Raw genomic sequence first — 115,343 nt, forward strand, 5'->3', positions numbered from 1 at the left:
TAGTTAGGGTGAGATTACAATATCAGGGTTCCCGCCTTGATAGACTATTCCGTTTTTATACAGGAAAATAACATCAAAAAAAACGCTATCTACTTTAGTATAATAATACCCATTTAACAAAAGTCTTTCACTATCATTTTCTTTCAGTTGCAATGTCGGCAGTTGCCGACGAACAGAACAGGAAACTATTAAAAAGAAAAATATATAAAAATAAATTGTCCTTACCATACCGTAAATGGATTAAGTGTGCGATTCAAGTAATTTATTGATAAATTAAAATGATTTAAACAATACTCATCAATACAAGCCTCAGCATATCTGAATTCAAAAGTATTTTGTTAGGTATAGTATCAAAGCCCACATTCTCCTCAACTTCTGAAAAACCTATTCGATGAAGTTCAAATTCAAAAACGTATAATTTTTTATCATTCCAAACATCTAACATTATTGAATCAGATAAATTTTTTTTTATACTCATATTATAAAACCACCCGAAGTAAATACGAAAGCTTCTCTAACAGCGTTGGGTGTTGCATCATTAATTTCAATCAATGTATCACTATTTTATCTCTGATACTACATCCGAAAAATCTTTCCACTCCAAATGCGAATAAAAATCCCTGACCACACCTATTTTACTGAAAACAGAGTTAAAACATCCTTCATTTAATACCGCTTGGAGAGCTGCATAAATTTCCCGACGAGAGAGCTCTTTTACAATAAGCATATCTGTAGACCAAAAATAAATTTCACGATTTTTCTCCATCAGTTTATCGATATTAGTCAACGTAAACAATGTTCCAAAATAAACCTCATCATTCTCTAAAATAATGTTGACATCAAGGTTATCATCATATACATCGATAACTTGATAAGGAGCTGGAAATCGAACTTTAAATTTCATAACCTTAAGTATAGTTCTTATTTTTTTTTCAACAATTCGGCCCTTGCATTCCTAAAAGGAGAATGCTCAACAAAAATTTTATGATCAATTTTTTCAATGCTAAATTTCGCGTTATGGCGATCCATCTTGAAAAAGTCCAAATCTGTTAGCAGATATACACCTTCATTCAAATTTCCAGGAGACGGAAACCACTCATAAGAATAGACATCCCTGCCCTTACAAACAAAAATAAATCGGGCACCAACATCTGTATAGCTCCTCAATTCAAAACCTAAAATTTCATTTATTTCATCTAAAGAATACTTTCCACTAAAATAATAGACGGTGTCCCAATTAAAATCAAAGGCTTTATCCATATCCAGAACGCATCCATTATTTGTCTTACATTGCTGAAATTCTCGCATTACCGTATTATCAAATTTAGGATCTTGGTAACAACCCAGCATAAGAAAGACCAACATAAATACATAATATTGGAACTTTTGTTTGATCATCCCAACATACTCCTGATCGCAAGCCCATTCGTTCTTACTCATATTTTACGTCGACTTCATAATACATGGATGGTGGACTTGGTGTTTTTTTTATGGCCTTATATTTATGTTTATCCAAAAATGCTGAATTTCCGGATAAATAGATCCGGTCGATCTTCTCAAAATAATTGTAATAGTCAATCAGCGATCTGATTTTATCCCCTAAATCCTTATCCCGAAACTTAACGATGCCGTTTTCGCTTTTATAAAAAAAATCGTTATCATTATTAATCAATAAGATATCGTCTTTAGAAGTAATCAGGTAAATTTTATAGTCTCCATAAGGGTACATTTTATTGTCATCGTAATTAACGGTATCTCCCTGGGTTCGATATTTATTTACTATCGTTTTATACAACTTGTTCCATTCGGCACTATCTAATAGTTTATCATGGACCTTTGCAACAGCATTGTAATCAAATATATTTTGTTGAAAAGTTGAAAAGCTAAATTTGTCATCTTGGATAAGTCCATCTTCAAAGATAACTTTAGTATAAGGACTGTCTGTCGTAAATGCGCGGTCCATCTTTTGATTTTCAACAACAGGTCCATTGCAGCTTGATATAAGCAACAGGCAACTTATCATGCTGGCGAATAACCAATGTAGAATCTGTTTCGTTTTTTTCATTTCTGATTGCCCATTTTTAAACATATTTTCATAATGCTATGTTACGGAAGTTTATTTCTTACGATGTTTATTGTCCTAACTTTCCATAATTATGCTTGGATTAATGCCTTTCCAAATTCCATCCAATCGGTTTATCTTCCAGATCTGTGATGTCAAGCCCATTGATTAATGTAAAAAGTGGCTCTTCAGGAAAATTATTTATACGCAATAGAATGAGCTTGTCGTATTCTTCATTGTAATAGTAATACCCAATTTCTGGATGTTTTTTCCAAAAAATAGTTGACGAAATTAATTCTTCATTGTTCATAAGACCTTTATTTAGTAAACCTTGTCCATCGCGTTACCGGTATGTTTGTACCGCAATCCTAGATTATCCAATACCCTATTTTTGAAGTTTCCTATAGCAATTTTTCTATCACGGATCTCCGCTTTATTTTCAGGTTTGTTGTTAACAAGTATTCTTTCTCCCGATTGTTTATTTTCCACAGAAAGAAGCAATAATTCGGTTGGAGAATCCGCTGGAACCGGAATTAATACCCAGTAGATATCATTATTTTTCTCATCATTGACATAACCTTTGTAAAAATACGGACTGTTTACACTAATTTTAAATAATGAATCCTGGAGAGTCATGTTATTATAAGCCGTTATCTTTTTAATAAGAGAATCCTGTGTTACATCAAATTCATACCGTTCGGCCATCAAATTACTTCCAGCAGCGATGAAGTCACAAGAAGAAAAGAAAACACTCAATAGAATTATACTCACTATGGTTTGATAAAATTTGAACATGCTTAATCCTTTTAAATATAATATGTTATCAAGTTATTCAGAACGATAAGAATCTATTTCGATCCAATTGCTTGACGTTATAATTCTCCCATTTCCCATATTTTTTAGATATAGGTGCAATTTTACCTTCCTATCTGCGGTCGAAACTCTCAAATCGTCCTTTCCTACAGTAAATCCATACGAAATAATACTGTCCTTTTTCAATGCCAATTTGAATTCCTCCAAAAATGCACAGTTTGGAAGTTCAAGTATCACTTGCTCTCCTTCTGGAATAAACTGTCTTGACAATAGCCTAATTTGATTATCTGTATTTTCAACAACAATCTGACTATGTTTTAATACATCTGAATTCCTCGATTTATAAAAAAGTTCATAGTTTTCTAGATAATCAGGACATCCGATACTAAACATTCTGTCATCGAGATTTAAAATCGTATCTATTTTTGATTCAAAATCTAGTTTGACAAAATAATCATGCTCTATCTCTCTAATAGAAGTATTAAAACATATTGAATCTTCACATTTTCAACAGATTGACATGAAGATATAACACCTAATAAGGCAATATTTAAAAGTAGAAATATTTTCATAATGCTAGGTTACGGAAGTTTATTTATTACGATGTTTATTGTGCTGACTTTCCATAATTATGCTTGGATTACCGGGCAGCAACAGCACGGTATAGAAACCGATACAGCGAATATATAATAAAATCGACGAAATCATCGCTGAAGATCACAATCGATAAATTAAAAGCAGTATTCAGGCGCATCCCCTATCATTGAGTTTTGTCTAAACTCCATTTCTTCTGATGTATACAAGTTTATTGCTTTTAGGAGTATACAACATAAAATAGCTTCCTCCAGAATCAGCATAGATATAGGCATAAAAATTTCCCGGTTGGCTGAGCTTTCTATTCAATTCCTGAAAACAGCTATTTTCGAAATTAGCACTATCCAGTTCCAGTGAAAATAACGCTTTGGTTTCATCGTCAATAGGGCACTCTTTCCACTGACCAATTTTTGCATCGCCGGCAATAGTTCTATTTCCCCATTTTGAAATGGGTTTTATATCTTTCTTTAATAGAATATTTTCGGCCTTATATTGTATTACATCAAAAAATTCACCCCGCATGCTAAATCCGATAAGATCTACTGCACATTCCTGTTTTAAGGTTGGTAGCTGATCAAACACGGCCAATTGATCACTTTTTTTCAGGAAATCAACAGACTGATTTTTAATCATAAAAAAGATCAGTAAGCAAATCAGCACGGCACCAATTAATTTCCAAGCATTCATACTATTTCTATTTTAAAGGTGTTGTTATGGACTTGATGAAGGTATTTTATGAAAAATACATATTTCAAACTTGGGCATTCTTTAGGATGTAAAGAACAACATCGCTATAGTTAAGTCGTTAAAGGACCTACTAAACTACTTTAAGTTTTGAACCAAATATCTTCGTCAATGTTTTTTGTATTTCCTTGATCTTTTTTCTTTCCAAAAATTTAGAAAAATAAAATGGAAGCGCCAAAACATATCCGTTTATATTTCCTTTTTCAGAATAAAAATAAAGTCGTAGAAAGCCGTCGGCAACCTTAAGGTTGACATGCTTTACTGAATTTAGTTCTATGTTTTGAACAAAATCTGTTTTTTCATCCTGAATAGCGATTACAGCATTTTGTTTCACAATCTTAAACTTGCGTAATAAAAGCAGCGCAATCAAATTGGAGCTGAGGTTCATGACATATAAGAACAATACAATCTCAACCATCAGCAACAACATTCCAAAAGTTACGCTGAACAAATTATCTCCAAATAGTGAATACATGTTAAATTCTCCACTTGGAAGTGTATACCAATAATACATGCCCGAAATCATAATCAAACAAACCAACACTTCTATCACTAGATATGTTCTTAATCTGTATAGCCTCAGCGTAAATTCTTCCATCTTAACATTTAAATATTTGGGCCAAAAATAAGGATAAAATGGACTTCTACTAGACCTTTGGAAAAGAAAATACGCGTATCATCTGGCTCAATATTCTTTGCTGAATAAGACGTACGCACTCAACTGCGATTTAAGATCGATGTCATCACGTCCTCCCTTAAATTTCGGGCGATCGGAATTTTATATTCCCCCACATGTAACTGATTCCCTTCTATGATTGCTATCTTATTCCTATTGACCAGGTAGGATCGGTGGCAAGCAATAAAGTGCTGTGCTGGCAGCATGTTTATCATTTGCTGTAGGCTGCAATAGGTGACTTCACGTGTACCTGAGGTATGCACAACCACGTAGTTACCCATACTCTGTACAAACAAGATATCCTGAATAAAAATCTTTTTTAATTGTTTGTCCACCTTCAGAAAGATATGCGCCTCCTGTGGATTTGCCAACAGCCCCGCTGAAGGAGCAGCGTTGCAGAGTACATCGAATGCCCGATTGGCCGCCTTAAAAAAGCGTTCAAAAGGTACAGGCTTTAACAGATAATCGACTACTTCCAATTCATAACCGCGCAAAGCATACTTTTCGTAGGCCGACACCACGATAATCTTCGGCGGATTGCTTAAGCTCGCTATATAATCCAAACCCGATATCTCGGGCATCTCGATATCGAGAAAGATCAGATCAAGGGGATGCGAGCGCAGATATTGGCTCAATTCAATCGCATCTTCGCATTCCACAACAAGCTTCAAAAAATCTATTTTCGCTATATAAGATGCAATTCCCTTACGCGCAAAAGGCTCGTCGTCTACGATAGCACATTTGATTTCCATCATCATCACTTATAAATCTAGTATTAATTCTGCCAAAAAACACGTTCCATCGGTATGCGTGTGCAAGGTATGCCGCTGCGGATAGCGCAGTGCCAACCTCTTTTTCAGGTTGGAAAGTCCAGCCCCCGATTCCGTTCGCTCGGTCCGCGGAATTGCTGACGCATCAGCAGCTGCCCCAGACAAACTGTTTGAAATACTGAAATAGATTTTAGTTCCTTCACGCTTGAGGCAAATCGCGATCTCGTATGCTCCTCGCACATATTTAAAGGCATTCTCTATTAAAGGCTGAAACAGTAAAGGATAGATACGGACACCTGTCCAATCCTTTGCAATGTCGGTATGCACATGCAATCTAGCCGTCAGCCGCTGCTGCTGAAACGCTATATACGATGTCAGAAATGCAAGTTCGTGCTCCATGGAGACCTCCTCATCCATCGTGTAAATCTGGTACCGCAACAGTTCCGAAAGCTGCTCAACACTTTTTTTTGCTGTTGTATTGGATTCGTCAATCTGAAAATAAACCGTATTGAGTGCATTGAACAGGAAATGTGGATGATATTGACTTTTCAGCAACTGCAATTCGGCATCTAACTTATCCGCTTTAATCTGTTCAACGTAGATGCGATTTTCGGCCATATTCCTGTCGCTGCGCTCGTTCCGCAAAAACATATAGTACAGCAGAAAGAGCGGTACATAAATCGCATTGACCAAGATATAATCAATATAACCGTCACCCATATATACCCAGCCGAGGCGCTCCGACACATACACGGTTGGATTCAACAGGCCCATTATCTGCACCACGGCAACGATATACTCTACCGTTACATTGGTTGTAACGGTAGGCTTCGCAGCAAATATTCTGCCCAGGCGCCGCCGCCACAGGAAGGTGATCACATAACAAAAAATCACCGAGATGAGCAGCCCGACCGAATGGATCTTAACACCGCCAGACCAAAACTCATTTTTCTTCGTTAAATCCGTCACCACACGAAGAATATTGAAAGAAGCGATTCCCCAAAGCGCCGGGCCTAGATAAGGTATGGGATTTACACTTAGTTTTGCAATGCTCGCTCTCATAATATCAATAATTAATCCGGTTACCTTCTTCTAAACGGTCGTTGCCACGCTCGCTTTTTAGATTATCTTTCTTTCCGCGGTGTAATCGGTAGGAAAGATTGATCCCCACGGATCTACTGTCGTACAACTCCCGGTAGCTGCCTTCCATAGCGTCACTGCTAAAGGTTATTTGAGGCCTGTTTGTCCGGAAAAGGTCATTGCCATAAATATACAAAGTTAATTTATCTTGCAAGAAGGTTTTGCGTACTCCGGTATTCATAGACCACAGGGAAGCAATGGTAGCCTGCCCCTCGGCAGTAGCGCCATTCCAGAAACCGTTGAGGTCTAAACTGAATTTAAAAGGCAGACTGATAGTATGCTGCACTTGCAAAGAAGGGACAAGCCGCCTATTTTGCTGCATATCGTTTCCTGCAAGCCATTCAAAACTGCTGTACATCAGGTTTCCATTCAGCTGGATGTTCCACTTTTTGACGGGAGAAATATTGGCGGCATTAAACCGCAGCCCCACCGCCGATGCATGTTTCAGGTTCATCGGCATCACAATAGTCCGCCCGTGTTCGTCCAGGTTGTAGCTCTTGCTGATCGCATTTTGCCGCTGGCTATAGCGGAGCTGCAGTGAATACGAATTTTTAAACAACCAGGTAAGCTCCATGTTGTTGGCAAATTCGGGTTTCAACGTTGGATTTCCCCGCTCGTACAAATAGGGGTCGTTGACCTCCACAAAAGGACTCAGGTCTTTGAAATTTGGACGATTGACCCGCCTATGGTAATTGACGGAAAGCTTTTGCGCTGCATCCAGTGCATAGGTGAGTGTGAGATTGGGAAAGAAATTGCTATAGGACCTTTGCACGGTAAAAGCTGTATCTGGCTTATGTGCTGTAGTGCTCTTAAAGGCGGCATCCTCAAAACGTAGTCCTAGATCGATCTGAAAAGCGTCCGATGGGTTGTACCGCATTTGCATGAAAAGCGCTTTCAGCTGCTCTTTATGACCGAATGCATTGCTCAGCTCGGGGCGCACTTGCCAATGCTTATCAGCTGCCTGTTGAAATAATGAACGGGTATTCATGTCCACCTGCGTCAATTTTCCTCCAAAGGAAGCCGCCACATTTGGTCGGATGTCAAGCAGGTATTTCGATTGTATGGTTGTAATCGTAACCTTCCCCCCCGTCTCACCGCGCAGCTGCTGCTGGGAGGCTATTGCTGATCCGTCAGCACCAAATTTATCCAGCACTTGATCTTGGGTTTCCGCTTGTCTAAACTGCTGCCGGTCAACATAATTTTCCCATTTGGAACCGGTAGCGAGCTGGAGCGTTACATGTGCGCCTGTGCTAAAATTCTTAAAGGTATGCTTTAAGATATTCGTGGTTGCTATGCTGGAATCTGGTTGTGAAGCGCTGTAAAAAAATTGAGAACGGACAGCTTCCTGTTTGGTCCGCTCATGATTGTTGATCAATACGTAGCCCCCTATTTTCACGTTGTCATTGGGCGTATAGTCGAGCGTGCCGTTGTAATAATGATTGTGGTACTTTCTTTTTCTTATGGCATCCATATCCAATCGTAAGGCATTGCTGCCCATTTCCGTCCCTCGGCTGATATACCGGGTGGAATTGACATCAATCAATTCGGTACCTTCCCCATACGAATACGTATGTGACGTTGTCCACTTGGACGTATTGGCGGTCACGGCGATATTTTGATAAGTCCGGCTATATTTCCCCTGTTCGGCATTGGTTGCTACCGATACACTTAGGCCATTGGCCTTACGAATGGCTTGTTTTAGATTGATAAACCGGGCTTCACCGTTGGCATCCAGGGTAGCATCTGGCTGTGTAATAAGTTCGACCACATCAAGCGATGAAGCGGGCATGGAGGCTAGAAAATTGATCAGATTTTCGCCATTCATAAAATTTGTCTTTCCATCCACCAGCAGCTGAATGCCGGCTTGCCCATTTAAACTGATCGTACCATTGGCTAAAATACTCACTCCGGGCATCCTGCGCAGCAGCTCCAGCGCACTCCCCGAAGAACCTGCACTCCCTTTGGTCACCTGATAAGTCAGCTTGCCGGGAGCAATTTTAAGGGGATTTACCCGTCGCGACACTTCAACCTCGCTGAGCCGTATTGACTTAATAGCGCTTGTATCCTGTAAACAAAAATTGGTTTCTCCATACGCCGCACCGCAAGCAAAGAGCACTGCGGCAAACTGCATATAAATAAATTTTGTGGTCATTATTCGTATTTCTTGATTTGATACGAATGTATTGCCCGAATTGCATTTACCTAACTAATTTATTCGAACGGTAAGATCGGCGTGACGAACGGCAAAAAGCCACGACGAGCGGCGCTCGCTTTTGAGTGGTATTACTAGCTTGCTCCTGTATTGCTACACCTTTAATTTCCTGTTTTGGGAGCCATCTCCATGGTATACTTATCGATTCCCTTACCAAAGCCATCCGGCAAAATATCAACAATGGAAAAGCCATTTTTTTCATAAAAGCCCGCCGTATGCTGAGACGTCTCAATTTTTAGCATTTTGTCGGGATACCTTTTCTTTAAAAGAGCTATTCTAAACGCTGTCAATAGCTTACCAATCCCTTTCCTATGGTATAAAACACTGACCATACCCCAAGCCAATCCAGCTTCATTATTTCTTTTATCAAAAAATATCCCACCGCAGGCAACAGGCCGGCCATCAATTAAAACGACGTAATAATCAGCTGGAATGACCTCATCCAAAAACTTGTCAAACAGTTCCAGTTCGTCCGCAGCAAAAAATTTAGGCAGGTTACTGTGGAAGATTGCAAGACAATCTTCTCTGAAGTCCGGTGTATATGGAACGATTTGCATGAATCCCTTTTAGCTATGCGAATGTAATAAATAAACGCCTGAATTGCTAGGTTCAGGCGTTTTCATTATTGGCTTTTATTTCCAGTTTTTGATAATTTCGCTTATCTTTTCAAAGGAGGTTTCTCCGCCGCCGGTACTTCGGTACACAATGGTTCCGTTAGGATCCACGAGAATCTTTGTTGGAAATCCAGTGACATTCAGACGCAGTACATAATTGTTGCTTCCTTTGTCGTTCAATATATGCGCCCAGTTGAGGTTGTGCTGTTCGATGGCTTTTCGCCAGCTGTCATTTTTGTCGGACGCAATGCCCAGTACACGCAGTTGATCGGGATAGCTGTCTCTCAATTTTTTCAGATCGGGCACATCGGCCATACATGGACCACACCATGAGCCCCAAAAATCGATGAGGTAAAATTTACCTTTCCAGCTGTTGGAGTCAAACACCTGTCCGTCATATGTATTCCTCGTGTTTATCTGGAATATGGACTTGCCTACATCATATTTACTTCCCGCTACACGGTTCTTTAAAATGGTATAGAACGGAGAGCTTTGGTACGCCTTCGCTACGGTAGGTAATAGCGCCTCCACCGTATCGATCGTCACAATCTCCCTGATCAGCATATCTTCCAGGTAATACAGGCCAGCTATTGACGAAATATTCTTCTTTAAAAAGTCCTTCAAGTATTTTTCGGCTTCGGAATCGATCCGTTCTTGTTCGGCTTCAAGACGTTTTTTGAGCGCTTCTTCTACCGTATCTTTTGCCAATTTCAGTTCAATATTTGCCGATCTATTCAACAAGGGGTGATAGCCCTTATTGAGTTTACTGATGACATCATTTTCTTTATCCCCACTCGGATATACTTCAGCAAAATCGGACAGCTTTCCTTTCAGTAATATTTTACCGCCCGGCATGGCGACAAACCAGATGGATTGGCTCTTAACGGGAATGTACCCTCGGTCGACACGCTTATAAAGCGATTCGGTCGGAAGCGTTAGGCGTATGATTAAGGGGACGGAAGTGGTATCCTGATAATATATCTGTCCATTTTTAGTGCTGCCCTTTTTAAAGACGACATCTGAGATCCCATTCCAGATGGTCATGTTGTAGGTACTGTCCTTCAGGTCGGCAATTTTGGAAGTGACTGTAAAGGTTTTGCGCTGTCCGAAGCTATATAGGCAGCCCGCTATCAACAGGCTTATTGTGATTACTATATTTCTGATTTTCATGACGTAATGTATAATCGTATTTCGCGTTTTAATAAGGATTCTGCTGGATCTGCCCCTTGCTGGCATCGATCTCCACACCGTTGATCGGTACGACCAAATGCTTACTTTCTAAGGTGTAAATTTTAGGTGTAGAGAGGTCGACTCCTGTTCTATTGACTTGGTAAAAGTCTCTCTTTACGGTAATATTATCCGCAGCATAGTCGTTGACACTAAATCGGCGTATATCGTACCATCGCATCACAAAAGGAAGTTCACGCCGTCTTTCAGCCAGCACCTGTTTAATCGCTTCATCCTTGTTAGCTGCCGTAAGTGCACTATAGGTGGACATCCGTTTTTGACGTAGGGTATTGACCGCCAATAAGGCATTCTGAACATCTCCCTGGCGGGCCAGCGCCTCGGCTTTATTAAGAAGCATCTCGGCTCTCGTTGGGCCTGAAACTAAGATGCTCCCGTCGGTAAACATGGTGTACCGATACGCAGCTGGTGTCACGACATTGAAACGTCGGCCGCCATTAGGAATCATCAGATGCTTGTAACGGAGGTCGTTGGTCTGATCGTACAGCGCTACCAGTGCGCTACTCGGCAAATACCATTGTTCACCGGTATATTGATAACGGCTGTAGTAAAGCTCGCTCCAATAGAGATATTTTGCGGCATTCCAGTCGTTTAATTGGCTGTACCGGAGCGTTGCCGCTGGATTGCTGTAGGAGACGCTTCTCCCCGGAAGTATGGTATTATAGTCCACTAAACTTACGGTAGCCGACTCCAGCGCCTTGTTTGATTCGGCTAAGCTCTTATCGTAGTCTCCCGTAAATAAATAGTACCGGCTCATGAAAGCTGAAATAGCTTTCTGGCTCACCCGCCAGGTCTTTCTAGGGTCGACATCGGCTTCAGCCACTTTCTTTGCTGCTTCGATATCTGCCAGAATGAAATCGTAAGTTTCCTGAAGTGTGGCCCGTTTTAGCGACTCTTCGTAATCGACGGTACGCTTTAACGGCAGTCCTAAACTATTCATATTCGCCGCAGCATAAGGCGCACAATAATTATTGACTAGGATCCAATAAGACATCGCGCGGATAAAATGGGCATCCGCTTTAACCCTTTGGCGACTGGCTTCATCACCGCTAACCAGGTCGATGTTTTTTAAAATGACATTTGCGGTGAAAATCTTTTTGAACTCTCCAGTCCACAGCTCGTCAGTAGCGAGGTTTTCAATACCCGCTGTAGCGGATACATAACGCTGAAGACTATTGACTGTAAAAGCCGTGACGTTGTTTTTATACAGCTCCTTGCTGATCTCCGTATCGTCGGTCGAATAGGTAGCCGTAAAGTTAGTTTCTTTCGAAAACTCGGTGGCATTATTGACCAAAGCTTCTAACTGCTCCACGGTTTTGATACTAGCCTGTTTCTTGGGCTCTTCGGATAGGTATTTTTTGCAGCTTGCGGTCGTCAGTATGGCAGCGGCAAACCCGATATATAGGAACACTCTCATGTTTTTCTGTTATTAAAATTGAAAATTAATACCGAATGTATAGCTCTGTGCAGGTCGCATCGTACCTGGTAGCCAATCGGGATTGTACCCTTTAGCATTGGCACGCCAGATGAGGCCAAGGTCACGTGCCTGTACAAATAGGTTGACATGGTTTAATCGGATGGCTTCTGTCCACCGGTTAGACAACTTGTATCCAAAACTGAGTTCTTTCAACTCGATATAGGACGACTTTTCCACCTGGCTGCTTAGCGCCTCACTGTAGCGATCCCAAAGGTAGAGGTTAGGCTCATCAGGAAGTGCAAATCCTGGAATATTAGGATTCCCCGCCAGCACTTCATTCACGTATTTGTTGACAAAAGTCTTATCAGACCCTACGAGTGCTGCATAGTTAAATACAGGATTACGGTACACACCACCCATCTTGCCCAATAGGATACACATGATGTTAAAGTCACCGAGTTGTAAAGTATTGGTCCAGCCCAGTGTATGTGGTGGTACGCTAGTACCCATATAATGCAGGAATGGAAGTCCCAAACCTCGATTGTACAACGACACATCATTGAAGCTCTGCTGACTATTGTTCGGTCCGGCGACATGCGGTACACCATTGATCATACCGACGTAGTCAAAAGCATAAATAGAACCTACGGGGCGGCCTTCAACAAAAGCCCCATTGATCATTTGGTAAGTATACAATGAGGGGTTATAGAGCTGGTCTATATTATTTGCGTTAAAAGCATAATTGATATTCGTCTGATAAAGTATGTTTTTGCTTATTTCGACACGGGTACCCAGTGCAATTTCGAACCCTTTATTGGTGATTTCGGCATTATTGAATTTTTGGATTTGCGTTCCAGTTGCTGTAGGCAATGCGATCTGCCCAATGATTCCAGAGCCCTTTTTGCGGTATAGATCCAACGAACCAAATAGCAGGCCCTTATAGAGGGAGAAGTCGGCTCCAAGGTTGGTTGACGCTGTCTTTTCCCAACGTAGGCTAGGATTACCATTATCAGCAATGGTTGCGGTAATGGTGCCTGTTGATGTATTTAGACTGCCACCTACATTGAGTAATGTCGCTGTGGAGGTAGAATTTTCCATATTCCCATTTTTACCATAGGTCAGGCGCATTTCAAGTCGGTCTATACCTTCTTGCGAAGTCATAAATTTTTCCTTCGCGACATTCCATTTAGCTCCTATTGACCATAATGGTGACCACCGTAGTTTGGGATCGTCCGTGATGAAATTCGAGGCATCACTTCGTATACTTCCAGACACCGTATAGCGGCTCAGGTAGGTGTAAGCTGCATTTCCGTAGAGTGACACAAATTTGTTTTTTTGCCACTTAAACGTTGTATTACCTCCTGGAATCGTAGTCGGGTAACCTTCAAAATCGGTAAATTGATCTACCGAACTACCATAGCCGTAAGGTGGTGTAGTCGCCTGAAGCTTGTCTTTGTAATAGCCGTACACGGTCGGATTGATGGTTCCGTTAGTCAAGTATTGCGACACTTCAATACCGGCAATGGCCGAGATCTGATGATCGGAACCGAACGTCCGGTCAAAGTTCAATTGGTTCCTAAAGACAAAACTTTGTATATCCTCCGCCCCCAATTCCTCGTCATTGGAGCCATCTTCATATTGTCTAATGCCACGTCTCAAAATTCCGCCTTTGGGGATATAAGCTTTACCTACGGTCTTTGTATCATCGTCATACTGCGTTTTTTTATTCACCAGACTGCGTACATAGAAGGTACTCTCATCATACATACGCTCCCGGTCTATCTTATTACGCTCGTATTGGAATTTGGTATCGAAGGTAAGCCCAGGAATGATCTTGAGGTTAAGTCCGGTCTGTATACGGGCATTGATGCGTTCGTCAGTAAACTCTCGGCCACGCACTTCCCGCAATAAGTTGTACGACCAGTCGGCATAAGTGAATTTTTCGGTCGGAATCAGACTAAGCTGTTCACGGTTGTAGGTTTTTAGATTGACCCCATAACTACCATCTTCGTTCAAGAGCAGTTCATAAGGCGATAATTGCGCGATCTCCTCAAGGGTAGCGCCTCCGTATTGCTGTTTTTTATATTGTAGGTTGGCGCCTAAGTTAAACTGCAAAAACGAGGTTATCTTAAAATCATTGTTGAAATTCAAATTAAACCGGTCATAACCGTTTTTCTGAAAGGCACCTTTGTTTTTTTCATAGAGAACAGAGGTGTAGTTCCGTACACGCTGATTGCCGGCCTGCAGATTGATATTGTATTGATTCAGCAGGGCATTTTGCGTCAGCAAATCCCGAAGCTGCCCGCGATTATCAATCTTGCTCAATCGGTCTAGCTCGGCGTTCATGTCGGCTGTAGACATTTTACCGTATTGATTGGCATATAATGCTTCCTGCGCTAATGTCAATGAGTTCGCTATGTCACCAAACGAATTCGCATAGGGATAAAAGGCCCAGTTGTTTTCATACGCCTTACGTTCGTAGGCAACATGATCGGCCGAATTGGCTTGTGTAAGGATGTAATTTAGGTCTGGTCTTCGGGCTATCCTAGAAAATGCACTCCCCTGGATGATAAGTTTATTGTCGGTTTTAGCTTTTTTGGTAACAATAACAATAACGCCATTGGCGGCACGTGCACCCCAGATGGATGCCGCAGCGGCGTCTTTCAGTACAGTGACAGATTCGACGTCATTGGGATTGATATCCGAGAAGTTGCTACTCGATATCGGGAAGCCGTCGACCACGACCAGTGGTTTACTATCGGCATATAGGGTGCTATTGCCCCGGATCAGAAAGTCTACACTACCGTCTTCATTTTCCTTGGCTTGCATACCCGCTACTGTACCTTGCAGTGCACTGGAAAGGTTGGATGCAGGACGCTTGGCCAATACCGATTGCCCGACCTGGCTAAAGGCTCCTGTAGCACGCTCTTTCGAAATCGTCTGATAACCTGTACTCACCGTGATATCGACACCTTCCAGTGTTGACAAACTTGCCGTAAGCTGGATTAGCCCCATGGATTCTTTGGCTTTGAGCGTGAGGGGTTCATAACCCACGTAAGAAACCAAAATCATTGCATCCTTATCGGATACCCGTAGGCTGAATGAGCCATCTTTATCCGTTTTGGTCATCACCTCGCTGTGGATTACGCGCACAGAGGCATCCGATAGACTTTCACCCCGCTCATTGACCACTCTGCCGCTGATGACGATTTGCTGATTAGCGGCTATACTTTCAGCCTTTGGTTTCAATGCAATAATATCGGTATCAATTCGATACGTAATGTTGGTATTTTTGAAGAGCTGATTTAGGACGTCCACCAGCGGCGCGTCTTTTACGGTGAGGCTGAGACCATTGACTTTTTTGATTAGTGCAGCATCGCCAATAAAATCGTAACCACTTTGTTGACGGATTTTATTGATGATAAGTTCTAAAGAAGCATTTTTTTCCTTTAGCGTTATTTTCTGAGCAAAGCCACTTGCATATACCTGACACAGGCCAACTGTCAGCAGCACAAAAATAAGTTTCATCACGACGAGCGTTTTATAGAGGATATAGACAGGAGTCCCCCTCCATTTTTCAAGGTAAAAATTCATACATTTGAGTAATTTGGGTTAGATGCTATTGTTAGTTGTTGGAATTAATGATTGGGACCCAAAAATCGACCGGATGTGTTCGCAGCACATTCGGTTTTTTTTGTGACCCAATTTTTAGTTTTTCACTAGGGCGGGTGTTTCATGATGTTGGTTTTTCGATAGGTTTAGTTATTATTCTGTTGATCTAGGGGGTGACGGTGATTTTTCGTCCCGTTCGTTTAAATTTAACATCAGCGACGGCCTCCAATGCACGGAGTACGGCGGAAAGGTTGCGTGCTCGGGATACGGCCCCAATATAAGTCTTATTGGACGGCGTCTTTTCATAGGTAAATTCCACATCGTACCAGCGCGCTATCTTATTGAGGATGCTGCCTAAGGTTTCATTATCGAAATTAAAGTAGCCATTCTTCCAGGCTACCGCATGCTCGGTATTGCTCTGGGCAAGCTGGATCTGTTTCGTATCTTCCTTAACGGTACTTTGTTGACCAGGCTTTAGCAAAATCGACTTGCTATCATCAACATTATTTACTTTAACAGCACCTTCTAAAAGTGTGGTTACGGTGGCTTCGGATGAGTAAGCAGATAGATTGAAATGTGTCCCCAGTACCTCTATGGTTTGCTGTTGACTGCGTACTTTAAAGGGTTGTTTTTTATTGTGGGCGACTTCAAAATAGGCTTCACCAGTCAATTCCACCACGCGCTCCTTGCCCTCAAATCTGGACGGGAATTTTAAGGAGGAATAGGCATTAAGCCATACCTTGGTACCGTCTGCCAGTACGATATTGTATGTTCCCGTCTTGGGGGTTTGTAGGGTACGAACTGTGGGCGCTTCGGATAAGGAAGAAGTAGGGTCACCCTGAAGCAATTCTGGACCGTCAGCATACCTGATCTGTGTCCCCACGATAATGGTATTCCGATGTTCACTTAACTGGATAGCGCTCCCGTCACCGCTCAACAAAACAGCTTTATTACCTCCCGGCTGAATATCAATCTGTTGAGCCACATGTTGCGCTATAGGGGCCTTATTCGACTGTCTACTAGAGAAATAGCTAACACCCAATACTAAGATTAAAGACGCTGCAACTGCACTTATTTTAAACAGCTGATTCTTCCTTCGTATCCGTTTGATATTAGTGTAGATATCGGCTTCTATTCTGCTTTTCACCTCGTCTTGGACACGCTTTAAATCCTCCGGATCGACTGTATATCGGCTAGCCCTGAGCTGTTGAAGATGCCAGGTTTCTACCCATGATTTCTCTTCTTCAGAACAGGTGCCCAAACGGTAACGTTCAAGAATTTCTTTTGCGTTTTTACTCTCCATGATAACAAAGGTTAGTACATTGTTTTGTTATAGGTAGGTTAACGCGGAAAAAAGTAGTAGATGAAATTTAAAAAAAAGTAAAAAACAGTGAGGTTAATTTTGAACGCATGATTTTCAAGGCATTACTCACCTGCTTGCGAACCGTATTTAGTGAAACATTTCGTTGTTTTGCAATTTCTTCATAGCTTTTTTCTTCCTGACGGCTCAGGATAAATATCTCCCGCATCTTAGGTGGAAGATTTAAGATTTCTTTTTCGATCTGCTGTTGCAGTTCTTTTTCGAGGAGGTAGTTGTCGGTCGAGTATTCGCCCTGATCCAAAAAATATTGTAGTGCATCGGCATAGCCCTTTCTCACTTTCTGCTTGTCCATGTAGTCAAATAGCTGGAACCGCACAGCCGCATAGATGTAAGAAGAAAAACTCCTATTTATTGCTAACGGAGTCTTTGACCAGAGGGACACAAATACGTCCTGAAGAAGATCCTTCACCACCTCTTCATCGGCTATGATTTTGCGGGCATAAATAAATAACAGCGGAAAATATCGCTCATATAGGGCGCCAAACGCTTGTTCATCTTTTTCTAAAACAAGCGCAATCAACTCTTTATCCGATAAATCTGCGTAGCAATACATCTGTTATTCAGAACCTCAGATCAAACTTACATTAAAATTGACAAATTACAAATTCTCCCATTAGGAATTCATGGGCTGCGAAAAAAGCCACATCTCCCGACGTGGCTTAAACTAAACATAAACATATGAACCACCACCTGATCTCGTGGTTTTAACATACTCTTAATTGATAGTCACATTAAATGTGAAGGTGGCCTGCACGGTTTTCGTACCCTCGTAGGTATATACCATGGCCTGCTTAACGGTATATTTCTTTCCTGCCGCCAGCACCGCCGGATATTGTCCGATCGAGAACGTCAGCGTACTGGCATTAAATTCCGAAAACAAACCCGCCGTGGCCCCCCATGTGGTGACAGCGCCGGCAGGCGTAAACCAATGCCCGTAGCCCGTAGCCGTCATGTTGGGATTTAAACTTCCATTTGGCTCTACCGCATAGAATTTAATTTTGCCGCTGCTCATCAAACCCGCCAGGTCTGCCGAAGCTATGCCAAAGGCTTCGCCCAGCTGAGCGGCGTTGACGCTTACTTGTGTACCCGAGTAGTTCTTCGCATCGGCAGCAAAGCTGACATCATAACTGAGTGCGATATCTTTGGGCTGACTGCTCACCGCATTGTATCCGGTAGCGTTTGTGCCCTGAATTTTTATTTCGTAAGGCCATTGCTCATCATTGCTGTCGTTATCATCCCAGGCATGCGGCTGGTAAACCGATGGAGCACCCGTGACAACAAACCAGAGGTTGGTGCAATTGGCCGGAACAGTAAAGGTTGCTGTATTCTCTGTACCCTCCATCCGATCACCGTATACCCGCGTGCCGTCTTTCAACAAGGCCACATAGCCGTAGCGCCATCCTGCACGGCTGGCATCCACCGGGTTAAATCCAGCAGCATTTGGCACGCCTTTAAAAGCCACTGAAACCTTGGTTCCCACGGCAGGCACGTCCAGCGGAATCACATTATACCCCGTCGTACCCGGACAGCGATCGTAACTGACGCGGAGACTTCCATTGGACTGCCGCGTAAATTTGGTTGTCAGCTTACCGATATAATTTTTTCCATAATCCCTGATGCTGTTCAGGTCCCAGGTCACAAAGCGGGTTGCCGCATCGTAAATCTCATTGTTGAACTGCTTCACATCGATACCCGTGATACGCATGTAAGCCTGCACGGGATCTTCGGGTTTTAACGCCTCGCGCCAGATACGGCCGATCATATCGATGCCATGTTTGCTGGTCCAGTACCAATGAATAAAATAGCTGGCATAGCGATATTTCTCGTGGTGAATATGGCGAAAGTAATTTTCGGTATAGACGGTAAAATCATGTCCGGAGAATGCTTGATCCGGATAGGTCTGAAAGGCCTGCCATTGCGCGGTCTGCTCCCAAAACCCATTCCCACTCGTTCCGCCATAGCCGTAACGAAAGCCATGGTCGCCTTTCAGATCAGCAAATACCTGGTACTGAAAACTGTGCCCGATCTCGTGCGCAATGACAGCACCCACTGGCTTACAGGTGGCCGGATTGATCCACAAGGCCCCGATCAGATCGTCGTAACCGCCACCATAGGCCATCCATTCGGTCGTGTAATGCACAAAAATCATCATCTTATACTTATCCAGATTCGATCGGTTGACCTTGCGTTCTGCAAACTTCAGGGTATTGACATTTAATGCGTAGAACTGCTCAGCTTTGGCCAAAAGATCATCAATATCTACCCGATATTCTTCGGGTACAGCGCTGGCATTGGGATCATTCTTTCCATAACTCGGTTCCCAAAAGACGATAAAATGCTCCGACTGGCGGCTACGCGAGTAGGACCATTTACTGTCCTTATTGTTGTAGTCCATCCCCGCAAATTCTTTGGGCTTATAGATCATCAGCGAATCTGTTCCTACGGGCTTGGGCGGGGTGGTCGTCTCCTCTTCGACAGGAGGTTCTACCTCTTTTTTGCTGCATCCCAGCGACACTAACACCAGTGCTGAGAACAGTGTCAGCAGCAGTCTATTCAATTTTATACTTTTCATCATTTGAACTATTTATAGGTAGAGATCAACTGTGTGTGATGGTCAAAAAACGGAAGCGCACGGTATAGGTACCGCTTCTGTAGTATTTGATGGTCGATACGGGATTGAGGTTACGTCCCAGACTGTTCGCCGTACCGACAATACGGTAATAAGAAATGGGATCGCCCGACCAAAATTGCGTGCCCACATACGTACCATTCATGATGGGGTATACCAAGCCCGACACATTCGGGTAGCGATACACCAAGCCCGTATCAGTAACTTCCTCCGGATAGTAAGGCGACCAATTTTTAAATGTAGGCCGGTCGCCACGTTTGATGACCTCCCCTTTCTTGGGGTTGAATGCCTTGCCGTTTTTATCTTCCCATACGTAGATGATTTTGTTTTCCCCTTCTGGCTGGTGCTCTACGCTGATCGCATAGTCTGTATAGGGTAAAAAATTGGCCTCGGCACCGTAGTCCGAACTTGTGCACGACTTAAACAAAATATCCTCCTTTTTAGCACCGATGATATTAAAATCGAGGATATTCTTAAATTTTTTCTGTCCGGCAACATTGCTTACTTCCACATCGATCGTGTACTGCCCCGGGGTCACAAATTGGGTTGCCTGTGTAAAGCCTACCCGGCCTCCCGTCGCATTGAGCATCATCGGTGGATATTTAGCCTTTCCAATTTTCGCATTTAATTGATCGAGGGTGGTATCCCGCCAGGTGACCTCGGCAAGGTAGGTGGATATCTCATGCTCTTTAGCAAACTCTGTGGTCAACTCGCCCGTCTCCTTGTTTCGTACGGCCAGCAGATTCACGGTCAGCGGCGTGGTGCTTCCATTGGCCACAATGGCATCCGTGTATACCACAGCCCCCTGATTGACCTGCAGGTTCTCTACATTATAACGCAAATTTTCACTTAAATAACCGACTTGGTCACTCTTGCAGGAATTCAATACCAACACCGATAATCCCGCTATGCCTATGATAAAACTTCGTTTTTTCATCTGTTTTATTTTTTCATTTGTGACAGAACCACCCGGTTGATTCCGCATTGCTCCGGAATCAACCTAGCTGGGTTCATAATTTATTTGATCTTAATGTTGAATACAAAAACAGCATTCAAATCGCCTTTAGTTTTGGACTTGTACACCAGCGATTGGCGGACCGTATAGGTGCTTCCCACTGTTGTTTGTCCCGGATACTGCAAAATATTAAAGGTCATTGTTGCGGTTGCCAGTTCCGATACAATGCGCGCATCTTTGCCCCACGAGCAGGTTTTGCCAGTGGCGTCAAACCAGTGCCCCGGTGCATTGGCCGTACTGTTTGCATTTAGTGTACCATCGGGCTGCACGGCGTAGTAGGTGATATCTTTACCTACCAGCGCAGGTATTGCTCCGCTTTCCACGCCATAAAAGCGCGCTAAACGGGGAAGTAGTACGTCTACTGTGGTACCTGTATAACCCGCTGCATCATATTTGATGCTCAGGTCGTAATTAAAGGTGAGCGTAGAACCCGCTTCCACGATTTTAGGCCCTGTGAGGATACGTGGCGTAAAATCACCGATAAACGTATGGGTATTGGTCAATATATTCAGCGTGGTGCCCGAGGCTGTTTTTATGCCTGTTGTCTGACAGTATATCCGCATATCGGCCTGATCATCTTCTTTTACGGTAACGATACCGTCGGGACTGATCTGATCCGCCTCACCCCGTATTTTGACGTAGTATAAATTATAGACGGGTCCCGAAGACCAAAGCGGTTTGGGTTGCTTTTGCCTATGGTAGACAAATCCACTTATATTGGATGCATTCTTGATTGCCGTATACGCTGTGCTGGCCGTTGCCAGATCGTAAGGCGCATCGTTGTAGATGTATGCCCTGACGGAATCTATTGGGATCTCGCTCAGAAACTGGTCAAAAGAATACTGCGCATTTTCATCCACAAACTTTACCGAGTCTGCCTTTTGCTTAAAATAGCGATTGACCGAATAATCCGACGGTGCCCAAAACGTTTTGGCCTTGTTAATTTCATCCTTCAGTTTAAAATGGTCTATCACCAGCAACAAGGTATCAAACATCCCCGCGGGATGAGCGGCCAGGTAGTCGTAAGTAGACAGATTGACTTCGGCTTTATGGAGACCGTCGTCCGTCAGATAAGCCGCTTTCTTGCAACCGATCACTGTCAGTCCAAAAGCCAGCAGCAACGCTAATCGATATAAGGTTTTCATTTTTTTTAAGTTTAGTGGTTTACATATTGACAGTGCCCCAGTATGGTGTCTGAATGAGTGCAGGATTGGCCGACAATAACGAAGGGTCAAAAGGCCAAAAGTATTTCTTCGCATTAAACTGCGCCTGGTTCATTTTACTCTCCGGAAATTTATAGATGTTAAAATTCTTGTACAACCGCACCAGATCGTAATAGCGATGGCCTTCCAAAAACAGTTCGCGCGCTCGTTCGCTAAAGATGGCCTCTTTAAGCGGTTCTTCGTTTTTATAGACCTGCAGTCCTGCTTGCGTCCGGATCTCATTCAAGATACTTTCAGCAGCACTGTTTTTGCCTGTAGCGGCCAGTCCCTCCGCCATCAGCAGCTTGATGTCTGAATACCGAAAAATGATGATGTTATTTTTAAATATGGCATTGTAATTTGAGGTGTTACCCGAGTACTTTACATTTGCATATTTTGTACACAGTGCATAGTTACCGCTATAAGCCACATCGAATACACTTTGAAAGCGCTTGTCGTTACTGTCTTTAAAAAGCGTTTTAAGGTAATCCTTACTGATTCTTAACATCGGATCTGTAAAATTCCGAAAATAAGGTCCCGCCAGTGAATAGTACCCTATCCCCCTATTGGTCCCTTCGTTTTCACCATTCTGGGCGATCTCGAAGATGCCTTCATTGGATTTTCCCTGATAGATACCGCGGTAGTTGAGGCTGTCCCGTCCCACAAACGAATATTCGCCGCTTTCCAGTACCGTTTTAGCCGCCGCGATACAGTCGGCATATTCGCCTCTCCAGGCACTCAGGTGCGCCTGTAGGGCAAGTGCTGCACCCGTATTTGCACGCGTTGCAAAATCATTTTGGTCGATATTGCTCCATTTCAATAACGTTAGTGCCTTGGTTAAATCTGCCTGACTCTGATCCAGCACATCGCTCTCTTTGCGGGCGGGCAGATTGACCGCATCGATCGGCGCTACAGATTCGGTTATGATGGGTACCGTACCCCATACCCGCGCCATATAGAAATAAGCAAATGCGCGCACAAAATAAGCTTCGCCGATGTAATAATCGCGTACCGACACGTCGTTAAAAACATTTTCGTCCATCTTGGGCAACCTTTGGATCACGCGGTTGGCCTGGTCTATGACCTGATAAAAGATATCATAGCGCCGCAGCTGATACACGGGCCGCCAAGTTTCCAACGCCGGTACGGATATATTGAGCTGCATGTTTACAAGCGGATTAATATCGACATCGGTCGAAGAAGATATTTCGTCCGACAGCAGATCGCCATATACATAATAGGCCATCCCATTGCCCTGGTTTAGGGCCTTCCGCAGTAGCGCATACATGGCATTGGTTGCACTATTGGCATCTTCCTGCGTTTTCCAGAAGTTCTCATCTGTTGCCGAACTCACAGGCTCAATGTCCAGAAACTTGGAGCAGCCCGAAGCGAGATACATGAAAGCACTCAGCACTAAAAACAATATTTTTCTTTTCATCTCTAATTAATTTTAAGCCACCGTTATGCGATGGAACTGACACGATTAAAAGGTAACATCCAGGCCTATAGTCCATTTCTTAGGGATCGGATATCCGTTACCCGTTGAATAACCGTTGGCTTCCACCGCTTCAGGATCTGGCACCGTCGACCAAGACTTAACAGCCACATTATCCACCACCCCATACACGCGGAGCATTTTCAATTTAAGCTTCTTTATGATGGCCTGTGGGAACATATAGCTCAGCTGAATATTTTTGAGGCGTACAAAACTGGCATTCTCCACAAATGTGCTGTTGGCGATGTGCCAATTGTCGACCGTATTGTGAAACAGCGATGGGTATTTGGTCTGATCCCCATCTTTCATCCAGAAGTCGCTGGGGTTAAAATCGCCAGCAATGGCCGAATTGGTACCCCAAGTCGAATACAGGTTAGATGAACCCGCATCCTGCAATTTGTCCGACATATAACCGTTCCATAATGAGCGTCCAAACACAAAGCTCACGAGTGTGGACAAGCTAAAATTCTTATAAGAAAACTGGTTGATAAATCCGCCCACGAGGTCAGGATTCGGATTTCCCATATCAATTTTGTCGTTGTGGTCGATGGTGTAATCTCCATTCACATCCCGGCGGCGCGGATCGCCAGCCTGATATAAATTTCCCCTAAAATGCGTGAGTCTTTTTCCTGTCAAAGGATCTACAGGTACATCTGCAGTGGTCGCATATACGCCATCCACATCCCATACTTTAAACGGGAAAATAGGCTGACCTACGTTCAGTGCACGTTGCATCCATACCGGTCCCACCTGTATTTCCTGCCCACCGCCAGGGAGGCTGGTGACATAGTTTTTATTGTAAGCAATATTGAAATTGGTGGTCCACTGGAATTCCGACGACGGAGCCATATTGCGTGAGATAAGCGTCATTTCTACCCCACTGTTTCTCACACTGATAAAATTATTGGAAACCGTGCTGTATCCTGAGGTCAATGGCATGTTCAGATCGTAAACCAGCTGTTTGGAGTCGCGCACATAAAAATCGGCAGTCACGGTAACGCGATCGTGCAGGAGGTTCATATCAAAACCGGCATTAAATTGCGGCGAGCGCTCCCATCGGATCGTCGGCGAGGTTGCTGCCGCGCCATAATTAGGCGCTACAGTAGGCTTGCCATTATAAGAGAGTACCGAACCACCAATACCATTTTCCAATACCGAGCCAGCGTATGAAGCATCAAAAGTCAGCCCCGTATAGCGTGCGTAGTATGAGCCCGGATCACGTCCGGTAACACCATAGCTACCCCGTATTTTGAAAAAGGATATTGCATTTTTCACCCCCTGGAAAAAGGGCTCTTGCGAAAGCACCCAGCCGGCAGAGATGGACGGGAAAATACCCCAGCGGTTGTCCTTGCTGTAACGCGACGAAGCATCCATCCGGTAACTGGCAGAAAGCAGGTACTTGTCTTTGTAATCGTACCCAAAACGACCGAATACCGATACACGCGAGCGCTCATTGATGGAAGTGGTGGCGTAAAGATCCGGTCCAGAAGGAATACCCGTTACGGTCTTTACATAATTCCCATTGTCGTTATAGCCATACATATAGTTTGCATTGGACGTATTGCGTTCAATACCGGTACCCAACACGGCACTAAAATTATGCGTATCGCGAATGCTCTTGATGTAGTTAAAATAGGTTTCCCATTCCCAGCGTTTATTCTGGTTCACCCAATTCTGAGCATAGTTTCTATTGCCTGTCAGCAGTTTGGGACGAAAAAGATCGCGCGTATTGTTGTTGACATTGAACGAAAACTGCGAGCGCAGGGTCAAGCCATTGATCAGAAATTTCTTCAGCGTTCCGGCAAAGTTACCATTCAGGCTGATCGCGTTATCGCGGTCCATCATGCCATCGTAGCGCCCCGTATAGATCTGTTCGTCCACGTCCGTTATCTGATAGAACGACGAAGGAAAGCCCCAGGTACTAAATGGATATTTGGTATCGTCCCCCGAGCCATGTTTTGCTTTTGTAAAACCTGCGAACAAGTTGGTCTCAAACTGAAAATTGTCTGTCGGATTGGCCTGCAACATGAGGCGCGGCGTCAGGTTTTCATTTTCATAGCCCATCATTACACCCTGCTCATAGTAGCGCTGTGCCGAGAAACGGTATAAAAACTTCTCCATAGTAGCACCAATACTCATATTGACATTGTTGATGTTGGCCGACTGCAGAAAAAGACCCTGCCAATCTGTATTATTGTTAAAGGCAGGGTTTAAACTATCCGTCAACATCGGACTGATCAAGCCATTGTTGAACCAGTCATACGATCCACCCTGATAAAGCAGATTCATCTTTAGCCTACGCTCGGCTGCTCCGACGGTGATGGGCTTCATGGCCGGACGGCTCGAAACCCCGTTGTATGCCGAGATCCTGATTTCGGGTTTCCCCACTGCCGGACGTTTGGTTTTGATGATGATGACCCCATTTGCGGCACGGGCACCATAGATGGCCGATGCCGAGGCATCTTTTAAGATATCGACCGATTCGATATCGTTGGGATTGATAGCCTGCAAGGGGCTTGCATTTCCGTAAGCTGCCTGTATATCGCTCACATCGTAAATAATATTGTCGATGACATACAAGGGAGCCTGTAGCTGATTATCGGCCAAGCCGAGGTTGCTGGTTCCTCGGATATTGACGATGTTATTGGTACCCGGTTCGCCCGATGTACTCAATACTGTCAGACCGGCCACACGTCCCTGCAACATGGCGTCGAAGGTGGCGTAAGGGGTATTTTCAAAATCCTTACCCTTCACGGTAGTGATGGCCCCCGTTGTTTTGCGCCGCTGCACATCCTGATAGCCCATTACAACGACCTCATCGAGCCCCGTCCCATCTTCTTTCATGGTAATCTGAATGGTGTTGTCGCCATCGCGCAGCTGTTTTTCTTGCCGCACATAGCCGAGGGAACTAAAAATCAAGGTTGGATTTGCCGATTTCAGTTTTAAGGTAAATTTCCCATCAGCACTCGTTTTGGTCGCATTGCTGACGCCTTTCTCTAAAACACTGAGATCAGGCAGAGGGGTGCCTTTTTCGTCTTTAACGATCCCCGTGACCGTTCTCTGTTGTTGCGCATACAGCTGTTGACATAGCAACAGCAGCAACATCAAAATACCCGTTAGGCATTTTTTTGGAAGATTTTCATACATAGTCATAATTTCGTTAAGCAGATGTTCAGTTTAGCATACTGGCAATGACACATTAGATCCCTGGGACAAACGCGATCCTTTTCGCAAAAAGGATAGTAGCAGCATGTTAAAAAATTGATTAGTTCTTCTTTCTGTAACAAAAATAGTACTTCGAAATAGTGGATTTCGGTCAAATCTTACCCACTCGTTCTAACATTTTAACAAAAGAAAAAGCTGGGATCCAAGGCGGTGTAGTTGGGGCAAAAAGGGTATAAAAACAATGAATCCGTCTAACTAAGCGATGGATAGATACCTTCGTTAGTTAGACGGATAGGGTTGCGATTAGCAAAGCGCAGCGAAAATGAGGCCGCTGCTGAATACGATAGAATCAAATTGTCAGAAGCGGCTATAAAACCGGCTAATCGTATAAGTAATTTCTGTAGTTGCGCACATATATCTTTGGCGATATGCCCAATATACTGCGAAACACACGATTAAAATTGGTGATGCTATTGAAGCCCGAATCGTAGGCAATCAGCGAGATCGAATCGTGCCGACCCAGCCCCAACAATTTACAGGCTTCGCGGATACGCAGTTCATTCAGGTAGGCAATGAATGTTTTTCCCGTGCAATTTTTAAAATAGCGGCAAAAGGCGTGTGGCGTCAGGTTTGCTTTTTCGGCGATTTCATCCAAACTGATATCCTCTTTAAAGTGCTCTTCCAAAAATTGACATAATTTCTCTATCCGGAACGGTTTGGAGATCTCTCTTTTGGGCAATTGTACACCCGAAAGCGGCTCCAGTTCGGTGAATACTTTGCTGAGCGTTTTTAATAAATAAAAGAAATTGACGAGCTGATCTAAGAAATCAGACTTTTGCAGGACTTCGATGTATTGAGATACCTCTGCATGAAGTTTGGGTGGAACCCTAAATCCGCGCTGGCATTTATGCACAAAATCGAGCAGGTTTCGGAGTTCGGGCATCGTCGCCATGGTAGACAACGCACCTTTGGTGCTAAAGAATAAAGAGATCGAGCGCACATGGTCGCCTGCAAAGAAACTTTTAAAAACATGGGCCTGGTTTGTTCCCAATAGAAAAATGTCTCCCGGCTGAAATTCATGTACATTATCGTCCACCAGTAGCTGGCCGATACCTTCCTTGATCCAGATTAATTGATATTCTTCATGACGATGCATGTATGGATAAAATTTATCCAGCACATCTTCTTGAATATAGATAGATTTGTCCTGAGGGGCAGGAACCTTAAATTGAACTGGCTTCATAACAAGTTAGATTAGTTAAATGTCAATATGACATTAAATATAAACAAGCCAATTCACTGTTGCAATACCTGAACCAAAGATGTTAAAATACGGTGATAATTGGTTACAATTTGCACATAATTTTAAAGTTTACCGCCCAGCGAGTTTTATCTTTCCATCATCGCCAAAATCCGCGCTATCCACTACCCTTTTAAGATTGAGCTGCTTTATAGACAAGCCTTCCTGCAGGGGTATACCCGCAGTATTTACCTTAAATAAGGGATAAGATAGTGGCTTTTCAGCCCATTCCAACACAAAATGGTAGCCATCTACAATCTTCTGCTGATCATCGGTTTTAAGGATTAAAATATTATGGAAAGTTTGCTCCGGTTTGGCAGGATCACTATTCGTTGATATACCCCGGGCTTTATAAGTGGCAATAAACTTATAATAGTGATACTTCCCATTGACCGGATTAAATATTAATTCCCGACTATTATTTTCCGAAATCAGGTCCGAAAAAGACTGCTCAAAATTGTCCAGTAATTTGTAATTAAAATCGGTATTGAGCTTATTGGCGACCATGACATACGTCTTTGCATCTTTACCGGCGCTATTGCCCTGCGTTTGACTTTGTGCGTGCACCGAATAGCCATAGAAACAGGATAACAATACAATTATTAAATACTTCATACGCTAAAATATTAAATTTTGGGCAGTATTTGCCCAACTGATGATTAAATAGACATTTCTACAACAATAGATACCTCCATTACAAACCTTCTTCATTCAGCCGACATCTCAAACCAGCGCTTAAAATCAGCAGCATCATACCGGCTAACCAATACATCTTCTTGCTGGGCGAAAGTATCTTTTAAGTCGATCGTCAGCACCCCATTGGCTGAAGGCTTGTATCCTTGTATAATACTCCGATTGACAATAAAACGCCGGTACATCAGATAGTATTGATCGTGATCAAGTACTTTCATCAGGTTGTCGAGACTATAGTTGTGGGTATACTCGCGGCTTCCGTTTAAAGTAAGCAGCCTTTTGTCATCTGCCGAACTTTTGATAAGCGCAATCCCATGCAGCGGCACGTAATTATCTTCGTAACCATACTTTACTTTGAGACAGGAATCAAGACTAACCGCATCCGAAATATCGTCTATCCTTTCGGCCTCCGCTTTCAGCTGCTGCTCTTCGTAGGTAACAATCATTTCCCGGAGGACTGTTTTCTCAATTTCGGCCTCTAAGTATTGATCTTTTACAAATCGGGCAAACCGCATCACATATATCACCATAAAGAGCAGATTCAAGATGAACATAAACAAAAACAGAAAACCAAATTGGTTGAACATGTAGCGCATAGCGCCCCGCCAACCTTCTTCGTTCAATGGTAAAAACACCAGTATGGCGAAAGTTACCGTAAGCAACGAAGACAATACCAATCCGTAGAGAACCTGCCTGATCAGCCTAGGCTTAAAGTCGGTAAGCCAAGAGAGTTTGCCATCCAGGTACTTGTTAAAAATATGCATACTGATAAACACCGCCATCGCGATGCCTGCGGAAAGAAGCCAGTATAGATAAAATTTCGGTGCCGAATACCGCGCATCGAAAACAAGAAATGTGCCCGGCGAACAAAAAAAATTACCCAATATCATCGCCAAAAGTAGCTGGAGCCTAATCGGCAAATAATTGACATGGATCTCGGAATGAAAGGTTTCGATAAGCTTTTTAGTCTGCATAAAAATTGAGGAATTGGTTAAGGCAAACTAAAATAACTATTTTATCAAATAAAAAAACAAAACAGCCTAGCATTCTTCGGCAGCATTGCATAAATACGGCCTTATTTCTCTATAAAAATGCAATTCAGGCTACCATTCATCCTATAATTATATTTTTATACCGTGCTAAAAAACACTTCCTAGGCAACGCTAAAGCAAGATTTAAACATTTGTTCTATACCATTCATTCCGATACCAAAATTTTACCTTGCCTTCGAGGAAATACCTTGCTAATTTTATAATAGCATAATTAATTATTGAATGAACACTTACAGCAATGCCATTTGGTTCAGGCCGAATGACCATGTATCCTAAAAAAAATAAGTTATGATCCGATCGTTGAACCAACTGGAAGATGCCATTCTTGCTTATGGCATACTGCAGGATAGCCCGAATGGGAAGTATATACCAAGCGACGAAGCGATTGTCAGCGCCTGCGATGCACTGATACGCGATTCAGAAGAGCTTTATATCAGTCATGCGAAATCGCGCATGGCCAAAGAATCTTTTCGCCGCTATTATACCAAATTCAGGCTGCTATTTGACAAGCTCTATCTGTACAAGGCCCAGCAGCCGGATGATACCATTAAAAAACTGCACGAGAGTATTAGCCAGAGCATTCAGCGCTTTAAAGAGCATATGAATCCGTCGGAAGAGCTGCCCGTATACCACCAACAGCTGCTCAAATCGGGCAGTCTCGCAAAACTTGCTCAATTATCGGTGCACTTACAGGCCAAGCAGCTCGACGAAAAATACCTTTTAGAAATCCAATATGGTCTAAATAGCCTGTTTGACGAGCATAAGCCGCCCAAGCTCCTGTACTACCATGTCGAATGGTTGGAAACTTTCCTGTCGGCGCTAGAAAGCCTTGCCCATGATAAACGTGTGAAGCATTACGCCAAACGTTTTATTGAGTTACTGATCCGCTACAACTTTAACTATCTCGGCTTATGCAACCGGTGGCATGAACAGCTCGAAGGGCAGATCGATGTGCTCCCCCGCTCGGAAAAGCTGTCTACACTGCTGCTTATGGACAAAGAAATTACCCATTATCACCCCCTGCCGATGCTTTATTACGACATTGAGCAACCTCATCTCAAAACAATGATGCATGAATACATTTGGGCCGAACTGGATTATCTTGAAAAACTGTCGAAACTGGAATCGGTAGAAAATAATTACCGCCCCGAGATTCCCGCATCTTCCAATGGGATCCATACGACGCTGACGGGCGAGGGCCTTACCTGCCTATTCCACTATTGCAGTAAAGTGGGCCTGTTTAAAAATAAGCATAAAAGTGATGCAGCCGTTGGCGTAGCGCAGCATACCGTTACCGATCGCGGCAACCGCATCACGGCCAATCAGCTGGCTAAATTTAACAAATTTGAACATATACTCAGCCTCTATATCATCGAAGATAAGCTTAAAGAAATGCTGCATTTCATAAAAAACGACATTGAAGAAGTGGAGCGAAGAAAATAATGGCCTTTTCATAAAAACTTGGGGGATTCCACTTTATCCCCCTTCAGTGCCGGTCCCTCCTAAATAGCCTATTGTCCCCAAAAACAGCTCGTTGCATCCTTTGCATGCGCTGTTCCCTCTGCTCTCGGTTGTGATAGAAGTAACACCATTATATCCCCAATTACCTCATCCACCATTGCCCCAGCTGCTTTAAAGGCGGTTTGCTTGGCGAAATCCTTCTATGTAAGATTGCTGCTTATTGTCTTTTCTTTGCTTTAAGACTTACACAGTATGCACCATGAAAGCGAAAAAGATTACCTATCAGATCATCGTCATTACATTGATGGCACTTTGGATCCCGATCAGTCTGGACAAGTTTATCGACTATGAACTGTTCAAGTCTGCGATGATACAACAGCCGTTTAGTGACCGTCTGGGAATTTTACTTGCCCATACCTTACCTACGATTGAGCTTACGGTGGGTCTACTGTTTATCGTACCCAAGATGAGAGTTTGGGCATTTGGACTCTCTGCATTGCTGATGGTCGTTTTTGTGGCCTATGTAAGCCTGGCAATTTTAAATGTATGGGGCAAAATCCCCTGCGGATGCGGCCTTGTATTCCATCACGTGGGCTGGACGGCGCACCTGTGGCTCAATATCGGATTTTTACTGATCAGCCTAATTGGCTTGTACCTGGAGTTATCCGTGTTTAGAAATTATGGTTCAAAAAATAGCCATAATAGCCATAGTGGGGCGCATCATCCCCTACGTATAGCGATAAATTCAGAAGCTCAAGATATCATGAAATTGAAAACCAGTGCTAGGTTAAAAAAAGAATAGTGTACCCGATTAACAGCGGAACTTGGATTCGAGGCTAATCCAGGTGAAGGGCGCGTCTGCCAAAAGACACTTATGGTGTTCCAGCGCTGCTGTCGATGGCTACGTACAGAAAACCGACGCAGCGAAGGAATAAAAAAGAAATTTAAAAAACTAAAGTAAAAAAACTCAAAAATTAAAGACATGAGAAAATCAGCTAATTTTATTAAAAAACACGGTTTGGCCGTATTTGCCATGGCACTTTTAGTAGGTTATGGAGGTTTTAGTTATGCAAAATCGATGTTCAGTACGCCTTGGTATCAAATTACAAGTATGGCATCTAATCCGAACGACGACCAATTGGGAAGTGCAACACCTGATCCCACATCGGGCGGTGAATGTGATTTCGAAGAAAAGAATACACGCTGTAACGTACAATTCAACAATCCGAACAATCACGATCTGTCAAACAAAACTGTCGCTCAAGCCTTGGCTTTATCTGGTGTAAGCATCAATGATTACACGTACAGAGACAATCCAAACTAATAATTTATACCTGTCAGCCAGCCCTATTTAGGGCTGGCTGATATTTTAAGGGTTTTGTTCAATATTGCTTTTTAGCATCACATCTTTAGGGATGGGAAAAATATATCGGGTACTATTCGGCAGTAATTCATATTCCTTATCGTTTACCCTCCGCTTTAGTAGCATCGCATGATCTTCCTCTCTATTCAAGCGCCTTAAATCAGACCACCTTATTCCTCTTAACAACAATTCTTTCTGTCGTTCCAACAAAACCAGTTGTAATGCCTGCTTTTGAGATGTACTTGCTATCGGCTGAAATTTTCCAGAAACAAACCGCTTAGATAGCAACTGGTTGAGTACATTAATTCCTTGGTCAGATTGCCCCAACCTAATTGCGCATTCAGCTTCATTGAGCAACAATTCATCCCAAGCATATCCGGCAAAATGGTTTACATTTCCTAGATAGGAACCTTTGTAAAGAATATTACCTTTAGCATCCTTTTCAAAAAATAGTTTTTTTCGCAGGTCATTATCATCATAACTGTTATAAAACTCAATGGGTATTAACAGTTTTGTTTTACTGGAAAAATTTGAGCTATTTGATCCGTCAATATAGATTAGTTCTTGATTTCCATTGCCATAGGTAGGAAAGGGATATGCTTTTGTGCCCGATACCGTATTATAGTCGAGTACAACCCCACCAATAGCTCTGGCCTTGGCGGCACAATCGAAAGCATTTTTGTAGTCACCCAGCTGCATATAGCACCGTATCAATAACAGGTATGCTGCCACTTTGCTGGGCGAATACATGTCTACACTTCTGTCAGGCAACATCCCTATGGTCAACAGCAGATCGCTGATGATCTGATTATAGGTCTGTGTTACCGTAGAACGTGTTGTCATTAAGTTAATATCGCTCTCTAATTTGAGCGGTATCCCAAATCTATCCCATTCTGGTATACCTGCAGGTGCAGCAAACTGTTGGGCAATACTAAAAAAAGCATCCGAGCGAATGAACAATGCGCTCCCCTTTATACGGTTGTAGTCTGCATTTTGAACAGGAGCTTGCATCTGATCTAATCTTTCTAGTATCACGTTGGCGTAGAGGACACGCTTATAAAGGTTGTTCCAATCGGGCACATTCTCTTGCGTATTCAATATTTCTTCAGACCAATTGTAAGCAAATTTTTGCAGCTGTGAGCTCGCCAAATTCCAGGTGTTATCCTCCACATAAAACTCACCTGCCGCGATCGTACCCAACGACTTACCTGCTCCGACATTGATGGTCGAATAATCATTCAATAATGCATCCAAATCTTCCAACGATTGCGGGATTACTTGAGACTTGTCCCTCTTCAGTTCCAGAAAATTAGGGTTACAGCCCACTAAAAAAAGCAGTACAGCCATTATCATATTTCTTTTCATATTCATCGTATTAAAGGTTAATCTGAAAACCCATAATCCATGTCCTCGGATTAGGATAAGTAACATTTGGCATGTCGGGAATTAGCCCCAGAGCATTAGCGCGATAGATCCATGCGACATTCCTGACTGTTGCAAACAGCCGACATTCTTTATTTTTTAAAAAGCCTGGAAATGTACGGTAGGAAAACTGTAAATCGGCCAATCTCAGGAAATCCCCCTTTTCATACATCAATGCTGAATTAACATAGAGCTCATCGCGGCTGATGTTTTTATCTACAGGAAATACCGGTACAGACGTGGTCTTTTCATCACCCGGCAGCTGCCACCTTTTTAAATAATCCGTATGTCCTACTCCACTGTTGAACAATTGACTATAATTGATCGTGCTACGCCTAAAATAAAAGCCAAATTTATAATCCACACTCGCGCTTAGGGAAAAGTTTCCATAAGAAAACGTATTCCTAAACACCCCTGCATAGGGCGGAAATTTCATACCCATATCTGCGAGGTCATCTATTTTTGCATTATTCATATATGCCACATAGTCCTTCGTCCCATCCGGGGCTAAGAGTTCGCCCGTCTCGGGATCTAGTCCACCCGATTGCCATGCATAATTCAGGTCGAGGCTCTTACCGACAATAGGAATAGGTGTCGAAACCATTGTGGACATGGTCACATTTGAGTTTGCCATATAATCAAGTACCTTGTTTGCTGTATAGCTGAATGAGAGCGAGCCATTCCATTTTAGACGATTTTTACCCAAATTGGCATTCACCGTCAGATCCACACCCTCTGTACGAAGCTTTGCATAGTTCATCAAGTTAGTAATCTGATAGAAACCAGTTTTTTCAAAAATACCAGTTGTTGGATCCATAAAATTAACCCCTATCAGATCACTTGCATTTTTCTGATAGTACTCTACAGAACCGGAAAGCAAATTATGAAACAGTCCAAAATCTAGTCCGATATTGACCATCCGCACTTTCTCCCAACGCAATCCCGGATTGCCAACACTTTTTAGTTGAGCATAGCTTTTTTGCGTAACAAAATTGACATCACTGAAAAACGACGTAATTGGATAAACACTAACGGTGTTATTGACGTTGCCGCTTACCCCATACGTTGTTCTGAACTTTAGGCTATTTATCCAGTCTGCTTTCATCCAGTCGAAACGATCCAGATTAATTGCACTACCTACAGACCAAAGCGGTACTCCTTTCTGATTCGTCTTTACACCGAAAAGGTTTGAGGCGTCCCAACGCAGGCTAGCGGTGAGCGACAGCTTGGCGTCATACGTATAGGCACCATTGAAAAAATACGATAAAAATCGATCTGTCAGTGAAACCATCCCTGTTGGAGGAGATGGTACCGTCGCTGAACCGAGCGGCCTCAGTGGATAAAATGTGGCATAATCCAGATTTGATTGCGCTGTCAATACCGCATCGTTGTAGCCATACAGTCTATACCCGGGGTTGGAGAAACTTTTTGTCTCGCGAAGCTCTGCTCCTGCAATGGCATTGACCGCATTCTTCTCGCTATATTGCCGATTAAAATCCAACTGGATTCTTCCAGACTGGGATGATAGTTCATTATTAAACCCTTCTTTGATGGCTCCCTCAGGAATGATGCGTTTCAGATCGGGTTGCGTGTACTGATTGACAAGATTCCGGACGTAATACGAGTCAGCATCATATACATTGGTTTGATCTGTACGGAGCCGTTGATTTTGATATTTAATAGAAAGCTTCAAGCCATCCAAGATTGTATAACCCACCCCCAAGTTGATCAAAAGATCTTTTGTATTGGATCGTCTGTCTCTAAGTTTGGTCTCGTTTAGCGGTACATAGTTCCAGTCCAGGAGACCATTGACTACGGCCTGATCGACGTAATCTTTGGCATATCGTCCTGTAACGGAAATAGGAAAGCCATTTTCATCGACCAATACGGTATAATTTGGGAGTTCCCTGCTCCCGACCTTTAGTCCCTGCAATGTCAAACCGTTATTCTTTGCTTCCATCCAGGCATAATTAAGTCCAAAGGAAAGATCTAAATCTTTTGTCAGTTTGATCTGGTTGCGGAGGCTGAGAGTATTTCTCTTATTGTTGTTGCCCTTTACATTGGAATCGTTCTTGGAAAAAGATGAAGAGAGCCAATAACTATAGATAGATCCACCGCCATTTAGCGCCAGATCATATTGTTGCAACAGCGCGGGTCTATAGAGATACTTGCTCGCATGCTTTCTAAGATCGTGCTGTGCAAGCCAATTCCTTTTCTCAACAAACTCCTTTTCCGAAATGGCGTTGTTTTTACGATCCATTAACAAAGTGATATATTCTGGCAACGCTGAATAATCCGAAGCATCAAAATTATCCAGTTCAAAGAGCTTATCTTCTACATCAAGCATGGAAGCCGAAGGAAGATAATCACGGGAATACAAAAGATCAGGACGCTGCGACAACTGCCATGTACTGCCAAATACAAGATTATTAGATTGCGCAAACTTTCCCTTCTTGGTCGTAATGACGATTACGCCATTCCCTGCTCTCGCCCCCCAGATGGATGCCGCTGAGGCATCTTTCAGTAAAGTGATGGATTCGACATCGTTTGGATTAATCGAATTCAATGAACCCTCGTACGGAAAGTTATCCAAAATAATCAATGGTTCAGTCTGAGAATTGATCGTACTCAGCCCGCGCAGCCGCAGCTTAGGATCTGTTGAGAATTCGCCTGAATTAATTGACCGGTCAAACTGTAATACCGAGCTTATCCCTTCGAGTCGCTCAATAATATTCGGATCGGGATTGCGATTCAGCAAATCACTGTTGATCATCTCAAAAGAGCCCGTTGCACGCTCCTTTGGAATACGATAATATCCTGTAGAGACTTCCACTTCTTGAAGCACGTTAACCCTTTCCTTTAAGACTATTTCAAAAAAACGACTTTTACCGGGGTCGATAAAAATGCGCTGAGTTATTTTTCCGGTTCGGGTTACCATTAAAGTATCAGGCCTGACCAAAGCAAATTCGAATTTTCCGAGCTCATCAGCCCGTATCAATCTCCCTGTTCCAACAAGTCTCAAGCTTACATGACCGAGTCCGTTTCCCGCTTCATCTTTTACGATGCCACTCACCATTTGCTGCCCATAAGCATGCCCTAAAGTCCATATTCCAACTATGAACACAAACAAACATCTACAGATTTTCATGGCCTTTGGAATTTGAATGATCAACGGACTGACTTATGTGCAAATAAGGGGTTGGTTTCTCCTCGATGACGATCTGTAAACCATATTGCTTCAGTAGATTTTGAATATTTCCAAACTTTTGCTCTTGTGCTAGCGCAATAGGAAAAGAAAATTTAGCCGGAAAATCAGGTGCTATTCCTGTCCGATCCCAGATCCTATATTCTGTCAATTCCAACGACTTTAAATTTTTGAGTGCATTCTCGATGAATAACTTAAAATGCGGTTGGTCGCCAAAAGGGACAGCATAGTTTTCGTAACCCTTCTTTGGCGGACGCTGTAGCGTTCGTGACAATCTGATTTCCGCTTGTTTGATGGTATTCAGCGGGATTAAAATCGGGTAGCGTCTCATTTCACCGTATTGCACGTTTGCTTTCAGCCCAAATTTGCCTTCAATCTGAGCAGCCAGTAACTTTTGCATTTTTATTCTTGCCCCATTGATGCCACTGTCTCTCGGGACGCGCACCATAATGCTAAAATAATGCTGCCGCTTCCAATCTTCCAACTGCTTATCTTTGTAGAGATCGCCCGTCCAAGTTTCCTTTGGTCTACTTTCTTCCAGATATGAAGTAAAATCACCTCCGACATTCCATCTAATCGCGCTCTTTTTGCTTTGGTACGGATATATTTGGTCTTTATAAGCTTCTCGATAAATACGATCTATGGTTGAATTAATGGCATACAGTGATAACGAATCTCTGGTCTTAAATACGTTAAAATTTGTTGCAGTATAGCCTGAAATATATCCAACCAATTTACTGTCCTGGCTATCGTAAATAACATGATCAGGTAATCCATTATCCTTAGTAAAAAGCGTCGTGTTCGTATCGATTAGCTTAACCTCTGTTTTATTGAAGACTTCAAACTTACTATCGTTTAAAACTGCATTGATATTCGCTGTATTGGCATACCCCGCTTTTGGGGTTGCTATGACACGGCCATCTTTGATCCATACCATAAACGGTAACGCTTGGTGAGAAAATCGAGTTGTGAGGAAGCTATCTTCATAGATTGATTGGTAATCCCACTTAAAATAATTTAGTGTTTTCGATATATCTTTCAATCCAATGGTAGTGACAGGTATGACGACAACTTTATCTTGATCCCAGTTTTTTTTGAGTGAATCAAGCTTTTTTAAGGAGCCTAAGCAAGGGCTACACCATGGAGCCCAGAATTCTAATATAATTAGCTTATTTTTATGCACCGAAAGATCGGCCTGTGATACGGCTTTGGAGCTCCAGTCGACAGTTTTGTGCACGTAAGTATAAAAATCATCGCCGACAGGATCACCTACTTTCAAAGTTTGGATCTCGGATGGCCCATCGGCCCCGCTGTCCTTGCGGGGCGTCTGAGCCGATAAACTAAACATAGAAACTAAACATAAAAACAAGCATGTCAAAATGATGCGATAGGCAGGCTTATAGTCTGCAACAGATAGAAAGCATTTTAAAGCCTGCTGAGCAACCAATTTACTTGATACAAGCAAAGTGTTGCGTTGCGATGAAAGAGAGGCACAAGCCGCCTTAAAAGACCTTAAAACAGATCGCTTAGATTCAACTGTATTGGTTGACACAGGATCTACTATTAATTTTTCAACCAATACCTGCTCAATAGGTAACCAATTCCCCCCTTTCTCCCAGCGTTGCTCGAATTTTCTTCGGGTGGGCTTCGGGTCTCCTTCGGATAAAATACGAGTAACGGCAAAGCAAAAGCCGAGGCCGACCACATGAAAGGCAGGAATTGGGGCGAAGTTGGTCAGGAAAAAGTTCCTAGAAGGTGATACCTCTCCCCCTAGTCGGCTGGCCTTCGGCTGGGCTTTGGGATTTCTTCGGGGCATGGTCGAGGCATGTTCGGGGGCTCTTCGACTCGGCTTCGGCAGGGCTTCGACAGCGCTTCGGGTAGGAGTCGAAGCGCAGTCGAACAACAGTCGAAGCGTTCCCGAAGAAGAGTCGACGTTGGTACGAAGCAGTGTCGAACGATCCTCAAACAAAAGCCGAAGACCTCCCGAGGAAACAGCTGTTTTAATTTGATTTTGAATTTCACTGCTATAGCGCTTTTTTAGTCTAACATGCTTACGCAACAGTTGCGTAAGTCGCGCTATAACTGCACTTAAGCAGTGCTTCACAGGAACTTTAAATATATAGATTATACAGCCCATTACAAAGGCTAAAAACTTCAGGATATTCATTATTTAGTTTATTAGTGGTTACTTCGATAACCTACTGAAGAACTCGGCGATTTCTCTGCTCAATTCGATCTCTCTTTTGATGCGCAATTTAGCTTCTGCTGACAGTTGCATTTTACTAGGATCAATATGACGATAATTGGCAACACAGTATGCGATCAATACGCGGTACAATGCAGTTGCAAATTCCTGCATTTTTACATCTTCAAGGAGTTTATTTTCTTCTAAACCACCATCGAGATACGTGCTCAAAAGTTGCAATATATTAGCAGATATAGTCTCTAGCGCATAGTGATTCCAAAAAGATTCAATCTCCTTTATAGGATCATAATCGACCTTATGGACATCAAAAATTATCAAGTCAAAAGCAAGTTGTAGCGCTAAAATCCTGTTCATTTTTCAGTAAATCTTCGTAACCGAAAGTACATAGCATCCCCTCTCCGATCGAAATCAGCTTTTTATTGGGAGCCTGATGTTACTCAGTTCACATTAGTAATAATTAATTCATTCTGGAAGCCAGAACGCGTTTGAATGAGGGGTCACAAAGGTGTATAATATTGGCGTTACGCGTTCCATGGCAAGAGAAACCAAATCTAATTTGGCCTAACCAGCCGAGCTACTCGGGGGCCGTGATGATGTTTTTTGATTGTTGTTTTTTGTTCATAACTCGTTCTATTGGTAACGAGTCTTGTCGGTAGGTCGCCTAATGATAAATGTGGGACTGCACACCGTACCTGAAATAAAGTTTCTGACGCCTTACACACCACGGATTTACAGCAGTACCCACATCTATCTGTTATGCAAATATAGCATAAAAGTATAGACATGGGTGTTTAATCTGCTGTCTTGCGGTGTGGCGTCAGAAAATACAGGCACAAGACTCTTTGATTTAAACACCTAAACTATAGATGACTGATCTAATATTTTACTTAAACAAAGATACTAAAGTGATTTATAAAATTCAAATTATTTACAGCACAAAGCATAAAATATTTCTATTCCTTAATTTATCTATGAATAAAAACACGTGGTATCTATTTCCAATTGAACTTTATATTATTATTGCTGTTAGAAATATTCGATTTGAATTAGGAATTTCTGGCGAAGATATTTCTGAACATCTTGAAAAAAATGAAAAATATATCGGACACATGGAAAGCGCTGCGAACAATTCAAAATACAATGATGAGGTTTTGAGCGAAATTGCTATATACTTTTCTGAAATTGCCAAATTGAGACAACAGGAACTTAAAAATTCAGGCGATAGCACAGTTATTAAAACGGAATATACTATTTATGATTTCTATCCGAAAGAGATTTTATCCAACGATAAAGTCCTCAAAGAAATTCCTCCTATTCCACCTGGCGTAGGTCCAGCGCCTACACTAAATGCATTAATAGAGGACCAAACTTTTTTCAAAAAAGCAAAGACCCTAAATGAAATTGTGATCAAAGCTAATGTAGTCCAAAATCAAAACTGGGAAGCAAAAGACTTTACCCGTCCATTAGAGCGTGCTGTAAAAGTTAAAAATAAAAGACTGAAGGTAGTGCTTAAAGGCGACCTTAATACATACATCCTTATCAGTAAGCAGAAAAAGGATTAGTATCTTTGCGGTCAAAGAAATGGCCAATTTTATGCAAGCTGATCTTAAATTTGAAATAATTAATATTAATGCCATGCCCCGAATAGAGGTGGAGAAAATGCTCAATATTTTTCTTTTGAGGAAGAAAAGAGGCTATAATCAATTCGAGCTTTCTTTTCTTATGGGCCAACGCGACTTTTATGTTCGTGACGCTGAAGATCCTACTCATACCTTAATTTACTCCATACCGTTTAATAATATATTTCGTGAGATTTTCGATTGTGATATTGATCAAATTGTACCAGATATCACTAACTCAGATTATACAATTCAAATATCTGTAGCAAAGAGTGAATCTGACTTGGTTGTTTATAAAGCTGAAAAAATCCTCAAAGATGGCCGAATAGAACTTGTAGGCACCTTATCCACTGAACCAAAAGATCTATTACTCGAATCTCCATGTATAATCACAGAACAATCAGTTAAAGATTGGGTATTGCACCAAATCTCCACAGGATATTTTAGCGAACCTAAAAATGCCTTACAGATTCTCAAAGATTGTGAGAAAGAATTCGATGGACCAGTACGTCCATTATTTCTTGCAAATGCTTTAAAAGCCTGTAATGGAACAAAAGGAACTCCTAAGTTGACGAGCAAGAAAGATGAGAATGGAAGGTTTGTTTATTTCAAAAATAATTAGATTAAACAATTGAAGTTAACAAAAGCAAAATTAATCGCTAAAGTCAAGGCACCTTTAGAAAAATTAGGATATATTTTTTTTAAAGACCCCATTTCCAGTGCGCAGGGATTTTTTTCAAAAAAGTTAGATAATGGCTTATACTTGACGTTAGGTTTAACCATTTCGAGACATATGGAGAGCAATTTTACTGGATCTTTTTATTATTCCAAAACAACCCGGTGGGCGGCGGTTTGGGATGACATCCCGGAAGAAAGTTACGTACGCCCAGGCTTCTTGATGTCAACGGAAGAACGGAAGATTTATTTTAAAACTGAAAATGAACAATTACGCGATTATTGGTGGGATGGTTTAGATGATTCATCGGTCGCTTCTTTTATTGAAGTCATCAAGCTCACCGAATCAAGATTGTATGAGGACCGATTGTTGACAAAAAAGATAGAAGATAGCCGCAGAGTATCGCAATTAAAAAATTACGCCGATGAAGTAAATAAATCGGTCTTCGAAATCGAGAAACTGAATTTCACTTATTCTTATTTACCAGATAAAGAAGTAAGCGGAATACCTATGCGGTGGTTTAAGGCTAGTGAGTATGTCTTAAAAAAACAGAATGGTATACTCAATAAGAATACGGTTAAAAATTTGGCGTCTGATGCTTTTATTCAAATTACAATTGACAATCTTTGAAACATAGGAATAGGAGAATAATTAGCTATTTTCTCATATCTCTCCTTTTAGCATTATGATTGTACCGCTTTCCATCTTTTGCGCCACTCCAGACCTCAGTAACACTATGAATTTTATAAGGAGCCTCTTTTCCTAAATGTACAAGTTTTCTACAAAATTTTCTGAAAGTTCTATTCCATCGCCTTTTATCTTGTTTCTCAGACTCTGTAGTAGTAATCCCGAATATTTTAGTTTTTCGTAACGATCTTGACATCGTTGTTTTATAAGTATTGATTTGATCAAACGTGTGAATGCAAAGATAAGTATACCTGACGACTATTCAAACCGAGTGCAGCGAGCTCATGAATAGTCATATATTTTTTCGCCGTCGTTCTTAAAAATACACCATTTTTTTTTCTAATAGACGCCAATAGTCATTATTTTTCAACCCTCCCTATTTACGCTGATTTTTACACAGAAATTACCATATAAAGATGGTATCTTTACACAAAATGCAAATTACTATGCCAAAGAGAGTAATTAACCGACTAAAAGTTGTTTTAGTAGAGCAAGGTAAAACCAGTAAGTGGCTTGCCGAACAATTAGGTAAAAATGAAACTACCGTTTCTCGCTGGTGCACCAACGAAGTGCAACCTAGTTTAGATAATTTGGTAAATATTGCAGAACTATTAAATATTGATATTAAAGAATTATTGAATTCGAGTAAATAAATGAGTGCCAAACAAAAAATAACCCAATCTCAGTTAGAACAATACTTATCAAAGGCTGCATGGATCTTAAAAGGTCCCGTAGATGCTTCTGATTTTAAGGTATATATATTCCCCATATTGTTTTTCAAACGGATATCTGATGTATATGATGAAGAATTTGCTGTTGCAATGGCCGAATCGGACGGCGACCCCGATTATGCATCATTGCCCGAATTTCATCGTTTTGTTATACCTGAGGGTTGCCATTGGAAAACCGTACGAGAAACTACTATCAATGTCGGTTTAGCGATCGAATCGGCACTTAGAGGAATAGAGCAAGCCAATCAACAATACTTGTATGGCATATTTGGTGATGCACAATGGAGTAATAAAAGTAAACTGTCGGACCGCTTATTAATAGATCTTATAGAGCACTTTTCACAATATGAGCTCTCCAACAGCAATGCGGAAGCGGATATTTTAGGAAATGCGTACGAATATCTTATCAAACACTTTGCCGACTTAACCAACAAAAAAGCTGGTGAATTTTATACAGCACGGTCCCTTGTCCGATTATTGGGCTTGATATTAGATCCTAAAACTGGAGAATCTGTTTATGATCCAGCTTGTGGGACTGGTGGAATGTTGTTAGAATGTGTAGACCATTTACGTGAAAAAGGAGAAGATTACCGTACACTCAAGCTTTATGGACAAGAAAAAAATCTAACGTCAAGTGCCATTGCTCGCATGAATATGTTTCTGCATGGCATGGAAGATTTTAAGATTGTTCGTGAAGATACACTGAGAAATCCTGCGTTTTTCACTTCTGACGGCCTGCAAAAGTTTGACTGTGTCATAGCAAACCCACCTTTCTCACTGAAAGATTGGGGTGCGAATAATTGGATAAATGATCCCTATGGACGTAACATCGCTGGAGTTCCACCTAAAGGGAACGGTGATATGGCCTGGGTACAACACATGATTACCTCCATGAACGCGACAGGTCGCATGGCGGTTGTGTTACCTCACGGTGTACTTTTTCGAAAAGCATCCGAACAAAGGATCCGCCGGACTTTATTAGAAATGGATTTACTGGAAGCTGTTATTGGCCTTGGTGCAAATATTTTCTACGGCACGCAGTTAGCAGCTTGTGTCTTAGTTTTCAAACAACAAAAAATAGCTAAAAAACAAAATAAAGTGTTATTTATCGATGCGTCAGATCAGATACGAATAGGAAGGGCACAAAATTTCCTGGATAAAGAGCAAGTACAACAAATTTTTGACTGGTACAGTAGTTATTCTGATGTAGAAAACTATGTAAAAGTCGTAGATATACATCAAATTAAAGAGAATGATTTCAATCTAAATATTCCACTCTATATCGATAAAGTAATTGAAGATAATCTTCCATCTGTTGACGAAGCGATGGCGCAATTAAAATCGGCATGGAAAGAAAGTCAGCAGGCGGACGAATATTTTAAGACCAAATTAGCAAAGTATATCGCTTAGAAGGATAACTACAATGACACAACAACAATTAGAAAAATATTTGTGGGGTGCGGCTACTGCTTTACGTGGAACCATTGATGCTGGCGACTACAAACAATATATATTTCCCCTATTATTCTTCAAGCGTATCTGTGATGTGTATGATGAAGAATTTCAGCATGCTTTAGCGGATTCAGAGGGAGACATAGAATATGCTTCTTTTACCGAGAATCATCGCTTCGTAATTCCAACGGGTGCGCATTGGACAGATGTACGCGAAACGACAACCAATGTGGGATTAGCCATTCAAAATGCTATGCGCAAAATAGAGAAAGCTAATCCTGAAACTTTAGAAGGAATTTTCGGTGATGCGAGTTGGACCAACAAAAACCGTTTGTCTGATGCAACATTGATTAATCTGGTCGAGCATTTTTCACAATACAAACTTAATCTGACGAATGTAGCAGATGACAAACTTGGAAATGCCTACGAATACTTGATCAAAGAATTTGCGGATGACAGTGGACATACAGCGGCTGAGTTTTACACCAACAGAACGGTCGTCAAACTGATGACTAAGATCATGGATCCTCAACCCGGGGAGTCGGTGTACGATCCAACTTGTGGATCGGGAGGTTTATTACTCAACTGTGCCTTACATATTAAAGAAGAGGGGAAAGAGTATCGCAACCTGAAATTATACGGACAAGAGATCAACCTCATCACTTCGGCCATAGCGCGGATGAATATGTTTATGCATGGCATTGAAGAATTTAAAATCGTTCGTGGTGATACCTTGGCTGATCCAGGACTCATTGAAAATGATAGTCTGAAAACCTTTAATGTTATTTTGGCAAATCCGCCATATTCGATAAAATCTTGGGACCGAAATGCTTTTGTAAACGATCCTTGGGGGCGTAATCTTTGGGGTACACCGCCGCAAGGTAGTGCGGACTATGCATTTCAACAACACATTCAAAAGTCTTTAGATCAAAAAAATGGACGTTTTGCAATTTTATGGCCCCATGGTATATTATTTAGAGATGCCGAAGCTGAAATGAGGCGAAATATGATAAAGGATGATGTTATCGAAGCTGTAATTGGCGTTGGACCTAATTTATTTTATAACTCACCGATGGAAGCAATGATTTTGGTGGGTAATAATAACAAACCTAAAGAAAGAAAAGGTAAGATTCTATTTATCGATGGTAAAAATGATGTGGTTCAAAATAAAGGACAAGCTCATTTAACCAATGATAATATCGAAAAATTATATGCCGCTTTTCAGGCATTTAATAATGAAGAAGGGTTTTCTAAAGTGGTAGATATGGATGATATTTTGAATGACTTTGATGGAAATTTGAATATATCATTCTATGTTAAAACACAAAATATAAAAGCAGAAGATTTTAAAAAAATTTATTCTAATTGGCTGGAGCATAGTGATTCCTTAAAAATTAATATTGAAAGATTATTGAATGGAAATTAATATTGATAAAACAAACTGGAAGAAGATTAAGTTTGGTGATGTTGCCATTCAAATGAAGGGGACAGTTGATCGAGAAAATACTGATTTAAAATACTACGTTAAAGGCGAGCATATGAATTCTGAAGATGTTCATATTCGAGAATTCGGTGAATTGGCAGATGAATATTTAGGACCTGCTTTTATACGACATTTTAAAGAAGGTGATATTTTATATGGCTCAAGACGTACTTATCTTAAAAAGGTTGCAGTTGCTCATTTTGAAGGAATAACATCCAATACAACATTTGTCATCAATGCTAATGAAAAGGTTATTGATAAGCGTTTATTACCGTTCTTAATGCTATCTAATAAATTTACAGAGCATTCAATAATGCACTCTAAAGGTTCTGTCAATCCGTATATCAATTGGAAAGACCTTGCTAACTACGAGTTTCTACTTCCCCCCACAGAAAAACAATCCGAATTGGCAGAATTACTATGGGCCATGGATGAGGTGATTGAGAAGGATTTGGAGGTGATGAAGAGGTTGAAGGAAGATGTTCAAAATATTTTTTTGAGTAGATTAATAGATTTCGATATTAAAAAATTAACGATAACTGATATACTTGAAAAAATAAGTTTAAAGCAGGATATAGACTTATTGAAAAATTACGGAAACTTTTTTAAAGGAAAAGGTATACCAAAAGATGATGTAATTGAAGCTGGAATTCCTTGCATAAGATATGGTGAAATCTACACTAGTCATCATATCGTAATTAGAAAATTTCGGTCTTTTATAAGTAGAGAAGTTGCGAATACCTCGTTTAAACTAGAAAAAGGAGATATTATTTTTGCTGGTTCGGGAGAAACGATCACAGAAATTGGCAAGAGTGTTTGTTTTAATGATGATTTTGAAGCTTATGCCGGAGGCGATACTATTGTTTTTAGACCTGATTTAAACAAGATTAATCCTGTTTATCTATCGTATTTGCTTAATTCACTAATTAGTAGATTGCAAATCAACAAAATGGGGACGGGAGCGACTGTAGCACATATATATCCTGAGGATTTGAAGAAAATTAAAATTCCCACTGTGGACATTACAACACAAAGAGATATTGCAAGCCACATGGAAAATATCTTTTTGAATATTGATAAATTAAAATCTAAACTTCAATCCTCAAAGGCATTGCAAAAAGTTTTGATAAATCAGATTTTTTAAATTTAATTAATTATGGCAACAACAACTTCAATTGACAGAATTGGAATTGATCTTAAGGGAAGGGTCAATCGTTTAACTCTTGCTGAAAGAAACATGTTACTTCCTGTATTTGAGGCGATAATTAATTCTATACATGCTATTGAGGATACAAAGGTGCCCAATGGTCAAATTGAAATAGTGGTGGAACGTTCACCACAATCGTCGATGAACCTTAATGGTGATGAAAAGAAGTCATTATCAGAAATTATTGGATTTAAAGTTGTTGATAACGGAATTGGATTTACCAATGATAATTATGAATCTTTCAAAAGAGAGTATTCAACCTATAAAGCAAAAAGAGGTGGTCTTGGCTTAGGCCGTTTTATGTGGCTAAAAGCTTTCTCAGATGTTAAAATTTATAGTCATTATTATCAGAACAAACAACCAACTCATCGAACATTTGCATTCAATTTGAAAACGCCTGATGGAATTGCTAATCCTATTTTAGAAACTTTAGATAAAGATGTTGATTTCAAGAGAAAGACTGAAGTTAGGTTAATAGGATTTAAAGATCCATATAAATCAAAATGCCCTAAGCGATTAACAACTATTGCTGATAGAATTGTTGAGCACTGTTTGATATATTTTTTACAGGAGGATTGTCCTATAATAATTTTAAAAGACAGTGACGACGACATCATTCTAAACGATTATTTCCAAGAGTTAACTTTTGGAAACACGTTTAAAGATGATTTTAAAATTGGCGATTATGAGTTTAATATAACCCTTTTAAAATGGTTTGAACATGAACAATTTACCACCCATAAGATTGCTTTGTGCGCCAATAACCGTGAGGTGGAGAGTTTTAATGTTAATAAAGTTTTTCCTGATGTATCTTCTAAGATTGAAGATGCAGACTCCGGTAAACAGTACCTAATTGTATGCTACATTGAAGGGAACTATTTTGATTCAAATATTAATGATGAAAGAACTGAGATTCGGTTTAGCAAAGATGAATTATATGATAATGGATTAGTAAGTCAAGCAGAATTATATAATGCCTTACAACCCATTATAAAGAGCTACTTTGAAAAAGAAATTGAACGTTTTAAATCGAAAAAATTAGAACGAATTGAAAATTTTATTGCTGAAAAGGCGCCACAATATAGGGTACTGAATAAATATTTAGATTCTTTTGAAGACGTTATTGTAACAGATAGTACGTCCGATCAAGATTTAGATTTAAAATTATATAAGAAGCTTCAGGATATTGAATATGATTTCAGAAAAGAAACAATAGAAGTCTTGAATGATGGAAAAGTAGATGATCCTCATTTTTTAAAGGAGAAATATTCTAAACTATATGAAGAGTTATCGGACATCAATAAATCTAAGTTGGCTCAATATGTTGTTCATCGAAGATATATATTAGAACTATTTGAGAAATCTCTTGAGTTAAATGATAACGGAAAATATGAACTTGAAGATACTGTTCATGGGATTATTTATCCTACAAAAAAGAATTCCAATCAAATTGATTACGACAATCAAAATTTGTGGATAATAGATGAAAGATTGAGTTTTCACAGGTTTTTGTCATCTGATAAACCATTAAATACAATAGAAGACTTTGAAAACGATTGTGCTGACAGACCCGATTTAATGATTTTTGACAATCCTATTTCTTATGTGGAAGGAGACGAAGCACCCTTTAATTCGGTTGTACTGGTAGAATTTAAGCGTCCAATGCGAAAAGGATACAATGAAATCGAGGATAACCCTATTGTCCAGCTTTATGATTATGTACGTGAAATTCGAAAAGGTAAAAAACTAACCAGTTCTGGGCGTACTTACGATATTGGAGACCATACACGTTTTTATTGCTATTTGATTTGTGATCGAAATGAAAAAATTGATCAATATGCTGAGAATGCCCAATTAGAAAAAAGTTTTGATGGTCTTGGATGGTTTGGGTACAATAAACCTTTAAGATGTACTATTGACATCCTGCCGTTTAATCAAGTATTATCTAACGCTAAAAAACGAAATCGAGTATTATTCTATAAGTTGGGAATATAATTCGATGAACTAATAGTAAAATTATTGCGTATGAAATTTGAAATTTACTGTGACGAAAGCGGCTTAGAGGCATTGAGCAATAAACAGGCTCATGATTATACCGGAATTGGAGGCATTTGGATTCCGGCAGATCAGCGTGCAGCATTAAAAGAGGGCATTGGTGCGATTAAAGCCAAATACAATATCCTTGGCGAGCTTAAATGGCAAAAAGTATCACCGTCTTATATTGATTTGTATAAAGAGATTGTTGATTTCTTTTTCAATGCGGGCTATATTCGTTTTCGGGTTATCGAAATTGAGGCTGAAAAAGTAGATCATATTCGCTTTAACAGTGCTGATGCAGAGTTGGGCTTTTATAAATTCTATTACCAACTGCTACAACATTGGATTTTTGATTTCAATGAGTACGTTGTCTTTGCTGATTTAAAGCAGGATCGAAATAAGGGGCGCTTGAAAGAGTTGGAGAAGGTATTGGATAATGCCAATCTGACGTCGGATATTAAGCAGGTACAAGGTTTGCCTTCGCATGAATCTTTAGGGATCCAATTAGCGGATATTCTTACTGGCATGGTGACAGCTAAATTCAACAAAGAGTATAAGCCTGATTCAGCCAAAGCACAACTTATCCAGTACTTAGAAGAAAAATACCTTTCGCGCGAAATTGCGCCTACAGCCAAGTGGGAAGAAAAATTTAATGTATTTAAGATCAATCTTCAAGGAGGGTGGTAATGCGTTACAGGAAAATAAAGTCATACAATATGACGGAAGACGAGTTGCGAGAGATATGGCGTGTCGAATACTGTGAGTGCCTTATTAAGACGTTTGATGATATCGTAGTCCAATTTTTCGCCGCAATGTTCGATCATTGTTTTTTTGAGAGTGCCAATAGACTAGCTAAGGATAAGTCGTTATTGTCTTTGAATAGATTGGAAAAGATTTATTGGATCAAGGATGCTTTGCAGGATCCTGATGCAGTACTAAAAGTGGGTTGGGATAGCAAGTCTAAATCTTATGATGATCAACGGCGAGTTACTTTAGTGAAAGGAAATTATATTGTCGTTATTGTCATTTTCGCACCAAAAAAGGCAAGATTTATTACTGCCTACGAAGTGAATGATGATGATAATTTGCAAAAAATAATGGATGGACCTGATTTTGGGGCATAAAAAAAACGTTGATTAGCTGGTTCAACGTTCAAGACCTTTGTAGATTCCCTACCGAAGGTAAAGAACAATACAAAGATATATACTATATTGCATATATCAAATATTATATTTAAAAATATTTAACCTATTTAAGATGTTTAACGAAAGTAATACCGTAGAAGCCTTTGTGATCAAACAGTTATCTGGTGTTGAATTAAGTAATATCAGTGTCGTGCGAGAACCTACTCGTTACGGTGCTTCCTGGCAATATATCGCTCCGCAGGAATTGAAACGAGGTCCTAGCGAGGTTTTGCTAGAAGACCGATTGAATAATGCATTAAGGATACTGAATCCAGCTATTGCCACAAACCCGGCTTTAGCAGATGAGGTTATTTATAAGCTACGGGCGATATTACTCTCGGTAGGACAAATTGGTTTAGTGCGTGCAAATCAAGCATTTCAAAAATGGATGTGTGGGGAGGAGTCTATGCCTTTTGGAGAAAATAATCAGCATATTCCTATTAACCTGATTGATTTTGACGATATAAAAAATAATGATTTCGTTGTCACCAATCAACTGCGTGTCTATGCTCGAGAAACTAAAATTCCTGATGTCGTTTTGTTCATTAATGGTATGCCGGTTGTCGTGGGAGAACTCAAGACTCCTATTCGGCCATCTATTTCTTGGTTAGATGGAGCGAATGAGATTGTAGAAGTGTATGAAAATGCAATTCCGCAATTGTTTGTTCCTAATATACTCAATTTTGCAACAGAAGGAAAATCCTTCGGTTATGGTGGCATTCGAACCCCATTGCAATTTTGGGGACCTTGGCGGATGGATCTCGATAAAGATCTTATCAGCAAGTTTTTCGGTATCGGAGATGTAGCAGTGGAGATGAACGATTTGCTCAAACCTAATCGTTTATTGGATATTCTGAAGAATTTCAGCCTTTTCAGTACCAACAAAAAGAAACAGTTAGTTAAGATCTTGCCGCGCTTCCAACAATACGAAGGAGCCAATAAAATCGTTGAACGCGTATTGGATGGACAAGTTAAAAAGGGATTGATATGGCACTTTCAAGGGTCAGGCAAATCATTTTTAATGGTGTATGCTACACAAAAACTACGGAATACAGCGGCATTGAAAAGCCCCACTGTTCTGATCTTAGTAGACCGTACAGACTTAGATACGCAAATTTCTGGAACATTTAATGCGGCAGATATCGCTAATGTTGTCACTACGGATAGTATTGGCGAATTACAAACCCTATTGGAGCGAGATACCCGCAAGATTATTGTGTCCATGATCCACAAATTCCGGGATGCCAAGCCTAATATGAATACGCGCGAGAATATCATTGTCCTGGTCGATGAGGCACATCGTACACAAGAGGGAGATCTGGGTCGACAGATGCGCGCAGCTTTGCCAAATGCATTTTTATTTGGACTTACGGGAACACCTGTCAATCGGGCAGATAAAAATACATTTTGGGCTTTCGGATCAGAAACTGATAATGGTGGCTATTTATCTCGCTACACATTTCAGGATTCCATTCGGGATGGTGCCACTTTACCGCTGCATTTTGAACCTAGGCTGGTTGATGTACATTTAAACAAGGAATTGTTAGACGAGGCCTTTGAAGCTCTCAAATCCTCGGCTGACCTTACGGACGAAGATGCTGATTTGCTTAATAAAAAATCTGCTCGTATGGCCGCTTTCTTAAAGGCTCCCGAACGAGTGTCCAAAATAGTAGAAGACATCGCAAAGCATTTTAGAGAAAAAGTAGAGCCACACGGCTTCAAAGCCATGATTGTAACGCCGGATCGTTACGCTTGTGTCCAGTACAAAGAAGAACTAGACAAGTACTTTCCTGAGGACGCTAGTAAAGTAATCATTTCCACTACAGCTAATGACCCAAAAGAGTTTAAAGATAAATGGGCGATGGATAAATCACTGCAAGAGAAGATTGTCGATGAGTTTAACAAATCTGAGTCTCCCATAAAATTTATTATCGTTACCGCAAAACTTTTGACAGGTTTTGATGCTCCTATTCTTCAAACGCTGTATTTAGACAAGTCTATTAAAGATGTGACTTTATTGCAAGCCATTTGTAGAACGAATAGGCTTTACAAGAACAAAAATTTCGGTCGGATTGTTGATTACTTCGGTATTTTTGATGATGCGGCAAAGGCCTTACAATTTGATGATAAGACCATGCAATCCATCGTAACGAACCTCAATGAGCTGAAAGGTAAACTGGATGGTCTAATGAAAAATGCGCTTGTTCACTTTGAAGATGTTGATCGTACGCTGGAAGGCTTTGAAGGTTTAGAGGCAGCTCAAAACGCCATAAAGACCGATGAACTAAAAGACGCTTTTGCAAAGGATTTTAAGCTATTAATGAATGTATGGGAATCGTTGTCCCCTGACCGAGTTTTGGATCAATACCAAGCAGATTACCGTTGGTTATCACAAGTATACGCATCTGTAAAACCTTCATCAGATCATATGGGTAAACTATTATGGATGACATTAGGTGCTGAGACCACTCGATTGATGCACGAGCATATCACCGTTGGTGAGGTGCATGATCTTGAGGAATTTGTATTAGACGCCGACGTCATTGACAATATTTTCAATAATCCTGATCCTAAGGATGCCAAAAAAATTGAAGAAATTTTGGTTAAGCGTTTTAAAAAACATGGAGGTGATCCGAAATTCAGAAAACTAAGTGAACGTCTAGAAGATTTACGCGCAAAAGCTGAACAAGGCCTGATTACTTCCATTGAATTTGTAAAAGAGTTGTGCAAACTCGCTAAGGATACATTACTAGCCGAAAAAGACCTAGAAGAACAAATTCAGGAAAAAACACCACAAGCAGCCTTGACAGAATTATTCATAGAGCTTAAAACAGATGAAACACCAGCTGTAGTTGAGCGTATTGTTAAGGACATAGATGATATCGTTCGTGTGGTACGTTTCCCAGGCTGGCAGACAACTGCTGCTGGCGAAAGAGAAATACAAAAGTCGTTACGTAAGGCATTGCTGAAATACCAACTTCATAAGAATGAAATGTTGTTTCAACGTGCCTATGAGTATATTAAGGAGTATTATTGATAAAGTTGCTTACTATCCTGTTCATGTGTTAGATTCTTATAAAAATAATATGAGAAATACAATAAAAGTAAGGGGATCAGGTGAAGCGAGTACCCATCACTTTTGGTACAGTCAAATATTTCTTCGCTGAAGATCGCATTATCCTGTAACAAAAAAGATGGAAACTTATATCCTCATAAATTGACTACATTTTATCAACTTCAGGCTAAAAACTATATCAAAAAAAATAAATAACTACCTACCTATTTAAATAGGCAGGTAGTTACTCACTATTTTCTAACGATACTCAAAGTATAAAGTATAGGATTTCCATCACCATAACCTTTGATATTGAAAACATCAAAAGCACTTACATTACCGTTGTTATATCTTGTATAATCATCACAATACCAGCCATGCTCGATCCCTCCATCTGGGCGAATCCGGACAATTATATCATCTGATTCAAATTCGAAGTATCGGTAATGTGGTAAAGATTCCTCCAAATGTATGTCAAAATTTGAAATTTCCAGATCCCAAGCATTCGAACGAATAAACACATCTCTGTCAGCATCGGAGGAATAATTGTGCCGGAGCTGAATTGGCACTCGATTATTAGGATCTGAAATTGGGGAACTATAGAAATCAAATTCATTCAAATCAAGGTTAAATTCATTTTTTATAGATTCGATAAACTGAAACATTAGCATCACTGCCATGGGTGATTTGCAATAACGATCAGAATATGTAACATCGAATTTTTTCCCCTGCATAGCAGAGCGAAGATCTATCCTGTTTCCCAAATCTTCCAATAGCTTAGTAAAAATTTTATTCGAAGAAATCCGCTGGTTTCGAGCCATCACAATATGTGACTCAGCGATATTACCTTCGGTAGGGCGCAGCCATTCCAATGGTTCCCGACGTATCTGAGAGGTAGATTCTAACTTATAAAGCTGTCCCGCATCAGATGATGACCAATCCTTGTTTAAGGATCGAATAATACCATCCCGACCATAATAACGAATGTACGAACCCTCCTGCAATTCGATCTCCACCAATAGACGTAATCCTGCATAGTCATCTACTTCATTTTCAAAATAGTTTACAAAATTTTCGGACTTTTTCAGATCGATATATTCATCAATGGATGGCTGATTATCTCCACATTTGACAACAACAGTTGCTTTACCTATCATTCTCGAAAAACGAGCTATAAAAGGCAATTCTTCTAAATTCCAGTTCTGGAAATCTCTTTCAACAAAAAAGGTCAGCCCCCTTGGTTTCTTTCTAGTAAATAGCGTATTCAACTCGTCTTTTATCGGTTGGATCAATACAGTAAATTGATCATTTAACGATTTTATATCCTCCGGTACAATTTGATTTAGAGCATGCTCTAACCAAGCGATAGCGGAATGGCGATCCAAATTGTCCATATGCCACTGTGTACTACGATCTATCAGACACTTGGTACAGGCAGCTTCACAAGTACAACCTTCTAAAGTACGCAATGCTTCTTTAAAAATTTCAATTGCATAGAGTGAAAACTGTGGTGCATAACCCGCTCCACCCTTAGCTGTATCAAATATAAACAAGGTGGAATATTCATTATATTTCTTGATACCAAAGCCCAATTCTGCAGCTTCAATAGCCAAATATTGCGCAAGTATTTTCACAAAAACACTCCCCAACGTATATAAAAGCCTAGGATCCGCGGTATAAGAACCTATACCATCCTTGATCCTGATCTCACAATAATCGGTTTGAAAACGGCCTCCCAAGATAACATTTGGTCGTATCGCATAAGCTTTATCATTGCCAGCACAACGGGTATCATCCTGTTGGTTTCCTCTTCTATTTTTCCCGCCCCGTAATCGTGTGTGATTATGCAAGTCGGATGGTTGTGTAGATGCTCGTCCGCAGGTTAAACACACTGAGAAGCCCGAACCACTACCAACATTATAATACAGAATCTCCGCATTAGAGGAACTACTTTCTCTAATCTCAAAATAACTATTGGACGTTTCCGTCCATGGCAACAGATTGATGAGCATTGGATCAACATAATGAACTTCAGACCGTTCTGTTATTTTGCGTGAAGGTTCTGCATACATATCCACAGCGAAACCTACAGGCTCTATCAATTGCGTAAACCGAGTCTGTCCAACATCTGTTAACCTGATTCCCTTAAAAGTCCCCTGGGCTTTACAGTGAGGGCATTGCTCATTTTCTGTGACCTCTCCATCTACACTAATGATCTCTTGATAACCACAACCTTCGCAGATACGTATTAATTCGCGAACAGCCTCTGATGTATGATTTGAAAGAACAACTCCTGCAGAGGTAAAGCTCTTACCATCAATAACCACTCTTGTACCTGGCGCATATTCCATTAGTGCCCGAGTAATAAAATGTGATGGCCCTTTATCAATATTCTCAGAATTATTATTTCTACCACTATAATCCTGAACCGTGGTATTGTCAAACTCAACTACTCCAGTTGGCATCCCTGCAGAAGGGAGAAAACCCGCAGAAACTAAATAACTTATTGCATTTTGATTGATAAAGGTAAAATATTGACGTTTCACCGAACGTGTGGCTGGCCCATCTTCACCAAACTCTGCTGTTAACTCCATGATCTTTCTTTGAAAACCTGCTACTTTATGAGAAGTTTCGTCCAATACTTTCCTAAAATTTTCTAAAACATGATCAACCAAAGAACTGATCGCAACATCTTGCAACGGTGTAAATTTTGTCAAATGTTTGAGATGTGATATATAATTATCAATATCGGGACTGTTTAACCAATTATTGAATTGTTCGGCTACCGATAGCTCTTCACCGTCTACCGGAAAAATATCCAATAGCTTGTTCATAATCGCTATACCGTTTGCATTCTCCTGCACGTATTTACCGAAAAAGTAGGAATTCACATGGCGCTGGATTAGCCTAGTACTATGAAAATCAACACGTGGCGCAGCAATGGCATGTTTCAAAGCCCAATCTGGTTCTCGTAAGACATTATTTCCAATTGGCGTAGGTGCACATGTTGTAAATGCCAATGATTTAGCTTCTGATCGCCGGCCTGCCCGACCAGCTCTTTGTAAATAGTTTGCAGGCCCAGGGGGAACATTGTTCATCATCACAACTGAAATCCCTTTTAAATCGACTCCCATTTCCATCGTCGTGGAACAATTAAGTATATTGACTTTTCCAGCAATAAATTTTGCCTCCAAATCATCCAACCGGGATCTATTTTGTTGTGCAGAATGCTCTCCGGCCAAGTAAATTGGTCTATTGCGAATAATACGTTCATGTAAATCATTCCATACACCTTTTTCCTTTAGAATAGACGAATTCGCTGACATCCATTGCTGAGCCAACGTGTTGTCCAATACATTATTTACCATATTAAATGGATATTCATAATGTGGGAACTTAATTTCTCCTTGCTTTATTCTGAAATGTTCAATTGTATCAGCACTTAAGTTTCCGCTGATCCAAGGTGAATATCCCCTAAAATGCCTATTAATCAAACGTTTCTTTACTGGACACAGCCAAACATTATTTGTCAAACAAAATACTGTGCTTTCTTCCAATCTTAATTTGTAAGAATTATCGCCCAAATTACTTAGCACATTTTTGCTGACCAAAGTTCCCCATATCGCCTGTAATAGCTGATCTATCCGATCTTGATCTTCGGGAGTAATTTCTTCAAAATTGTGAAAACCTAATCCTGCACATAACAGCGTAACAAAGCGATGTTGCCTTTTTCTCTGTGGATTGAAACTTGGCCATCGTGTTACACCTGTAATACCTTGGTCTGTTGCTATTGGATAGATGGGTTTAGAACGCATAAAAGCGACAGAATAATTATATAATCCCGGATCAAATTCAAAATGGAATGGATAACGGATAATATAATCAGCGGCAATTTTTACCAGATTTCTATATTCGATTAAATCAATCTTGAACTCATCACAGATAGCGGGCAGACTGCATGTATCCACTGTTGGATAATCAAGTCCAATCATTCCTAAATTTTCAATTGATCGTGACCTTGGTAAACGTCGGGCAAACTCGTCATAAAGTATTCCTTTCAGATAATTATTAAGACTAGAGATATCTTTATTCAAACTATTATTCTTCAATAGAACCGTCGCGTCACTTCTATTTCTTAAAAATTCTAAAAGAGAATCCCACCGCAATACTTCATTAGTCGATAATTGGTCAAGTTCATTTTGTATATCCTGAATTTGCTTATTAATGAAGCTATGCCTGTAAGGCGGTTGTTCATTCAATTGCTGTTCAAGATTTGCCAACATCCACCTTTTTCCTTCAATATCCTCACCAGATAGCTGTGCTGCCGAATTTAACTCCAATAATTTATGATAAACCTGCGCTCGAATCCAATTGGATTCTGTGTCAATATTGAGAAGAGCCGAAATTTTCGCCGTCCCCTGTCTACTATCTGTAAAGGAAATGTATTTATGTCCATTCCATTGCATGTCTTTTGTCAGAGGATACATCTCGGGAGTCGCTTCCAAAAAGAGATCGGCTAATATCCGGTTCACAAAACTGCTGCTTAACCTAAAGTGAAGTGGAGCTTCTAATTGAGAATGACAATGTGGACAGGCACAGACTTGTTGGTCATTTAAATAAAATAAATACTCTCCTTCGCCACAATCAAGGTTTCCTCGGTATGCAATCTGAAATTTAGTGACTTCATCAATATGCCGTTTGGGATCTTGTCTGGTAAAGAAGAATGTTGTTACATTGGCTACGTCATTTTCTTCTTCCTGATCTTCATCCTGGCCGCCGCTATAATCATCAATATTAAAATTATCATTGACAACTGATGTTGTTAGTTGAATACGATCTCCACTTCTATCAGTAATTCTATCGGCCATCATCAATTCATTACCACAAGAACGACAAGCCACCAATTCGACCATAGGATGACCACAGGTACAATGATGTGCTGCAAAAGTCGTCATCCTACCATAAGGAGACTTAATTAGTTTTTCATCCGTACAATCCTTATTCGTACAGACATAAATACCGCCTAGACTCCGGCCAAAAAAATGTCCCCTAACTGGCAAAATTGGTTTTCCGTCTACACTACATTCAGCTAATTCATCAATAAGCGCAAGAGCATTTTCAGTCCCCTTAACATTGAATTTTTCGGCAATCTCACCTATACGAAGGCTGTCCTTCTCCCTGATGTTATAACGTAAATCCTGAATCTCCTTAAGGTCATAATGTGGTAATGGATTCTCGGTTAATTCTTCAAATTTTCGCTGACCTGTAATAACCTCTATTTGAGATTGCTCTATACCGCAGAGCTTTGACATAAATTCTTTTAAGGAGGCAACTGCATTTTCTCCCTGCCCCACTGTTGCCGAAGTAATCGCAAATCGGATATCCTTTGCCTGCACCCCGAAAGCATCGACTACCCGACGTATTAACAAGGACATTTCTGCTGCTGAAGATCCAGTCAGGGTATGCGCTTCGTCCATCACGATCCACCGCAAGGTACCTTGCGATTGCTGTAAAATAGAAACATCTTTGTCTCTTACCATCATATATTCCAGCATCGTCGGATTGGTAAACAATATAGGTGGTGGATTGCGACGTATCTCTGCACGTGTTAAAATACGAGGGTAGGCTGTTTTTTGTAAATTAACCTGGCCATCTGTAGGAGTATCACCGGTATACACCGCAAAATTGACTCCGCCGATCGCTCTTAGCCAAGATTCCATCCGCGTTATCTGACTATTGATCAAAGCATTTAAAGGATATAGAAAGATTGCCTTCACACCAGTTCTCTGTGTCCGATGATGATATAGATCTGCCAATATTGGAAGCATAAAACATTCGGTTTTACCTGAACCTGTACCGGTGGTAACGGCAATAGATTTATTCGCTTTCAACAGAGAGTTCCAGCTCGCAACTTGGTGTTTATAGGGATAGATATCGCTAGAGAATCGAGCATCTTCATCACGAATATCATTCAAGGACTTAATAAAATGCGATCCAAATAAATCCGTCATTTCACCAAAGGCCATTTCACCTGCTTCCCATGGAAAACTGTTCTGAATAACAGGTTCGCTCATTAAGGGCTCAGACTTAAATAGTTCAAGATAGGCTTGTTGCATATCGACATCACCAGTAGACCATAATGATAAGATGGAATCCTTTAAACGCTGATTGATATTATTGTATATATTTTGATAATTCATGAGAATCTATTTTTTGTTTAATTGATTGATGGAATAAAGCAATGCATCGAAATACCACATCGGATCTGTTTGCATGGCATAAATCATATATCGCCTGATGTATTCTACTTTTGGTAACCAGAAGCTATATTGATCTTTAAAGTCTAAAATAGAGCAGGCAACAGCAATCGGCGTGTTTATAATTAGTTTTAAACGCTCATCCGGTAAATGAATGCTAATCGCATGTGGGCTTAATTTCGGACTTTCCAAAGGCATTCCCTCCAATACGAGCTTACCTAGCCGTCCGCGCATATTTATTAACATAGAATTTATCGGGCTTGCTTCGATATCATTTGAGATAATTGCTTTTCCAAGTTTTGGATGGACGGCATTATAGTACTCCAACAAGATAAGAGGATTAAATCCTTCTAATCCAAAACATTCCTGCCAGTTTTCGATGGAAATCCAATGAAACTGAAATCCGAGATCTAATTCAAACTGATTGACCCAAGTTAAATTGGACCACAATTTATGAAGAAATACAAATGCTTTAGCTGCCAAACGTGGATCTATAGAAACAGACCGAATAATATCAAATGTCGAAAACGGAATGTTATAGTGATAAGCTATCATATAATACTCTCTAAATTTCTTCCATGTGCCAGAGTCATATCCCCCCTCCTGCAATGGTCCTTGAAAGCCTTCTAGTCTCGCATGACGATCGTTTTCAGTTGTCCCCTCAGTATTGATTGTAAGATTGATAAACCTTGGCTGTACTCTTATCGGCGACTCTTTCTTTGAAAAAACAATAAATTTCGTCAGTTCTACTTTTGGACTATTTAAACGATATTGACAATCACCTAAATATTCCAGATCAACTGGATGGATATCAGTATAGGAACACTCTAAAGGAACAGCAATTAGATGAGCCGGAACAGCGACATTTAGGTTCAATAAAACTTGCTGTTCAACAATCTGCGCATTTAATTTCGCCCTGTACTGGGACAATTTAAATGATTTGATTATTATCTGTGAATCATTCGGCCCAAGTTTGCTGATTTGACAAGTAATAGTATTTAAAGGATCTAGAATATTTATCAGTTTGAATAACGAATTATAATAATCTTCAAATTCAATCAGCGAAGTGATCGTTTTGGTGACGGCACGTGTTAAACGAATATGTTTATAGCGATTGTTCCAAATAGTCACGTAATAATAGTGATCAATATTATCCGTGATAATACGGTATCCATATAAATTATCGACAAATAACTCTTCATTTTGGCCCAATACTTTATTATCAGAATCAATAATCTCTAGCCCCTGAAAAGGGCTTGCTAAATTGAGTCGGAGCGTAGCACCCTGATTACGGGCCTGAATATTTAAACGAAGGATACTTGGTCTCTTGTTAATATCACAGATAGTATATTTCAGGGTATTATCACTAATCTTATCAACTTGATAAAGTAAAGTAGATTCTGCCTCAATAGACAACTTTTCGGGATTATTAAAGGAGAGCTCTAACTGATTTAAACTAGATTGTTCACATCGACTAAATTGACCAATATTGAAAACTTTATCGAACTCTTCAATATCATTAAAGACAAATTTAAGCTCATATAAGCCTGCTCCCCACGCTCCTTTATCATATTCAATCCACTCACTGTCTGATCTGTATTTCCTATAATATTGTCTAACACCATTGTTAATCCGCTCACCAGCATTATTGTAAAAATAAATAGTTGGCTTGCGTAGAACTATCCTATAGTTTGCATCTTTGATCCAAGAAGGCATTATACCACTAATTATCCAATCAAATTGTGGCTCTATTGTTAAGCTAAATTTTATCGTTTGAAATTGACTCTTTATATAAATTTGCTTCTCGAAAATGTATACAGCTATTTTCCCGTCTTGAATTTCTGTGACTTTAGATGCAGTCTGTTCTTCAACAACCCAGTTTTTTGGAACCAATAAATAAGCTTGATTGGTGCTAATGTTTCGTCTTTTTTCAAAAATAAATCGCCCTTCAGAGATCGGCTTTAGCAAAATTGGCTCCGAGGTATTAAATTCAAATAAAGCATGATTATTGATGGGATAACTATGCCCACTTTTACTGATTATTGTTATATCTGGGCCAGCCAGCTCACTCTCTATTAAATCCTCCTCATAAAAATATATCGGTTTAATAAGGCTGAATTTCGATACATTATAGTAATTACCCTGCCTCGTAAGAGTTGCTACCGTACTACCATTCACAAATACTCTATATTCAGATTCTACAGTATCTGAGTCAATGTCTAGAAGGTATTCCAGATCTTTTTTTTCAAATCTATTTGCAATATCGAATTCAAGGTGAATATTCGTGAAATTTTCTTCTGCGAGCCAGTAAAATCTAATTTTGCTTACCTTTCTAGTTGTCTTATACTTTTCTCGCGTAGTCAGCAGCTCGGTTTTTAATTGCTTTAGATTTGCGTTATTGTCCAAATGGGAAAGATAAGCTAAATCATCATTCAAAATCGCCTGGACAATTTCCAAACAGTTCTGATAAAAGTCATCATTTTGTGCTGATGCAGGTAAATAATTTAAAGAACTACTTTCGTAAATATCGCTTAAGGAAGAGGCCTTACCGCGCACAAGCTCGTTGAGGAAGGCTTTGAAACTAGTACCAAACTGTCCTGTCAGAACTTTTAAAGGCATCCCCCCCTGCATTAACATTGTCCTTAAATACAATGTATTTGTCTGCCGTATCCAATTAATTTTGAACGCTTCAGCTCCCTCTCTAGCTAACTTGTAAATATCTTCAGGAGAAAGAAAATCATTTGAAATTTCGGCGGCGACTTTTTCTTTCGTAACATAACTACCTTCATATTTTCTACGCCACCATTCAGCAAAATATAGACAATAATCTCTCTTGTCTATTCCAGTTTTGAAAGTATTCTTTTTTAAGAAATTTTCCAGATTAAGAAACTCCTCCTCAGTCACATTATAGGTCCATAATGGTTGTCCGAGATGTCTTTCCATACCTCTCGCCTTCAATAACTTTCTAAATTCACTCATAATAGGTCAAAACAGCTTTAAAATATAAACAGAATAAAACTCATGGCTCCAAGTTTTATTCAGCAACTAATTCATTCAACATCAGAAATAAGTTCCCTTACCTTTTCACGTTATTTCCAGTAATTCATTATAACTCAAGGTTTCTATATCCGTCTCCGTATCATTCAAAAATTTGACGAGTATTTTAGATATCTTATCAATATCTGTCTCTGGAACACCAAACTCAACCTCTCTTTTTAGGACTTCGATCGAAGTAAACCAGATTTTACTAAGGACGAAAAGTGCCTCTTTTACATACTGAATATCTGGCCCCTCGTATTTCATAAAATAGTGATCAATATTAAACGAATACACTATAGCTATACGTAATCTTTTGCATGGATCTAATGAAAGGAAGACCCACTTCAAGAAATTCCTTATCACTATCAAAAATATTATCCAACTCCAATAATATCGTATCAATCTCAAATTGCATAAAAATTTTTAGCTTCTTGTGCTCAAATTGAAATTTTTCGAGCACTTCTATGTAACTTTTTGTATCCATCTCCATTTAAGACTCTTTTTATTGATTCCTTTTACGCATCTTAAATTCTTCTTAATTTTCAGTACTCCTCCAGCGCAATTCAATGATTTTATGTATTGTTCTCAATATCTAAAGTTAATCGTAACCGATGCAGCCTTTATGCATTGATTGCTAAAAAGTATGTTTTGAATTATTCAGTTAGATCATTACTATACTCATTTTTCTCACAAGAAAGATTTATGATTAAATATGCGAAAAGGCTAAAAACTTGTATTTAAAAATAACTTAAATAAATACAATACTAGGAATTATCGTATTCATAAATTGCGGTTTCTCGTAAATAAAGCTTTAACTTATTTATCTCTACAATGGTTATATGTCTGATATATTTCCTTAACAATAGTATCAATTTGATTTCGTAAATAGATCGGCTCAATAACTTCAATGTCATTGCCAAACGACAAAATACAACTTTCAAGTTCCCTATTAATCTTTAGTTCAAGGTAGATCAGTCCATTTTTATAGCGTTGCGAGCCATGAATAGGTTTCGACAATACATAGGGTATTCTATTTACATTAAATTTAAGAACCACTCTTTCTATTTTCTGATCTACAGAATTAGTAACTCCGATGATATCATAAAAATAATCGTCAAAATCTATAAATGATTCTTTATAAGGCAATGAATTGAGCTGTTCTATTTCTTGGATACGGTCCAAAGCAAGATTCTGCATGTGCCCGGTGTCCTCATTGAATCCGAATAAAAACCAACGATTATTATATTGTTTAAGGTAATAGGGATGAATAATGTATACAACCGGTTCAAATTGTCTGAATCCTTGATATTTGATAGCCAAAACCCGTTTATGTATTATAAATTGATAAAGTGGTTCTAGGTATTCAAGTCCTTTCAAAAACTCGTTTTCTTCAAATGAAATAACAGGTTTTTGCTGTTGGTCAAGTTTCAATCCCGAACTTAGCTTTGCCTGAACGCTATTCAGCCATTCCAACTGTGGAATGCCTTTAATTCGTCCCAATGTTTCTAGTACTTGCTGTATCTGCTCTTGTTCACTCGCATTGAGGGGCTGTTTTAATATCGAAAAATCAGCAGATTCATAGCAGTAGTATACGCGCTTGCCCTCTTTCATTGAAAGAATAGGTGCTTTATATCCAGCTTCGCTCCGCATAAACGTAATATCATCCAATAACTGTCGTCGGGAAACCTTAGTCAAAACACCCACATAAGCGGTAAGTTCGGCCGAACAATGTTCAATAAGGTCTTCAATAAAATACTTTTTCCATTTATTGGAGAAACACTTATCCAAAAATTTATAGCGCATTAAAGCGTGTTTGTTGGTTGCCATGTTCTATAAAATAATCTATTCCTTAATCCAGGTTCCAATATACATCATTCATCATCTCCGGGTCATCCGTACCAGCGGCATCTACCAGCCACTCATCAGAATAGCGTTGCCAGTCATCTTCGTAATTATCTTGGACCATAGTCCTCCTAGCATCAAGCATCCAACATTTACTCAAATTGTCCCGCTTGACCGCTTTAAAATATGTATCCTCCTGATTATAAGGATTACAAAATAAAGTGCTTAATTGATCAAAAGAACTTTCCGTTAAACTGAACCAGTCAACATGTTGAATGCACCAGAACACATAATTGAAGTTCATTTCCAATACCCTTCGTACGCTATAACCATAAAATTTTCCAAAATCAAAAATAGAATCGAGGGTATAACCGTGTAAAGATCTCATAGCTTATTTTATTTATCTCTACAAAGTTATCCTCTATCTATGTAGCACATCTGCACTGAAAAAACATCTTCTTACTCCATTTATTTATATTGCAATAAATAAAGTTCAAGGGCAATATTGTCAGCTTCATCCATAAACCCCGAACCAAAATTTTCGCTTAAACTGCCGTTCTTTTGAATTTTGATATCAATGATCTGTTTTGCAGGATCAAAATCTTCTTCCAATGGATTGTTAAAATAATATATTTGGACATCATCTTCCGTTAGTGGCGATTCACTGCTAGCAACGAGATATTGCAAGCGGCGTATGAAGTATTCGCTATGGGTTTCGATAATCTTTGTTGCTCCCGAAATATTAATTTGATTTCCTTCGATCACCAAATGCTGTTGATCCTCAGCCAATGGCCGAGAAAATGGATTACGCACATCGTGATGATTTTTAAGTTCTGTGGTAAGCACTATAAAATCAGCTAGTTTAGACTGTAAAGATGGATGCAGATTCGCTTCTGGCTCTTCTACGATCAATATATTATTATGTTTTATTAGCTGGACAATTTTTAAAATAATATTGGCCGTCCCGAACCCTAATGAAGACAGAGGGACCCATTGATTATCAGCAAAAACTTCTATTTTTATAAGTTCCCCCCACTCATCGCCATTGATTACCCGAATAAACTGTTTGTTGTCTTTGCCATGGGAAAAGCCGAAGGATTCATCCTTAAATTTTACAGATGGCTTAACGAGTTTGAGCCGAATAACGATCCAATAATATAAAAGCGCCTGTATAGCCTCTACTTCGTTATAAAAAAAACCAACATTAAATTCATTCGATAGCATAGACTTATAAATATTGGGATATTTATGCTTGCTGATAACAATATCATTGATGTTATACTCTAATACGTTATTATTGATCGTCTGAAATGCAGAAAGAAAATCTGCTTGTAAAAGTGGATCAAATTGATATTCACTGTTTACGATAGCAGCCACAGATTTACCCAACAGCGCTTTATTTACTACTTTTGATTTCAATTCATTGGACAAGACCTCATTAAGTGAATAGTCTCGATTCATAGACCAATTATCTTCATCTATATACATCGTAACCGCGCCTATAGCTACGACTTCTTTCAGACACAAGCTAATGTACTTACTAAACACATCCCTCGTTTTATCATAAGGGAGAAGATCCATGGCACTCACATTATGGATTCCATCGGTATTTCGCAGAAATTGTAATACCTCTGATTTAATCTCAGAGAATATGGCAGCATCTTCATAAAACTCATCAAAAATCTTTTCCATTTCTATTAGCTGTTCCGGATAATGAAAATAAGATTCCTGGAATCTCAACATACCGTATTGGGAACTTATTGTAGCACGAGCGATAAGCTGTTGATTTATATCCAACGAAAAACGGTATAAGTTACCTTCTCTATATACGAGTGTCAGTACATATACTTTATTTTGAGCTTTGTCTCGTAAGGGCTCAATTGACTCCTCCTGAATGTGGAGTACAAAAGTGGGATCGGCGTCTTCGCTACCATACGGTGTAATATGAGCGATAGATCCCAAATTAGTTGCTGATGAATTTAAAACCAGTGAATTCAATGCTTTGGTCTCAAAGCTTTGTTTGAGCATCAAGAGGGCTTTTCCAAATGTACTTTTTCCGGCACTATTGGTACCGGTCAATAATGTTATCGGCTTTATATTGAAGAATTGGAAATCTTTGAAAATTCTAAAATTCTCAATACCCAATCCCACTAACATATAACGCTTTTTTAAATTTTCCATGTCTTAATTTACTACTTTCCATATAGGGTTTTCACCTAAATCCGTATTGAGAATATCTTTATAGTAAGTTAGCTTTTCTATCAGCTTCTGCATAAAATCTTTATTGTCTGTCCTACTGAATAAGGTCTCTACCCGAATATCACTCTCTTTTTTATCTTTCAACGCTTCTAACCCATGACCAAAATTGACTATAAAATTATTGCCTATGTAATTGCGATCATGCAAATGGACGGCAGAGATTTCGTGTGTCTTTAAAATGAGATCAACCCCGGTTGCTGTCTTAAGACCTTCTATGCTTTCTTCAAATTTCTTTTTAAACTTATTGTCGTCTGTTCTTTTCGTTACTAAGTCGATATAGACACTTGTTTTGGCTTTTGCAGGTAATATATTGGCTATTAATTCATATAATTGCTGTTGATTTTCATATTTATCGAACAAATAGGGATCAATAATAATTAATGAATGATAGGGATTAAATGAGTTATAAATCGCTTGTTTGTCTAATTTATTTATTCCAATTTGATACTCTTCTCTAACTTTTAACCGCTTAATTTGTGATATATCAAGAAAAGCGTATCCATAATACCCCATATATTGCTTTATATTCTTCTCTGTGAGGATACCGTCTACACAATATAGTTTAATAGGATACCTTTCTGAACCATCATCAAAATAATCTTGTCCATTTCGAACATTTATTCCTTCAAAAATATTTGGATCTATATGAGCATCTGAACGCTTTTTAAGTAGCATTTTTACCACCGGATTGGTTTCACCCAAAATAACCTCCTTAAGTTCAGACTCCTCTATAGCTATCTTCATTTCTGAATCGGACAACACGCGATAGGTTAAATCAAATCTTTCGAAAGTTCGATCGTCGGGATCAATGTTCACTCTATACCTTATATATTCACTTTCAAAGTCAAATAAAAATTTTTTACTGACATAGGTTTTTATTCTTCTCATATAAAATTTCCCAGCCTAAATTAAATACAAATGGAAAACATAGCCTTTACCGTTATAACATGAATTCCGTTATAATTTATTAAGCTTAGTTTTATTTTTAATAGGTCTTTTGCTGTTTGAATCTTTCCGATTCCTTCACAATTTACAAACAGTTTGTATCTTCATCAAATATTTTTAACATATTGTAAAAAACACAGATATTATTTCAACTATTGCATACCTCCCCATCCTAAATAACTACCATTGAAACTGGTAAATCTTACCCCGTATTGGAATATTGAGGATCATACCATCCATCTTGGATTTCTTGACATTGACATAGCCATTCACTCTAGAGTGAGGCATCACGGTATTGATCTTGAGATATCCCTGCGATATACCATTACGGATACTGTACTGCGCATTATGGTACTGCTGTACATTTTGCCTTGCCTGCTGATTGGCTGCATACTGCGCCGAACCGCTATAGCCAACAGATGTCTGCTCGCCATAAGCCACTGCAGCACCACCCCGATTGTTGACCGCAGCCGCTGTACCTGCGGAGGCTACTGCTGAATATCCGGCCTGACTGGCAGCCTGGCTTTCGGCAAATGCATTGAAGAATGAACTCCAGCCTTGTTTGCGCTTTACCTTTTTCATATACTTTGCATAGGGAATAATATCTTCCTGACGGGCTTTGCCTCCTCTCAAACTCACCACCGTAAAATTATCGGGATTGAGTATGACCTCTTCGTCCGTTCCGTTCTCAATGGTGATATAACTTGCATAGTATTTTCCGTATAGATCCTCTTCGGTAAACTGTACCGCAATAGACACCCCATCATTGAAATAATACTGAATCACACGACCGTCATCATACAGCACCCTGCGCTCCGCCAATGGATAAATATCCTTCTCCTCGGTAAGAGCGTTAAGAGGCATATGGTTGAGATAGGAAGTCTTTACGGCATTTCCCTTTTCATACCGGATGTACCAATTGTGTGCGGGCAGGCCATTTGTGTATTCCGCGACAGTTAGAGGCTGCTGTTTTCCATCATATGTGGTGCTCGTTCCGTCTGCCATCCCAGATCCGGAAAAATGGCTTTCCTGGATCTTTTTGCCTTTCTTGTCAAACAGCTGCACTTTTCCAATCCAAATGCTTTTGGAATCATCGTTCCGGTCAATATATAATGCTCCGGCGGCAATAGTCTGCAGCTTCCCATTTTTCCAATAGTCACGGATTTCACCCACAGGTTTCTTTTGATCGTCAAAACTGACTTCCCGATAGAAAGTACAATGTTTTTTTGATTCAACTCCTTAGCTATCGGCATCGTAATAAAGCGTCACCCTCCGCTGTGCCAATACCGGGTTAATAAGACAAGAGAATATCCCTGCTATTAATATCAATAGATTTCTTTTCATTTTTTAATATACTGTTGCCACATGAGATTCATGTGAGGTTAAATAATAACTTTTAAAAACTAGATTGTTTTAGCCATATGTTGCGAAAAAGTCTTGTTATTGTAAAGCATTGAATATGCCTTATTAGAGAAGATTAATCTTTTTTATTTATAAAATAATGGTCAACATCTTGATCATCTAAATCGTGCCTATCGTTGCGTACCAGTTTATCAAACAGCTTTCTATAAATAGATTTCCGCACTTTACGCTCTTACTGAAACATCGACTCAATGCCGTCGTTGTTTTTTTCAAATTTGATACAATATTTTACAGCGATATCCGCTGCCGCCTTGGAAACATCATGGTCGGTACCGATATAGGTAAAAGTCCAATTGGATTCACTGAGCTCCCCGATCATCTGCCGGATCGCGGGAGCAGAATATTCTGTTGATGCGATTTCCTCTCCATCGGTTAAGATGGTCACCAATACATGGAATTTTTCATTCTGACTAGCAACCAGTTTCAGTTTACTGACCGCAAAGCCAATAGCATCATAGAGCGGTGTTGATGCCGCTGGCGCATAACGTTTTGCGTCGATCTCTTTGACCTGTGCAACGGGATCACAAAAGTGCAGCATTTTGATCCCAAAGCCATTGAAACTGATGATCGAAATCGTATGCTCCTGATCAGAAAAAGTCTGCTGAGCCTCTCTGATGGTGCTGATCGTCTGATTGAAACCATCAATCACCTGTGATTTAATACTGGACATGGAACCACTCTCGTCCAAGATAATAAGGTTGTGAACTTTTGTCTGACTCATAATTTTGCCTTTTTAAATGTGTTAATATTGCTGTTAAACAGAGCATTTTGCTCCCCTTAACAGCAATTGCCTGACAAAATTATCCATCACCTGTGCGAGGGATGTGCACAGGCGATCGTGGCATGATGTTCTTCAATTTTCGAAAAGATTTACTAAGTTTATAACTTAACCTATCTTACAACGTAAATAATTATTAACAATGACAAAAGAAGAAATAAATCATCTATGCCAGGAACTTGAGCATATCAACAAAAATTTCGAGGAAAAATCCTATCCAGGTAATGCACCTCTACTCAAACAAGATTTTAATATACAATCACTAAACACGCCGAATCACTATCTCAAAGTGATGGACGAAATGAATGATATGCTACGCAAATCGCGCGTGCTATTTTTAAATGCTGTGCTTGACAAAGTCTGTCTTGAAGAAGGTAAAGTCTATGACTTCGCAAAGCCCTTCCAAGCTGGCATGAGCTATTTTGCCGTAACAAGAAAAGAAGGAACTTTTTATCTCAAAGATGAGGACGGGGATTACCGCGAAATATTTAGCAGTGAGGAGTTTGTCAGTTTTATTGATGATCTATATTGGGAACTTTATGAGGAAGAGTGATTTATTTTTCAAAACCAAGATATCCACAGGCGGATATAAAAATCCGCCTGTGGAGCTGATATGATACATATCATTAAATTAGTTATTCCGCTTTTACGGGTAACTTATCTTTTGTATATAAATTAAAATCTCTTATGTAATCTAAATACACATTTTCTATTTCATACACATTTTCTATTTCGAGTTCATCAACGATATTATATTGGTTATTTTCCTCCTGTAAAATTTCAAAACAGAATAAACTTGAATGCCTATCAAACTTGATGAAAAGGCCAGAAGTCACAAAATAAATTCGAGAATCTCGCTCGCCCGAATTAGCAGAAAAATATTTAATTAAATCGCCACCAAACTTCTTTTCGAGCTGTTTAAACAACACCCAAGTTCTCAACTCTCTATGATTACCACTCAATTTAGTTTTATCAAGTAATCGTACAAAATTCCCATCACCTAACCAATTGATCAGACGCTGGCCACATTGATCAATCAACGATCCATCTTCTAAAATATATCTTCGCCAGTCATTTACTTTTTTTATATGAGTACTAATAATATCCTTTAAATCCTCAGTTTCACATTCACTGCTATTTAATATATTTAAAATTCCAGAGTCTCCGCCACTGAAAACTTGACGCCAGTTTTCATCTCTCTCCCTTGCAGAATTATAGGAACTTTTACAAAAGGAATATCTGTAGCTCCCTTTATCTGGCATCCACTTATCACCAAATACCAACAAAACCTGCTGTAAAATCTTACTTTCAAGATGCTCTTTAGCAAACAATTTTTCAAATCGTTCCCAGAATCGTTGGAACGTATTAAGCTCAAATTCTCCGTTTCCGTTTCTTGACCAGTTTATAAGAAAATCGATCTGCCCATAGAGATAAAAATGATTCTCAGCTTTTTCGAATGCCTTAATATTTTCGGTATCGGTATTTTCCAGATGAAATTTGTGAAACTCCTCTCTTACCTGTTTTTCTGAGAAAAAATCTATCCATTTTTCATTATCAGTGTAAAGTCTTTGATCACCTGATAGAAAGTCATGTGTAGCCTTAATTGAATGTATAAATCTCGGAAAATCGTCAATCCGGGTATTATAAACGATATTTCGAAATATCCTTACCCATTTTTTAAATTCCAATCTGTTAAAAGATGATCTGCGGACCATTAACAAAAAGGCAGCATAAATAAAGGTTCTGTGTAAAAGAGACTCGATAACATGTATATCAATTACAACCTTTCGAAACTCCCCCTCACTGGTAAATGTACTATTCCATAGGTCAGATATATCAAGCAAAGATTCGCTTTCATTCGCTAGCTCTTCTAATAAATTAAACAGAAAAGATATATTTTCTTCAGTTATTAATTCGTTCTCTTCAAAAAATTTTAATGACAAAAATGTGTCTGAGTTTAATTTATCAAATTTTAGTTTTTTATCTTTTTCTTCTTCATCTGAAAAAACAATAGCATAACTTAAAACGCTTCTGATAAAACTATACATCAATTGATCCGACTTAAGCTGATCTTGTTCCCAAAAGATATTGTACCAGTCCTGATCTAACTTATCTTTCCAATTGGTAAAACAGGATTGTTCTTTCAAACATTTATTTTTCTCCAATAACGCATCTACTTTCCCTACAAACCACGATTTAAAGTTGTCGTAGTCACTCAAACTCTTACCTGTTGAGTTCATTTTCAAATAAATATCGTCAGTTATACCCTGCACGTTCAGATCCAGAAAGTCAAATTTAATTTTAGGAGAAACAAATAAATTGTGATAGGCTAATTGGAGACTTTCATCTTTGTTTTCAAGGCTAGCAAATCTATCTTCTATCTCCCGGAGCATAACCAGCATCCCTTCGACAGTAGGATCTTTAAGCCAGCTAATTAAAAACCAGCTTGCATCTTTAATAGCGTCATCAATGGCGAGCTCTTGGGATAAAGATTTCGCATTTTCAACCAATTTTGAAAGGAAAACATCGGAAGATTTTCTGGTTTTATAAGTAAGCTTACCTTCCAGTAGTGAGATTTGCTCCGGACGGAATTTTAACGCTACATAAAGGTGTAACAGAAACAGGGTTGTAAGCCGCTGTTGCCCATCTAGAGGAATAAATAGATCTTTCTTTAAATCTCCATGATCTTTAATAGTATAGGAAATCTGGAACTCTTCAGGGCTGGAATATTTAGCGATCGTTGCGAGTAAAGCATTAAGATTTTTCTTCGCAACTTCTCGATCATATTTTCCAAACTCCTCATCAGCATAACCGTAAACAAAGTCCAGTGGCAATATTTTCTCGGTGTGTGTTGAAATATGACAAATTAAATCTTCTACAAAATTCTCCCTGATTTCTTTTACAGTATCATTTTTTCGTCCCTGTACATAATCGCGTTGTAGAATAGGGATTTGAATTTTGAACTTCGTGATGATATTTACAAAAGAAAGCTGATTATCGTTATTCATAGGACAAGTAAGGTGCTAAAGTGTTCTTAATATCTTTTTCATAAAATTCGCTATCTGTAACACTCCAGTATTCAAGCTGAATACCCATAGGATCTGTTATCATTGTTTTGCTGAAAACGTTTAAAGTCCCTAAAGGCAAATACGTTTTTTCATTGTCTACACTTTCGGGATCATTCATTTGAAGTACTAAAGCGCGCTTTTCTTTGAAAGACCCATTGCTCAATTTTGAATTGGTTACCTTATCTAATAAAGCGAGGTTCTGAATCCCGTGGACAGGAAATTCCTCTTCAAACGTATCTTCTAAAGCACTCAACTGTTTTAAAATAGGGGTTGGGATCTTATCCGTCTGCCTGACCGGCTTCAAACTATGACATAATTCATCATAATTGATCTCACTAAAGTCATATTGATCAGCATCTACTTTTATTATTAGCTGCTCATTATCTGTTATTTTATCAACAATAAGTGGTTTAATTTCCTTTAGCCATTCAAGCCAATTCTCAGCAGTCTTTTCTTTTGGATTCTGAGGTTGGATATGTTCAAGTGACCATTCTTGCTCAACAAACTTTCCAAAGGAAAACTTCTGACCAGGATAGAATTTTTCGGTAAGTAAAATATTATAAAGTAATAACACCCCCGTACACCTACCATAGCGTCCCCTATCGTTCTGTTTTGAATAAAGAAGCTCCTTGATTTCGAATGATCGGAAATAGGCAGAAATCTCACCATCCAGCCATTCTTTGAATTTTAATTTAGATGTGATTTCACCGTTAGTATACTCCTCCAATATCCGTTCGAACGAATGAATATCCATATTCACAAGAAAGCCTATACGATGATAATAATACGTATCTTCAAACCACTCCTGAGCAATTCTATACTTATCGTAGATCAAAGACCAAGGCCTCAGATCTTCATCTTTACTCATTATAAAATAAGCTCCTAGATCCGACTCCAACCTGTTTTCGGTCACGATATCAAAAAGTTTACCAATCCGCACATCATAATGTTGGTTGTGACTATTGGTAATAAAGAACCAAAAATCAGGGTTTCTCAATGATTGCTCAATCTCGTCCCATTCATTTGCCAGATTTTGCTTTCTAAAATGCTTTACCTCAACATTATCAGCATTATTTTCTATGTCCAGTATAAAAAGGGCCTTTATTAAATCAGCTCCCGTAAGCTTTATTTTGTTTTTGTTAATATTTGCAAAAAGCTTTTCGGCAGTAACATTTAATAGCAACAAATCTACTTCATACCATATAAATTTTATTTGTGTCCTTATTTTGTCAACAATACTAGATATTGTAGCAGTATCTAGCCTTTTCAGCTCGAAATGACAAGTACAATAACTTTGGAAGATGTGAAAATTATCTCTGTTCCGCTCCTCTTTTTCTAATGTCAGCTGGTTCCATAGAACGAGGATATGCTCGAGTGTTAAATCTTCCAATTCATGTCTTAATGCATTGTCATAGAGTTTTTTCAAAAATATCTCACAAGACCGTGTTTCATAGGAAATATTAAAATCTTTGATATCCAGTTCGCTCGTATAGCTCCGCAGACAGTGCATTAATATTTTAAAAGTTGTAAGACGTTGTTGACCATCGATAACTTCGTAATTAGAAGCAGATATTTTAGTCACAACAATAGGCTGCAAACAATAGACACTATTGGCACCGCATTCTAAAATATCTCCAATTAACGTTTTAATATTATCAATATCCCACCGGTAACCTCTTTGGTAACTTTTGATTTCAAAATTATCAATACCGGCATTTAAAATCTCTACGATTGTATATAAATCTGTATCTAATTTTTTTGTCATTTGTGAATATTTAATCTTATATCGCCCCAGCAAATCCAGTGGAGCCAGGGTTCCTCATATTTTATATTGGATAGATCCGATCAGCAAAATATCTTAATTTTATATGAATGGCATAAAGATATGCTGGTACAAAAACTGTTCTCCTTCTTTTCCAGATTAGTTAAGAGATCTTTTTAATATCAAAATAGTTCCATATCGCATTGGGACCACCCAATTTCAGCAGATCGATACCATATTTGCGCATAAAAGTTTCCTTGACCTGGGGACAGCCATTGGCATATAATTCGGAATCGCGACAGGATACTTCCACTGTCATTCCTTTTTCCATGACGGTCAGATTCGCCGCCAGACGTGATTTTACTGTAATTAAAAATAGGCTCATGAGGATAATATGATTGTGTTAAATTAATAAATATTTGCGTAGTTAAAAAGCAATTTCACTCGTCTCACAATAAAAAAGCGTAACGATTTTGTTGAGCTCCGTCAAATATACCCAGCTATACCGCCATAGTACGTCGCTATCAACAATTAATAAATAAACAGAAGCGTTGAGGCAATCTAGGATTGGCGAGATCCGGAAATACAGGGAGATCCAATTCCTCAAGAATCAGTTTGAGCCACAATTGAGCTATCTCTTCTCCTACTTCAGGAAGTGTCAAAAGCCTATCCAAGCGATTTAAATATCTGACTACCTTGTTGCTGTCCAATATAAGAACATGATCCCATGTCTTGGAAAATCTTAAATATCTATCAATATAGGGCTTTGCACTACTCCGCTCCAATTTCAATGGCCTACGTAAAATCAGTCGCTTTTGACTGAATCCATAGAAATCGAGCAGTTTGATCAAAGTAGGATCGTGCATAGCCCCAAAGAGCACCGCACGATCAGAAAAAGCTTCCAAATGTGTATGAACTGTATTGACATCGATAGAACATATCCGATAGCTTATTCCCTTATAAATCGAAACCGCATCGGTCATCAATGGAATAAAGGTAAAATTATCACTTATAGGGTTTCCGTACCAATCAGACAGATAGTCCAATGGTGCATAATAGATATAACCTACACGCAGGTCGGGGTACATACCCTTGATTTGTACCAATAGATTAAAGGCCTCAAACCCTATACTGATCAGGTCCAAAGCCGACAAGGTTTCGCGGTATTTATTCTCCATCTTCTTCCTTTGAGACGATAACACCTAGTTCTGCTAGCCGTTGATAGATATATTCCTGCTGAATAAGCATGCGCTCCATACCCGTCGCTTCATTGTATCGATTGATCAGATGGTCCACGTCGGCTGACACGATCACTGTATAGGCAAAGGATAGCCGTTCTTTCGGGAATATCCGATAGCTATGGTCGGGCATCACGTGAAAGCTTGCACTAAAAGCTGAAACGGCCAGAGACGCGACTTTTATAAATGATCGGGTTGCTTTCCATAATTCGGTCGTAATACCAGTTCCACTATTGGCCAAAATCCATTGCTCACGCGACGAGATATTCTGTTGATTCGTTTCTTTTTCCATAAAATAATTTTGTTTGGTCCAAACTTAGGCTCAGGAGCGGTCAAAGGGTGTCGCTATCTCGAAAAAAATATTTTTTTTCTCCCCCTGGACAAGACGACGTATTTTGTCGCTTCCTAAATCTATCTTTGTCAAAAGCTCATTTATGTCAGTAAGAAACACCATATTACGCCACAAGTTAATTATCAACAAATTGCGTCACAGACCGCTTTCCTGGCCGGAGATTGACCAGATGTTACAGTACGAATCAACATTTATTGGTGATGACTTCCACACGATCAGCCAACGTCAGTTTCAACGGGACATTGATGATATCAGGGTACTTTATAGAATCTCGATCGAAAGCGACCGTTCAAAAAAACAATACTTTATCCAGCACGACACCGAGGAATCCGAGCGGGCACTGGATGCCTTTGACATATTCAACCTGATGCGTCTGGGAGATAATGGCTCAAAGAAAATTGTGTTTGAACAGCGCAAGCCAAGGGGGACAGAATATCTGGGAGATATTGTACAGGCGATACATAATGACCTTGTGCTTTATTTCGATTACCGCAAGTACTATGAAACCGAGGTAGAACACCGACGGCTGGTTCCCATCCTAATAAAAGAAGTGCGCAACCGCTGGTATGTCATTGGGCAGGATCTGGACAAGGATAGTCTCAGGATATTTCCACTGGACAGGATCCTATCCTTGGAGGTGGTAAAAGCGGGAAAATTTAAAGCGATCAAAGTAGATCCTGAAACGCTCTTCGAGCATAGTTTCGGCATTATCCTTCCGCACGAAGACCAGCACATCGAGGAAGTGATCCTCTCTTATTCTGCATTTCAGGGCAAATACATCAAGTCCTTGCCTTTGCATCATACGCAGAAAATACTGGCTGACAATGAGGAGGAGCTGCGTGTAAAGCTCAACATCTACATCACGCATGATTTTTTGATGGAGCTGCTTTCGGTAGGTGCCGAAGTCAGTGTCATTGCTCCTCAAAGTCTGGCTGACAGGATGAAAGAGGAATATCGTAAATCATTACATCGGCAATCCTAAATTTCGTTCAATATGCATATCATTAAGTTAAAAGGGCAAAAGATACTCTTGCTGTCGGATACACATGGGATGCATCGTCAGCTGGATATTCCTGAAGGAATCGATATCATAATCCATTGTGGCGATACCTGCGATGCGGGCGATATGGATCAGCTATCGGATTTCTTTGTGTGGTATGCGGGGCTTCCCATACCGCACAAAATATTTGTACATGGAAATCATGATCTACCCTTTGAACTGGAACCGCTACGTAGCAAAAAATTGATACCCGAAGGCATTCATTGGCTAAACGATACTTCGGTTAGGATCAATGGTATCCAGGTCATGGGCATTAGTGGTTTTCCCTATTTTTACCATATGGATTCGGATGTACAAATTGATATTATGGTATCACACTATCCGCCATCGGGTATCTTGGACAATGGTTATGGCGGTGAAGAAATCCTTGAGTTTGTTTTGGAACGATCCCCTAGCTACCATGTTTTTGGTCATAATCATGCAGGGTATGGTAAGAGTAAGGTTAAGGCTATTCAGTTTATCAATGCTTCGTTGTATGAGATATTGAAAGGAAAGGCGTGATTAAACTACACGATCTACTCTAGCGCAATCAAGATCTATAAACAAGGCGACCCCACTATCTTTCTACTAATTTTTCTACTTCTCCTTCTCCTAATCTTTCCCTAGTCCTTTCCCTAAAATATTTACTCTTTCCCTTCTAAAACAGCCCACAGCCTTTTGTACGAGTATTATAACTGTACATTCCTTTATGTTCTTCTCCTATTTCTTCTTCTTAAATTAGCTAATCTTTCTACTAAATTTATCTATTCCTTCTACTTAATTTTTCTGATTGAGCTCGCCTCACTACCTTATCCACGAGACAACTCGCTATTAAATAGATCATAAAAAAGCCACATCTTATGACGTGGCTCTACAACATATATATTTATTTGAGATGGCTCTTATTTATAAGAATTGATCGATTTGGATACTTTCCAGTCATTGCCCGCACGCTCCAAAGTAACTAAATCTGTTTTGGTGAAGTTTTCAAATTTTAAGGTTACTTTAGCCACCATATAATCTGCCGATTCCTCGATGATTTCTGTCCTTACTGTACAGTTCAGCTTTTCGCCTTTTTGCTTTTTCAAAGATTTAATGACCGCTTCACTGCTGTGAGACTGCGCATTAGTTGCTTGAATCTTTTGGTTAAAATCAGCCGCAAATAACTGCTCTACTCCTGTTGATTCCCCCGCAGTGGTCACCGCCACATAGTGATCCAGTGCCAAGTCTGCTGTGGAAAGGTTAACGTTTGTCTTTGTTGCTTTTGCTCCTGGTCCTTCTGCTGCCATAGCAAATGTTGATACTGCGATTAAGGCTGCTGCTGCGAATGTTTTTACTAATGCTTTCATAATGTCTTTTTTATATTGTTAGTTTTTAGTTCTTATTTGTTGACTCAAAACTACGACACAATAAGTCCCTAGCCAACGGGCTTTAGACTAATGGACTAGAAAACTCGGTGAATGGCGGGAATGAGGAGGTAAGTTATTTTTATGCAACCATCTGGAATTAATTTATATGTTGGTATATTGTAATATATTAACTGGTTATGGAAAATAATACGTTAAACTTTCAATTTGTAACGGCTCTTAACGAAGAGGAAAGCATGGCAATCATGGACTTATGGAACCAAGAATATCCTGCGAGTTTATCCTACGCTAATTTAGCAGAATTTGAAGACTATATAAGCAGTCTTCTAGCGCCAGTACATATCTTGGTTAGAAAAGATAATCATCTTATCGGCTGGGCAGTAAAGTTTTACCGCGACAATCAGCGTTGGTTTGCAATCATACTTTCAAGTATTGTACAAGGAAGAGGTTTGGGATTAGACTTAATGAACAAATTGAAAAAAGATGAGCAGGAGCTCAATGGATGGGTAATCGATAACGACTTAGGAATCAAACAGGATAAGAAACCTTATCGCTCACCGCTTGGATTTTATACCAAAAATAATTTTGCCTTATTGACGGACCAACGCCTTGAGCTCCCCACCCTATCAGCTGTAAAGGTTATCTGGACCAACAAAATATCATACGAATCTTAACTCCATATAACGAATATAGCAGCTTAATACTCGGATATAGCTATAACTATGATGCAAACAAATAGAGGGCCGCAAATACATCTGACGAGCTGTATCAAGCGTTACAATTTCAGCTTTGAACAAAGCACGGTAAAAATTCAATAGTATTCAAAACACATTGGATGACGAAACAAAAAAGAGGAAACGATAGGAAACATAAAAATTACTGTACAAATAAACGCTAAGAGAAAGGGTCTGATGAAAATCAGGCCCTTTCGACGTAAAAAAGCCATAATTTTAGCGGTAGCTTTAAATGAAGATATGATCCATTAGTGGTCTGTTGTCTATTAGGGGCAAACCACCACTTGTAAAGTTCTATTTATACGAATTTACCGATTTGGATACTTTCCGGTCGTCTTGGTTACCAAAATTTCACCGAAATACAGCATCCATATACTTGGAGGGCAAAATCGAGACTGCACCACGTGAATCTAGCGTAATGTAGAATTTAATTATACTCTCTCCTGTCACACCCGAAAAAAAAGTGGCAGGATGCCATGTATTTTTGCGATCCCCAAATATTTGTAAGGCTATATCGGAGAAAACAGATTGTTTGCCTACTATCAACTTTAAATCTTCAAGCGGCCTGTTTAAACCTTTTTCTATCCGCCCTTGCAATACGATAACAGAATCAGCCAAATTCGAGATACCCCTCTCGCGGAGCTTTTTGGAAATTTGCATTCCTAAATCCTCATATGATCCATTGAGTCGAGCAGCCATCCCGTTCGCCACCACATCCGACTGCTCACCAGTATAGTATTTAATCAAATAAATAATAGAATCTTTATATATAGTTTGCCCTATGGCCCAATGTGTGGGAAAATTAAATTTCTGATTTCCTAACAATTGATCTAATGAAACTTTTGGCGAGGTAAAATGAATTCTTCCATATTTATTCTTTATATCTAAAGAATCACCTTTAAAAGTCATATCATAAAAAGAGTTATCCTTAGGATTGTCACGAATCCAGATAATTGGAGGATTGCTACACGCGAAAGGAGTAGATATTTGTGTCACCTCTGGATGGAGCATAAATATATGGTTATTTGTTGTATCCGCTATCGAAAAGCGCATTGACACTAATAATTTATTGGCACCAGGTTGATATGTAATTTCTTGTGCTTTAACAGAAATAGAATATAAAAAAAGAATATAAATTAAATATTTCATCCCATTGCTTGTTAAATAGTACATATCATGTGTATATTATACAATGATACGCAAAAAATTAAAGCCACATCGCTCGACATGGCCTTAAATAAACATATTGAAAAAAAATCAAATTCTAATTCACCCGCCACCCTCTACAAATTCCAAAATGTCTCCCGGCTGGCATTCTAATACTTTACAGATTACTTCCAATGTGCTAAATCTTATCGCCTTGGCTTTTCCAGTTTTTAATATTGAAAGATTTGAAAGTGAAAGATCAACTTTCTCTGATAGTTCGTTCAATGACATTTTTCTCTTAGCCATCATGACATCTAAATTTACAATTATCGGCATCTTATACGGTTAAATCGTTTTCATTTTGCAATTCAATTCCTCTGCTAAAAATAACAGATATCACATATATTATCGCAGCCATTAAAATAAACGCTCGGCTATCGGTCCAGAATTGATTTAAATTTCCGACTTCGTAGCTTTTTCTTAGAATTCTGCCCACAGTTTCTTGTGCAACATAACTTAACAGGCCAATTGAAAATGTTAAATAACTGATCTGTGTAATCTGTTTGGATACCAAATTATTAAAAGGTTTATTCAGATCCAATTTGTGCATCATTTCGACCACCAGATAAAATAAATATGCTTTCAATACTACAATGACAATGATAAAAGCATAGATTGTGTAAAAAGACATTTGGCTCTGTCTGTACATCGCTGACAAATCAAGTGTTTGGTAGAATTTTCCAACAAATTCTGGTTTGAAAATACTGAAAATGAAATTAACAATAATAGCTCCTGCTTCAATAGATAATCCAACAAATATGATCCAGGCGATTACGAGTAATCCTTTAAAAACGATGTTGTTCATTTTTTTCATAATTGATAAGCTTTATATTTAATGCAATAATAATAAATATTTAGCGATTATCACTAATTATTTATTTTTTATTATTAAAAAAGACACTTATATTGTTTTATATATCAGGAAGACGAAAGTAAAACTTACTGTATAAGCAAAAGGTTACATAAAGATTCTGAATAATATCATGCTATTTCGACATTAAAAAAGCCATATCTCTTGACATGGCTCTACAACATATATATTTATTTGAGATGGCTCTTATTTATACGAATTAATCGATTTGGATACTTTCCAGTCATTGCCCACTCGCTCCAAGGTAATTAAGTCCGTTTTAGTAAAGTTTTCAAATTTCAAGGCTACTTTAGCAACCATGTAGTCTGCCGATTCCTCGATGATGTCGGTGCTTACTGTACAGTTTAGCTTTTCGCGTTTCTGTTTTTTCAATAGTTTGACCACTTCGCTACGGCTATGATTTTGCGCGTTGGATGCTTGGATTTTTTGGCTGAAATTTTCTGCGAATAACTGCTCTACTCCTGCTGATTCTCCTTCAGTCGTTACCACAACATAGTGCGCTAAAGCAAAATCTGCCGTAGAAAGGTTAACGTTTGCTTTTGTTGTTTTTGCTCCAGGTCCTTCAGCTGCCATAGCGAGATTAGATACTGCGATTAAAGCTGCTGCTGTGAATGTTTTTACTAGCGTTTTTTATCGAAATGATTTGTTTTTAATTGCTGATAAAGCTATCATGAGTGCGATTTTTAAGCACTCATGATGGTTCATAATGTCTTTATTTTATTGTGTTAGTTCTGCTGTTCTTATTTGTTGACTCAAAACTACGAGACAATACGCCCCTAGCCTACTCGCTTTAGACTAACGATCTGGAAAACTCGGTGAGTGGCGGGAATGGAGAGGTGAAATAAAATAAGAGCATTTTTTACACCTAAACAAAAAACAGGAGTAATTTTTTGTTATTTTTACACTCGTAACGCACACAGAAGTAAAATTTACACTCGAAGAAATGAATAAATTTGACCGAAAAAATCCCTATAACGATTTACCATTATTGCCACCAACCAAGGATATCGAAACAAAAAAAATTCTTCGGAAAACTATTTCTGCTGGTCGTGTGCTGGCCCAACTAAATGGGACTTTATTAAATTTACCAAATCCGACGCTATTTCTTGATACAATTTACTTACAAGAAGCAAAAGCAAGTTCGGAAGTTGAAAATATCATTACAACAAATGATGAATTATACAGATCATTTGTTGCTGACAAGAAAATTGAAAATTTATCAACAAAAGAAGTTTTAAGTTATAAAAAAGCGCTATGGCTAGGTCTTGAAGAACTCAAAGCTAAACCTTTTATTACTACAAACCTTTGCATTAAATTAGTTCAATGTATTAAACAAAATAATGCATCCATTCGGGTTACACCAGGAACAACGCTAAGCAACAATCGTGGTGAAATTATCTACACACCGCCAAGTGGAGAAACAATCATTAGAGAGAAACTCGCTAATTTAGAAAAATTCATCAATGAAGAAAGCAACATTGATCCATTGATTAAAATGGCATTATTACATTACCAGTTTGAAGCAATCCACCCTTTTGTAGATGGAAATGGTAGAACTGGAAGAATTCTACTTTTGCTCTACTTAAAACTTTCCGGACTGTTAGAAGTTCCAGCAATTTATCTAAGCGAATACATCATTCAGAATAAAAATGATTATTATACCAAACTCAGGGGAGTAACAGAAAATGAAAATTGGGAAGATTACATCTTATATATGTTAGATATGATCGAACAAACAGCATCAAAGGGTCTCAAACGATTATATCTAATCACACAAGCGATAGAGGAAATGAGTATTAACATCAAAACGAAACTTCCTAAAATGTATTCAAAAGATTTAGTTGAGATATTATTTAGATTACCTTATACAAAACGTCAAAATTTGATTGACGACAATTTAGGAAATGCGAAAACTGTTGGAAATTATCTAATCGCATTGGAGCAGAATGGAATTCTTGAATCCGTAAAAGTCGGAAAGGAAAAACTGTACTTAAATCAAAAACTGTTGAAAATTCTTGAAAATCAGTAAACTGCAAAAGCCACATCTCCCGACGTGGCCTTAATAAATAGATGATTCACTAGTGGTTTGTCTTTTATTACTGACAAACCACTAGTTATTGGATACTATTTATACGAACTGATCGATTGGCATACTTTCCAGTCATTGCCCACTCGCTCCAAGGTAATTAAGTCCGTTTTGGTAAAGTTTTCAAATTTCAAGGCTACTTTAGCAACAATGTAGTCTGCCGATTCCTCGATGATGTCGGTGCTTACTGTACAGTTTAGCTTTTCGCCTTTCTGTTTTTTCAATAGTTTGACCACTTCGCTACGGCTATGATTTTGCGCGTTGGATGCTTGGATTTTTTGGCTGAAATTTTCTGCGAATAACTGCTCTACTCCTGCTGATTCTCCTTCAGTCGTTACCACAACATAGTGCGCTAAAGCAAAATCTGCCGTAGAAAGGTTAACGTTTGCTTTTGTTGTTTTTGCTCCAGGTCCTTCAGCTGCCATAGCGAGATTAGATACTGCGATTAAAGCTGCTGCTGTGAATGTTTTTACTAGCGTTTTTTATCGAAATGATTTGTTTTTAATTGCTGATAAAGCTATCATGAGTGCGATTTTTAAGCACTCATGATGGTTCATAATGTCTTTATTTTATAGTGTTAGTTCTGTTATTCTTATTTGTTGACTCAAAACTACGACACAATACGACCTTAGCCTATGGGCTTTAGACCAACGATCGGGAAAACTCGGTGAATGGCGGGAATGGAGAGGTGAACATTTTTCCGTCCGCAAGCGAACAGCACTGTTCACAATCGAACAACAATTCACACCCCCAGAAAACACAAAAAACTGATAATCAATTAATTTTAATTCAGGCAAAACTATTGTCAAATATAAACTAATTGATTTCAAGTATATTGCATTAACTAAATGATATGCAATAACATTTTACATATCAAAATTATGATATCATGTATAATTATTTAAAAGTAGGTTGGCGAAAATTATTCAGAAACAAGGTCTTTTCCCTGATCAATATACTGGGACTATCATTGGGACTAGCTGCATGCTGGATAATCCTCTTATTTGTAAATGATGAATTGAGTTATGACCGTTATTTTGCCCAAGCAGATCGTACATATCGTGTAGTTTCCCACGGAAAATGGGACGGCGGTTCATTTGACATAACAGGAACGGCAGCGCCTCTTGCCAATGTTATCAAGGATGAATTTCCAGGCGTGAAGGAAGCCACCAGATTCGATGTCGAAGGCGGTGGAATAATTACTATTGGCAATCAACAAACAAAAGTCAACGAAATCTTCCTCGCCGACAACAATTTCTTCAATCTATTTGACTATATTTTTCTTGCTGGCAATCGTTCAATGGCATTGGCTAATCCCCAGTCTATTGTACTGACAGAAGACTTAGCCGTACAATTATTTGGATCCGTAGAAACAGCAATTAATAAAACGCTTTATTTCAATAAATCTGAACCCTGCTTTGTCACGGCTGTTATACAAAATGTACCTAAAAATACACATTTCAACTTCAGAGCTATTCGTTCCTTTTCAAAAGACTTTAATCCTGATTGGAATCAACTTTACCTTTATACCTACGTACTACTAAAAGATCAGTCATACTTACCACAACTTCAAAAAAAACTTCCTTACATCGTAAAAAAATATATTCATGGACGGGACCTCGATTTTGATTATAAAATCGAATTACAACCAATTACGGATATCCATCTGCATTCTAATCTAAGTTATGAGCTTAGCGATAATAGCAATATCAAATATGTTTACATCTTTTCCATTGTCGGTGCATTAGTACTCCTAATTGCGATCGTAAATTATATTAATATCACAACGGCGCAGGCTTCAATAAGGATGAGAGAAATTGCCGTCCGGAAAGTAATCGGATCCAGCACTTTAAATCTAACAAAGCAGTTTCTTGTTGAAACGTCTTTAATCATCTTTTGTGCAGCATTGTTAAGCATATTGCTGGCATCATCTTCTATTCCATGGCTAAACCAATTGATCGGCAAACAGTTGGATCTCTGGCATTTTGGAATAGGAAAATCATTGTTATTTGTATGCATATTTATATTATTCCTAGTGTTCGTAACTGGAATTTATCCAGCTTTGGTGCTCTCTAGACTGAAGACTATTCCTTCTCTAAAAAATCAAATCGGCACTCATGGCTTACAGCATCTATTGAGAAAGTCGCTCGCGGTTTTTCAATTTGTAATCGCAGTATTGCTTATTCTATCCACCATGGTCATTTTTCTACAATTGAATTTTATGACTACAAAAGACCTGGGTTTCGATAAAAATCAGGTCATGGTTTTCCATCTGGACAATGAATCCACTCGCAATAAAAGTGAAGAGCTCAGAAATAGCTTACTTGAAGATAGCCATATCACAGAAGTAGCATTCGCCAGCAATCCAATTGGGAAAAACGACATTGGCGTGGGAACTTTCAATGTTGAAAATAATGGAAAAATTGATCCCAACTTTACACTCGCCAATACCCTAAAAATCGACCCTAATTTTATCCCAGCAATGCATATTCAACTGGTTAAGGGAAGAAATTTTGACGCTGCCATGCCGACAGATAGTTCGTCGGTGATTATAAACTCCGCATTTGCAAAAAAACAAGGATGGACAGATGCTTTAGGAAAACGGATCGAATTTGGAAGGGACAACGCTGGAAAATTCATTTTGAAATCTGTTATTGGAGTAGTCAGTGACTTTCATATTTATTCGCTCCAGCACAAAATCGATCCTCTTATCATGGAGCTTCCTGCCAGTAAAATTGAAATGGATAATATTTATATTCGTATGAAATCCACAAATATGAGCCATACGATTTCCCATATAAATAAGGTATACGACAATTATTTCCCGGATTATCCTTTTGAATACACGTTTTTAGATGAAACGTATAATGACCAATACAATTCGGAAGTAAGACAGGGGCAAATTCTCTTAATTTTTTCACTCCTCTCAATCGTTATTGCCTGCCTGGGGTTATTTGGTGTGATCACATTCGCGATTCAGCTACGGATAAAAGAAATTGGCATACGCAAAACATTAGGTGCCACACTCAGCAATCTGCTGTATCTGCTATGCTCCGATATAGTTAAACTGGTAGGAATAGCATTGCTGATTGCACTTCCAATAGGATGGCTATTAATGAACCAGTGGCTGCAAGAGTTCGCATACCGCATTTCAGTCAGCTGGTGGGTACTTGCGGGAGCTGGGATCATAGCACTGATAATTGCTATTCTTACCTTATGTACAAAAGCAATCAATGCGGCCAGAGCTAACCCCGTCAACAGTTTAAGGGTAGAATAGCAAACATTGGATAATTACATACGAGGGAATAAGTTGCTGTGCATTGATTTAACTACCACCTACGGCTGTAGATTAACAGTCGGAAAAAGTCGGTGAATGGGATGTGATTTCACCGTCATTATATAGTATACAATAACAATCTAAATATCAGTCTGTTGAATAATTCGTATAACTTTTATTGAAGTAGAACTTGACAAAAGTAAATTGTGCATTATTAATTTATCTTCTCAAATATGAAACAAACATATTTATTTCATTATATTTGAAACAAACATATTTATTTCATAAATAATGAAACAATTTATTTTAATGAGTGATATTATTGGAAGTAGCAATCATAATCAGGAACTTCTAATTGAGCGATTCAAACAATGTACTTCTTACATTAATAAAAAATATATTGATCATTTGATTTCGCCTTTAACAATAACATTGGGAGATGAGTTTCAAGGCATTATAGCAAATTTAAAAAGTTCTATCGATGTTATTATTGATCTCGAAGAATTTATTATAAATAATAATTTTTCACTAAAACTACGCTATGTATTGATATATGGCGAGATAGAAACAAATATAAATAATCACATAGCGTTCGAAATGCTTGGTAAAGGTTTAACAAAAGCCAGGAAACTATTAAACAATAATAAATCAAAAGAAGAAAGGTTTTACATAGACATAGATAATGCAAACTGCAATACAATAATTAACAATTCATTTGAAATTTATCAAAACATCATTGATAAATGGAAATTAGAGAAAGATTATCAGCTAATATCAAGCTTTTTGAAAAATTATGATTATAAGATAGTGGCTGAACATCTTAATAAAAATAGATCATTAATATGGAAAAGAGAGAAAACATTAAATATATCATCATACTTCGCCGTTAAAGAAATATTAAATGTAGCTAAAAACTTAAATTATGAATACTGTTTGTAAAATATTACTAATAACCACCATCGAAATTTTCATAACCTTTATATTTTGGGTTATTGCTCCCAAAAATAAAAAAAACAATCTAATTGATATAAAATCTATCTTAAAAGGTCTATTGGAAAGGGCATTCCTCACCTATAGCCTAATCGCCGGATTTCCACATAGTCTAACTTTATTCGGCGCCCTAAAACTCGGCACGAGATTAAAAAGTCCTGACAATGAAAAAACGGAGGAAGGAAGAAAGGAAGAGAAAGAGTATAATGACTATTATTTACTAGGGAATTTCATTTCAGTAACATTGAGTATGATATATTATAAAATAATAGTATAGATCACGCATTGAAGTCTCTTTTATTGAAATAAACACTGTATCATAAAGTGTGTAAGTTAAAGGTGTATTCTTGGATGATATCAGAATACCATCGGATCTGACTTACTATATGCCAAAGGAAGAATAGTCCCATATTGACTAACCAATTGGACCGTTATTCGTAATTATCAAGATTTTGTGGTCTATATATCCACAAACTGGATTCCGTCAATCATCTCTTTTGATCATGATCTGGGATTAAATGTTGACAGCACAGAAGCAGAGTCGGGTTAGGATGCTGTGAAGTATATTTTTGATTTAATTATTGCAGGAACATCCGGTTCTCCCTCAGGTATTATCTCACTCGCAAAACCCTGTAGGCAAAACAAACATCCTATCCTATTTGCACAATTTTATTAAAAGCATCGATAGAGGTTAACAAAACTTTTAGAGCTCAAATAGAAAGCCCCTGCATTATGATTAAAAAATTAAAATGTCAGATAGGATCTTGAGTCATCAAAAAATACAATCACTTAAGATTTATATTAACGCCTATCCAATATGAGAACAGGCGTTTAAATTATATCTTCAGTCGAAGTGTATTAATACAAGTTATGTACAGCGTCTGAATTCCAAAGTCCTAATCGATTTAATCTTGCATGGTTTTGTCCTTCTACAAGCTGTGAAGCATACCTTACATTGGGTGGTACTGTCATCAATAAAGCATAGCCATTCTTGATCATATTCTCGTTTATAAAAACATTATTAAGATAGGCATAAGCCAAAGTCCTCCCGTAACGATCAAGTGAATCCACATCATATTCCAATCGAATATTCTTATCGAGAATCAAACTGTCTAGATACCTTTTGGAGACGATTCCAAATGGATGTTTCTTTTTATGGAAGGCGTTTCTATCCTCAGGTGCGTCTATACCGATCAGTCTAATTTTCACTTTATTCCCCTGACGGTTCCTAACCCAAAATGTGTCGCCGTCTACAACTTTGTAAACCCTGACTTCCTCAATATACGGAAGGTTAGTTTTCTCAAAAAAACCTACTGATCTAAACGTACGTTCGGCATGTGAACAGCTCATCAAAAACACGATCAGAACAAACAGGGCAATTACGCCCAGTTTGATCATTATATTTACCCATTTTTTCATGTGGCCTATAGTGTTTTAAGAAACTGTTCAAACTCTTGGTAAAATTCCTGTTTGGTGTTGACCGCCTGAACAACTTTAACATTGGGCGAACCGCTATCTTTCAGCCATTTTTCCCAAACAACCTTAATGATCTGAAAATCTGTCGGCTGTTCCTTTGCAACACCATATTTATCCAAGGATCGATCAACAAGCTCGGCAATAAATATATTGACATCTTTTAAGTTAAAATCTGTCTTATTGAGCGCATAGGCCGAATCAGCTTTAATAAATGCAGCCAGATCAGATTTTCTACTTGCTTTAAAGTCCTGGCGGATCTTAGCAATTAATGCAGGGTCTAAGCGATAGCCCTTTCCCTTATTGGCATTCTCAAGGTAACCATCAGTCAAAAGCAAAACGACATTGTTGTTTTTTTTGTCAACAAGTATATTGTTATCACTTTGTATGCGCTTTGGGGAAGCATCTACCAGGGAGACTTTTACTGTTTCATTGAAGTAATTCCAGACATCGGCGCCCGTCTGATTTTTTAAGGAATAGTCGTATACCCGTTTCACTTCGTCAGAAAACTGCTGTTCGTCAGCTTTCAATCCTTGGCGAATGTATTTGACCCGATCCATTTGGTTGTTTTCAAATCGATTAAAATCAATGGTCATTTTCTTAGGCTCAAATGATGTTCCGTTCAATATCCCTCGGTTGATAAAGTCAATTTTATAAATATCGGCTTGCCCTGAACGACGGGTATTCAAAGTCAGCAGATCACTGCTATGGCCAATTAAACTGCTGATCAGAACCGTGTCATGGATCGGTTTGGGATAAAGCGCCATATTGATCCGGTTGGAGAGATCTGGAGCAATAATAATATTATAGTCTTTGAGCGTCACTTGATTATTGGGCAGCTCCTCCTCTTTGGAGGAACCGTCATTCATACAAGCAACAAAAAATGGTAAAATGGATAATGGCAAGATGTTAGTTACTTTCATTGGGTGATGGATTAGTTGTTAAAAGCTGTAAGGTCTTCTAAAAGTTCATGTTTGATATCAGATTGCAATCCTAGATTCGACAACCAAGCCTCACATTCCCCTACGGCTTCACGGGTTTTATTTTCGGCTTTAAGAATGGCGTATACTTCATATAAATATTTGCTCCATCCTTCCATATAGATATTGACCCTATTTTCCATCTCGGCTTTGGAAATAGGCAACTTATCATTGTCAATCTGGCTCTTATAAATCTGTCCGATATTGCTAATGCGCTCTTTGAAGGTCAATAATTGATGCTGTAAGCTTCCTACTCGCTCGTTCTGTTGAATGGGCAGCTGCTGCACCTGTGTTATCTTCTCTTCTTTGTTGACCTGCAATGCAAAGAGTTCTGACTGCAATGCATCGTTATCGAGCTGGATCGTATTGATCTGCTCTTGGTATTCTTCGATTTCAGCCTGATGGCTCTGTACGATATGTTTGGTTTTCTGTTGTTGGAAGGACAGATTACGCTCGTTGATCTGAGCCAATAGTTTTTCAAAGAAGAAACCAAATAGAAAAACGCCCAAAGCTCCGAGTATAAATACCAGCCAAAAATTACTGTCCCGGAATACGGTTGACAAGGTAAGATGCTGGTCTGTCTGATTGGTCAACAGCTCGATGTCATTGATGTTTTTTGATACCTTAAAAGCAATAAAAATATCGACAACGACGATGAGAATAATTCCCAAGTTGTCAATAAAGCCACCTTTAATTTTCTGCCAGATACTCCTATTGGATGTTTCTACTTTTTCTTTTGAATCAAATAGGTCTTTAAACACTTTATACATCCCTAATGCCAAGGGAATGGCGACAAAAAGAAAAAGGAATAGTATACCACCCAATCCCTTCTGCCCTATTTTGGAGATCGCATGTGGATTGAATACTTCAGGTGATTCAATATTGGCAGCTCCCATCAAAATCATTTTATTGATATCTTCTTTCGAAAAAACAAAGATGTAGGCTACCGAAGAATAGAATACAAAGATATAGAGGGCAAGCAGCAATGTAGTTGCTATCAGTATGGCCATCACAGGTTTATTGACACTGGGTTTTACAAACTCCACTTCAAGCTCCCTAATCTTTTGCTTCAGTGCTACGATCTTGCTTTCTAAAAATGGTATCTTGGTATTATTGTTGGAGCTGATCTGCAGACGCTTCTCTTCAATTTTTGTTGTCAAGATGTTGATATCCGAATCCAGGTTCTGCTGATCGAAGGTTGTATTGGTTTTGATCTTTTCGACTTCCTGTTCGGTCTTAAATTCCATATTGGTCGTACTCACCTTTTGCTGTTCGTCAATACGGACTTTCAAGCGCTCCTTCTTCTCGGCAATGACTTCAATTTCATTGATAAAATTGGAGTAAAGACTGTCCATCGCCTGGTGAAGTATCTGATGATCCCCATTGTTTTCTTTGGCCCGATTATACCCGCTCTGTTTGACTAAATCTTTATCAAAAGCGCCGACCTCCGAAGCTATAATATTATCCAGCACGTCTTTAAACTCTTTTAAGGACTGCTGCTGAAAATTAAGATCTCTGTCCGATGACACCTTGTATCTCGAGGTTTGATTTTCTAATTTCGTCTGCATGGGTATTTCTAGTTTTTCAGATGAGATGATATCTTCCAAAGATTCACCATTATTGATTCGTATGGCCCTCGTGCGGATTCCATGAAAAGTTTCTGTAAGCTCCGAAATGGTCTTCGGGTAATTGGTCACGATGACGCTAACATGGTTGTTACTTTTGGAGTTGTTGCTCCAATTATAGGATCCTGTTATGGCTACGCTCTGATCGATCACGCAGAACTTTTGATTCATAATTCCCCAGCCGACATTCTTGACCTTGGTTACTTCAGCCCCCTGCTTTTCTAAAAGTGAAAAATCAAGCTTTTCATTATCGGGCTGATCGGAGATAATAATAGAAACTTTAACGTGACGATCAAGGCATCCCTGAACTGTGGCAAACAATTCATTATCGGTAAACCAGGCCATTGCTATCAGAACTTCGGATCGAGCTTTAGAAAGTTCTTGCCTAACACGTTCGTAGATGACTCTGCTATCGGAGAGTGTATCTTGGATCAGTTGATCTGTGTTCATAGTGTTTTTCAGTTAAATACGGTTAATTGACTTTTCTGCTATTTGTTGCTTTATCGATTCAAAACTATCAAAAACCGTAACCGAGATTCTACGGTTTCCCGTAAAGACGCCTCAGGAGGTACATCAGATAAAAAATCTTTAAAACCTAAGGTAATCGAGATAAGAAGGAGAGAATTTCTTGAGAATTTTGATACCTTTAGAAAAATAAAAACCAACAATATATTCATCGGTATGAGCGCAAATGTTCCTATTGTTCGGCAAGTATCCCAGTCTGCTATACTAATCATCATCTTGGTGTGGGCTGTTTTTATAGCATTTTTTACAATTCTATTCCAAAAACATGGAATTTTCATAGGTGTGGTTTTATTTTCTGGGTTATTTATTTTGTTGCAACAGCTTATTCCCTCAAGCCATAACAAAGGAATGAAGGCTATCAAACAGAAGGATTTCAAAGCGGCTTTAGAACATTTTGAGCTGAGTCTTGATTTTTTTACTAGAAACGCATGGGTAGACAAGTATCGTGCAGTGACGATGTTGAGTGCCTCAAAAATGTGTTATCGGGAAATGGCACTTTGTAATATCGCATTCTGTTATGTGCAGGTCGGGCAAGCCGAAAAAGCAAAAGCGCTCTACGAAGAAATTCTGGAAGAATTTCCGGATAATGGAATCGCTTACTATGCACTAAACTCAATCAATACGTTTTCAAATCAGGCTGATTAAAAATAGGGCATTCGGCCCAGCCACTTTTAAATCCAGCTTTTACAGATAATCACGAAACGAATAAAGGCTATCCTACGATAGCCTTTTCTCATCATTTTATTGGTTAAAATATGGCACTAAATATCTTGAATGCATTAGATATCGTTTTCAGCAAATAATCCTACCTCGTTATTTATCTTGCTTTCACAAAGGTAGCACGATACCCCCAAGAGTCTTTACGGAAAACCGTAATCCTATATAAGAGATTATTTATATGAAGCCTAATTCTTTACAGTATGCAACAAGCTGTTCGTTTTTAGTATATCCAAGTACATCCTTCATGAGGTTGAGCCGTTTCTCAATACTACTCAGGCTCGACGGACGAATATCACGCTGTTGCAGATATTCAGGCATCTCTTTTTGAGAAACACCTTCGTACAGGAGTTTAATGATATGCAGGTCAAACTGCGTAAATTCATGCGAGTTCTGCTCCTGAATAAATTTTTTACTGTCGGGCGATTGGTACGTTCGGTTCTGATCAACAGCTTGCAATGCCTCGCGCAGATGTTGGCCATCGCGGCGCGCTTTGCGAACAAGACCATCAATCTCATTGTTCTTGAACATATCATTGATCAGGGACGAACGGTCCTTGGCCGTCAGGACAATAACCTTAATGTCTGGTTGTACAATCTTGACAGCTTTGATCAGTGAAAGCCCATCTTTTATCTCCTGCGGACTATCATCATCTTCAAATTCTATATCCGTAATGAGTAGGTCATATGGTTCATCATCGCGGATCGCATTTTTGATCCAGGTCAGTGCATGGTCGCAATAATAAACGTATTTGGTATTGTGAATACCGAGGTCGTGCAAGGTTTTCTGCACAGAAATGTTGGCTATCTCGTGGTCTTCGGCAATGAGTACTTTCTTAAACATACATTATTGTCTTTTTATAATGGGATAACGGTCGTGATATTGAGCCCTTTTCCCGGTTCATTGACAAAGGTAATTTTACCCCCGAGGCTTTCAATACGGGAAACCGTATTTGTTATACCTTTTCCTTTCGATTTCTCTTCAGGGATTCCAACACCATTATCCTTATAGAATATGTTAAGCTGTTGGTCTGATATGTCAAAACGTATGACGACCTGTTCTGCCTGACTATGCTTCTTCATATTGACCATCAGCTCCTGTAGCACATGCTTCACTTCATCTTTAATACGTTTGCTAATATCGTCCCACTGTTCGGCATTGTTACCGGCGATTAATATCTTCCGATGGTCAGCGGCAAAGGATTTGAGTAAGCTTGCCAGTTGCTCGTTATAAGGTATCTCGGTAATAGTTTCCTGTTCGACATCGTGCGAGATATCGCGCGACTGATGGTACATATTTTCCAGTTTATCGAGCACACCATCGCGGTCTACCTCATCGCCATGTTCAATTTCCGACATCACGCGGTAGATTCCATTGGCCACGACATCGTGAATCTTTTTGGAAAGGTGGAGCTGCGTCTCTTTGACCCGGTTCTGTGCTTCGAGTTCAAGACGCTGCTTGCGTCGTTTGTACCAAAGGGTTCCTCCACCGGCAACTAAAACAAGTAGAAAAATACTCGCACCGGTGATCGCGCGTTGTCGTATAAGACGGTTCTGCTTTTCGGCATTTTCTTTTTCCAGCCGCAGGTTATCGGCTTTATTTTTTTCAACTTCATAACGGATCAGCGCAAATTGGTTTTTGGCGGCAGAGCGGGCCTGTTGGATGCTGTCGTTGAGTGCCAAATAGGTCGACAGATAACGTTGAGAATTGGAGGAATTTGATTGAATCAATCCTCTCAAGGCATTCAATTGATCATCTGCGCTATTTATTTCAGTTGCTATTTCATATTGCTTATGTAGATAATAAATAGATGAATCTGGTTTTCTATGGTCATAATATTTAGCTAAACTCGCATAACTTGAATTCTGACCCCAACGATCTTTTTGACTAGTCCTTATCGTTAAAGCTTTATGATAATCCGGTACGGGATTGTAGCTGTTGTCTGCCATCCATTTTGTTTTGGCTAAATTATTTAAAAACTTGGCGTAGTCCGTTGTTCCACTCGGGACTTTTGATAAGATTTCTTCGGAAAGCTTAATTGATTCCGCATAACGTTTAGCATTTCTTAGGCAGACAGCAAGATTATTTTTATACATTAATGTATTTTCGGGATTAGTTGAATATTTTATAGCCTGATGATAATAAGGGATAGCTTTATTATATTGTTTCATTTCGTCCGTCGAATTAGCAATAGTATTATAAGCAAAGGACAACAATGTGTCTTGTTTTAAATTACTCTTCTCTAGAAATTCGATTGATTTTAGAGATGTTTCTTGTGCCCCAAAAAAATCACCCTGATCATATTCATTGATTCCAATAAGAATTAAACTTCTTACAACCGTCAAATTATCACCTTCTTTAAATGCCTGTTCTTTCGCCAATTCAAGGTAAACGAACGAACTATCATACATTCCTAAGTTATAGAATGACAACGCTTTTAAGTAGTAATTTCGACTTTCCCCTTTTAGCTTGCCATGTTTCTTATCAGAACATGAGAATATAGCTAAAATGGAAAATAGGAATAAAATGAGTTTTCGCACGGCTAAGTTTTTTCTAATTTATCCAAAAAACTTATCTAAATCAACTACAACTAAAAAAAGAGAGTGATTTACATCAACTCTCTTTTCTACTATTAAAATTAACCTTTCGGTGGTGGATTTCCTTTATCTCCACCATCACCTGGATTTGGCGGTGGTGTGTCTGCCGTTTGTACTGTTGGTGTTCCTGCGCTAGGCTGTGAATTAGACGGTTGACCGATTCCAAATAAAAAATATAATATTAAACTCCACATAACTCAAAAAATTAAAAGTCAAAAACTTGGTAGGTCCCGTGCCCCATGCACGGGATTGCTACAAATATTTTCAGAAGGCCTTCTGAATTTTTTGGGAAGTAAGAGTGTCAATCGCGGGAGGCAGAAGCTGCTTCCCAAACCGGCTAAAGACTACCGCGAGATCTTCTCATTGTGAAATCAGATTAGTATCTTAGTTTATATTTTAATCGATCCATCATCTGACTTCGAGAACAAAGTTATAGCCGTTAAAACCCTTTTTATCAAATGATTCCGATAGGTCCGAAAGGTCCGATAAAATGCTAAAGATTCTATGAATTCCGATGTATAAAGAATGTATTGACTTACGGGATTCCGTAAATTCCGGTGTAGAATTAGCTTAATTTTGATGCCATGCCAACGACATTTGCCAAATTTAAAGAAGAGGTTCTTGCCCTATATGAGGCAAAGAAAAACAACCATGAGCTGGATGATTTATTAGTTAATCCTTCGCCCGCCAAGCTAAGAGATTATTGCTTAGTTAGATTATCCGAAGGTTTGCCTCCCGAGGATATCGAAATTTTACAAAAGTTCTTTGATCCATATAAAAAAGAAAAGAACTTGGAAGAAGCAATAGCGAAATACAATACTGGGTCATTAAAGGCATTGCAGAAATTTGCCCTTAACATTACGCAGGACCCCGAAGACAGAGTAGTGAAGCTACTCGCAATACTCGTAGACTACCAGCCGAGGCCATTCCGATACAGCTATGATAGTTCAACACTAGATGGACCTAAAGATCCACCGCCAATAGGTGAAGAAAAAAGCTCATCACTGACTGATAAACTAGATGTCCCTTTAATTCCTACCGGCGATAAAGAGCCAACATCGCAAGGTTCATCAATAATTTCCACATTGGCGGGTGAAAACAAAGAACTTAAGGATAAACCGGAAGGAGAAAAAGCTGAAGAATTAATTGACGATCTGAAAGTTCAAAACGACTCAAATGAAATGAGGGAAAATCGGGAAAATATGGACGATTTTAATTATCCCCGACCATTTTTAAAAAAAAACAAACTTATATTGAGGTTTTCAGGTGTAGCACTTTTGGTATTGGCAATATTAACTATCGTGCGTTTTCTGACGCCTGAAGAGTGCATGTGCTGGAATGGAGAAAAATATATTGAGATAGATTGTCAGAGTAAGACACAGCCTTATCAAGTAATAGGCTTAGATAAAAACAAACTTGAGGGATTTGTGAAAATAACGAGACCAGATACCCTAGGTCCCAAGGATGTAGGAAGGGTATGGTATTCAAAAATCAATCATGAGGTGGAATTTTTTACTGGACCGGGTTATCATCCTACGGAATTCGGACGTTCCCTAAAGGCGGTCACTATGCGGATTTTAGATAGCTACGCGGGAGCAAACGCCAAAGGTGATCAAAATAAGAAATATGGAATTATGCAAAAACAATAACCTTTCGTTATTTAAATCCAAATTTCCAAACGCAAAAAAAGCCAGATCTCGCGACCTGGCCTTAATAAACATATGATTCACTAGTGGTTTGTCTTTCATTATTGGCAAACCACCAGTTATTGGATACTACTTATACGAATTGATCGATTTGGATACTTTCCAGTCATTGCCCACACGCTCCAAAGTAACCAGATCAGTCTTGGTGAAGTTCTCAAATTTCAAAGTCACTTTAGCGACCATATAGTCTGCCGATTCCTCGATGATAGCTGTGCTTACTGCACAGTTCAAGTGCTCTCCTTTTTGCTTTTTCAATAGCTTGACCACTTCGCTACGGCTATGATTTTGCGCGTTGAATGCTTGGATCTTTTGATTGAAATCAGCTGCAAATAATCGTTCTACACTTGAAGATTCGCCCTCTGTAGTTACTGCAACATAGTGCTCTAAAGCGAAATCTGCAGTAGAAAGGTTAATGTTTACTTTTGTTGCTTTTGCGTCAGGTCCTTCAGCTGCCATTGCAAAAGTTGATACGGCGATTAAAGCTGCTGCTGCGAATGTTTTTGCTAGAGTTTTCATAATGTCTTTATTTTGTTGTGTTAGTTCTGTTGTTCTTATTTGTTGATTCAAAACTACAACACAATACGCCCCTAGCCTATGGTCATTAGACCAACGATCGGGAAAACTCGGTGAATGACGGGAATGTAGAGGTGAATATACAAATAGATTATTTCGTATACTCCATTTTAGAGTAAATCCGATCGATGGTATTGAATCTTCTTACAATACAAAGCGGCTACAAGCTGCTTTCAAAAGAAAGGTTCAACATAAAAATTGGCGTCGTACAGTAAAAATCCAATAGTCTTTATAATCATTGGATGACGAAACAAAAAAGAGGAAACGATAGGAAACATAAAAATTACTTTACAAATAAACGCTAAGAGAAAGGGTCTGATGAGAATCAGGCCCTTTTGACGTAAAAAAGCCACATCTCGCGATATGGCTTCACAACATGTATATCGTGTTATTGAAAGTATTCAATAACACGATAACTACCATCTTGATATTTATCGAGCAGTTCTTTTAAATAATACTTGTGCTGTACTCCAGTCAAGACAACTATTTTTTTTCCACTATACTGATTAGCGTGTTTGATGATATTAATAGCCATTGTATTATTTCTTAAATCCCAAAAATTACACCAAAGCTGATAACCATCTCGGTAAGAAATCTTTTGACCATTTGGCTTTACTACATATTTCTCTTCAAAAATTACTTCGGAATTAGCTATTTTGGGAATCTCATGATGCTGAAGAGTTTGTCTATATCTGTTTAAAGTTTCAAAAGCGACTGAATTCAATGTCTTTATATCTGTTTTTGAAAAGTTTAACAGCGCATTATTCGCTTCTTTATATTTCTCATAGATGGCTTTATTTTTGTCACTTAACTTACCGACAAGATACAAGCTATCGATAAGCTTTACGGTAAGGTAATCAGCCGGCACCATCCCCCTATCTATTCGGTACTGATTTCTACCCTCAAATTCGAATGGCAAATTGCGTGTCTCAGGATATTTTTTAAGATATCTTAATGTAGCAGTCTGCTCGTTGGAAGTTAGACGGATTTCCTTTGCGTAATCTTTCATCTGTTCGCTATCATTTTCTTGCAAAATTATATCTGGTCTGATCTTATCTATAATTTCAAATAGCATACCCGGGTTCAAAATAGCCGAGGAATCATGCACAGTTCCAATGATATAGAGTTCTGTCTTAATCGAGGTTTGAGCTTGTGCAAAGTTTAAAAACAAAACTGATAGACTTGCAAAAAGATATTTCATTATAAAATTGATATTTAGGCGTTGTTAAAAGTGATACTCCAAATATAAGAAAATCAGTATACGGGAGAAAATTCTTATCCATTGAACGAACAGAGAGATTATCCAAATATTCCCTCTCCGACAGGTGGCCGGCGGAACTTCGAGCACTTCTTCATACACGGTCAAATTCAAATTCAAAAGTTATGCTCGTGTGGAGAATTTTTTGAACAATCTTAAAAATATAATTACTTTTAAAGACATATATAAACCTTGTATGTTGTATAAAAACGAAATTCTAATAAAAAATGGAGTTTAATAACAACTGTGTCATAGGACGCAATGGATTCTTAAATAATTAAAATATATCATGCGCAAAATAATGATCTTATTTATTTTCTTAGCCGTATCAGCATTTCAGCTTATTGCTACCTGCTTTGCTCAAATCAAATATGTTGTATTTAATCAAGACAAACTAACCGATTCATTGAATGGGCATTTATTCTGCAAAAGAACATATGCAGAAATCGGATCCGACAGTACCAATTTCCCAGATTTGACTATTTATAATTTTCTGTTCAAAAAAAACATAATTACTGATGGTTCAAATCAAAAAGTATTTCAGAATTTTATAAGCTTTGAGCGTGAAGGGAAAAATTTGCCCGTTGATATCTTAGTTACAATAACGCCGCTAACTAGGACTAAATTTGAGCTAAAAAATATCTCGAAAGCCGTTGCTAACAACGAGATAAACATAATTACTTTGGATAGCCTGTTGCGAACAACAGCAAAAGATATATTTTATGCAACTTATGCACCTTTAGGTATTTTTTCAGAGACGCCATCACTCAACTTGAAAAGAACGGATTATAAAATCGTGATAAAGCGAAAAAATGAATATTTTCTAGTTGACAACGAGACCTTAACTGAATCCTATTTTATTGGTAATGGCTATATGGAGCCTTATAGAACCAATGCAGCGGGAATATATCCGCAGAGTAAGAATTTTTCAAAACAAAATTATCTCTCTACTGAAAAGTTAAATACAATAAAAGGGGGAATAATAAAAGATACTACCATAAATTTAAATAATCAAGGCCGAACTATAGCTATAGATAGATTTTGGATAAATGAACCTTACATTCCTTTTACAAAAAGTGCCGGTTTAAATAAAGGTAATGATTGGTATGCAGTAGAAGGAATTGGAGATTTTGAGTTCCATTGGGACAATGGTATATTAAACGGTAATTTTTTGGACTATTTTAAAAAAGCCAAGTTAAATTATATGCCCGATAAACAGCTCAATAGAAAACTGAACCTTTGGTATAAAACAAAGAAAATTAATGGGATACCATTCGAAGCATTTTTTGAAGACAAAGGTTTGAACAACACAAATTTGAAATCGATATTATAGCTAGCAATACCAATGTTTCATTGACGTACACCTTGGAAATTCAACTGTCTTTTAAAGCATTGGATGACGAAACAAAAAGAAGAACCGTTAGGAAATATAAAAATTACTGTACAAAATAAACGATAAGTGAAAGGACCTGATGAGAATCAGGCCCTTTTGACGTAAAAAAGCCACATCTCTCGACGTGGCTTTACAACATTTATATACTTGTAAGGGATGGCTCTTATTTATACGAATTGATCGATTTGGATACTTTCCAGTCATTCCCCGCACGCTCAAAGGTAACTAAATCTGTTTTGGTGAAGTTCTCAAATTTCAACGTTACTTTAGCCACCATATAGTCTGCCGATTCCTCGAGGATATCTGTGCTTACTGCACAATTCAACTTCTCTCCTTTTTGCTTTTTCAATAGTTTGACAACTCCGATACGGCTGTTAGATTGTGTATTGGAAGCTTGGATCTTTTGAATAAAATCAGCAGCAAATAACTGCTCTACGCCTGCTGATTCTCCCTCTGTAGTTACCGCAACATAATGATCGAGTGCCGAGTCTGCTGTGGAAAGGTTAACATTTGTTTTTGTTGCTTTTGCTCCAGGTCCTTCAGCTGCCATAGCGAAAGTGGATACGGCGATTAAAGCTGCTGCTGCGAATGTTTTTACTGATGCTTTCATAATGTCTTTATTTTATTGTGTTAGTTTTTTTTATCTTTTCTTATTTGTTGATTCAAAACTACAACGCAATACGCCCCTAACCTATCGGCTTTAGACTAATGACCAAGAAAACTCGGTGAATGGCGGGAATGGGGAGGTGAAAGTTTACGAATATAGAACAGTTCTGATTGTACCATACTTCAGCATCAACAGTATCACAGACCTTTAAGGTCTGGATTATGCTGGCTTCTTTTCCAATCGGGATCTTAGACCGATCATAAAAAAAGCCAACATACCAAATAAAACGGTTATCCAGGGCGTAAACTGTACGCCCTTCGACACAATGATCAAACCACCTACGGTGGTTCCTAGCGTTACGCCTAAGTTGCCAAATGATGTAGCCAAACTATTGGCAAATTCCATCGCCTCTGGTGCAGATGAAATCATATAAGTAGAGGCATTTAGGAAACTTGGAGAATATAGAAAACCCCATAATACGATTACCAGAATTGTAGCCATCGTATTGCCTCCCGAAAAATGCAGGAGTATAGGAACTATTATAGTCCCCGAAAGAAAAAAAACAGTTGTGTGTGTTATGTTCTTGTTTAATAGTTTACCGGCTGTCCAATTAGCAAATACACCGAAAATACCGAATACAAACAGCATATAGCTGACCATGGTTCCGTCCATATCTTTGGCTTTATTTAGATAATCGGCAAAGTAACTATAAGTGGAAAACCAAGCCGCAATCATAAAGAACTTCATTAATGTACTTACAATGAACATCGGTTTTTTCAATATTTTTAACTGACTTCCATAAGATTTTTTTGCTCTCACAGGCATTTCCGGCAATACAAAGTGAATAGCCAATAATGCCACAATGCTGATGATAGCCTGTACTATAAACGAATATTCCCAAGAAAAAATGTTGGCAATATAAGTAGCGAACGGAACAGTTGTTACCATTGCAATAGCAACACCGCTGAACACGATACTCATCAATTCATTTTCGTTCCGTTTATTACCCTGTGAAACCGCTACGGATAAAGCTGTAGCGATATAAACAGGCTGTAAAAATGCAGGTAATATCCTTACAAGCATTAATAGCCAAAATGGTGGTGAAAATGACGATACAATTCCTGTTAACAGAAAAATAAAAATAGCTATCATCATCACTTTCTTTCGGTCAAATCCTGATAACAACAAGGTCATAAAAGGTCCAGTAAGCGCAATCGCTAACGCAAATCCTCCCAACAGATAGCCAGCCTTATCAATGCCGATTTGGTAATGCTCCGCTATTTGCGGCAAAATACCAATGATACCAAATTCAGTTGTTATAATAGCTAAAAAGCCTAATGCTCCTGTGTATGCGTACTTCTTCATCTTAAAATTCTATCTTTCTAACTTTTTGGTTATAAATTCAACAATTTCTTGAGTTGCTAATTGTGTTTCAGGCAAAAGAATTCCCATATGCATAAAGCCATGAACCATGTCTTTATATAAACTTTTTTCAACGGATACTTCTGAATTTTTCATGTTCTGGGCTAATTTCTCGCCCTCATCTCTTAATGGATCATGTTGCGCTAAAATGACGAGAGTTTCTGGAGTTTCTTTGAAATCTTTGATTAAAACTGGAACAGCTAAGGGATTTGTCTTGTCTTCTTTGGATTTTAAATACCAATTCCAGGCCTGTAATCCCCACGCTCTAGTTAAGATTGGACCATTTTTATAATTTTCCCAGGAAGCTGTACTTAATGAGTTATCAGAGGCAGGATAAATTAAAACCTGAAATTTTAATTGACTTCCGTGTTCAAGAGATAAGGCTGCTGCCAAAGCTCCACCCGCACTGTCGCCAATGACCCCGATTTTTTGAACATCAATTCCAAGATTTTCTGCATTATTGATTAACCATGCTGTAGCATCTTTACAATCGTTTAGTCCTGCAGGAAAAGGATTTTCAGGTGCGAGACGGTAATCGACAAAAAGGAGGACTGCTTCCGTTTCATTACTCAATTTTCGAGCGATTGCATCATGAGTTTCATAACCACCAGAAATAAACCATCCTCCATGAATGTAGATAATGGCAGAAGAATTTGATGTTTTGCCTTTAGGGCGGTATAATCTCACAGGAATTTGGTGATTTTTTGAAGGGATATTAAATTCCTCAATGCTGAAAACAGCTTCTTTCGGTCCACTTAATTGTTGAGCCATCGCATCATAACTTTTACGGCTTATATCTAAAGGGTTTTTGCCTTGAAATACCTGTATTTTTTCTAAATGACTTAAGATTTCTTTAATTTTTGGTGTCAGTTGCATAGTCGTTTCCTTTTTGATTGTGCTAGTGGTCTTACATGAAATCGTTCCCAGAATTAGTATCGATAATAAAATTTTTCTCATGTTTATTGATTTTGATGGAACAAAATTAATTTGAAACAATAAATTTGCATAGTATACAGCTAATTGTATGGTACTAACAAATTTGTAAGTAATGGGAAAAAGAAAAGAAAATTCGACTAATTTGTTGAATGAGAGTTATATCATGGAAAGCTGTGATCTGACTTATGCCATTTGCAAAATTGGTGGTCGTTGGAAACTGCTTATTCTTTGCAAATTAGAAAATGGGAAATTGCGTTTCAGCGAATTACGCAATCAGATTATTGGAATTACTGAACGAATGCTTACACTCCAATTACGTGAAATGGAAAAGGATGGCTTGGTAAAACGTACCGTTTATGCAGAAGTACCTCCAAGAGTGGATTATGAGTTGACAGAAATTGCCAAAGAACTGGTTCCTATATGGGCAAAATTGAGTAAATGGGGAGCAAAACATAAAGTTCTAGTAAGTGAAAGCCCCATTTAACAGTAAAGTTAAACCAGCCGTTTCGGGTATCCGTAAAAGAGAACAGCAAAGGATGCTGCGAATGTTTACTAGACCCACCTGTACTTCACGAACAGCATAAGTTTCTTGAATTAAAACTACAATTATTAAAAATAATAAAACTATTTTAAGCTGGCTATTGTTCTTCCAATACAAAGCGGCTACAAGCAGCCTTTCGAAAGAAAAATCCAACATAAAAATTGGCGTCGTACAGTGAAAATCCAATAGTCTTTAAAAACATTGGATGACGAAACAAAAAAGAGGAAACGATAGGAAACATAAAAATTACTGTACAAATAAACGCTAAGAGAAAGGGTCTGATGAGAATCAGGCCCTTTTGACGTAAAAAAGCCACATCTCTCGATATAGCTTTACAAAATAAAGTGACCATTAGGCTGCTCTATTTTTTATTACTGCTCACAGAATCTATAGTTTTTTTGATCAGAGAGCCTTTTTAGATATAATCTTCTTTCGCCATAATAGGTATCAATCCGATTAATTACAGCGATTGGGGAATCAATAGCCATCCTCAGATAGACAGTATCATTCCGCACAAAATTATGCGTATCGTTAAAAACAAGAATATCTTGTAACCCGCTATTATCTCCACAATTTTTCCAAATGGAATTTATTAAACTCTTGTTTTTGCAAGAATAAAGAAAAACGCTTAAGCCCAAAATAACAAGGAGAGATTTTAGTTTCATCGTAAAACTACTTTGTATACTATATACAATGGCAATAATAAGTAATTTTTCTAAACTATTTTAATCTCCGCTTTGCAGAAAAGTTTTCTGAAATTGGGCTATATAGCTTTATTCCTTTGGAATCTCTTCAAAATAAGTCCTCATAAATACAAAGGAAAATTACTGCCAATGTTGTGCCACAGGTCAGACTGCGGCACAACATAAATGTTAGTCATTTTTTGCTACGAAAAGATCATCAGCCCCCTCATTGATAGGGATATACAATCTTTCCCAGCTTTTTGAATGAACCATTTGCCAGCTATGCCCAGTACCTTTCAAATCTTCAGCCAAAAGAATTGTTCCGGGTTTGATTAAAAAAGTTGAGCCATCGCTGACTTTAAATCTGATTTTACCTTTCAGCGTAACCACATATTGTCTTCTTGGAGCTGGATGAGCATTTTTTTCCCATTCTTCTGTCTTATTGCTCGTCCAAAATGTACTCGTATTGGCGTGTTTCAGTGTTGGAATAAAGCCTTTTTGAAACGAGCAGGTTCCATCCGGGTTGTTGATTAACCGTACCGCAGGCATTTCACCTTCGGCTTCCACTTTGACCTCTTTAATTTTTCCACGGCCTTCTTGTGCTTTCACGGCGGTTAAGCTTGATGCTGCCAATACGCAAGTAATAGCTAATTTGGATATCATTTTCATTTTGTAATGGTTGAAATTATTATTTTGTTGTTTTAATTTTAGAATTCATAAACCGTATCGTGCACCACCATCCGTTCAAAATAGGGTTTGTATTTAGCGACAAGGGCGAGGTGTCCCGGTAGTTTACCATAAGCCTCTAGTTCCTCCAATGTCGCAAATTCCATGGATGCATTGTAGGTAAACGAGTTGTCCAATACCGCTCTTGGGGAAGAAGCAGCTGGCTTACCATAACGTACATTTTTGACATAAGGAAGCTTTTTAAGACCTTCAAAAAACTGTTTAAACTCTTCTACCTGTTCAGCAGACAAGTCAGGTTTTAGCCAAAAAAGCAAATAGTGGAAATACACTTTTTTTGTTTTCGCTTTTTTCTCTTTTGCTATCAAAGAGGTTGCCGCAAAGCTCATGACACCGGCGGTACCTAGTGTAAGGATAAAATCTTTTCTTTTCATGTTATTGCTATTTAATTAAAATCAATTCGATATTTAAGCACAAATGCCCACTTGTGATCTGTTACCACAGCTTGATCCGCAGCATTTAAATTATAGATCGGACGATTTTGCGCATCAAAAGTCAGCCGGCTGCTATTACCGTGCATCAGTAGCGAAATACCTGCGTCATAAATTAGACTTTTGTCTTTCAATGCCTTGTATTCCCCTACTTGTACAGAAACCGCTGGCTGCAGCTGTAAATTATGTTTGGATGGATTGAAATAAGGGAGTGTACCGCCGACCTGTGCGTAAAATGTATTTCCCGTGCCAGCATTTGGCAAGCTATTTCCCGCACCATTCAGGCTTGCATTGGCCGCATCGATACCTGTCGCAGGGTTGTTTGTACCTGCAAAGCGAAGATAGTTGGGACCATAATCGCTGTGCATAGCCATACCGTAGGCACTAATCGAAGTTCCTTTCTCTTTGTCGAGTGGCGCATCGTAGATAATATCCGCCGCAAAATTGCGCATATCGTCATTTTTGGTCATCTGCTGTTCATCCAGGTGCCAAAGGGCATTGTGCATATACTCAAATCCAGCCCCTATGCTGAGCACATCTTTTTTACCGAGGTACGTACCCGAATTGAATGGCGTTTCGTTACTCTCTTTATCGTGAAATGCGTAGCGGAAGTAGCCTGACACATCTTTGCGTGCTTCATTTTTGCTGAAGGTGGCTTTATTTAATTTAGGATCAGCGCTGGCGGCGGAATATGGATCAGCAAGTACCACCCTATAGTCAAATTTGCCAAGTTGTCCTTTTGCATAAATGCTCATTTCACGTACGACCATATCGGTAGCTCCAGTATTGGATGTCGCATACAGAGGCAAATCGTAAAGAAGCGTATTAAGTGGTCCTGTTGTAAATCGGGAAAGACCGCGCCAAGTGGAACGACCACCACCGATGGCAAGTTTTGGGTTAAAGCTATATTCGGCATAGGCATCCAATAGATCCATATACGTATTCGTCTTGCTATTGACGTTTACATTGGTCGGCCCCATCTGTAATACAAACAGTAAATTCTCAGTAGGCTTGTAAGTCATCTTTGCCCTAATACGCCGCAAAGAGAGATCAGATACATTCGATACAGACTCATTGTTTACCAAACTCCCCGGATTGAGCTGACTATATCTCGCCCACAGCTCGGCGTACCCGCTGAAGCTGATATAACGTGTATGCTCCTTATTTAAGAAATGAGTAAGTTTTGGATTTCCAAAATCATTGGTTTGCGCCTCGGTGAGCTCTGCGCTACCGAGTCCCAAACTGAGGAACAATGCCAAGGTAAGCTGTTTTCTATTCATGATTCAACCTAATTTTGTTTTTTTGATAAGTCAAAATTAGGCTGAATATGGAGGTGATATTATTAGAAAACCATTAGAATTTCTAGCTTATTCAAGCTCCTTTGGATAGGCAAGTTTAAGTTCGACTATAAATACGGTCCCTACATGGAGCGTTGAATTAACCGCTACGGTACCCTGATGCATCTCAATAATCCGCTGAACAATCGAGAGGCCGATGCCATGTCCCTCTTTTGAAGGCGTACCCGCCACACGGTAAAACAAATCAAAGATATGCGGGATATCCTTGCTGTCTATTCCGATACCATTATCTTTTACCTGTACCTGTGCTATGGTATTATTTCTGGAGAGCAATACCTGAGCAGAATGATTGGCACTATATTTACAGGCATTCTCGATCAGATTAGCAAAGGCCACTTTCAAGAGGTAGGCATTTGCAGAAACCCAGATTTCTTCTTCGTCGATTGCTGCATCTGCATCAAAAGAGATGCTCACGCGATAGTCTTTATTTTTCTCTAAGACGACTATTTTCGCTTCCAGCAGTATTTCGTCGAGTCTGATTTCTTCAAAATTTACCTGCGAACTATCGTAGTTTGCCCGGGCAAAATCCAGCAAGGCTGTCGAAAGTACCGTAGCCTCTTTCGCATCGAGCAATGCCCTATCAATAGAGGTAAAATACTCATCCACATTGGTATTCAGTTGCTGCGCCAATTCCAGTTCGGCGATCATAGCAGCCAAAGGTGTTCTAAACTCGTGGGAAATAATGGCGACAAAATGGCGCTGGTTATTGAAAGATTTTTCCAACCGATTGAACGTATTGTTAAATGTTTCGATAAGTTCTGAGAGTTCGTCTTTCGCATTGCTATCAGAGACGCGCGTGCTCAAGTTATGTTCAGACACATCCTTTATCTGATGTATAATGTAATTGATTGGCTTTAGAATATACCGTGCAAATAGGAATGAAGAGAAAAAAATGAAAAACAGGGCAACAATATAGATCGTTATCAAAATATTTTTTAGCCGTTCCATATGCGCAAAGCCTGTGACATCATACGCATGTCCGATTAAGAAAAATGGCTTGCCCTCAAATTTATAGTTCAAGCCCATATACAATTCTTTACCTTGTTCCCAAGTTAAAAAATTAGACCTTTTGATCGATTCTAATCTAACATTTGGATACGCTTGCTCACCGATGTCGGCAAAAACCACCTTATCCTGCTGATCGAAAACCGTTATCTGCGCTTCATTGATCAGTTTCTTGTTTTGTTCGTGAATTTTTCTGATCTGATTTTCCTGTACTTTAGCATCAAAAATAAATTCTGCGCGCCAGATGATCTTATAGCGCAGCCGGTCCACAAATTCTTCCTTTCGATTTAGTTCAGAAAAGAAATAAACCGCATACGCAAATAGAAACAAGATGATAGCCGACGAGAACGTAAATACCAAGGAGGTTCTATTGACAATCTTCATTCTTTATTGGATAAAACAAATCCATGTCCGGATTTCGTATGAATCAATTTTGGTGAAAAATCGCGGTCTATTTTTTTACGTAAATAATTGATATATACGTCAATATAATTCGTTCCAGTATCAAAGTTTTTGCTCCAGACATTACGTGCTATCTCATCCTTACTGAGCATGGTTTCCTTATGCTTCAAAAAGAAGTGGAGGAGATCAAACTCTTTGGGAGTCAGCTTGATAAGCTGTCCCTGACTGCGAACCTGCTTACTCCGCAGATCAATACTGATACGATCATAAGTCAGCAGCCCTCGGATCTCTTCTTCACTGATTTCACGATGGCGCTTAAGCAAGACGGCGATACGTGCAAAAAGTTCGCGTATTTCAAAAGGTTTCACCATATAATCATCGGCTCCCGCGTCAAAACCAGATATTTTTTCATCGATACTGCCCAATGCCGTGAGCATGATGATCGGAATTCTGGGGTAAGCCGCACGCATCTGTTTACTGAGCGCTATGCCATTCATTCTTGGTAACATGATGTCTATGAGAAGTAAATCATAGTCAACAGATTTGGCTTCTTTGATCGCTGATTCCGCATCACCAAAAACATTGACCAGGTAGCCCTGACTTGTTAATCCTTTTTTCACACTCGAAGCAACGCGTTCATTGTCTTCTACGACCATTATTTTCACCATTCTAGCATACTTGTATGTATCTATCGATACTATTGGACAAAGTTAGTTATTTTTCAAAATGGCAGGACAATTCTGTTTCAACTTAATAAAGATAACAGCAGTATAATCAAAATCCTATTCACTGCTCATATCGCGCAGCCTCCATGAACTTTAGAAGACGGTCAGTAAAAAAACGTAAATTTGCCGTTATCGCAATTGCTAAAATGGCATGGTTACCACGCGTGCTTTATATTTACCTTTTTTAATCTCAAATAAAACTGCATACCCACCAGCGCCATCGCCATTAACAGCAGTAATGTATAAAATATCATTTGAGTCATCATAGTAGCATGTAGCAAACTCGTTGTTTACATTAAATAGGCTTTCAATTTCCTTTTCTGGGATCTGGATAAATCTTCCCTTTATAGTAGCTTGAATAGAGGTGTAATGGCTTGTAGGGATCTCGCCATCTGTTCCCCAGACTTGCTGCCCCCTAAATTTGTCTAAAACGGTCTGCTCACCATATTGAGTCGATGAAAAATCACTTTTATTTTTCTCGTAATCGAAACGATCTGAATTTATTTGCACGGATATATCTTTTGACACAAATTTTGTTGTGCCTTCATCAAAAAATATGTTAGGGATTTGCTTATAGGATGCTATATATTTAATTCTTGAATGGTGTATATACCCAGTGATGCTCTTGTTATGGTTGTCGGTATAATCTACAATTACCCAGTCGCCGAACTTTTCATCAGCAAATGCATATACAATTTCATCAGCAGCAATTTTTGAAACGACCGCACTATTAACTGTAGCTCGCTTCCTCAAATTTACATAGCCGTCTTTGTCAATGATTTTCGCAAATTGAGCCGAGGCCGATTGGCATACTGTGAGAAAAAGTAGTACTAAAAAATATCTCGTATTCATTTAATATAAAAAAGCTTTTGATGATATAATACTGTATTCATTTTTTTTTCAATTTATCAAAAAATAATTTACTTCAAAAAAACTATTTGGAAACGGCTACAAGCTACCTTTCAAATGGAAGGTTCAACATAAAAATTGGCGTCGTACGTGAAAATCCAATAGGTTTTAAAAACATTGGATCACGAAACAAAAAAGAGGAAACGACAGGAAAAATAAAAATTACTGTGCAAAAAAACGGTAACAGAAAGGGTCTGATGAGAATCAGGCCCTTTTGACGTAATAATCCACATCGACCTTGACGCAAGATTAGGGATAATTGAGCTAATCTTTGCCCACTGGCCGCGCAACTTCCAGAATAACAGTAAAAGGATAAAAGAACATAAAATGCATTTAGCTAATACCAATAAGAATTGTTCAAATTAAATAGTGACCATCTCATCTTATCTGTGAAATGGCCTTCTATCTATATAAATATATGGTTTCTATTTTAATGTAAATACCGTGGCTACAGCGCGTTCACCTTCATGGTCAAACTTCCCATTGTCAGAAGGGTAGTTAACCACTCCTTCACCTTTCACCCAGGCGGTGGAGGAACCTCCGCCATCATAGTTTAACGCTGAAGTACAGCCCAAAGCGGCCATTAACTCGCCCAGCTGGGGTATCGTCAGTCCCTGCGATTGTGATGAGCGGCCATCGATAACTGCTACAATAAGCTTACTGTCCTTGGTAAGCCCAATTGCTGTGCGGGGATGTCTACTGGTATTGAAATCTACGTTCAACTGCTCCAGTACTTGACCATCCTGCATCAATAGTGGGCCGCCAGCCAATGCAGCTGTAGCGTTCAGGGTACCCCAACCTCCCGCAGGCTTCGGCACAATCTGATAGCTTTGCCCGGTAAAGGTAAATGCACCATTTTCACGGTAGCTATTAAATCCATATACCGTCTGGTTGATCACCTGGCCATCGTATTTGAAAAACACGGTTGATCCGCCTGTACTGGTATTAAAGTAACTGCCGTTAAATGCAACCAAAGCTCCCTTAGCCGTGGCGGCGGCACTTGTTTTTAGAAATCCGGTCTTCACATAGGGAATTTCCAACTGCATGCCTTTCTTCAGATCGATCTCAAATACATTGACATATTGTTTGGAGTCAAATATCCGCGGAAATTGGTAATACTTCCACACAACACCATCCGCAACAGTTTTTGTATTCCAGGTTGCCGTATTGATAATCTCCGCCAAGTTTTGTTCCTGGGGAATACTGTAATCATAGGGCAGCTGCGTTCCGCCCTCATTTTTCTTGCATGAAATAACAAGAAAAAGCAGCATTAAGCTATATATAAAATTTCTTTTCATCTGTTTTCTACTTTATTTCGCCGATCCACTTTAATTTTAATGGAAACGCTTTTTCAACTGTTTTCTGGTCAATAGTACATATGGCCGATTCCATATTGCGGTAAAAGATGACCTTATTTTCTCCTGGCTGCAATCTTGCAGCACTTACATTGCCCGCCCCCCAGCTATAGGGCCAGTTGACAAAAAAGTGTTGCGGCAGGGTTTCCCTGACATACTGAAAGGTCTTTCCTTTTTGCTCCGCCAATAGCACCTTGTCCCTTCCGATCAGTACCAAAGATTTTCCCTGGATATACCCAGTATTGATTTGGCTCCAGTTCAATGTGTCTGGCAGCTTCAACCATTCCTGAATAGGCTGTTCATCCAGTACCTGATAATTCTTTTTTGAAACTTTACGGCAATAGCCATCAAAGAGAATGTACCATGTGGTGGACTCATCGATATATACTGGCGGATTAAACTCTGAGATGCCTTTCAAAAAAGGAAACAGCTTTTCCACAGGACTGACGCTATAGCTGCTGTTTGCTGCATCCGTTGTATAGACGATATCCTGTGTAAGATAATAGGTGCTGTCTTTTTTTGCCCATACGGCTTCAGGTGTTAGCCAGGTTCCTTTTAATGTAAAAAAATGATTGTCATCGTATGCGTTAAATATTCCGGCATAATCAAGACGGTCCTCCTTTTTGGGCTGAATAGCGCCTTCAATAAAAAACTTCGCTGTCACCCCATCGTACTTTTGCAGGCGGGCAGCGACAGCAATCGCATGCCAATGGTTGGAAACTACATTTACCGTATCTCCCGGCTGAATGATTTGCTCGCCAGCGTTATTTTTAAGTCGCCTGCTAAAAATATAATTCTGCACGGTCGTCTTGGAGTTTTCCTCCTTAAAGATCAATGCCGCAGGTACCCCTTTGCTGACCAACTGCAGCGCCATGGAAGAAGCTTCACAGATCTTCGACCCATGTGCTCCACATCCTCCCGAAACGATGATAGCATCCATCGGCCGGATACGGTAGAGCTGAACAGCAACATCCACTCGCTGGGTAAGCACTACCGGATCGGCTGAACCTAATAAAAGCAAGATATTCTTGTGCTCTGCCCCATAGCTATTGCCCCATAAAAGAAGGATAAAAATAAATAAGCAGCTTAATTTCTTCATCTTATTTCACTTTTGCACCCATCCAGTTGGACGAGCGTGGATTATTATTAATATCTTTTTGTATACGATTGTCGTCCAATGCCGGCTTGTATTTCTTGGCAAGCTCCAGTAATCCGGAAGAGCTTAAGCCGTTACTCATGGAGGGATTTCCGGCACCGATAGGTAGATAATCTGCATTCAGCATAGTCGAAGGTCCAAAACTTACTTTTGGATCAATGCTTCCATCAGCGCCATACACCGCTTTCGTAACAACAGTGTGCTGGATTAATGGAACGACAGCGATGTTATCTGAATAAGCATCAACATCAGATGAGCTTCCCGCCTGGATATTGCCGGATACGATTGAATTGATCAAAGTCAGGTTGTTGACATTGCTGCGGCGATAGACACCACCGCCGGGACCAACAACGGCATTCTTGGTAATGGTTGTACTGATCACATCTGCCTGACAGTTATCATACAGCATTAGTCCGCCGCCGCCGTTGGCTGATGTGCTCGAATTTTCAGCCAGCAGGCAATTAACGAATACACCTTTTGATTTTTCACGCAGATAAACACCTGCTCCATAGGATGTATTTGAATTTCCGATCACCTCACAATTATAGAGTGTAATCGCCGCATTTGGATAGGCATGTAAGCCCCCTGCGGTGCCTTTGGCACTATTATGATTAAACTGACTATCGTAGGCAATCAGTGACCCGTCAGCGATCCATAGTCCGCCGCCGTTATTTCCACTGTTGCTATTATTGTTGATACGGCAGTTTTCTAACCTGAGCTGGGCCCCTGAAAACGCATATATGCCAGCAGCAAAACCAGCAGTCCCCTTATCTGCAGTCGCTTTATTGTCAACCACATCCACATTTTTGAGCAAGACTTTAGCCATACCGATCAACATACCGCCACCTTGGCCACGGCTGAATTTTATGTTGTCGATCGTAGTACTTGCACTTCGGTCGGTGGCATTCCCCCCCTTGATGCTGATATTTTCCAACATAACCTGATTTTCAGGATCCGTGTTTGCCGTCACTGTGACCGTGTGAAACACCGATTTTCCACTGGAAAGCTTCCCCTGAAAGATGGTTTTATACAGGGCCGGATTGGGCTGATCTCCAGGTTTGGCGTTGGCCGCGTATCCGCCGATAAGGCTGACATTTTTTGCGATCTCTATGGTTTTGTCTGATTCCTCATTTACATCGCCATTGCGAATGGTTTTGCTTGGAACATAGATTCCCTCGGCCAAGAATAGGGTACTGCCTGTCGTTGCTTTTTCGAGTGCCTGATCGAGATCTGTAGCACTGCTCCACGAACTGCCATCCCCCTTACCCGCAGGAGTAACATAAAAAACGGGAACTTTTCCGGATTCTTGCAAGACCAAGATCTCCTGCGATAGATTATCGTTCAGCTTGAGCAGCAAAGTCGCTGAACGTTCGTCTTCCGAATTTTTCGAAACAGAAAACCGGATCTTATTTTTCCCCTTGGGATACACGGTACTATCCAGTTTGATCCAATCTTTGTCGCTACTTACGGTAATCGTTGCATTTGCCAAGATGTCCAACTGATAGGTATCGGCTCTACTGCCTACCTCCATATAATCCCGATCGACCAGGAGCCGCTGCTCACTTTCGATTTTATCTTTTTTACAGCTCTGTATGCCTAAGGCAAACAAAAGAACCATAAAAATATATAACGATTTTTTCATTATCATCAATGTTTTTTGAACCTACTTATTGTTTTGTATTGCTGTAATTTTGCTGCAGCTGACGGTAACATTCCATCAGTTGGGCTGTGGTTTCATAATGACACTCAAACATGAATACACCTTTATATTTAATTTTTTCAAGTGCCGCCAATATGGTATTCCAGCCATTCTGCCCTTTACCATTACAAGGCAGGTAGTGACTTTCCTTCGTTCCATCCCCATCCGCGACGTGCAGCGTCTTGACGCGTGGTCCAAACGCCAAAAGCAGTCGCTCGGGATGCGCAATATGGTTCATATCCACGGCAATGCCGACCTGATGAGGAAAGCGGGCGAAAAGTTCCTGACATTCTTCCACGGTCCGCAGTAGGGGTCGTTCCCGCTCCCCTACCGTCAACGAAGGCCCGAGCATATTTTCGATGACAAGTTGCC

General features: G+C 39.3%; 97 protein-coding genes (1 of these 97 running past the window's edge). 26 read left to right on the forward strand and 71 right to left on the reverse strand.

Annotated features, from left to right (window positions below; genetic code table 11):
* Nucleotides 1-559: 559 nt before the first annotated feature.
* From B2107_RS10420 to B2107_RS10540, 25 genes are all read right to left on the reverse strand, one after another.
* Nucleotides 560-904 carry a hypothetical protein gene (locus B2107_RS10420; RefSeq protein ID WP_293955567.1) on the reverse strand — a complete coding sequence of 115 codons (345 nt, stop codon included), beginning with the start codon at nt 902-904 and terminating at the stop codon, nt 560-562.
* A 17-nt stretch (nt 905-921) separates the two neighbouring features.
* Complete coding sequence (locus B2107_RS10425; protein ID WP_293955568.1) at nt 922-1,440, reverse strand: hypothetical protein; 519 nt, start codon at nt 1,438-1,440, stop codon at nt 922-924.
* A complete protein-coding gene (locus B2107_RS10430; RefSeq protein ID WP_293955569.1) occupies nt 1,433-2,065 on the reverse strand; it encodes a hypothetical protein in 633 nt (210 codons plus the stop codon). The genes B2107_RS10425 and B2107_RS10430 overlap by 8 nt, the downstream gene beginning before the upstream one ends.
* 100 nt (nt 2,066-2,165) lie before the next feature.
* Nucleotides 2,166-2,372, reverse strand: a complete 207-nt coding sequence (locus tag B2107_RS10435; protein ID WP_293955570.1) for a hypothetical protein — start codon at nt 2,370-2,372, stop codon at nt 2,166-2,168.
* A gap of 11 nt (nt 2,373-2,383) precedes the next feature.
* The gene (locus B2107_RS10440; protein ID WP_293955571.1) at nt 2,384-2,857 is read right to left on the reverse strand and encodes a hypothetical protein; all 474 of its coding nucleotides are present in this window, start codon (nt 2,855-2,857) and stop codon (nt 2,384-2,386) included.
* Between the two features lie 33 nt (nt 2,858-2,890).
* Nucleotides 2,891-3,268: a hypothetical protein gene (locus tag B2107_RS10445; RefSeq protein WP_293955572.1), complete on the reverse strand. Its 378-nt coding sequence runs from the start codon at nt 3,266-3,268 to the stop codon at nt 2,891-2,893.
* A gap of 381 nt (nt 3,269-3,649) precedes the next feature.
* Nucleotides 3,650-4,156, reverse strand: a complete 507-nt coding sequence (locus B2107_RS10450) for a hypothetical protein (protein ID WP_293955573.1) — start codon at nt 4,154-4,156, stop codon at nt 3,650-3,652.
* A gap of 130 nt (nt 4,157-4,286) precedes the next feature.
* Nucleotides 4,287-4,811 (reverse strand): hypothetical protein, encoded by a 525-nt coding sequence (locus B2107_RS10455; protein WP_293955574.1) that lies wholly within the window; start codon nt 4,809-4,811, stop codon nt 4,287-4,289.
* A gap of 119 nt (nt 4,812-4,930) precedes the next feature.
* Nucleotides 4,931-5,647, reverse strand: coding sequence for a LytR/AlgR family response regulator transcription factor (locus B2107_RS10460; RefSeq protein WP_293955575.1), 717 nt, complete (start codon nt 5,645-5,647; stop codon nt 4,931-4,933).
* Between the two features lie 3 nt (nt 5,648-5,650).
* Nucleotides 5,651-6,721 (reverse strand): sensor histidine kinase, encoded by a 1,071-nt coding sequence (locus B2107_RS10465; protein WP_293955576.1) that lies wholly within the window; start codon nt 6,719-6,721, stop codon nt 5,651-5,653.
* 4 nt (nt 6,722-6,725) lie between these two features.
* A complete protein-coding gene (locus tag B2107_RS10470; protein WP_293955577.1) occupies nt 6,726-8,930 on the reverse strand; it encodes a TonB-dependent receptor domain-containing protein in 2,205 nt (734 codons plus the stop codon).
* Nucleotides 8,931-9,112: 182 nt separating this feature from the next.
* The gene (locus B2107_RS10475; protein WP_293955578.1) at nt 9,113-9,568 is read right to left on the reverse strand and encodes a GNAT family N-acetyltransferase; all 456 of its coding nucleotides are present in this window, start codon (nt 9,566-9,568) and stop codon (nt 9,113-9,115) included.
* Nucleotides 9,569-9,643: 75 nt separating this feature from the next.
* Complete coding sequence (locus B2107_RS10480) at nt 9,644-10,795, reverse strand: thioredoxin-like domain-containing protein (RefSeq protein ID WP_293955579.1); 1,152 nt, start codon at nt 10,793-10,795, stop codon at nt 9,644-9,646.
* 28 nt (nt 10,796-10,823) lie between these two features.
* Nucleotides 10,824-12,287, reverse strand: coding sequence for a RagB/SusD family nutrient uptake outer membrane protein (locus tag B2107_RS10485; RefSeq protein WP_293955580.1), 1,464 nt, complete (start codon nt 12,285-12,287; stop codon nt 10,824-10,826).
* Between the two features lie 12 nt (nt 12,288-12,299).
* Nucleotides 12,300-15,881: a SusC/RagA family TonB-linked outer membrane protein gene (locus tag B2107_RS10490; RefSeq protein ID WP_293955581.1), complete on the reverse strand. Its 3,582-nt coding sequence runs from the start codon at nt 15,879-15,881 to the stop codon at nt 12,300-12,302.
* A 184-nt stretch (nt 15,882-16,065) separates the two neighbouring features.
* Entirely contained in the window at nt 16,066-17,202 is a 1,137-nt protein-coding gene (locus tag B2107_RS10495) for a FecR family protein (RefSeq protein WP_293955582.1), read from the reverse strand.
* A 67-nt stretch (nt 17,203-17,269) separates the two neighbouring features.
* Nucleotides 17,270-17,833, reverse strand: a complete 564-nt coding sequence (locus B2107_RS10500; protein WP_293955583.1) for an RNA polymerase sigma factor — start codon at nt 17,831-17,833, stop codon at nt 17,270-17,272.
* 162 nt (nt 17,834-17,995) lie between these two features.
* Nucleotides 17,996-19,855 carry a DUF4859 domain-containing protein gene (locus tag B2107_RS10505; RefSeq protein ID WP_293955584.1) on the reverse strand — a complete coding sequence of 620 codons (1,860 nt, stop codon included), beginning with the start codon at nt 19,853-19,855 and terminating at the stop codon, nt 17,996-17,998.
* A 22-nt stretch (nt 19,856-19,877) separates the two neighbouring features.
* On the reverse strand, nt 19,878-20,846 hold the full coding sequence (locus B2107_RS10510) for a hypothetical protein (protein ID WP_293955585.1): 969 nt from the start codon (nt 20,844-20,846) through the stop codon (nt 19,878-19,880).
* Between the two features lie 80 nt (nt 20,847-20,926).
* The gene (locus B2107_RS10515; protein ID WP_293955586.1) at nt 20,927-22,069 is read right to left on the reverse strand and encodes a DUF4859 domain-containing protein; all 1,143 of its coding nucleotides are present in this window, start codon (nt 22,067-22,069) and stop codon (nt 20,927-20,929) included.
* A 19-nt stretch (nt 22,070-22,088) separates the two neighbouring features.
* Nucleotides 22,089-23,564: a RagB/SusD family nutrient uptake outer membrane protein gene (locus B2107_RS10520; RefSeq protein ID WP_293955587.1), complete on the reverse strand. Its 1,476-nt coding sequence runs from the start codon at nt 23,562-23,564 to the stop codon at nt 22,089-22,091.
* Between the two features lie 45 nt (nt 23,565-23,609).
* A complete protein-coding gene (locus tag B2107_RS10525; RefSeq protein ID WP_293955588.1) occupies nt 23,610-26,768 on the reverse strand; it encodes a SusC/RagA family TonB-linked outer membrane protein in 3,159 nt (1,052 codons plus the stop codon).
* Nucleotides 26,769-27,165: 397 nt separating this feature from the next.
* Entirely contained in the window at nt 27,166-28,029 is an 864-nt protein-coding gene (locus tag B2107_RS10530; protein WP_293955589.1) for an AraC family transcriptional regulator, read from the reverse strand.
* Between the two features lie 129 nt (nt 28,030-28,158).
* Nucleotides 28,159-28,701: a hypothetical protein gene (locus B2107_RS10535; RefSeq protein WP_293955590.1), complete on the reverse strand. Its 543-nt coding sequence runs from the start codon at nt 28,699-28,701 to the stop codon at nt 28,159-28,161.
* Nucleotides 28,702-28,793: 92 nt separating this feature from the next.
* Nucleotides 28,794-29,753: a LytTR family transcriptional regulator DNA-binding domain-containing protein gene (locus tag B2107_RS10540; RefSeq protein ID WP_293955591.1), complete on the reverse strand. Its 960-nt coding sequence runs from the start codon at nt 29,751-29,753 to the stop codon at nt 28,794-28,796.
* Between the two features lie 366 nt (nt 29,754-30,119).
* Here B2107_RS10540 and B2107_RS10545 point away from each other — a divergent pair, with 366 nt between their 5' ends.
* The 3 genes from B2107_RS10545 (at nt 30,120) to B2107_RS10555 (ending at nt 32,616) form a co-directional block, all read left to right on the forward strand.
* Nucleotides 30,120-31,274, forward strand: coding sequence for a hypothetical protein (locus B2107_RS10545; protein ID WP_293955592.1), 1,155 nt, complete (start codon nt 30,120-30,122; stop codon nt 31,272-31,274).
* Between the two features lie 277 nt (nt 31,275-31,551).
* Nucleotides 31,552-32,094 carry a MauE/DoxX family redox-associated membrane protein gene (locus B2107_RS10550; protein WP_293955593.1) on the forward strand — a complete coding sequence of 181 codons (543 nt, stop codon included), beginning with the start codon at nt 31,552-31,554 and terminating at the stop codon, nt 32,092-32,094.
* 180 nt (nt 32,095-32,274) lie between these two features.
* The gene (locus tag B2107_RS10555) at nt 32,275-32,616 is read left to right on the forward strand and encodes a hypothetical protein (RefSeq protein WP_293955594.1); all 342 of its coding nucleotides are present in this window, start codon (nt 32,275-32,277) and stop codon (nt 32,614-32,616) included.
* 45 nt (nt 32,617-32,661) lie between these two features.
* Here the strand turns inward: B2107_RS10555 and B2107_RS10560 are convergent, their stop codons facing one another.
* Genes B2107_RS10560 through B2107_RS10575 form a run of 4 tightly spaced genes read right to left on the reverse strand, consistent with a single transcriptional unit; the run spans nt 32,662 to nt 39,842 of the window.
* Nucleotides 32,662-34,020, reverse strand: a complete 1,359-nt coding sequence (locus B2107_RS10560; RefSeq protein ID WP_293955595.1) for a RagB/SusD family nutrient uptake outer membrane protein — start codon at nt 34,018-34,020, stop codon at nt 32,662-32,664.
* Nucleotides 34,021-34,030: 10 nt separating this feature from the next.
* Nucleotides 34,031-37,225: a SusC/RagA family TonB-linked outer membrane protein gene (locus B2107_RS10565; RefSeq protein ID WP_293955596.1), complete on the reverse strand. Its 3,195-nt coding sequence runs from the start codon at nt 37,223-37,225 to the stop codon at nt 34,031-34,033.
* The gene (locus B2107_RS10570; protein ID WP_293955597.1) at nt 37,212-39,449 is read right to left on the reverse strand and encodes a TlpA family protein disulfide reductase; all 2,238 of its coding nucleotides are present in this window, start codon (nt 39,447-39,449) and stop codon (nt 37,212-37,214) included. Before B2107_RS10570 ends, B2107_RS10565 begins: the two co-directional genes overlap by 14 nt.
* A gap of 18 nt (nt 39,450-39,467) precedes the next feature.
* Nucleotides 39,468-39,842: a hypothetical protein gene (locus tag B2107_RS10575; RefSeq protein WP_293955598.1), complete on the reverse strand. Its 375-nt coding sequence runs from the start codon at nt 39,840-39,842 to the stop codon at nt 39,468-39,470.
* A gap of 512 nt (nt 39,843-40,354) precedes the next feature.
* On the opposite strand from B2107_RS10575, the gene B2107_RS10580 reads away from it, so the two are divergent.
* The 11 genes from B2107_RS10580 (at nt 40,355) to B2107_RS10630 (ending at nt 53,601) form a co-directional block, all read left to right on the forward strand.
* Complete coding sequence (locus B2107_RS10580; RefSeq protein WP_293955599.1) at nt 40,355-41,050, forward strand: hypothetical protein; 696 nt, start codon at nt 40,355-40,357, stop codon at nt 41,048-41,050.
* 31 nt (nt 41,051-41,081) lie between these two features.
* On the forward strand, nt 41,082-41,729 hold the full coding sequence (locus tag B2107_RS10585; protein WP_293955600.1) for a hypothetical protein: 648 nt from the start codon (nt 41,082-41,084) through the stop codon (nt 41,727-41,729).
* Between the two features lie 9 nt (nt 41,730-41,738).
* Nucleotides 41,739-42,413, forward strand: coding sequence for a hypothetical protein (locus tag B2107_RS10590; protein WP_293955601.1), 675 nt, complete (start codon nt 41,739-41,741; stop codon nt 42,411-42,413).
* Between the two features lie 503 nt (nt 42,414-42,916).
* Nucleotides 42,917-43,123, forward strand: coding sequence for a helix-turn-helix transcriptional regulator (locus B2107_RS10595; protein WP_293955602.1), 207 nt, complete (start codon nt 42,917-42,919; stop codon nt 43,121-43,123).
* Entirely contained in the window at nt 43,124-44,611 is a 1,488-nt protein-coding gene (locus tag B2107_RS10600) for a type I restriction-modification system subunit M (protein WP_293955603.1), read from the forward strand.
* Nucleotides 44,612-44,624: 13 nt separating this feature from the next.
* Complete coding sequence (locus B2107_RS10605) at nt 44,625-46,079, forward strand: type I restriction-modification system subunit M (protein WP_293955604.1); 1,455 nt, start codon at nt 44,625-44,627, stop codon at nt 46,077-46,079.
* Nucleotides 46,069-47,280 (forward strand): restriction endonuclease subunit S, encoded by a 1,212-nt coding sequence (locus B2107_RS10610; protein ID WP_293955605.1) that lies wholly within the window; start codon nt 46,069-46,071, stop codon nt 47,278-47,280. The genes B2107_RS10605 and B2107_RS10610 overlap by 11 nt, the downstream gene beginning before the upstream one ends.
* 12 nt (nt 47,281-47,292) lie before the next feature.
* Nucleotides 47,293-49,338: an ATP-binding protein gene (locus tag B2107_RS10615; RefSeq protein ID WP_293955606.1), complete on the forward strand. Its 2,046-nt coding sequence runs from the start codon at nt 47,293-47,295 to the stop codon at nt 49,336-49,338.
* A gap of 30 nt (nt 49,339-49,368) precedes the next feature.
* On the forward strand, nt 49,369-50,067 hold the full coding sequence (locus tag B2107_RS10620; RefSeq protein ID WP_293955607.1) for a DUF3800 domain-containing protein: 699 nt from the start codon (nt 49,369-49,371) through the stop codon (nt 50,065-50,067).
* Between the two features lie 29 nt (nt 50,068-50,096).
* Nucleotides 50,097-50,504, forward strand: a complete 408-nt coding sequence (locus B2107_RS10625) for a hypothetical protein (protein WP_293955608.1) — start codon at nt 50,097-50,099, stop codon at nt 50,502-50,504.
* 133 nt (nt 50,505-50,637) lie between these two features.
* On the forward strand, nt 50,638-53,601 hold the full coding sequence (locus B2107_RS10630) for a type I restriction endonuclease subunit R (RefSeq protein ID WP_293955609.1): 2,964 nt from the start codon (nt 50,638-50,640) through the stop codon (nt 53,599-53,601).
* Nucleotides 53,602-53,870: 269 nt separating this feature from the next.
* Here B2107_RS10630 and B2107_RS10635 read toward each other — a convergent pair whose 3' ends face one another.
* From B2107_RS10635 to B2107_RS10680, 10 genes are all read right to left on the reverse strand, one after another.
* Nucleotides 53,871-59,819 carry a DEAD/DEAH box helicase gene (locus tag B2107_RS10635; RefSeq protein WP_293955610.1) on the reverse strand — a complete coding sequence of 1,983 codons (5,949 nt, stop codon included), beginning with the start codon at nt 59,817-59,819 and terminating at the stop codon, nt 53,871-53,873.
* 6 nt (nt 59,820-59,825) lie between these two features.
* The gene (locus tag B2107_RS10640; protein WP_293955611.1) at nt 59,826-62,855 is read right to left on the reverse strand and encodes a hypothetical protein; all 3,030 of its coding nucleotides are present in this window, start codon (nt 62,853-62,855) and stop codon (nt 59,826-59,828) included.
* Nucleotides 62,856-62,960: 105 nt separating this feature from the next.
* Nucleotides 62,961-63,179: a hypothetical protein gene (locus B2107_RS10645; RefSeq protein ID WP_293955612.1), complete on the reverse strand. Its 219-nt coding sequence runs from the start codon at nt 63,177-63,179 to the stop codon at nt 62,961-62,963.
* A gap of 16 nt (nt 63,180-63,195) precedes the next feature.
* Nucleotides 63,196-63,405 carry a hypothetical protein gene (locus B2107_RS10650; RefSeq protein WP_293955613.1) on the reverse strand — a complete coding sequence of 70 codons (210 nt, stop codon included), beginning with the start codon at nt 63,403-63,405 and terminating at the stop codon, nt 63,196-63,198.
* 326 nt (nt 63,406-63,731) lie between these two features.
* Nucleotides 63,732-64,742, reverse strand: a complete 1,011-nt coding sequence (locus tag B2107_RS10655) for a helix-turn-helix transcriptional regulator (RefSeq protein ID WP_293955614.1) — start codon at nt 64,740-64,742, stop codon at nt 63,732-63,734.
* Between the two features lie 22 nt (nt 64,743-64,764).
* Nucleotides 64,765-65,145 (reverse strand): hypothetical protein, encoded by a 381-nt coding sequence (locus B2107_RS10660; RefSeq protein ID WP_293955615.1) that lies wholly within the window; start codon nt 65,143-65,145, stop codon nt 64,765-64,767.
* A gap of 80 nt (nt 65,146-65,225) precedes the next feature.
* Nucleotides 65,226-66,938, reverse strand: coding sequence for a DUF3696 domain-containing protein (locus B2107_RS10665; protein ID WP_293955616.1), 1,713 nt, complete (start codon nt 66,936-66,938; stop codon nt 65,226-65,228).
* Between the two features lie 3 nt (nt 66,939-66,941).
* Nucleotides 66,942-67,904, reverse strand: coding sequence for a hypothetical protein (locus B2107_RS10670; RefSeq protein WP_293955617.1), 963 nt, complete (start codon nt 67,902-67,904; stop codon nt 66,942-66,944).
* A 237-nt stretch (nt 67,905-68,141) separates the two neighbouring features.
* Nucleotides 68,142-69,134: a hypothetical protein gene (locus B2107_RS10675; protein WP_293955618.1), complete on the reverse strand. Its 993-nt coding sequence runs from the start codon at nt 69,132-69,134 to the stop codon at nt 68,142-68,144.
* A 421-nt stretch (nt 69,135-69,555) separates the two neighbouring features.
* Nucleotides 69,556-70,104, reverse strand: coding sequence for a vWA domain-containing protein (locus B2107_RS10680; protein ID WP_293955619.1), 549 nt, complete (start codon nt 70,102-70,104; stop codon nt 69,556-69,558).
* Between the two features lie 199 nt (nt 70,105-70,303).
* Between B2107_RS10680 and B2107_RS10685 the strand changes: the two genes are divergently transcribed.
* Nucleotides 70,304-70,714, forward strand: a complete 411-nt coding sequence (locus B2107_RS10685; protein WP_286590986.1) for a hypothetical protein — start codon at nt 70,304-70,306, stop codon at nt 70,712-70,714.
* An 82-nt stretch (nt 70,715-70,796) separates the two neighbouring features.
* Here B2107_RS10685 and B2107_RS10690 read toward each other — a convergent pair whose 3' ends face one another.
* The 5 genes from B2107_RS10690 to B2107_RS10710 form a co-directional block, all read right to left on the reverse strand.
* Nucleotides 70,797-73,169: a GmrSD restriction endonuclease domain-containing protein gene (locus B2107_RS10690; RefSeq protein WP_293955620.1), complete on the reverse strand. Its 2,373-nt coding sequence runs from the start codon at nt 73,167-73,169 to the stop codon at nt 70,797-70,799.
* Nucleotides 73,162-74,994, reverse strand: a complete 1,833-nt coding sequence (locus tag B2107_RS10695) for a DUF262 domain-containing protein (RefSeq protein ID WP_293955621.1) — start codon at nt 74,992-74,994, stop codon at nt 73,162-73,164. The genes B2107_RS10690 and B2107_RS10695 overlap by 8 nt, the downstream gene beginning before the upstream one ends.
* Before the next feature lie 160 nt (nt 74,995-75,154).
* Nucleotides 75,155-75,376: a DUF6140 family protein gene (locus tag B2107_RS10700; RefSeq protein ID WP_293955622.1), complete on the reverse strand. Its 222-nt coding sequence runs from the start codon at nt 75,374-75,376 to the stop codon at nt 75,155-75,157.
* Between the two features lie 139 nt (nt 75,377-75,515).
* Nucleotides 75,516-76,169 (reverse strand): hypothetical protein, encoded by a 654-nt coding sequence (locus B2107_RS10705; RefSeq protein ID WP_293955623.1) that lies wholly within the window; start codon nt 76,167-76,169, stop codon nt 75,516-75,518.
* Nucleotides 76,159-76,521, reverse strand: a complete 363-nt coding sequence (locus tag B2107_RS10710; protein WP_293955624.1) for a hypothetical protein — start codon at nt 76,519-76,521, stop codon at nt 76,159-76,161. The genes B2107_RS10705 and B2107_RS10710 overlap by 11 nt, the downstream gene beginning before the upstream one ends.
* Before the next feature lie 142 nt (nt 76,522-76,663).
* Between B2107_RS10710 and B2107_RS10715 the strand changes: the two genes are divergently transcribed.
* Nucleotides 76,664-77,563, forward strand: a complete 900-nt coding sequence (locus B2107_RS10715; protein ID WP_293955625.1) for a helix-turn-helix transcriptional regulator — start codon at nt 76,664-76,666, stop codon at nt 77,561-77,563.
* A 12-nt stretch (nt 77,564-77,575) separates the two neighbouring features.
* Nucleotides 77,576-78,142, forward strand: coding sequence for a metallophosphoesterase family protein (locus B2107_RS10720; protein WP_293955626.1), 567 nt, complete (start codon nt 77,576-77,578; stop codon nt 78,140-78,142).
* Nucleotides 78,143-78,522: 380 nt separating this feature from the next.
* On the opposite strand, the gene B2107_RS10725 is transcribed toward B2107_RS10720, so the two are convergent.
* Complete coding sequence (locus B2107_RS10725) at nt 78,523-78,969, reverse strand: hypothetical protein (protein WP_293955627.1); 447 nt, start codon at nt 78,967-78,969, stop codon at nt 78,523-78,525.
* A 197-nt stretch (nt 78,970-79,166) separates the two neighbouring features.
* Between B2107_RS10725 and B2107_RS10730 the strand changes: the two genes are divergently transcribed.
* Nucleotides 79,167-79,661 (forward strand): N-acetyltransferase, encoded by a 495-nt coding sequence (locus B2107_RS10730; RefSeq protein ID WP_293955628.1) that lies wholly within the window; start codon nt 79,167-79,169, stop codon nt 79,659-79,661.
* 411 nt (nt 79,662-80,072) lie between these two features.
* Here the strand turns inward: B2107_RS10730 and B2107_RS10735 are convergent, their stop codons facing one another.
* The 4 genes from B2107_RS10735 to B2107_RS10750 form a co-directional block, all read right to left on the reverse strand.
* Complete coding sequence (locus B2107_RS10735) at nt 80,073-80,870, reverse strand: hypothetical protein (protein WP_293955629.1); 798 nt, start codon at nt 80,868-80,870, stop codon at nt 80,073-80,075.
* A gap of 120 nt (nt 80,871-80,990) precedes the next feature.
* A complete protein-coding gene (locus B2107_RS10740) occupies nt 80,991-81,203 on the reverse strand; it encodes a helix-turn-helix domain-containing protein (RefSeq protein ID WP_293955630.1) in 213 nt (70 codons plus the stop codon).
* 1 nt (nt 81,204) lies between these two features.
* A complete protein-coding gene (locus tag B2107_RS10745; protein ID WP_293955631.1) occupies nt 81,205-81,741 on the reverse strand; it encodes a DUF2975 domain-containing protein in 537 nt (178 codons plus the stop codon).
* Between the two features lie 243 nt (nt 81,742-81,984).
* Entirely contained in the window at nt 81,985-82,371 is a 387-nt protein-coding gene (locus tag B2107_RS10750; protein ID WP_293955632.1) for a nuclear transport factor 2 family protein, read from the reverse strand.
* A 370-nt stretch (nt 82,372-82,741) separates the two neighbouring features.
* Between B2107_RS10750 and B2107_RS10755 the strand changes: the two genes are divergently transcribed.
* Nucleotides 82,742-83,827 carry a Fic family protein gene (locus B2107_RS10755; protein WP_293955633.1) on the forward strand — a complete coding sequence of 362 codons (1,086 nt, stop codon included), beginning with the start codon at nt 82,742-82,744 and terminating at the stop codon, nt 83,825-83,827.
* Nucleotides 83,828-83,922: 95 nt separating this feature from the next.
* Here B2107_RS10755 and B2107_RS10760 read toward each other — a convergent pair whose 3' ends face one another.
* Entirely contained in the window at nt 83,923-84,309 is a 387-nt protein-coding gene (locus B2107_RS10760; RefSeq protein WP_293955634.1) for a nuclear transport factor 2 family protein, read from the reverse strand.
* Nucleotides 84,310-84,773: 464 nt separating this feature from the next.
* Between B2107_RS10760 and B2107_RS10765 the strand changes: the two genes are divergently transcribed.
* The 3 genes from B2107_RS10765 to B2107_RS21915 all read left to right on the forward strand — a co-directional run bounded on the left by B2107_RS10765 (nt 84,774) and on the right by B2107_RS21915 (nt 88,701).
* The gene (locus B2107_RS10765; protein ID WP_293955635.1) at nt 84,774-87,161 is read left to right on the forward strand and encodes an ABC transporter permease; all 2,388 of its coding nucleotides are present in this window, start codon (nt 84,774-84,776) and stop codon (nt 87,159-87,161) included.
* 291 nt (nt 87,162-87,452) lie between these two features.
* Entirely contained in the window at nt 87,453-88,100 is a 648-nt protein-coding gene (locus tag B2107_RS10770) for a SatD family protein (RefSeq protein ID WP_293955636.1), read from the forward strand.
* Nucleotides 88,101-88,584: 484 nt separating this feature from the next.
* Nucleotides 88,585-88,701 carry a hypothetical protein gene (locus tag B2107_RS21915; protein WP_409456567.1) on the forward strand — a complete coding sequence of 39 codons (117 nt, stop codon included), beginning with the start codon at nt 88,585-88,587 and terminating at the stop codon, nt 88,699-88,701.
* Between the two features lie 308 nt (nt 88,702-89,009).
* Here B2107_RS21915 and B2107_RS10775 read toward each other — a convergent pair whose 3' ends face one another.
* From B2107_RS10775 to B2107_RS10785, 3 genes are read right to left on the reverse strand one after another with little or no spacing between them, the layout of a single operon-like run.
* Nucleotides 89,010-89,570 (reverse strand): thermonuclease family protein, encoded by a 561-nt coding sequence (locus B2107_RS10775; protein ID WP_293955637.1) that lies wholly within the window; start codon nt 89,568-89,570, stop codon nt 89,010-89,012.
* A gap of 5 nt (nt 89,571-89,575) precedes the next feature.
* On the reverse strand, nt 89,576-90,547 hold the full coding sequence (locus B2107_RS10780) for a hypothetical protein (RefSeq protein WP_293955638.1): 972 nt from the start codon (nt 90,545-90,547) through the stop codon (nt 89,576-89,578).
* A gap of 11 nt (nt 90,548-90,558) precedes the next feature.
* The gene (locus B2107_RS10785) at nt 90,559-92,679 is read right to left on the reverse strand and encodes a phospholipase D-like domain-containing protein (RefSeq protein WP_293955639.1); all 2,121 of its coding nucleotides are present in this window, start codon (nt 92,677-92,679) and stop codon (nt 90,559-90,561) included.
* Nucleotides 92,680-92,910: 231 nt separating this feature from the next.
* Between B2107_RS10785 and B2107_RS10790 the strand changes: the two genes are divergently transcribed.
* Nucleotides 92,911-93,399 carry a tetratricopeptide repeat protein gene (locus B2107_RS10790; RefSeq protein ID WP_293955640.1) on the forward strand — a complete coding sequence of 163 codons (489 nt, stop codon included), beginning with the start codon at nt 92,911-92,913 and terminating at the stop codon, nt 93,397-93,399.
* Between the two features lie 249 nt (nt 93,400-93,648).
* Here B2107_RS10790 and B2107_RS10795 read toward each other — a convergent pair whose 3' ends face one another.
* From B2107_RS10795 to B2107_RS10805, 3 genes are all read right to left on the reverse strand, one after another.
* A complete protein-coding gene (locus B2107_RS10795) occupies nt 93,649-94,314 on the reverse strand; it encodes a response regulator (RefSeq protein ID WP_293955641.1) in 666 nt (221 codons plus the stop codon).
* Between the two features lie 14 nt (nt 94,315-94,328).
* Complete coding sequence (locus B2107_RS10800) at nt 94,329-96,011, reverse strand: tetratricopeptide repeat-containing sensor histidine kinase (protein ID WP_293955642.1); 1,683 nt, start codon at nt 96,009-96,011, stop codon at nt 94,329-94,331.
* Between the two features lie 98 nt (nt 96,012-96,109).
* Nucleotides 96,110-96,262: a hypothetical protein gene (locus tag B2107_RS10805; RefSeq protein WP_293955643.1), complete on the reverse strand. Its 153-nt coding sequence runs from the start codon at nt 96,260-96,262 to the stop codon at nt 96,110-96,112.
* Nucleotides 96,263-96,652: 390 nt separating this feature from the next.
* Here B2107_RS10805 and B2107_RS10810 point away from each other — a divergent pair, with 390 nt between their 5' ends.
* Nucleotides 96,653-97,717 (forward strand): hypothetical protein, encoded by a 1,065-nt coding sequence (locus B2107_RS10810; RefSeq protein ID WP_293955644.1) that lies wholly within the window; start codon nt 96,653-96,655, stop codon nt 97,715-97,717.
* Nucleotides 97,718-97,843: 126 nt separating this feature from the next.
* Here the strand turns inward: B2107_RS10810 and B2107_RS10815 are convergent, their stop codons facing one another.
* Nucleotides 97,844-98,290, reverse strand: a complete 447-nt coding sequence (locus B2107_RS10815) for a nuclear transport factor 2 family protein (protein WP_293955645.1) — start codon at nt 98,288-98,290, stop codon at nt 97,844-97,846.
* Between the two features lie 445 nt (nt 98,291-98,735).
* A complete protein-coding gene (locus B2107_RS10820; RefSeq protein ID WP_293955646.1) occupies nt 98,736-99,548 on the reverse strand; it encodes a hypothetical protein in 813 nt (270 codons plus the stop codon).
* Between the two features lie 358 nt (nt 99,549-99,906).
* On the opposite strand from B2107_RS10820, the gene B2107_RS10825 reads away from it, so the two are divergent.
* Nucleotides 99,907-100,938: a hypothetical protein gene (locus B2107_RS10825; protein ID WP_293955647.1), complete on the forward strand. Its 1,032-nt coding sequence runs from the start codon at nt 99,907-99,909 to the stop codon at nt 100,936-100,938.
* Between the two features lie 223 nt (nt 100,939-101,161).
* Here the strand turns inward: B2107_RS10825 and B2107_RS10830 are convergent, their stop codons facing one another.
* The 3 genes from B2107_RS10830 to B2107_RS10840 all read right to left on the reverse strand — a co-directional run bounded on the left by B2107_RS10830 (nt 101,162) and on the right by B2107_RS10840 (nt 103,984).
* Nucleotides 101,162-101,608, reverse strand: a complete 447-nt coding sequence (locus B2107_RS10830; protein WP_293955648.1) for a hypothetical protein — start codon at nt 101,606-101,608, stop codon at nt 101,162-101,164.
* 216 nt (nt 101,609-101,824) lie between these two features.
* The gene (locus tag B2107_RS10835) at nt 101,825-102,970 is read right to left on the reverse strand and encodes an MFS transporter (protein ID WP_293955649.1); all 1,146 of its coding nucleotides are present in this window, start codon (nt 102,968-102,970) and stop codon (nt 101,825-101,827) included.
* Nucleotides 102,971-102,979: 9 nt separating this feature from the next.
* Entirely contained in the window at nt 102,980-103,984 is a 1,005-nt protein-coding gene (locus B2107_RS10840) for an alpha/beta hydrolase (RefSeq protein WP_293955650.1), read from the reverse strand.
* A 91-nt stretch (nt 103,985-104,075) separates the two neighbouring features.
* On the opposite strand from B2107_RS10840, the gene B2107_RS10845 reads away from it, so the two are divergent.
* Nucleotides 104,076-104,447 (forward strand): winged helix-turn-helix transcriptional regulator, encoded by a 372-nt coding sequence (locus tag B2107_RS10845; protein WP_293955651.1) that lies wholly within the window; start codon nt 104,076-104,078, stop codon nt 104,445-104,447.
* Nucleotides 104,448-105,376: 929 nt separating this feature from the next.
* Here B2107_RS10845 and B2107_RS10850 read toward each other — a convergent pair.
* From B2107_RS10850 to B2107_RS10895, 10 genes are all read right to left on the reverse strand, one after another.
* On the reverse strand, nt 105,377-105,856 hold the full coding sequence (locus B2107_RS10850; protein ID WP_293955652.1) for a hypothetical protein: 480 nt from the start codon (nt 105,854-105,856) through the stop codon (nt 105,377-105,379).
* A 38-nt stretch (nt 105,857-105,894) separates the two neighbouring features.
* A complete protein-coding gene (locus tag B2107_RS10855; RefSeq protein ID WP_293955653.1) occupies nt 105,895-106,305 on the reverse strand; it encodes a Dabb family protein in 411 nt (136 codons plus the stop codon).
* Nucleotides 106,306-106,316: 11 nt separating this feature from the next.
* Entirely contained in the window at nt 106,317-107,642 is a 1,326-nt protein-coding gene (locus B2107_RS10860) for a hypothetical protein (protein WP_293955654.1), read from the reverse strand.
* 87 nt (nt 107,643-107,729) lie between these two features.
* The gene (locus B2107_RS10865) at nt 107,730-109,109 is read right to left on the reverse strand and encodes a sensor histidine kinase (protein ID WP_293955655.1); all 1,380 of its coding nucleotides are present in this window, start codon (nt 109,107-109,109) and stop codon (nt 107,730-107,732) included.
* Complete coding sequence (locus tag B2107_RS10870) at nt 109,106-109,795, reverse strand: response regulator transcription factor (RefSeq protein ID WP_293955656.1); 690 nt, start codon at nt 109,793-109,795, stop codon at nt 109,106-109,108. The genes B2107_RS10865 and B2107_RS10870 overlap by 4 nt, the downstream gene beginning before the upstream one ends.
* 198 nt (nt 109,796-109,993) lie before the next feature.
* Entirely contained in the window at nt 109,994-110,704 is a 711-nt protein-coding gene (locus B2107_RS10875; protein ID WP_293955657.1) for a hypothetical protein, read from the reverse strand.
* Nucleotides 110,705-111,186: 482 nt separating this feature from the next.
* Complete coding sequence (locus tag B2107_RS10880) at nt 111,187-112,059, reverse strand: phosphodiester glycosidase family protein (protein WP_293955658.1); 873 nt, start codon at nt 112,057-112,059, stop codon at nt 111,187-111,189.
* A 7-nt stretch (nt 112,060-112,066) separates the two neighbouring features.
* On the reverse strand, nt 112,067-113,215 hold the full coding sequence (locus tag B2107_RS10885) for a YdcF family protein (protein WP_293955659.1): 1,149 nt from the start codon (nt 113,213-113,215) through the stop codon (nt 112,067-112,069).
* Nucleotide 113,216: 1 nt separating this feature from the next.
* The gene (locus tag B2107_RS10890) at nt 113,217-114,914 is read right to left on the reverse strand and encodes a right-handed parallel beta-helix repeat-containing protein (RefSeq protein ID WP_293955660.1); all 1,698 of its coding nucleotides are present in this window, start codon (nt 114,912-114,914) and stop codon (nt 113,217-113,219) included.
* Between the two features lie 25 nt (nt 114,915-114,939).
* Nucleotides 114,940-115,343, reverse strand: partial view of a sugar phosphate isomerase/epimerase family protein gene (locus tag B2107_RS10895; protein ID WP_293955661.1) — the end only. It continues 523 nt past the right edge of the window; 404 of the gene's 927 nt are visible here — the last part of the coding sequence; the start codon falls outside the window, past its right edge; it ends in the stop codon at nt 114,940-114,942.

This window comes from Sphingobacterium sp. UBA7855 (genome assembly GCA_002500745.1).
In the GTDB taxonomy this organism is placed as follows: Bacteria; Bacteroidota; Bacteroidia; order Sphingobacteriales; family Sphingobacteriaceae; genus Sphingobacterium.

Coding starts and splice junctions, on each gene's coding strand:
- B2107_RS10420 (WP_293955567.1), bottom strand. CDS start 904: ATGAAATTTAAAGTTCGATTTCCAGCTCCTTATCAAGTTATCGATGTA.
- B2107_RS10425 (WP_293955568.1), bottom strand. CDS start 1,440: ATGAGTAAGAACGAATGGGCTTGCGATCAGGAGTATGTTGGGATGATC.
- B2107_RS10430 (WP_293955569.1), bottom strand. CDS start 2,065: ATGAAAAAAACGAAACAGATTCTACATTGGTTATTCGCCAGCATGATA.
- B2107_RS10435 (WP_293955570.1), bottom strand. CDS start 2,372: ATGAACAATGAAGAATTAATTTCGTCAACTATTTTTTGGAAAAAACAT.
- B2107_RS10440 (WP_293955571.1), bottom strand. CDS start 2,857: ATGTTCAAATTTTATCAAACCATAGTGAGTATAATTCTATTGAGTGTT.
- B2107_RS10445 (WP_293955572.1), bottom strand. CDS start 3,268: ATGTTTAGTATCGGATGTCCTGATTATCTAGAAAACTATGAACTTTTT.
- B2107_RS10450 (WP_293955573.1), bottom strand. CDS start 4,156: ATGAATGCTTGGAAATTAATTGGTGCCGTGCTGATTTGCTTACTGATC.
- B2107_RS10455 (WP_293955574.1), bottom strand. CDS start 4,811: ATGGAAGAATTTACGCTGAGGCTATACAGATTAAGAACATATCTAGTG.
- B2107_RS10460 (WP_293955575.1), bottom strand. CDS start 5,647: ATGATGATGGAAATCAAATGTGCTATCGTAGACGACGAGCCTTTTGCG.
- B2107_RS10465 (WP_293955576.1), bottom strand. CDS start 6,721: ATGAGAGCGAGCATTGCAAAACTAAGTGTAAATCCCATACCTTATCTA.
- B2107_RS10470 (WP_293955577.1), bottom strand. CDS start 8,930: ATGCAGTTTGCCGCAGTGCTCTTTGCTTGCGGTGCGGCGTATGGAGAA.
- B2107_RS10475 (WP_293955578.1), bottom strand. CDS start 9,568: ATGCAAATCGTTCCATATACACCGGACTTCAGAGAAGATTGTCTTGCA.
- B2107_RS10480 (WP_293955579.1), bottom strand. CDS start 10,795: ATGAAAATCAGAAATATAGTAATCACAATAAGCCTGTTGATAGCGGGC.
- B2107_RS10485 (WP_293955580.1), bottom strand. CDS start 12,287: ATGAGAGTGTTCCTATATATCGGGTTTGCCGCTGCCATACTGACGACC.
- B2107_RS10490 (WP_293955581.1), bottom strand. CDS start 15,881: ATGAATTTTTACCTTGAAAAATGGAGGGGGACTCCTGTCTATATCCTC.
- B2107_RS10495 (WP_293955582.1), bottom strand. CDS start 17,202: ATGGAGAGTAAAAACGCAAAAGAAATTCTTGAACGTTACCGTTTGGGC.
- B2107_RS10500 (WP_293955583.1), bottom strand. CDS start 17,833: ATGTATTGCTACGCAGATTTATCGGATAAAGAGTTGATTGCGCTTGTT.
- B2107_RS10505 (WP_293955584.1), bottom strand. CDS start 19,855: ATGATGAAAAGTATAAAATTGAATAGACTGCTGCTGACACTGTTCTCA.
- B2107_RS10510 (WP_293955585.1), bottom strand. CDS start 20,846: ATGAAAAAACGAAGTTTTATCATAGGCATAGCGGGATTATCGGTGTTG.
- B2107_RS10515 (WP_293955586.1), bottom strand. CDS start 22,069: ATGAAAACCTTATATCGATTAGCGTTGCTGCTGGCTTTTGGACTGACA.
- B2107_RS10520 (WP_293955587.1), bottom strand. CDS start 23,564: ATGAAAAGAAAAATATTGTTTTTAGTGCTGAGTGCTTTCATGTATCTC.
- B2107_RS10525 (WP_293955588.1), bottom strand. CDS start 26,768: ATGTATGAAAATCTTCCAAAAAAATGCCTAACGGGTATTTTGATGTTG.
- B2107_RS10530 (WP_293955589.1), bottom strand. CDS start 28,029: ATGAAGCCAGTTCAATTTAAGGTTCCTGCCCCTCAGGACAAATCTATC.
- B2107_RS10535 (WP_293955590.1), bottom strand. CDS start 28,701: ATGAAGTATTTAATAATTGTATTGTTATCCTGTTTCTATGGCTATTCG.
- B2107_RS10540 (WP_293955591.1), bottom strand. CDS start 29,753: ATGCAGACTAAAAAGCTTATCGAAACCTTTCATTCCGAGATCCATGTC.
- B2107_RS10545 (WP_293955592.1), top strand. CDS start 30,120: ATGATCCGATCGTTGAACCAACTGGAAGATGCCATTCTTGCTTATGGC.
- B2107_RS10550 (WP_293955593.1), top strand. CDS start 31,552: ATGAAAGCGAAAAAGATTACCTATCAGATCATCGTCATTACATTGATG.
- B2107_RS10555 (WP_293955594.1), top strand. CDS start 32,275: ATGAGAAAATCAGCTAATTTTATTAAAAAACACGGTTTGGCCGTATTT.
- B2107_RS10560 (WP_293955595.1), bottom strand. CDS start 34,020: ATGAAAAGAAATATGATAATGGCTGTACTGCTTTTTTTAGTGGGCTGT.
- B2107_RS10565 (WP_293955596.1), bottom strand. CDS start 37,225: ATGAAAATCTGTAGATGTTTGTTTGTGTTCATAGTTGGAATATGGACT.
- B2107_RS10570 (WP_293955597.1), bottom strand. CDS start 39,449: ATGAATATCCTGAAGTTTTTAGCCTTTGTAATGGGCTGTATAATCTAT.
- B2107_RS10575 (WP_293955598.1), bottom strand. CDS start 39,842: ATGAACAGGATTTTAGCGCTACAACTTGCTTTTGACTTGATAATTTTT.
- B2107_RS10580 (WP_293955599.1), top strand. CDS start 40,355: ATGACTGATCTAATATTTTACTTAAACAAAGATACTAAAGTGATTTAT.
- B2107_RS10585 (WP_293955600.1), top strand. CDS start 41,082: ATGCAAGCTGATCTTAAATTTGAAATAATTAATATTAATGCCATGCCC.
- B2107_RS10595 (WP_293955602.1), top strand. CDS start 42,917: ATGCCAAAGAGAGTAATTAACCGACTAAAAGTTGTTTTAGTAGAGCAA.
- B2107_RS10600 (WP_293955603.1), top strand. CDS start 43,124: ATGAGTGCCAAACAAAAAATAACCCAATCTCAGTTAGAACAATACTTA.
- B2107_RS10605 (WP_293955604.1), top strand. CDS start 44,625: ATGACACAACAACAATTAGAAAAATATTTGTGGGGTGCGGCTACTGCT.
- B2107_RS10610 (WP_293955605.1), top strand. CDS start 46,069: ATGGAAATTAATATTGATAAAACAAACTGGAAGAAGATTAAGTTTGGT.
- B2107_RS10615 (WP_293955606.1), top strand. CDS start 47,293: ATGGCAACAACAACTTCAATTGACAGAATTGGAATTGATCTTAAGGGA.
- B2107_RS10620 (WP_293955607.1), top strand. CDS start 49,369: ATGAAATTTGAAATTTACTGTGACGAAAGCGGCTTAGAGGCATTGAGC.
- B2107_RS10625 (WP_293955608.1), top strand. CDS start 50,097: ATGACGGAAGACGAGTTGCGAGAGATATGGCGTGTCGAATACTGTGAG.
- B2107_RS10630 (WP_293955609.1), top strand. CDS start 50,638: ATGTTTAACGAAAGTAATACCGTAGAAGCCTTTGTGATCAAACAGTTA.
- B2107_RS10635 (WP_293955610.1), bottom strand. CDS start 59,819: ATGAATTATCAAAATATATACAATAATATCAATCAGCGTTTAAAGGAT.
- B2107_RS10640 (WP_293955611.1), bottom strand. CDS start 62,855: ATGAGTGAATTTAGAAAGTTATTGAAGGCGAGAGGTATGGAAAGACAT.
- B2107_RS10645 (WP_293955612.1), bottom strand. CDS start 63,179: ATGAAATACGAGGGGCCAGATATTCAGTATGTAAAAGAGGCACTTTTC.
- B2107_RS10650 (WP_293955613.1), bottom strand. CDS start 63,405: ATGGAGATGGATACAAAAAGTTACATAGAAGTGCTCGAAAAATTTCAA.
- B2107_RS10655 (WP_293955614.1), bottom strand. CDS start 64,742: ATGGCAACCAACAAACACGCTTTAATGCGCTATAAATTTTTGGATAAG.
- B2107_RS10660 (WP_293955615.1), bottom strand. CDS start 65,145: ATGAGATCTTTACACGGTTATACCCTCGATTCTATTTTTGATTTTGGA.
- B2107_RS10665 (WP_293955616.1), bottom strand. CDS start 66,938: ATGGAAAATTTAAAAAAGCGTTATATGTTAGTGGGATTGGGTATTGAG.
- B2107_RS10670 (WP_293955617.1), bottom strand. CDS start 67,904: ATGAGAAGAATAAAAACCTATGTCAGTAAAAAATTTTTATTTGACTTT.
- B2107_RS10680 (WP_293955619.1), bottom strand. CDS start 70,104: ATGAGTCAGACAAAAGTTCACAACCTTATTATCTTGGACGAGAGTGGT.
- B2107_RS10685 (WP_286590986.1), top strand. CDS start 70,304: ATGACAAAAGAAGAAATAAATCATCTATGCCAGGAACTTGAGCATATC.
- B2107_RS10690 (WP_293955620.1), bottom strand. CDS start 73,169: ATGAATAACGATAATCAGCTTTCTTTTGTAAATATCATCACGAAGTTC.
- B2107_RS10695 (WP_293955621.1), bottom strand. CDS start 74,994: ATGACAAAAAAATTAGATACAGATTTATATACAATCGTAGAGATTTTA.
- B2107_RS10700 (WP_293955622.1), bottom strand. CDS start 75,376: ATGAGCCTATTTTTAATTACAGTAAAATCACGTCTGGCGGCGAATCTG.
- B2107_RS10705 (WP_293955623.1), bottom strand. CDS start 76,169: ATGGAGAATAAATACCGCGAAACCTTGTCGGCTTTGGACCTGATCAGT.
- B2107_RS10710 (WP_293955624.1), bottom strand. CDS start 76,521: ATGGAAAAAGAAACGAATCAACAGAATATCTCGTCGCGTGAGCAATGG.
- B2107_RS10715 (WP_293955625.1), top strand. CDS start 76,664: ATGTCAGTAAGAAACACCATATTACGCCACAAGTTAATTATCAACAAA.
- B2107_RS10720 (WP_293955626.1), top strand. CDS start 77,576: ATGCATATCATTAAGTTAAAAGGGCAAAAGATACTCTTGCTGTCGGAT.
- B2107_RS10725 (WP_293955627.1), bottom strand. CDS start 78,969: ATGAAAGCATTAGTAAAAACATTCGCAGCAGCAGCCTTAATCGCAGTA.
- B2107_RS10730 (WP_293955628.1), top strand. CDS start 79,167: ATGGAAAATAATACGTTAAACTTTCAATTTGTAACGGCTCTTAACGAA.
- B2107_RS10735 (WP_293955629.1), bottom strand. CDS start 80,870: ATGAAATATTTAATTTATATTCTTTTTTTATATTCTATTTCTGTTAAA.
- B2107_RS10740 (WP_293955630.1), bottom strand. CDS start 81,203: ATGCCGATAATTGTAAATTTAGATGTCATGATGGCTAAGAGAAAAATG.
- B2107_RS10745 (WP_293955631.1), bottom strand. CDS start 81,741: ATGAAAAAAATGAACAACATCGTTTTTAAAGGATTACTCGTAATCGCC.
- B2107_RS10750 (WP_293955632.1), bottom strand. CDS start 82,371: ATGGCAGCTGAAGGACCTGGAGCAAAAACAACAAAAGCAAACGTTAAC.
- B2107_RS10755 (WP_293955633.1), top strand. CDS start 82,742: ATGAATAAATTTGACCGAAAAAATCCCTATAACGATTTACCATTATTG.
- B2107_RS10760 (WP_293955634.1), bottom strand. CDS start 84,309: ATGGCAGCTGAAGGACCTGGAGCAAAAACAACAAAAGCAAACGTTAAC.
- B2107_RS10765 (WP_293955635.1), top strand. CDS start 84,774: ATGTATAATTATTTAAAAGTAGGTTGGCGAAAATTATTCAGAAACAAG.
- B2107_RS10770 (WP_293955636.1), top strand. CDS start 87,453: ATGAAACAATTTATTTTAATGAGTGATATTATTGGAAGTAGCAATCAT.
- B2107_RS10775 (WP_293955637.1), bottom strand. CDS start 89,570: ATGAAAAAATGGGTAAATATAATGATCAAACTGGGCGTAATTGCCCTG.
- B2107_RS10780 (WP_293955638.1), bottom strand. CDS start 90,547: ATGAAAGTAACTAACATCTTGCCATTATCCATTTTACCATTTTTTGTT.
- B2107_RS10785 (WP_293955639.1), bottom strand. CDS start 92,679: ATGAACACAGATCAACTGATCCAAGATACACTCTCCGATAGCAGAGTC.
- B2107_RS10790 (WP_293955640.1), top strand. CDS start 92,911: ATGAGCGCAAATGTTCCTATTGTTCGGCAAGTATCCCAGTCTGCTATA.
- B2107_RS10795 (WP_293955641.1), bottom strand. CDS start 94,314: ATGTTTAAGAAAGTACTCATTGCCGAAGACCACGAGATAGCCAACATT.
- B2107_RS10805 (WP_293955643.1), bottom strand. CDS start 96,262: ATGTGGAGTTTAATATTATATTTTTTATTTGGAATCGGTCAACCGTCT.
- B2107_RS10810 (WP_293955644.1), top strand. CDS start 96,653: ATGCCAACGACATTTGCCAAATTTAAAGAAGAGGTTCTTGCCCTATAT.
- B2107_RS10815 (WP_293955645.1), bottom strand. CDS start 98,290: ATGAAAACTCTAGCAAAAACATTCGCAGCAGCAGCTTTAATCGCCGTA.
- B2107_RS10820 (WP_293955646.1), bottom strand. CDS start 99,548: ATGAAATATCTTTTTGCAAGTCTATCAGTTTTGTTTTTAAACTTTGCA.
- B2107_RS10825 (WP_293955647.1), top strand. CDS start 99,907: ATGATCTTATTTATTTTCTTAGCCGTATCAGCATTTCAGCTTATTGCT.
- B2107_RS10830 (WP_293955648.1), bottom strand. CDS start 101,608: ATGAAAGCATCAGTAAAAACATTCGCAGCAGCAGCTTTAATCGCCGTA.
- B2107_RS10835 (WP_293955649.1), bottom strand. CDS start 102,970: ATGAAGAAGTACGCATACACAGGAGCATTAGGCTTTTTAGCTATTATA.
- B2107_RS10840 (WP_293955650.1), bottom strand. CDS start 103,984: ATGAGAAAAATTTTATTATCGATACTAATTCTGGGAACGATTTCATGT.
- B2107_RS10845 (WP_293955651.1), top strand. CDS start 104,076: ATGGGAAAAAGAAAAGAAAATTCGACTAATTTGTTGAATGAGAGTTAT.
- B2107_RS10850 (WP_293955652.1), bottom strand. CDS start 105,856: ATGAAAATGATATCCAAATTAGCTATTACTTGCGTATTGGCAGCATCA.
- B2107_RS10855 (WP_293955653.1), bottom strand. CDS start 106,305: ATGAAAAGAAAAGATTTTATCCTTACACTAGGTACCGCCGGTGTCATG.
- B2107_RS10860 (WP_293955654.1), bottom strand. CDS start 107,642: ATGAATAGAAAACAGCTTACCTTGGCATTGTTCCTCAGTTTGGGACTC.
- B2107_RS10865 (WP_293955655.1), bottom strand. CDS start 109,109: ATGAAGATTGTCAATAGAACCTCCTTGGTATTTACGTTCTCGTCGGCT.
- B2107_RS10870 (WP_293955656.1), bottom strand. CDS start 109,795: ATGGTGAAAATAATGGTCGTAGAAGACAATGAACGCGTTGCTTCGAGT.
- B2107_RS10875 (WP_293955657.1), bottom strand. CDS start 110,704: ATGAATACGAGATATTTTTTAGTACTACTTTTTCTCACAGTATGCCAA.
- B2107_RS10880 (WP_293955658.1), bottom strand. CDS start 112,059: ATGAAAAGAAATTTTATATATAGCTTAATGCTGCTTTTTCTTGTTATT.
- B2107_RS10885 (WP_293955659.1), bottom strand. CDS start 113,215: ATGAAGAAATTAAGCTGCTTATTTATTTTTATCCTTCTTTTATGGGGC.
- B2107_RS10890 (WP_293955660.1), bottom strand. CDS start 114,914: ATGAAAAAATCGTTATATATTTTTATGGTTCTTTTGTTTGCCTTAGGC.